Raw genomic sequence first — 113,248 nt, forward strand, 5'->3', positions numbered from 1 at the left:
TGGAGTGCGCGGTTCCCACTCGCATGGTTTTTGCTTGGCAGCTGATGGATGCTGACCCGCGCGGAGAACTCGATTTGTCCGACGCCGTTGTGGTGCTTGACGAGGTGTGCCGCGCGAGTGACGCTGACCGGACCCGCTCACTGATGCAGCGTGCCGGGCGCGTCGTCTGCCGCAACCTGGGACAGGTGGTGATCGCTCGCGAGCTGGGCGTGACGTTTGACGTGGCGGCGCCGGTGTTCTGCGCGAATTGGGCCACGCTTACCTGGCTGCGCGGACTCGGTGCGGGGCGGGTGTACTTGCCGGCCGAGTTGCTCGGCAATGATGCGGAGCGTATTGCCGAACTGGCTGCTGAACCCGGCGTCTTGGGTCCGGTCGACGCCGACCGTCCCGAGCTTATGGTGTGCGAGCACTGCCTGCTGACCGCCGAGGGCGTCTGCGCCACCGATGCGACGGGACAGGTCCGTTGCCGCGACTGCTTGCGTCGTCGGCAGGCACGCTATCTGGTCGAGCGTGACGGTACACGTCTGCCAGTTGCCATTGACGCATGCGGCAGGACGAGGATTTTCCTGTCGTAGGTGCCGCGTCGCGTCAGTTTGTTATCATAAGAGAGTTTATGGACTTCCAGCACCGCCGTTTTCGGCGAGGGTGCTATAGCAAAAGGAGGATACCCAATGCTGTCTGTTGACGAGCAAATGCGTATCATCACCTCGGGCGCCGCGCAGATCGTTCCCGAGGCCGACCTTCGCAAGAAGCTTGAGAAGGGCGAGCCCCTCAACATCAAGCTCGGCGTCGACCCCACCAGCCCCGACCTGCACCTGGGCCACGCCGTGCCGCTGCGCAAGATGCGTCAGTTCCAGGACCTGGGCCACAACGTCACCCTCATCATCGGCAACGGTACCGCGTTGATTGGCGACCCTTCGGGCAAGAATTCCACCCGTCCGCAGCTTTCGCAGGAGCAGATCGAGGCCAACGCCGAGACCTACGTGAGCCAGGCCATGAAGATCCTGGATCCCGAGAAGACCACCATTGTGCACAACGGTGACTGGATCCTTTCGATGGACCTGGCCGGTCTGCTGCAGGTGTGCTCCAAGTTCACCGTCGCCCGCATTCTTGAGCGCGATGACTTTACCAAGCGCTACCAGTCTCAGACGCCGATCGCCCTGCACGAGTTCCTGTATCCCGTGATGCAGGCTTTCGACTCCGTGCAGATCAAGGCCGACGTGGAGATGGGCGGCACCGACCAGCTCTTCAACCTGCTCGCCGGCCGTGAGCTCATGGAGAAGATGGGCATGGAGCCGCAGATCGCGCTCACCATGCCGCTGCTCGAGGGCACTGACGGCGTGCGCAAGATGTCCAAGTCATACGGCAACTACATCGGCCTGACCGACGCTCCCAAGGACATGTTCGGCAAGACCATGTCCATCCCCGACGAGATGATCGGCAAGTACTATCGCCTGGCGAGCTCGCTCACCCCGGCCGAGGTCGACAAGATCGACGCCGCCCTGGCCGACGGCTCTGCCGATCCCTATGAGCTCAAGCGCGCTCTGGGCCGCGACCTGTGCGACACCTACCACGGCGCCGGCGCCGGCGACGAGGCTCAGGCCGAGTTCGACCGCGTATTCAAGGAGGGCCAGCTCGCCGACTTCCCCGAGAAGCACGTTGAGCTGACCGTCAACGACGAGGGCCAGATCTACCTCGCCGGCCTGCTCAAGGACCTGGGCCTTTCGGCGAGCGCCGGCCAGGCTCGTCGCGATATCGACGGCGGTGGCGTCAAGATCAACGGCAAGGCCGTGGCTCCCAAGAGCTATAACATCGATCCCAGCGCCCTCAAGCTGGGCGACACCCTCTCCGTAGGCAAGCGCAAGGGCTTTAAGTTGGTTTAGTTACGCGGTTTTACCAAACCGCGTAACCGGTCGACGCTGCGCGGGCTCCAGAGCGACAACTTGCCATTCAAAGAGGGCGGCATGACCAGAAGGTCTATGCCGCCCTCTTTTCATGTCAATTTGTTCGCTCTGGAGCCCGCTCGCTGTCCGCCCTCTACCCGCGGCATTGTCTTGCTCCGGATGCGGCAGTTAGGGACGTTCCTTTTGTGCCGGCACTTTGGGACACTCCTTGTCATTGGCGAAAAGTAGTCTGTCACCATTGCACCAAGTGGCGGATGCCGTTAAGCGGAGGGCCGTATTGCTGACCCATCGTTTGGGCATACAATTGCTATTGGCTTGCTGCGGTGAAGGCCTGTCCGCTCCGCAGCTTTTTTCTACGGTTAAAGGAGTATGTATGTCCGTTGAGGTCATGAGATCTGTGATCGAGGCCGCCGAGGGTCGTGTACCCGTTGACACGCTGTTTGCCAACGCACAGATTGTCGATGTGTACGGCCAGCGCGTGGCGCCCGGTAGCGTTGCCGTCAAGGATGGCGTGATCGTCGGTGTGCTCTACGATGGTCGCGACGATGCCGCCGGCACCTACGAGGCGACCGAGGTTATTGACTGCCAGGGCCGCTATCTCGCCCCCGGCTTTATCGACGGACATCTGCACATTGAGTCCTCGAACATCCGCCCTGCCGAGTATGCGCGCATGGCGGCGACGCGCGGTACCACCACCGCTATTGCCGACAGCCACGAGATCGCTAATGTTTCTGGCTTGGACGGCCTGCGCTTTATGATCGAGGACGGTCGTCGCGCTCCTATTTCCATCAAGTACATGATGCCTTCGTGCGTGCCCGCGCTGCCCGACGAGCAGTCCGGTGCCGTCATCACCGCTGCTGATATGCAGGCGTTTTTTGCCGAGCATCCGGGCGATGTCTTTGGTCTGGGCGAAATGATGAACCTGCCGGGCGTCTTTATGGCCGATCCCGAGACCTGTGCTCGCATCGACGCTGCCAACCAGACGCCGTCCAAGCAGGTCGACGGTCACGCCCCGCTCGTTGCCGGCAAGGACCTCAACGCCTATGCCGCAGCAGGTATTATCGCTGACCATGAGTCGACGATTCCCGAGGAGGCACTCGACAAGCTGTCCCGCGGCATGTACGTGATGCTGCGCGAAGGTACGTGCAGCCATGACCTGGCCAACCTGTCTCCGATGTTGCTGGAAAACCCCGCCCGTGCCCGCCGCTGCTGCTTTGCGACCGACGACCGCGCTCCCTCCGATGCGCTTTCGACCGGTATGATCGACAACGCCTGCCGCGTGGCGATTGAGGCCGGTATCGACCCCGTGGTTGCCATCTCTATGGCGTCCCTCTCCACGGCCGAGGCGTTTGGCCTGGATCACGGCTGCCGCGACCCGCATGAGCTCCGTGGCGCGATCGCCCCGGGCAAACGCGCCGACCTGCTGGTACTCAACGACCTGACGTTTGCTACGGCTCCGCATCGCGTATATGCCGCCGGTGCTCTGGTGGCGCAGGATGGCACCTTTGTGGGCGAGATTGCACCCGAGATGGCCGAGGTTGCGGCCCTTGCCGATGAGCTGCGCGCGTCCGTTAAGCTGCCGAAGCTTTCGCTCGACGTGTTCGACTATGCCTTTAAGCCGGGCGAGGCCGTGATCGACGTGGTGCCGGGTAAGGCCATCACGGGTATGGTTCGCCCCGAGAGTGCCGAGGGCCTGCGCCGCATTATGCTGATCGAGCGCCATGGGCGCGGCGTGTCGCTGCAGGCCGAGGGCGCCGACGGTGATGGTCCTGCGGGCCTGGGTCTTGTCGGCAAGCACATCGGTCGCGGCTGGGTGCGCGGCTTCACCATCACCGGTGGTGCCATTGCCTCCACGATCGGCCACGACTCGCACAACGTATGCGTTGTGGGTGATAACGCTGCCGATATGATGGCTGCTGTTGAGGCTGTGGGCCAGGGCGGCCACGTGCTGGTTCGCAACGGAGAGGTCGTGGCGCGCATTCCGCTGGCGCTCGGCGGCCTGATGAGCGAAGGCACGGCCGAGGACGTTGCCGCGCAGCACGACGACTTTATGGTCAAGGCGCGCGCCATGGGTATTGAGCCGCCGCTCGACCCCATCATGGGCATCATCTTCCTGCCCCTGCCGGTCATCCCGACGCTCCGCATTCGCCCCGAGGGCATGTTCGACGTCACGACCTTCACCTACGCCGACTAGTCATCGGGGACGTTCTTAAACGACTAGTCGTCGGGGACACTCTTTGGCGTGTCGCCTGACGCCGCGACCGTAGGACCTCTGGCATGTGTGAGCTATTTGCCAGGTCCTTGTAACGTTTGCGCCTGCGGAGTCTTACCTGAGCTCCCTTTGGGTACGTTGGAATCGGATACACGTTCGATTCCAACAAGCCCGAAGGGAGCTTTTCCATGTTTAAACTGATTGCATCCGATATGGACGGCACACTGCTTGACGAAAACGGCCAGGTGCCTCCCGAGACCTACGAACTGATTCTGGCGCTACACGAGCATGGTGTGCATTTTGCCGCATCGTCAGGTCGTCGCTACGATCGCCTGTGCGAGTTCTTTGCGCCCGTTCGCGACAAGATGGACTTTGTCGCCGCTAACGGTGCCCAGGTCTACGCCGACGGCAAAATGGTAGACCGTGAGGTGTATTCGCACCTGGCGATTCGAAGGCTCGCCCAGGCTGTCGCGACGTTTCCCAATCTGCATCTTGCGCTTTTTGACCGAACCAAGTCCTTCCTGCTCGATGACGAGTGCAAGTTCGTGCGTGAGGTCGATAAGGACCTTCCCAATGCCGAGCGCATTTGGGAGCTGCCCGATCCCAGCGTAAATATCATCAAGGCGAGTATCTTTTGCGATGACGGTGCCGTTATGGACAGCGCCTACGTGCTACAGCGTGAACTTGGCCAGCTCTTTACTTTTGCACCTTCGGGTAATGCGTGGATCGATGCCATGCAGCCCGGTGTGTCGAAGGCCTCGGGCATCGCACAGCTCGCGGAGCATTACGGCATTGGACCCGACGAGATCATGGCGTTTGGCGACTCGATGAACGACTACGAGATCATTCGCTTTGTCGGCACGGGCTGCGCGATGGAAAACGCGCGCCCCGCGCTCAAGGCGGTTGCCGATCGCGTCGTAGGCTGCAACCGCGACCACGCCGTCCAGCAGGAGCTCCGTCGCGTGCTGGAGAGTCTCGCTTAATCCGGCAGATGGGGACGTTCCTTTTCTGCCGGCAACGGGGGACAGTCCTTGCGGTTTTCCGGGGGTAGCTAATTTGGGACGGGGCTATTTTAGCTACCCGCTTGTTAGGTAGCTAAAATAGCCCGTCCCAAATTAGCTACCCTGCCGGGTTGATGCTGCTAGGCGAGGGCGGCCATGATGGTGCGGGCGACGCCGTCGTGGTCGTTGTCGTATTCGGTGATGGCGTCGGCGGCCTCGCGGTCTTCGGGTTCGCCGTTGATCATGGCCATGCCGTGGCCCGCTGCCTGCAGCATGGGGATGTCGTTGATGTTGTCGCCGAACGCCCAGGCGTCGGCGAGAGACTCGCCCAGGTGCTCGCATAGCCACGTGAGGGCTGTTCCCTTGGTGGCGCCCTCGCCCATGACCTCGATATTCATGGCGTACGAACGCGTGACCTCAATGCCTCCGAGCGTGTCGAGCTCCGCCGCGATGGCGTCGCGATCTGCCGGATCGTGCCAGTACATGGCGATGCGTTCGAGTGTCTCGACCTCGTCGATCTTGCTGTCGATATCCATGTCGATCGGTGTTCGTGTGCGCTTGAGCGAAGCCGCGATGTGGGGGTCGCCGCCGCAGAATTCGTCCAGGCGCGTGTAGAGCGAGCGGGGGAGGAAGCACTGCCCATCCGCGAAGATATCGAAGGTCACATCGTGGCCGGCGGCGATGCTATGGACGCGGTGGGCGATGGCGCGGTCGAGCGGTCGGCTCAAAATGCGCGTAGCACGTGAAGTATCGGTGGGCGTACCGTCGTCGAGCTGCCAGACGCTGGCGCCATTGGCGCAGACGGCATAGTGCACGGCGGGATGGGCGAGGATGGGCTCAAAGATGCCCGACAGCGGGCGCCCCGTGCAGGGCACAAACTCAACACCGCGTCGCGCAAGCTCGTCGAGCATCGCCCAGGTGGCATCGCTCATCTGCTTATCGCTCGTCAACAGCGTTCCATCCATATCGGAAAAAACAATCATATGATGCAGCCCTTTCTGCTGGCATAAAAAGCGTGGCCGAGGGCGGCGATGCCCTGGCCACGCTCGAGTTCTATAACGGTCCGCGTCCTAGCGGTCAGCGAGCGGCTTGTACTCCAGCGGCTCGATCACCGGACGATAGGCCGGGCGAATAATACGGTGCGCGCAGAAGAGCTCTTCCATGCGGTGCGCAGACCAGCCGGCCATGCGGGCGACGGCGAACAGCGGCGTAAAGAGCGTCTCGGGCACGCCGAGCATCTTGTAGATAAAGCCCGTGTACAGGTCGATGTTGGCACAGATGGGCTTGGTCATGCCGTGATCGCGCATCACTTGCGGGGCCAGGCGCTCGATGCGCTCGATGAGCGCGAACTCCTCGCCCAGGTCCTTCTTGGCGGCAAGCGTGCGCGCGTAACGACGGCACACCTCGGCACGCGGGTCGCTCAGCGTGTAGACGGCGTGGCCCATACCGTAGATGAGACCCGTGCCGTCGAAGGCCTGCTTGTCGAGGATCTTGCCCAGGTAGGCTGCGACCTCGTCCTCGTCCTCCCAATTGGAGACATGCGCGCGGATGTCCTCGTGCATGGAGACAACCTTGGCGTTGGCGCCACCGTGGCGCGGGCCCTTGAGTGAGCCGATAGCCGCGGCGTAGGCGGAATACGGGTCGGTGGCCGAGGAGGACAGCACGCGGCAGGCAAACGTGGAGTTGTTGCCGCCTCCGTGTTCGGCATGCAGCATGAGCATCACGTCGAGCAGCATGGCTTCGTCGCGGGTGAATGCCATGCCGCCGCGCAACACCTGCAGGATGGTCTCGGCGGTGGAGAGACCGGGTGTGGGGTGCGGTACATGAACCTCGGAGCCGCGGCGCTTGGCGACCGAGGCCATATGCGCGAAGGCGGCGATGCGGGGGAGACGGGCGAGCATGGAGATGGCGACGTCGATTTCGTGCTCGGGCGTAATGGCGTCGGGCTCGGCGTCGAAGGCGTAGAGCAGCAGCACGGCGCGCTGAAGCACATTCATGATGCTCGACGACACCGTGGTCATGGGGAACTCTTTGACGTACTCATCGCTCAAGTGCCTAAAAGCGCCCAGACGTCCGCAAAAACCGTCGAGCTCCTCTTTGTTGGGCAGCGAGCCCGTGATGAGCAGGTAGGCGACCTCTTCGTAGCCATAGCGATTCTCGGCCTGGGCGTTGTTGACCAGGTCCTCGATGCTGTAGCCGCGCAGCGTAAGCTTGCCCTGGTCGGGCACGACTTTGCCGTCGACCTTGTTGTAGCCGTGCACGTCCGAGATGCGGGTAAGGCCCGCGACCACGCCCGAGCCATCGGCATTGCGCAGGCCGCGCTTGACGTTATGCTCTACGAACAGACCCTCGTCGTACGGGGCGGTCGGCAGGCCGTGGTAGAGGTTTTCGCTTTCGGGCGAAATCTGACGGCTCGCCTCGTAATCCAGAACCAGGCGGCTCAGGTGATCGTCGAAGCGGTAGTAGATTTTCTTGGCGTCGTAGGCCATGCGCGCTCCTCTCCGGTCCGCTTTGGGGCCGCGCGCTTGGACGATATGACGTCAAGCTGCCCCGAGCGGCTTGTTCGCTACAGGCGGTACATAAAGTTAAAGACGTCCTCGCGCTGGATGGACACGTTGACGCCCGAAAGCTCGCCGGCCTCGGCCAGGGCCTTCTGCAGCTCGGCGAAGTCGAGCTTGGACTCGGCGGTGTCGGCCAGCATGGTCATGGTGAAGATGTCCTCGATAATGGACTGCGTGATGTCGCGGATGTCGACGTTGGCCTCGCCCAGAACGCGGGTGACGCCGGCGACGATGCCGGGGCGGTTCTTGCCAAGGACGGTGATGACGATACGGGAGGACGAGATCTCGGCCATGGGAAACCCTTTCGCGTGGTTGCGGCGCGCGCGGGGCGCTCCGCTACGGTACAGTGTTCATCATTGTACCTGTCTGGCGCAAAAAAGGCGCGCTCGCTGCGGCGTTACATGCCTGCAACATGAGCGTAAGGGGGAAGGCCGTACGGGGAAGAGCCGTCTGGCGCGTGTCCGGCTCGTGTTGGGTTGATTTCCGATCTCAGCCGAACACATTGAGCGGACAGGCCGTTCCCGCAGTCAGCCGAACGCCTCCGACGGCTGATTCCGAACTGGAAGCGGAGGGCATCCCCGCCCTTCGGTAGGGGATACCGCTCCGCGGCGCATGCCGCGGGCGGCGCCCCTATCGGACCACCGTGACCTCAGTTGGGATGGGCCCAGCACTGCCGCGTACTCGGTGAGCTAGAGCCAACTGTTCATCTTCACGTCGCGTATGGCGATATTTCGGTCGTCCGGCTCGGTGATGCCGTAGCCGAACGCCTGGAGCGTCTCGATGGACTCCTGGATCCTCTGTTGGAACATGGGACCCGGATCGACCCTCGGCCCGAGGTGCCCGCGCCAAAGGCACGGCGTGGCGCGCAGCATGTTATGGATTTTGGAGATGGGCTCGATGTCGGCGTAGACGTTGAGCGTCGCCATGGCGTCCTTGTGGCCGAGGATCGATTGGAGCGCCTTGATATCGCCGCCTTGGCGGATCCACTGCGTTGCGAACGTGTGGCGAAGGCCGTGGAACGTGATCAGCTCGTCGTTGGTGCCCATGAGGCCGTTGGTCTCCGAGAACGTCTTGAACGCCCTGCGGATATAGCTTGTCGTCGCGAAGGTCGCGCCCGGCTCCGACAGGATGTAGCAGTCCCCGATCTCGACCGCCCCGGTAAGGCCGCGCAAGCGCAGCTTTCCGCAGTCGATCTCGTGGGTCTCCTTCAGGAAGGGGAGTAGGCCGACCGGGTCGATGGGGATACCCCTGGCGTCATGGGTCTTGGTGTCCTTGATGAACGAACCCATTCCCTTCGCGTACGCCACCGAGTGTCTGATCGAGATCAGGCCCGTCTCGAAATCCACATCGCACCACCGAAGGCCGCAGACCTCGCCGATTCGCATCCCCGTGTGCAGGGCGAGTACGACCGCCCTCTAATCCTCGGCGGACCAATCGAGTCCGAACTCCTTTCGGGCATCCTCTTCGCTCATGACTTCGAGAAGGTCTCCGGGTTGGCAACGAAGGGCGAGGCATAGCTGCTCGAGCGTGTTGAAGCGAATGCCGCGAATATGCCCTTTTTTAATACGGGACAGGTTCACGGGCGTGGTTCCAATCCTTTCGGCAAGTTCGTTCGAGGAAATCTTTCGCTCGGCCATGATCTTGTCGAGGCGAACAATTACGGGCATGGCGTTTCCTTACGCAATCTCGTCGGAGTCGAGGTACAGCTCTCGGGCGTACAAGAAGAGCTGGGAAAGCATGAACAGGACGATGCCGAGAACCAGAGAGGTCCAATCGAATGATGAAGCGATCTCTTGGGCGCCGACGGCCCCCTCGCCGCCAAACATCGAAACGGAGGTTTTGAGTGAGCCGGCGTAGAGGCTGGTGGCAGCTTGAACAACGAAGAGAATGCCGAGCACCTTCAAGCATGTCGCAGACCCTTTCTTGAAGGGGTCTGCGCTCTTGATCGTCCACACGAGAACGGCGCTGAGGATGGTCGTAGCGATACCGATGACGGCAGGGACCAATGTCGAGATCGCAAGGGCTGGATACGCGGGGGAGTCTGCAATTACAGGGTTGTCGAGCACTTCGATTGCTGGCTTTAAGGAGAACGCCACTTGTGCGATGGCGGTGGCGCAAAGGGTCGCAGAGGCTATCGCACATGCGATGCGGAAGGAATGAAGCCGGGGAGTGCGATTGTCGGAACTCATAATAACCTCCGAAGAATTTAAAAAACTCAGGTTACTTTTTAACAGTTTATGTTAAATTGACTTTGCCGACAAGTAATAAGGGCCGAGCATTTTGTTCGGCCCCTCTGTTCCGACTGGATGAGGTTAAGGTTGGCGATGAATATGCTCAAAATCTCGAAGGCGATCTTTAGGTCGCTTCTCTCCTCCAGGTCGCTCTGTGTTGTCGTTGTTGCGTTGATGGTTCTTTGTGCTCTGCCCGTCTTCAGGAGCGCGGCTGGCATCGACGGACGGGTCGAATACCTCGAGTCGGGAATAACCCGTGTTGAGCAGGAATTGTCAGCATCCTATGCGGATGCGCTTGTGAATGCGGGGGAGGACGGTGTCTATACCTCTTCATCAAGCATGCCCGCGCTTCTGTACCCTCTTGCCGCGGGACGTCTTATCTTGGCACCGCTCTCTCCCCTACTTCCGTTTCTGCAGATATCGGATGGAGAGTACACCTATTATGACGGATCGAAGGAGTACTTGCTATGGGTCGCAACGGCCGTTGCCGTCTCGTTCCTTGCCGCGCGTCTTAACAAACGTGAAAAGCTCATCATCCAGGCACCGATGGGCGAGCTGGGTAGACTTGTTGCATCGAGCGTATGGGCGAGTGTTTTTGCAATGCTTGCCGTCTTCGCCGTCAATCTTCCAGGGATAATCGCCGCGCTTGTGAAGAATGGCTCGGGCTCGCCGTTCTATCCGATAGGCTACATTCAATATGCGACTCCGGTTATCAAACCGGCTTGGCTGGTGTTCGCGCAGACGGCCATCTTGCAATTCTTGGTGGCAGCGTTCATCTCGCTTGTCGTTCACCTTGCCGTGAAGATTGCCAATAACCCTACGCTTGGAATCGTGTTCGTATGTGCCCTGATGGGGGTGACGATGGTTCCCGGGTATTACGGAAGATCCATCGCTTTACGTGAGTTCGCCCTGTTGAATCCCCTTACGTATGCGAACACTGAGTTGACCGTCGGCGCCTATAGCCCGTACCCGACAACGCAGATAGTGAATCTGCCTGGACTTTGCTTCGAGCGTGGCGCGATTGCCCTCGTATGCGCAATCGGGATCGAGGTGCTGGCAATTAGCCTGCTTTGCGTTGCTGGAAAGAGCGGCTGCGCGTGCCCGATATCCCCGATTTGTCTTGAGAGAGGTTCCTTCACTGCATCGAGAACGGCAACTCGTTCGAGCGCTTGTGCCTCCGCCGTTGCATACGTAAGAACGATGGGGAAACTGCTCCTGCGTTCTCCTACCCTCGCCGTATGCGCGATTGCAATGTCGACGACGATGCTGGCCCCGGCTCTGGTCGAGATGTTTCCTGACGCTGATAACGTTTCCGCTGTTCGGTATAGGGATGGGGAGCTCCGTTCAATAGATCGGTATCTAGAGCAGAACGCTGCGAATATCGACGTCGAGGGCAAAGCGGCCCTGGAAGACATGCGGGATGCTCTTTCGGGTTTCGTGTACGCGCCTATGCCTGCGGAGGGGTTTCGAAGCCTTGCGACGTACGAGCGCGCTCGAGGTGAGCTGGGCGCGGCAGATGCGACTCTCCTGCAATCGATCGGAATCGAGCCGGAGACTCCTTCTCGTGCGGAGGCGCGCGCCCTTCTGCTTGAGTCGATCGCGAGCTTGCCGGACCCCAAGGTTTACGAGTTAAGTACGAAGATGCCCCCATTAATCCTCCTTTCGTATCTCCAGGCAGCGCTTCCCTCCTTATTTTTGCTGTTGCCCGTGGTTGTCACATCGCTCGCGTGCACCCACCTGCAGTGTCGTTCCCTTCTGGTTCTCCAGATCCCCGCAACAGCGCATGTGCGTTTTCTGACGGCTGTTGCGCTGGCTCTCCTGCTTGGCTTGGTGCTGCTTTTGGTGTCGATGGTTCCCGCTGTCGTTGTGTCCGTGATTAAGAACGGTGCGGGTGGATCGGAGTATCCCGTCGCTCTCATTCGGGCGGGAGCTTCGACAACGTCCATGGTGGGGGAGGCGGTGTTGTGCAGTATTCCGTTGCTGGTCATGGCATACGGCGTGATTTCCGTCGTCGCTGCGTTGACAGCAGCGATTAGCCGCAACCCCGTTGTCACCGGAATGGTTTGCGCGGTTCTCTTGGCGTTGGGTTCGTTGAGCGCTCATGTTGAAAGCGTGGGCATGGGCGTCGCGCTGCTGGCTCCATTCGCCTCGTTTGATCCCGCTTCCCAGGTGGGGACGATTGGGTTCCTTGGGCGAGGGACGAACGCGATGCCTTTTGGAGAGGTCGTCGGCGCATCGGGCGCTCTGCTGGTGGTCTTGGGCGCCGTATCTCCGTTGATGGTGCGCCTGAGTGTTCCAAAGATCGAAAGGGGATGATCTCGATGATTGACCTTCAAACGCTGACGATCTCTTATGGAAAGAAGGTGCTCGTAGATTCGGTGAACGCTGAGTTTGCCCCGGGTACGGTCTACGGTCTCGTCGCTCCGAACGGGCATGGAAAGACGACGTTGCTGCGTGCGATGGCAGGTTTGCCGGGTCCTCGCGTGGACGGGAGCATCGTTCTGGATGAGGTGCAGGGTACGGGTGCGAGAGAGGTCCGTTCTATGATCTTCTATGCACCTGGTGAGGGGACGCTGCTGTATCCCGGATTGCGTGCGGAAGATCACCTCAAGATGGTTTGCGATATGTGGCCGCATGCTCGCGATATCGAAGAGATAGTGGAACAAACGCAGATAGGCGAGTTCGCGAAGATGAGGATCCGCACTCTGAGCCAGGGCATGAAGCAGCAGCTTACCCTGGCGATTGCGTATGCGACGGGCGCGCGGTACCTTCTATTAGATGAGCCCATGAACGCGCTCGACCCCAGCAGGGTGGACTTGCATTCCGAGATTCTCAGGAAGCTGGCCGATTCTGGTACGTGCATCATCATGTCATCCCACATCTTGGATTCGGTCGATAGGCTGTGCGATGAGATTCTGTTTTTGAAGGATGGGAGGCTCATTAGAAGCATTCCGCAAGATGATGCTGCGCCGAAGTCTCCTGGATCCCATTTCGCAAAGCCTGCCGGACGCGCCGAGGGTGCGCTAAGCACGTATCGGCGACTCTACGAAAAGGGCGGGTAGAAATGCAAGTTAAAAATCTATGTGGCCAATGTGATACCGTTGAACCCGCATATCGATACCGCCCAGCCATTCGCCTCGCCCCCGTCGCACGTATCTTCATCCGGTCTGTTACTTTTAATCTAACAATTCTTTGAGGAACGTAGGTGCTTCTAAATGTACTGTCGACTTCTTCTCAAACTAATCCTAAGAGACAAGGCCGTATGGATTTGTACGCTCGTTCTCGCTGCAGCCTTTTCCGTCCCCATTGCGTTCAATTCACCCATCTACGGGCCCTTCTTTATGAAACAGGGCATGCAGAGCTTTGTCGACGCATTCAATACGCGCGCGCCCCAGGCCAGCGGCACAGACCTATCTCCAGAGCAGCAAAATGACGCGGAGCTTGCAAGATACGCGAACGCCGCCCTTGCCGCTCAAACCGACGCCGCCTTTCTCGATTCTGCCGAGAGCTACTACGCGCTCATGGGCGAAGGCTTCCAATCCGGGTCCATCGTGGGGGACCAGGAGACCAATGACGCAGCGCTCGCATATTGCCGTGCCCTGAGCAGCTCCGGCATCACGGATATCCCGGCCTCCGCAAACGACCTGCCATTCCTTTCCTTCCTGCCTTACGCCATTGCCACGGCGCCGTCTTTCCTTCCCTTCATCCCCTTCCTTCTCTCGTCGATACTCGTGCTCGGCGCCACAAGGCCCGGGACCCTGGCGGCAAAGGCGCCCGTGCCCAAATTCCGGCGCCTTATTCAGATCGTGTTTTCGATAATCGTCGCGGGGACCGCGATGCTCCTCGCCGGCCTCGCACCCGGGGGCATTTACGCCTTGGTCCTAAACGGCTTCGGGCAAATTGGGTACCCGATCGCCTTCTTCCATGACGGCGCGCTTACCACCACGACCGCGGGAAACGTCTTCACAGCCCTGCTTATCGCGCTTCTTGCGGGCGGAACCTTGATATCCGTTTGCTCCGCCGTCCTATCGACCGCAACGAGGCGCGTCCTCGCGGGCCCCCTTACCTCCGCGCTGCTTGTCGCGGCCCCGGCATTCCCGTTACTGTCCGATTCGGCACTGGAGCATAACGCCGCGCTCAATCTCCTGCCGCTGGCCGTATTCTCGCCTATCGAGGCAACGGGTTACGTAGGATGCTTCCCGACAGAATTCATTGGCTCCGGTTCGGGCAGCGCATCGATGCTTGCCGTGGCCCTGGCATACGTCGCGGTCTTTTTTGCGGTCGGCGCCGTTGCGACACGTTCGCCCAAACAGCCTGGACCCGCGAAAAAGCACCATGGGCTCGAGCTTCTGGACGCGAGCGTGGGATACGGAAGCACGACGATACTTTCAATCGGGTCGCTTTTCCTGAGCCCGGGAACGGCGGCGGGCCTCGTTGCTCCCAACGGCTCGGGGAAAACCACCCTTCTTGAAGCGCTGTCGGGCCAATTTCCCACCCGCATCCGCTCGGGAAGCCTGGCGGCAGACGGAATCTGCCAACGTCGATCAGCCGAATTTGCAGAACTCGTCTACCTGAGCTCTTCGGGCAGCGCGGATCTCTATCCCACGCTATCGGCCATCGAGCACCTTGCTTTCGTTAGGGAGGCGTGGAAATCGGCCGCCGACATCGACTCGCTCTGCGACTCCCTCGGAATCTCCCCATATCTCGACAAGCCGACCCGTAAACTCTCGACAGGAATGAAGCAGCAGGTAAAGCTTGCCATGGCGATAGCGACCGATTGCCCGTACCTCATCCTCGATGAACCGCTGAACGGCCTCGATCCGGGAAAGCGGAAAACCTCCTGCGACGCGATGCGCAGCGAGGTGGCGCGGGGACGCAGCGTGCTCATTTCAAGCCATCTGCTCGACGACCTGGCAGACCTTACCAACTCGTTCTACTTCATCGAGGCCGGCACGCTCGTGGAAAAGATCAAGTCGTCCTCGCAGACGCTCAAGCAGGAATACCTCGATACATACGAAGGAGGTGAATGACATGAAACTATTTGAACAGCTGAAGTCCAATGCGTCGCGCATGGCTGTCTACGCCATCCTCGTGGCAACGGCTTTATGCGGAATCGCGGCACCCGTCTATGCGCTCAACGGGGAGAAAGGCGATGTCGAACCCGCGTACATGGCTTCGACGGTTAAGGACCGGTACAAAGCCTTCTCTGGAGACGCGTTTTACGTAGCAGAGTACGACACGACCTACCGTCAGCTTCGCTACAACAAGGGCTACGACTATCTAGGCGCAGAGGCAATCAGCTATACGTCGGGTTGGTACCGCTCCAACTATGGACATATAACCCAGTTCAAGTGTAACTACCGTGTGTACAACTAAAGCAACCGGCCGGGACGAGGGGTGACGCAAAAGCGTCGCCCCTCGTTTTTAACCATGTCAACTGAACCTAGTTCAGTTTGGTTGATTTCCGATCTCAGCCGAACACATTGAGCGGAAAGGCCGTTCCCGCAGTCAGTCGAACGTCCCCGGGGTCCTTCTCAGGCCCCGGGGACGGCATTTTCCCAGTTGAAGGAACGGTGGAGATGTGTTTCGATGGGTCAGATTCGTGTCGTTCCGAAAAGACCGTGAACCTTTTGTGGGACGCGCGGCGCCGTGGTACCATAGCCGAGTTTGTTGTCTTGGTCGGAAACCAAGACGCCTTATGCGCTGATCGGTAACCAGCGCCTGACCAATAAGGAGTCCTACCATGAAGCAGGGTATCCATCCCCAGTATGTCGAGTGCACGGTGACGTGCTCCTGCGGCAACACCTTCAAGACGCACGCTACCGTGTCCGAGATGAAGGTCGAGCTTTGCAACGAGTGCCACCCGTTCTACACCGGCCAGCAGAAGTTCGTCGACACCGGTGGACGCGTCCAGCGCTTCGCCGACAAGTTCGGTGGCGCCGCTGCCGCCCAGCTCAAGAAGGCTGAGGAGGCCAAGGCTGCCAAGGCCGCCAAGGCTGCTGAGGCCGAGGCTGCTCGCAAGGCCGCCGCTGAGGCTAAGGCTGCCGAGAAGGCTAAGCGTGCCGCTAAGTTCGCCGAGGAGGCTGCCAAGCAGGCCGCCGAGGCTCCCGCAGAGGCTCCCGTCGAGGAGGCCGCTGCCGAGGCCGAGACCACCGAGGCCGCTGAGTAAATAGCTCGCCGCGGAATCGCTCGCATTCATGGCATAAGGGCCGTGCATCCGTTTGGGTGCGCGGCCCTTTTCTTTTTATTGGTGCAGGCTAACCCGTTCCCATTGCACCAGATTGGTGCGAAGGGGACGGGTTGGTTTGCACCAAATGGCAGAGTGACGGCGTTTTCCCAGATAAAACCTGCCAAAATAAACCAGTCCCTTTTTGGCAGGTCGGTCGGGTCGTAGTTATTACGTGGCGGTCGAGCTCGACCGTATAGGCCGCGCCTTGTTTGGCTAAAGTACAATCATCTGTGTTTAACTCGCCCGCAGCTGCACGGCGTGGGCGATGGCCAAAAAGGAAAACCACATGGGATTCATGTCAAAGCTGCTGTCCTTTGGATCCGATAAGGACCTTAAGCGCTACTACAAGATCGTCGACCAGATCAACGGTCTTGAGCCCCAGTTTGAGAAGATGACCGAGGAGGAACTCCGCGCCCAGACCGATAAGTTTCGCGAGCGTTACGCCAACGGCGAGTCGCTCGACGACATGCTTCCCGAGGCCTTTGCCACCGTGCGCGAGGCTTCCAAGCGCATCACGGGCATGCGCCACTTTGACGTACAGCTCATCGGCGCCATGGCGCTTCATGAGGGTCATATTGCCGAGATGAAGACCGGCGAGGGTAAGACGCTCGTCTCCACCTTGTCCGGCTACCTCAACGCTATCGCCGGCAAGGGCGTGCATGTCGTTACCGTCAACGATTACCTGGCAAAGCGCGACTCCGAGTGGATGGGCCGCATCTATAAGTACCTGGGCATGACCGTCGGTCTGCTCCAGAACAACATGCCGCTCGAGCTCAAGCGCCCGGCCTACCAGGCCGACGTCACCTACGGCACCAACTCCGAGTTCGGCTTTGATTACCTGCGCGACAACATGGTTACCCGTCCCGAGCAGCGCGTGCAGCGCGGCCACAACTACGCCATCGTCGACGAGGTCGACTCCATCCTGATCGATGAGGCCAGGACGCCGCTCATTATCTCGGGCGCTGGCACTAAGTCCGCCAGTACCTACAAGGACTTCGCGCGTGCCGTGCGTGGCCTTGAGCGCGGCGAGGACGTGTCGCACGACATGCTCACCGCCACCGAGGATGTTGAACCCACGGGCGACTATGTCATGGACGAGGCCAAGCACACCATTGCCGCCACCGAGCGCGGCCTTAAGAAAATCGAGCGCCGCCTGGGTATCGATGACATCTATGCCGATCTCTCCGGCCAGCTGGTCAACCACCTGCAGCAGGCGCTGAAGGCCCAGTACATGTTCCACCGCGACAAGCAGTACGTGGTCACCAACGGCGAGGTTAAGATCGTCGACGAGTTTACCGGTCGCATCATGGAAGGCCGCCGCTACTCCGAGGGTCTGCACCAGGCCATCGAGGCCAAAGAGGGCGTGCTCGTGCGCGAGGAGAACCAGACCCTTGCCACCATCACCCTGCAGAACTACTTCCGCCTGTATGACAAGCTCTCCGGCATGACCGGTACGGCACTCACCGAGGATGCCGAGTTCCGCGAGATTTACAAGCTGCCCGTCGAGGTCATCCCCTCCAACAAGCCCGTTCAACGTGTTGACCACGAGGACCTGGTGTACCGCACCATCCAGGCCAAGTACAACGCCGTTGCCGACGACGTCGAGCGACGTCACGCCAAGGGCCAGCCGGTCCTGGTGGGCACCGTCTCCATCGAAAGCTCCGAGAAGCTGTCGGCCGCCCTTACCAAGCGCGGCATCGCGCACGAGGTCCTCAACGCCAAGCACCACGAGCGCGAGGCTCATATCGTTGCCCAGGCCGGACGCTACGGCGCCGTGACCATCGCTACTAACATGGCCGGTCGTGGTACCGACATTCTGCTGGGTGGCAACCCCGACGAGCTGGTGCGCGAGCGCCTTGAGTACGAGGGCCTGACCATGGAGGACGTGACGCCCGAGCAACTCGAGCAGTTTAACGCCGAGGCAAAGGAGACCTGCAAGGCCGAGCGCGAGCGCGTGCTTGCCGCCGGCGGCCTGACCGTTATCGGCACCGAGCGCCATGAGTCCCGTCGTATCGACAACCAGCTGCGCGGCCGCTCCGGTCGTCAGGGCGATCCGGGCGAGACCCAGTTCTACCTGTCGCTCGAGGACGACCTCATGCGCCTGTTCGGCGGCGACAAGATGGACCGCGTCTCCAAGATGATGGTCACGGCCGACATGGGCGACGACATGCCCATCCAGCACAAGATCATCTCCAAGGCCGTCGAGAGCGCCCAGCACAAGGTCGAGAGCATCAACTTCTCCATGCGTAAGAGCGTCCTTGAGTACGACGACGTCATGAACAAGCAGCGCCAGGTCATCTACGCCGAGCGCAACAAGATTCTTGACGGCAAGGACCTGACCGACCACATCACCGAGGTCATGCACGATACCGTCTACCGTTGCGTGCAGGAGTTCTGCACCAAGGACAGCCACGATGGTGAGCGCGACCTGGAGGGCCTGCGCAAGTGGGTTGTGGAGCTCACCGGCCACATCGATACGCCGAAGTTCCCCGACGAGGATTATGAGGCCCTGGCTGCCGATGTCCTGGCTTACGTAGAGAAGTGCTACAACATGAAGGCCGAGCGCTTGGGCGAGGACCTGATGCGCGAGCTCAACACCCAGGTCATGCTGCGCGTCATCGATACCCGTTGGATGAACTACCTGCAGGAGATGGACTACCTCAAGACCGGCATCGGCCTGCGCGGCTTTGGCCAGCGCGACCCGCTGGTCGAGTACAAGACCGAGGCCTACGGCGCGTTCCAGATACTCGTCGATACCATGTACGAGGATTATCTGCGTACGGTTCTGCGCATCGAGATCAAGGCTGCCCCGCGTGCCGTGGAGCACAAGGAAGAGCCCGCGCTCGAGGGTGCGCGCTTCTCCGGCCCTGCCGAGGTCGATGGTGACAACGGCGACTCGGTGCTGCGCAAGCAGGCGCAGGTGCAGGCCCGCACGGCTGTCCAGGGTGGTCCGGCTGCCGTCAACAACGGTGGCAAGGTGACCACCTATCGCAAGTCCGAGAGCGACGATCCGTACGTCAACGTGGGCCGCAACGATCCGTGCCCCTGCGGTAGCGGCAAGAAGTTTAAGTACTGCCACGGCAGGAATCGTTAATGGCTGAGGCTTTAGAGGTAACGCCCGCCGAGCTGGACGCGTTTGCGGACCGGCTCGGTGAAGTCGAGTCGTATCTCCACCTGGACGAGAAGCGTACCCGCGTGTCCGAGCTCGAGGCCAAAAGTGTTGCCCCTGGCTTTTGGGATGACGCCGACGCCGCCCGTGCCACCATGGAGGAGATCGCGCGCACCAAGGAAGATATCGCTGCCGTGGACACCGCGCGCGGCGAGCTTTCCGATGCCCGCGCCGCGCTGGAGCTTGCCGAGGAGATGGGGGATGACCCCGACGCCGCCGCCCTTCGCGAGGAGGCCACAGCCACGGCTGAGCGCCTGGCCCGTGCCATCGATGAGCTTGAGCTTTCGAGCTGGTTTACCGGTGAGTTCGATCACGGCGATGCCATTGTGACCATCAAGCCCGGACAGGGTGGTCTGGAGGCCCAGGACTGGACCTTCATGCTCTTCAAGATGTACATGAAGTACTGCCAGCGTCGCGGCTGGAAGGTCACCATCAACGACTGTCCCGCAGCCGAGGTCATCGGCATCGACCGCGCGACCTTTACCGTCGAGGGCAAGGACGCATTTGGCATGCTGCGCGCCGAGGCCGGCGTCCACCGCTTGGTTCGCATTAGCCCCACCGACGACAAGAAGCGCCGCCAGACCACGTTTGCCGGCGTCGAGGTCATCCCCGTGCTACCCGATGATATCGACATCGAGATCAGTCCCGATGACATCCGCGTGGACGTGTACCACGCGAGCGGCCCGGGCGGTCAGGGCGTCAACACCACCGACTCCGCCGTGCGTGTGACGCATTTCCCCAGCGGCATTGTGGTCACCTGCCAAAACGAGCGCAGCCAGATCCAGAACAAGGCCGCGTGCATGCAGATCCTCAAGGCTCGCCTGTACGAGATTGAGCTCGAGAAGCGTGCCGAGGCGCTCGATGAGATTCGCGGACCCAAGACCACGATTGGTTTTGGCAACCAGATCCGCAGCTACGTGCTCTACCCGTACCAGATGGTCAAGGACCTACGCACGGGCGTGGAGACCAGCAATGTCGAGGCCGTTCTTGACGATGGCGACCTGGACCCGTTTGTTATTGGCTACCATCGCTGGGCCACCGGCAACGCCGATGCAGAAGGCTCGGAGGTCTAAAACATCGGGCGGCTTCAAACCGATGCTAAGCCCAACGGTTGGACGGGTTTGTATCCAGAATAAACCCTGCGCAGGGGTGGTTTTTGTCCGGCGAATCGGTAGAATCGAATACAAGAAGAAGTTCAAAGCGCATCCGTTTGGGTGCGCTTTTTTGAGGGAGGCAGCATGGCATATCGTCTGGACATCAAGCGCATTCTTTCGATGAACTTCTTTCACGACCTGCCCCAGATCATGTTGGGGTGTGCCTTGGCCGCCATCGCGACCGATCTGTTTTTGATTCCCAATGGTCTTGCCGCCGGTGGCGTTACGGGCCTTGCCACCATTATCCAGGCGGTCGGCGCGGCGCGAGGCGTGTCGCTTCCCGTCGGTATCCAGACCATCGTGATGAACGCCTTGCTGCTGCTGGTCGTTATGCGCGAGGGCGGCATGTTCTACGTGGTGCAGACCGCGACGGGCTTTGTGCTGCTGGGCTTCTTTACCGATCTGTTCGCCCCGTTTGTAGCACCTCTGGCGGATGCGGACCTGATGCTTCCCGCCATGTGGGGCGGCATTATTACGGGCATCGGTTACGGCATGGTGTTGCGTGCCGGCGCCAACACCGGCGGCTCGGACACGATTGGCCAAATCATTTCGCGTAACACCTCGCTGCCGGTGGGCTCGACCGTCATGGCAATCGACGTTGCCGTGTGTGCGCTGTCGGCTCCGGTCTTTTCAATCGAAAACGCACTATATGCAGGCCTTTCGATGGTCATTAGCGGCTATGTGATCGATGCCGTGGTCGATGGCGGCAACAAACGCCGTATGGTACTCATCATCTCGGATAAGTTCCCTGATATCGCTGCCGATATCATGTATGGCCTGGGTCGTGGTTGTACCAAGTTTAAGGCGACTGGCATGTATTCGGGTGCCGAGAAGCCGGTGATTATGGTCATCGTGAGCCGTCGAGAGCTCAATACCCTCAAGACGATCGTGCGCGAGCGCGATCCTCACGCCATTGTGACGGTCGCTGACGTTACGGAAGCCTTCGGCGAGGGATTCAAGGACATTAGCGCGTAGGGTCGACTGCGTTCCATCCAAAAGACGTTCACATTGATAAACCGTTTCATCAGCGGTTCTGCCTGCTAAATTGTTCAAATAATGATAAAAACTCTGGTAAAGCCATCAGTTTCCAGCATAATGAATGACGTACGTGCATTGCGGCTGTGTTGGGATTACCTTCGGTGCCGTGCGCATTTTGTCTAATGAGGATGAAAGGAAGGCACAATGAGCGACGAAGAGCTCAAAAAGGTTGCCAACGAGGTAAGGAAGGGCATCGTCACCGGCGTGCACGCTGCCAAGTCCGGCCATCCGGGCGGTTCGCTCGGCGCTGCCGACATCATGACCTATCTGTACTTTGAGGAAATGAACGTCGACCCGGCCGATCCCCGCAAGGCCGATCGCGATCGCTTCGTGCTTTCCAAGGGTCACTGCGCGCCTGGTCTGTACGCCGTGCTCGCCGAGCGTGGATTCTTCCCCAAGGAGGATCTCGAGACGCTGCGCCATATCGGCAGCCACCTGCAGGGTCATCCCAACATGAACGACACCCCGGGCGTTGACATGTCTACCGGTTCGCTCGGCCAGGGCATCTCCGCCGCCGTGGGCATGGCGGTTGCCGCCAAGCACTGGGGCGATACTTACCGCACGTACGCCCTGCTGGGCGATGGCGAGAGCGAGGAGGGCCAGGTCTGGGAGGCCGCCATGTTTGCCGGCAACCAGCAGCTCGATAACCTCTGCGTGATCGTCGACCACAACGGCCTGCAGATCGACGGCCCCGTCGAGGAGGTCAACGACCCCATGCCGCTCGCCGACAAGTTCCGCGCGTTCAAGTTCCACGTGGTGGAGCTCGCCGACGGCAACGACTTCGACCAGATCCGCGCCGCCTTTGCCGAGGCTCGCGCCACCAAGGGGCAGCCGACCGCCATTATCGCCGAGACCCTGAAGGGCAAGGGCGTGTCCTTTATGGAGAACCAGGTTGGTTGGCACGGCAAGGCCCCCAACGATGAACAGTTTGAGCAGGCCATGGCAGAGCTCACGGCCGCCGGAGAGGAGCTCTAGGATGGCAGACGTCAAAAAAATCGCCACGCGCGTAAGCTACGGCGAGGCCCTCGTCGAGCTCGCCAACGAGCACGATGACTTTGTGGTCCTCGACGCCGACCTGGCCGCCGCCACGCAGACCGGCAAGTTCAAGGCCGCCTGCCCCGACCGCTTCTTCGACGTGGGTATCGCCGAGAGCAACCTGATGGGCGTCGCCGCCGGTATCGCGACCACCGGCCGCGTTGCCTTCGCGAGCACCTTTGCCATGTTCGCAGCCGGCCGCGCTTTTGAGCAGGTCCGTAACTCCATCGGCTACCCGCACCTCAACGTTAAGATCGGTGCCACGCATGCCGGTATCTCGGTGGGCGAGGATGGCGCCACGCACCAGTGCTGCGAGGATATCGCCCTCATGCGCGTCATCCCCGGCATGACTGTGATCGTTCCTGCCGACGACGTCGAGGCCCGCGCCGTGACGCGCGCCGCCTACGAGTGCGACGGTCCGGTGTACATGCGCTTCGCCCGTTTGGCCTCGCCGGTTATTAACGACCCCGAGACCTACAAGTTCGAGTTGGGTAAGGGTATTGTCATGCGCGAGGGCGCCGATGTGACCATCATCGCCTGCGGCCTGATGGTCGGCGAGGCCCTCGAGGCCGCCGAGCAGCTCGCTGCCGAGGGTATCGACGCCGAGGTCATCAACATGCACACCATTAAGCCCATCGATGCCGACCTGATCGTCAAGAGCGCCACCAAGACCGGCCACGTCGTGACCGTCGAGGAGCACTCTGTGATCGGTGGCCTGGGCAGCGCCGTTGCCGACGTCCTGTGTGAGCAGTGCCCGACGCCGCTCAAGAAGATCGGCGTCAACGACACCTTCGGTGAGTCCGGCCCGGGCGCCGAGCTCCTGCACAAGTACGGCCTGGACGCCGCCAACATCATGGCGACCACCAAGGAGTTCTTGGCCTAGGACAAGACGAGGCAAAGTATCGCTTCAGCAACCGTATGCAATCCATAACAGGGGCGTCCTCAAAGAGGACGCCCCTGTTTTTTGTCGGCAACAAACAAATTAGGCCCGCACCAAGTAAGGGCTTTCTCCGGGAAACGGGCCCAGACCAGCAAAGTGCAATTCAGACCCTCCCAACTTTGTGTGCACGGCATCTCAAGCTGGTGCGTCGGCCCCCTAGTGGCCGCAGGCCGGACACAGGGTTGCTTTCCAAATCTTTCCGCAGGACGGAGGAGCCCCCGCCGCACGTAGTGCGCAGCGGAGGCTCCGACATGTCCGAGGACGATTTGGAAAGCAACCCTGTGTCCGGCCGGAGGGACCCAAACACGGCCATGCTTCTTATGTGCAGCAAAGCTAATGCTGCTAAAATATTAAGCGCTCATGTAGTTTAAACGCACGACGATAAGGAGCACCAGTGGGTAACCACTTCCGTACCTCCGGTGCGGGCGATGATGCCCCCAAGACGCAGGCAGGCGTCCAGGGCAGTCGTTTCGCCACTCCGGATTCAGAGGGCCAGCCTGTTGCTCAGGCCCCCGCTCAGCCGGCAGATCAGGCACAGCCGGCATCCGATCCCTTTGCCTACAATCCCACCAGCGATGTTGCGCTTTCCGGCGCGGCGGGTTTTGAGCCCGTTCAGGCCGTGACCGCTCGCGTGGAGCAGCCTCAGGCTGGTGCCGCCACGCCGCAGCCTACCATGGCCGGCATTCCCGACCCCTTGGCCCCTGCGACGCCGGCTCCTCAGCCTGCGCAGTCCGGTCTCTTTGCCGCTATTCCCGACCCCACGCAGCCTGCTGCCCCGGTGGTCGAGAGCGATCAGGCAGCCGAGGTCGCAAGCCTCGATAACGCGCTCAACAACCCCGATTTTACGTCGGTGTTTGCGCCCATCGATCCGCAGGCCAGCCGCAAGAAGATGGCCAAGCAGGCCGGTGTCGAGCCCGTCATCCTTATGGAGCATGTCACCAAGATCTATCCGGCACAGCCCAACAAGCCTGCACTCGACGACATCAACATCGAGATCTATCCGGGCGAGTTCGTCTTCCTGGTCGGTCACTCCGGCTCGGGTAAGACCACGCTGCTGTCGACGCTCAACCGCGACGTCAAGCCGACGAGCGGCCGCATCCTGGTTGCCGGTCAGGACCTCATGAAGATCAAGAACCGCAAGGTTCCGTTCCTGCGCCGCCAGATTGGCGCCGTGTTCCAGGACTTTAAGCTTCTGCCGCAAAAGACCGCCTACGAAAACGTGGCGTTTGCCCTGCAGTGCATCGGCAAGCCCAAGGGCGTCATTCGCAGCCAGGTGCCCGAGGTGCTGCGCCTGGTCGGTCTGGCCGATCAGATGGACTCGCTGCCCGACCAGCTTTCCGGTGGCGAGCAGCAGCGCGTTGCCGTCGCCCGTGCTATGGTCAACCGTCCGCCGCTGCTGATCTGCGACGAGCCCACGGGCAACCTCGACCCGGCGATCTCGCTGGGCATCATGAAGCTGCTCGAGCGTATTAACCGCACCGGCACCACCGTGATCGTCGCCACGCACGACCGCGAGATGGTCGATAGCATGCACCGTCGCGTGATCGCCCTCGAGGGCGGCCACGTCATCCGCGACCAGGAGAGGGGAGGTTACGGCAACTATGGCACCAACTAACGTGGGCTACTCCTTCAAAGAGGCAATCAGCCACTTCTTCCGTAACTGGACTACCTCGCTCGGCGCCGTCATCACGATCTTCCTTTCGCTGTTTATCATCGGCCTGTTCATCATGGGCTCTGCGATGCTGAACTCCGTGATCGGCACCGTCGAGGATCAGGTTGTCATCAACGCGTTCATTAGTGATGACGCCGATCAGGCCGATGTTCAGGCTTTTGAGGCCGAGCTTAAGACGTGGAATAACGTCAAGTCCGTGACCTATAAGGACAAGGACGACGCGCTGGCCGAGTATACGAGCAAGATGTCGGGCAACGCCGACGCCACCATGAGCGCGCTCGATGGCCAGAACCCGCTGCCGGCTTCCTTCGCTATTGAGATGGACGATCCGTCCAAGGTCGAGAGCACGGCAAAGAAGCTCAAGAAGGATGCCGATTTCCAGAAGATCGCGGATGACGGCGACGTCAACGCGAGCGTGCTGTACGGCCAGGAGGAAGTGAGCCGCCTGTTCCAGGTGACCAACTACATCCGCATCGCCGCCGTGGTGCTCGTTGGTCTTCTGACCTTTATCGCATTCATCTTCATCAACAACACGATTCGCCTGTCCATCACGGCGCGTCGTCGTGAGATTGCGATTATGCGTCTGGTCGGCGCCAGCAACGGCTTCATTCGTGGCCCGTTTATCACCGAGGGCGTGCTGCAGGCCATTTTGGGCTCGCTGCTTTCCATCGGCGTTCTGGAGCTGCTGCGCAATCTGATGATTCCGCGTCTGCAGGAGAGCATCGGCTGGATGTCGTTTGCCCTGCCGATGCAGTACTACCTGGTGACCTATGCTGCGCTGATTCTGGTCGGTGTGATTATCGGTCTCTTTGGTTCTGCCATCGCCATGCGCCGCTACCTGCGCGTGTAGGCATGCTTGGAATTCATCCCTTCCAACGGGTCGTCTCTTATGGGGCGGCCCGTTTTTTGATCCCTAGGGGACGGCAGGAAAGCGAATCATTTGGGTAGACTCTTTGGAGTTCGCAATCGATAGTTAGGAGGCGCCATGGGGCGCAATAACAAGCATAAGCGTGGAGCTCGCAATCAGCGCGGGCCGGTGCGCAGCGAGCGCCGTCCGAGCCTGACCGGGCGCGTGCAGCTCCATGAGCATAGCGCCTACGTTGTAACCGAAAACGGCGACTACAAGGTCATGGGCCGCGGTAAGCGCGAGATCATGGATGGCGATACCGTTGCCGTGAGCATTAAGAACAGCCCGCACGGTGAGCGGCGCGCCGTGATCGAAAGCGTGGTTGAGCGTGCAGCCATAAGCGTGGTGGGCACGTACCAGACCGCCGGTCCGCTCGGTGTGATCGAGCCGCTCGATTCGCGCTTGAAGGCCGACTTCTTCATTTTGCCCGAGGATACCTCGGCGGATCGTCTGGGTGTCCACCCGGGTGATGCCGTTGTCGCGCGCATTTTGACCTACCCGACGCGCCTGGAATCGGGCACTGTGACGATCGAACGCCGCATTGGCGGAGATGACGCGCCCGATTTGGGCGTTCAATATGTGATGGCGCGTTACGGCTATACCGATAGCTATCCCGAGGCCGCGCTGGACGAGGCCGAGGGGCTTTCGCTCGATGTGTCCGCGGCGCTTAAGGACCCGCTCCGCCGCGATCTGCGCGACCGCTTTGTCATCACGATCGACCCGGTCGACGCGCGCGACTTTGACGATGCCATTTCGTTGGAGCGCACGCCCGAGGGTGGCTACAAGCTGGGCGTCCATATCGCCGACGTCTCGCACTATGTGGCGTGGGACGGGCATATCGATCTTGAGGCTCGTCACCGCACGACGTCGGTGTATCTTGCCGATCGCGTGCTTCCCATGCTGCCCGAACGCCTGTCCAATGACCTGTGCTCGCTTCGCCCTGACGAGGACCGCCTGGCGTTTACCGTTGACATTGAGCTCGATGCACAGGGTCGCGTGCGGCATTACAATCCGTACCCCAGCGTGATTCGCTCGCGTGTGCGTATGGACTATGACGGCGCCGAGGCGCTGCTGGTGCGTGCCGGCGCGGTTGAGTATTCGGTGCTGGAGGGTGCAGCCGAGGATGTTGCGGCTGCCGAGACCTCGCGCGAGGAAGCGCTTGAGCGCGGTCTTGCGTGCGAGGAGGCCGCCCGCGGCTACAACGTCGACCTCGGCGATTTCCTTGTCGCCGCTAACGAACTCGCCGAACTCCGCCGTCGTATCCGTCGCGCCCGCGGCTCGGTCGATTTTGACACGGCCGAGATTCGTGCTCTGTTGGATGAGGACGGAGTGCCCGTGCAGATTGTGGCGCGTGAGCGTTCGTGTGCCACGTCGCTTATCGAGGAAGCTATGCTGCTCGCCAACGAGTGCGTTGCAGAGTGGCTGGCAGACCGTGATATCGAGGCCTGCTATCGCGTGCATGAGGATCCGAGCCCCGATAGCCTGCACGGTGCCGCCGTTGCGCTGGCGCAGCTAGGCATCATCGACGATCGCCGTGCTGCCGGTATTGCCCTGGGGAGCCCCGATGAGCTGCAGGCTGCAGTCGATGCTGCCGCCGGTACGGCCAACGCACCGCTCGTTAACACGCTGCTTCTGCGCAGCATGCAGCGCGCGCTGTACAAGCCGCGCAACGAGGGCCACTTTGCGCTTGCCGCGCCGTGCTATTGCCACTTCACGAGTCCCATTCGCCGCTATCCCGACCTGGTGGTGCATCGCGTGCTCAAACTGCAGTTGGCCTATGAGCAGCTCGGCGGCAAGGACGCCTTGGTCCGTACGCCGCGGCTGATCGGCAAGGGGCGCGAGTCGCTGCCGCGCATTCTGCCGCAGATCTGCCGCGCATGCAGCGATGCCGAGCGCGCGGCAGATGCCGCCAGCCATGCGACGCAAAAGATCAAGATTGCCCAGTACTATGAGGACCGTCTGGGCGAGCGCTATGCCGGAACCGTCTCGTGGGTTAGCAGCATGGGCCTTTTTGTGCGCTTGGACCTAACGCAGGTCGAAGGCTTGGTTTCGATCAAGAGTCTGGGCAACGAGTGGTTCGAGTTCGACGAGGACGCGCTCACGCTCACAGGTGCCGACACGGGCACCCGTTACGAGCTGGGGCAGCGCGTGATTATCGAGGTCTCGCGCGTCAATACCACGCGTGGGCACTTGGACTTTAAGCTTATCCATTAGCCAAATCCCGACTCATGGTGGGGGAGCGGAGGGCGGCCTTTCGGGACCGCCCTTCGCATTTGAATCGTGGCTACCTTGCCGTCTGCTCGGCCGCCCGCTTACCTGCTATTTGAGAGGTAAAACCTACCAAAATAAACCTGTCCCTTTTGGCAGGTTTACAAGAAAGCGGGGATGAGATGGCGACGGTGTACGGTTATGCGCGGGTGAGTTCGCGCGATCAGAACCTTAATCGGCAGCTGGATGCGCTGGGCGCCTATGGCGTGGGCTCGGCGAATATTTATGCCGACCATGCGAGCGGCAAGGACTTCGATCGACCGCGTTATCGCGAGCTGCTGCACGTCCTGGGAGACGGGGACGTACTGGTGGTTCTTTCTATCGACCGACTTGGCCGTAATTACTCCGAGATTCTTGAGGAATGGCGACGCATTACCAAGGAGCTCGGGGTTGCCATTGTGGTGTTGGACATGCCATTGCTTGACACGCGCGTCAGGGCCAGCGGCGCGCCGGATGTGACCAACACCCTGATTGCCGATATTGTGCTGCAACTGCTGAGCTACGTGGCGCAGGTGGAGCGCGAGAATATCCATCGGCGCCAGGCGGAGGGGATTGCAGCGGCGCGAGCGCGAGGGGTCCGTTTCGGTCGACCTCGCAAGCCGTGCCCTCCTCAGTTTGAGCTGGTGCGCGATAGCTATGAGGCAGGCGATATTACCCGCAGCCAGGCAGCAAAGTGCCTGGGCGTGTGCGTGGGGACGTTCGATCGCTGGATGCGCGAGGCGGGGTAGGGGTTTGCGTCGCTTTGTCGCTTCCTGTTGCGATTCAAATTTTGATACGGTGACGATGCCATTTGGGGCTACACTCGCTGATATTCAAAAAAGGAGGTTGGCCCTTGGCGCGCGTAAAACAAATAATCGGATGGACCGCGATCGTTCTGTTCGTTGCAACGCTGGCGGGCATCTGGGTGCTGACGGAGCAAAATGCGGTGGAGACGTCGTTGCTGAGCGAGTCCACCGCGCGTGTGGTGGAGGGTCAGGCTACGGGCGTTCAGGCTGCCGATGCCACGGGTGAAGCCCAGACAGAGAACGGAATGACCGGGGGCGCCGATTCGGCTGCCTCGAATGTCCGGTCTGGCCGACTTGCTTCCATTCGCATGTGGGTGGGCACAAACGTCCGTCGCGTTGCCCATACCGTAGAGTTTTTCTTCGTCGGATTGTTCGCCTCGGTGATCGTGGCTTGCTTTTCCAGGCGTCCGTGGAGCGTGTGCTCCCGTTGCGTGCCCGTATTGCTCTTTTGCGCCGCCTGCTCCGTTGGCGATCAGGTACATAAGATCTTTGTTCCCGGCAGGCATTTCGACGTTATCGATTTAGGATTCGATGCTGCGGGCTATATCACCGCCATGCTGTTGGTATTGCTGGCAGCGGCGTTGGTGCGCCATGCGACTCGGCCGATCGGCGCCCATGCGAGGCGCTAGCCTTAAGACGAGACATCGCGACTGCCTATGCTTCGACATTGACTACAATAACGGCTGCAATCGCGAGCGGTCGTCGATGTGCAGTTTTCCATACACCTGTTTTCTCTAAGAAAGGAAATCCCATGGCGGTATTGTTTGTTGAATATCCCAAGTGCTCGACCTGTAAGAAGGCCAAGGCATGGCTGGACGAACATGGGGTAGAGTATATCGACCGCGATATCGTTTTGGACAATCCCACGGCTGATGAGCTTGCGACCTGGATTGCTCGTTCGGGGCTGCCGGTGCGGCGCTTCTTTAATTCGTCGGGCATGAAATATCGAGAGCTGGGCCTGAAGGCGCGTCTGGATGCGGGCATGACGGATCGGGAATGCTACGAGCTGCTGGCGACCGACGGCATGCTGGTCAAGCGTCCGCTGCTGGTGGGCGACGACTTTGCGATTCCTGGGTTTAAGGAAGCGACCTGGACCGAGGTGCTGCTGTAGTGGTTGCGGAAAGTGCGTCCCGTTTTGAGCTCGGATTCCGGGACGCAGTTTCCGGTTGAAGGGGCTAGCGGAAATCGTATCCCAGTTTGAGCGCGAAATCTGGGATACGGTTTCCGTTTGGGGCCTCTAGGGGAAAGCGCGTCCCGTTCTGGACGTAAATTCCGGGATGAGCTTTCCGGTTGGCGGGCATGCGCACTATCCCGGCTGGCGGGCATATGCGCTAATCCTCAAGCCGCGCCCATTCGTGCGGATCGTAAACCTTTACGTGTTTGTTGGGCTTGCCGCTCCAGTACTCCTCGTCCATAAAGGGCAGATATGCCTGAACGCCGGGGCAGATAAAGGGAATCCGCTGCTGTTGCAGTCGCTCGCGCTGGCGCTGCTCCAGGTGCGCCTCGGATATGACGGTCGGCATGCCGGACAGCTCGACGAGGCTTGCCTGGATTCGCTTAAGGTCGGGGAGTCCCGCGTGCCATGACATCCGCATGATCAAAAAGGATGCACGGCGGTATTTTGCCTGCACCACAGTAATGGCGGGGCGCAGTGTGGGATGGATTTTGTCCCGTTCGGGCCAAAGGTCGGCAGTGATCTCGAGGCCCAGGGTCTCCCATAGGTAATCAAGCTCTTCGTCCATGGCGCCTCGATATCTACGCGATCATTGATACTTCGATTGTGTTGCCTGGTGCTATCGTTTTCACGGTAGAATCTGCCAACGGTTGACGGCTACCGCTCGCGGCGTTTTGCCCTTCGTGTACAGCGGTCGGCTTCACAGGTCCTTCACGGGTTGGACTAAATTAGGCCAATTTGACTGAATTTCAAAAAAGTCAAAATTGGGGCTTGCGTCACGGCGAGACTTCCCGTATATTTCTTTCTTGCGCAAAGGCACAGCCGAGCGCAGCGATGCAGTCATTGGGATGTCGTCTAATGGCAGGACAGCGGATTCTGGTTCCGTCAATGGGGGTTCGACTCCCTCCATCCCAGCCATTGCATTTGCTTCATATGGCCCGTTCGTCTAGCGGTTTAGGACGCCGCCCTCTCAAGGCGGAGATCACCAGTTCGAATCTGGTACGGGCTACCAAAATTGAACGCCCGGGCCTCGTAAGAGACCCGGGTTTTGTGTATTGACCGTATGTACGGCGCCTGCCGTGTTTCGCTCAGATCGAGGAGTAGCCATGGATCTGCCCATCAGCTTGCAAGACATCACGTATGCCGAGAACTATCTGGCGCAGGGCGACCTGGCTACGGCGACGCCGCTGCTGGAGCGTCTGGTGGAGCTCGCCGAGGAGTATATCGACGCTGAGTGCAAGACGGAGGAGAAGCGTCAATACTTTAGCTTCGATAGCAAGTTTGAGCGCTTGGCCTATCGCCGCGTGGAGAAGGATCCGCGCGAGCTCGTGCAGGTCGAGGTGCCGTTTGACCGCCTGTACTCTGACATGGCGTTTGCCTACATTCGCCAGCAGGATTATGTAAGCGCTCGTAATGCCCTGATGCAGGCTGTGCGTTGGGACCCCATGAACTGCAACTATCGCTTGGATTTGGCCGAGCTGTTCCGTGCACTCGAGGACAAGCAGGAATGGGCATCGCTCTCGTTCTCGGTGCTGGAGCGTGCAAGCGATGGCAAGTGCGCCGCCCGCGCTTACGCCAATCTAGGTCAGTACTTCTTGGAGCCCGAGACCGAGAACGTTTCGGCTGCCGTGGGCTGCGCGCGTCTGGCGCTGCGCCTGGCGCCCAACGATGCGCATACGACGCGCCTGCTCAACAAGATCCATACCACCTATCCGGATGCCGCTGATGAGAGCGACGACCACGTGATGGGTGAATTGGCCCTGCAAGGCGTGCCGACCTCGCCTTCGGCCGAGATTGCCATCTGCCTGATTATGTGCGCGACCGATGCTGCAAGCGACGGCGACAAGCAGGAGGCGACGCACCTGACGGTACGTGCTCGCGACTTGGTGGGCGAGGAGGCCTGCGCGGCGATTATCAAACTGGTGCGCGAGAGCGATGCCGAGCTCAATGCCGAGCGCAAGACAAAGCGCGAGACTGCGGGCTCAAACGCCGATGGCGCCAAGGAGGCCGGCGATGCCCAGTAAGCGCGAGCGCAAACTCATTTCCAAGAATCGCTCGGCACATCACGAGTACTTTATCGATGAGACGTTTGAGTGCGGTATTGAGCTGAGCGGCACCGAGGTCAAGTCGATTCGCGAGCGCGCCTGTCAGATCACTGACACTTTTGCGCTGATTCGTGGCGGCGAGTGCTGGCTCGTCGGACTGCATATCCACCCTTATAGCCATGGTGGCGTGTGGAATCGCGATCCCGACCGTCGGCGTCGTCTGCTGCTGCACCGCAAGGAGATCGACTTTCTTGACGGCAAACTTCGCAACCGTGGTTATGCGCTGGTTCCGTTGGAGCTCTACTTTAATACCGACGGCCGCGTAAAGCTGCTGCTGGGTCTGGGTCGCGGCAAGAAGCTCTACGACAAGCGCGAGGACATGGCCAAGCGTGATGTCCAACGCGAGATCGACCGCGCCCTTAAGGAACGCAACCGCTAGGTACTCTGTATAAGTTGCGGTGGAATACGGACTGTTTTGCCTGTTTGAGGGGCTATTCAGTCCCTATTTCACCGCAACTGCGGGCGTCTCATCTTTCTTACTGTTCTGACACATATGTCTCAAAGGCGGCGTCCGTTATGGGTGCCGCCTTTTTTTGTGGGTACATACATTCATGAGGTTCCAACCCGAGCTAGGGGAGTGATCGTTATGGACAAAACTGCGTTCTTTACCATGCCGAGCGGTCTGTACGTGGTGAGCGCTGCGGCAGACGGGCTGCGTGCCGGCTGCGTCATCAACACTGCGGTGCAGGTGACGTCCATGCCGCCGCGTATTTCGGTTGCCGTGAACAAGGACAATGTCACCTCGGGCGTCATCGCATCGGCCAAAGCGTTCGCGCTGACCGTGATCGATCAGACGGCCGACATGCTCTACATCGGTAACTTTGGGTTCCGCACCAGCAGCGATTATGACAAGTTTGCCAAATACGAGACCCGCGAGACGGCTCTGGGCATGCCCTATGTGCCCGAGCATGCGGCGGCCCTGTTTAGCTGCCGTTTGATTGATACCGTGGACGTGGGCACGCACCTGCTCTTTATCGGCGAGGTGGAGGATGCCGAGCGCTTGAGCGGCGAGACCCCGCTGACCTATGACTACTATCACAAGGTCTTGAAGGGCAAGACGCCGCCCAAAGCCTCGTCGTATCAAGGCTAGAAATGTTCTAAAAATACTTGCATTATATTATTGAGAATATATACTAATAAGCAAGTACACCAGCAGTCACGTTCGAGAGGAGAACATCATGGCTGAGGAGAAGAAGACGTATAAGTTTGTGTGCACCGTTTGCGGTTACGAGGTTGAGGTCGACACGCCCGAGCTGCCCGAGGATTACGTGTGCCCGGTGTGCGGCGTCGGTCCCGATCAGTTTGAGCTCGTCGAGGAGTAACTCGCAGGCACACGGCGAAAGCCGAACATAGCTCTGTCCAAGGGTTCCGGTCGAATTCTCGGCCGGGACCCTTTTGATTTATCTGACGGTTTAAAACGGTCTCACGTGTTACAGATTAAGACGTTATATCTGGACAGTCACGCCATCCCAATTACATCCCCGTTAGCAGCACGATGTCGAGAATCGTCACGATGACGCCGATCCCTACGAGCAGCGCGTTGAGCGGGCGCGAGTTGACGTATTTGCCCATGACGCGGCGTGAGCTGGTGAGCCGTATGAGCACAAAGACCGTAATCGGCAACTGAAGCGACAGCAGCGCCTGACTCCAGACGAGACCCTCAAAAGGATTCGGGACAATCAGGCACGCCGCCACTGCGCCGACGAAACAGACCGCCACTCCAATCGATGAGTGCCGGTCGTGGATGTCGTATTCCTCGTCGAACATGCCCGCGGTGATGGTGCCCGCCGCCATGCCCGCCGTCACACTACTCGATATGCCCGCGAACAGCAGCGCTACCGCAAAGATGGTCGAGCTTGCCGGGCCCAGAATGGGGGAGAGCATGTCCGCTGCGACGGCGAGGTCGTCTACGACAATGCCGTGCGTAAAGAAGGTCGTTGCGGCCAGGATGACCATGACCGAGTTGATCGCCCAGCCCACGCCCATCGAAAAGAGCGTGTCGAAGAGCTCGTAGCGCAGACGTTCCTCGATAACCTGCTCGCCTTGGCCTTCGAAGTGCATGGATTGGATGACCTCGGAGTGTAGAAAGAGGTTGTGGGGCATAACGACCGCACCCAGGACACTAACGATAATCGCGGCCGAGCCAGTGGGCATACTGGGCGTGATCCAGCTTGCGGCGGCTTGCGGCCAGTCGACCTTGACTAGTGCAAGCTCGGCCAAAAACGAGAGCCCTACCACGCCGACGAAGGCGATGATCCAGCGTTCGGCACGCTTGTAGGAGTTCGTCATGAGCATCACCAACGATGCCGCCGCCACGATGACGCAGCCCGCGCGCACGGGCAGTCCAAAGAGCATTTGGAGCGCGATCGCACCGCCCAGGACCTCTGCCATGGCGGTGGCGATCGTAGCGAGATAGGCGCTGACGAGCACCGCGCGTCCCATGATGCAGGGGAGAAAGCGGGTCGTGGCCTCGGCAAGACAGGCGCCCGTGGCGATACCCAGGTGTGCCGCGTTGTGCTGCAGCACAATGAGCATAATCGTGGACAGCGTGACGATCCACAGCAGCGCGTAGCCAAACTGCGAGCCGGCGGCCATATTGGAGGCCCAGTTGCCCGGATCGATAAAGCCGACGGTCACGAGCAGCCCGGGGCCGATATGCCGCGCAATGTCTAGGCCTCCGTGACCACCGGTGCGTCGGGAGCCAAAATGATGTTTGAGATGGTTGAGCATGGTGAGCTCCTGCGTGCCGTTTGCTTGACGCCGCAAAGGATACCCGTTTTATGCTAAAAAGTTAACCAAGACTAACAAAATTGTTGTATTTGAATGGGACGGTGAAAGGGGATTGCCGAAATGTCTTGATCCGTAACAACTAAGGATGGAAATTGGGTCTAGGTGTTACAGATCAAGACAGGAAGAAATGGTCCTATGAAAAATCTTGATTTGTAACAGCTGACCGCCAAAACCGGCTCTTCGTGTTACAGATTGAGATGTTTGAAGCGGTGAGCTTACAGGCCGAACTTGGGGCCTATGTTGTCGCCCTTGAGGTCGGCGGTGTCCACTCGTAGGGCGTGCGTTACGCGATTGTTTCGAAACGGGTGGGAAACACAACGGGCCGGCGGTGCTCCTAGTATGCCTATTCAACTGACTGTCTAATATCTAGGGGAGGATCGCGATGCAGGCAGATTCCGCTCAGCAGCAGGGCCTTTATCGCCCCGAATTCGACCACGATGCATGTGGCATCGGCGCGCTTGCCGATATCAACGGCGAGCGCCATCACCAGATCCTGGACGACGCACTGTCCATTCTGGTCAACTTGGAGCACCGCGGCGGCACGGGACTCGAGAAGAACACCGGCGACGGCGCCGGCATCCTGTTCCAGGTTCCGCATCACTTTTTCCGTAAAGAGGCCCAAAAGTGCGGCCAGATTCTGCCGGCAGAGGGCGACTATGGCGTGGCCATGCTGTTCTTCCCGCAGGACGGCAAGGGCGTAGAGGATGCCCGTCGCGTGTTTGAGGAGGGCTGCGCCGAGGCCGGCGTGCCGCTGCTTTTTTGGCGCGAGGTGCCGGTCGACCCGCACGATTTGGGCGAGACGGCCCGCGCCTGCATGCCCACAATCTTGCAGGCCTTCCTGGGCCGCCCCGACGACACGCCCGCCGGCGACGCCTTCGAGCGCCGCCTGTATGTGTGCCGCCGCACCATCGAAAAGAAGGCCGACGCCGAGTTCGCCTTGCGCGACAAGATCTTCTACGTCTGCTCCATGAGCTCGCGCACCATCGTGTACAAGGGCATGCTGGTCGCCACGCAGATGCGCCGCTTCTTCATCGATCTCAACGACGCCGCCGTCAAAACGGCCGTGGCGCTCGTCCACTCGCGCTACTCCACCAACACCACGCCCAGCTGGGAGCGTGCGCACCCCAACCGTTTTATCATTCACAACGGCGAGATCAACACCCTCAAGGGTAACGTCAACTGGATTCGCGCCCGCGAACCCAACCTGTACAGCCCCGTGCTGCAGCACGATCTTGAGCGCGTGATGCCCATCATCAACCGCGAGGGCTCCGATTCCGCGATTCTGGACAATGTGCTTGAGTTTTTGGTCATGAACGGTCGCCCGCTTACGCGTGCCGCGTCCATGTTGCTGCCTGAGCCGTGGGACCACAACGACAGTCTGAGTGAGGAGCGCCGCGCCTACGACGCTTACCAGTCCATGCTCATGGAGCCGTGGGACGGTCCTGCCGCTATCGCCTTTACCGACGGCCGTACCCTGGGTGCCGCCCTCGACCGTAACGGCCTGCGCCCCGCCCGCTACTACGTGACGCGCGACGGCCGCTTTATGCTGGCGAGCGAGGTGGGCACCATCGAGGTGAGCCCCGAGAACATCCTGACGAGCGGCTGTCTGGGACCGGGCCAGATGCTCGAGGTCGATTTTGCCCGCGGCCGCGTCATCTACAACGACGAGCTGCGCGCCCGTTACGCCAAGGAAAAGCCCTACCGTGATTGGATTGCCGAGGAGACGCTGACCGTTGACGCGCTCGATGAGCCCGTTGCGGCAACACCCGCCGAGGACGACGAGGTGCCCGCCGCCGTGCGCATGGCCAAGCTCGGCTACCACTGGGATGACGTCGACGAGGTCGTGCGTCCCATGGCCCAGCAGGGCAAGGCGCCGCTCGCCTCGATGGGTATCGATGCGCCGCTGGCCTGCCTGTCCAAGAAGACGCGCTCGTTCTTCGACTACTTCTATCAGCTGTTCGCTCAGGTCACGAACCCGCCGATCGACGCTCTTCGCGAGCATATGGTCACCTCGACCACGCTCTACCTGGGCAACCACGGCAACCTGCTCGAGGACTCCCGTACGGCCTGCCAGCTGGTGCGCCTGGAGCGTCCGCTGCTGAGCGAGGAGGAGTTCGACCGCATTTGCGCCATCGACCGCGTGGGCTTTAAGACCCGCCGTTTCCGTGCCGTGTACCGCCGCGATGCCGGCGAGGGCGCACTGCAGGCCGCGCTCAAGCAGCTTGCAGAGGACGTTGAGGCTGCGGTCCGCGACGGCGTGAACATCGTGGTGTTGAGCGATCGTGCCGCTGCGGGCGAGGTGCCCGTGCCGTCGCTGCTCGCCGTGGGCTGCGTGCACAACCACCTGATCCGCGCCGGCGTGCGCACCTTTGCCGACATCGTGGTGGAGTGCGGCGACGCCGTGTCCCCGCACGACTTTGCGGCACTGGTGGGCTACTCCGCGAGCGGCATCTATCCGTACAACGCACATGCGTGCATCCGCGATCTGGCGGCACGTGACGATTTGGACGTGACGGCCGAGCAGGGCATCGCCAACTACAACAAGGCCGCGACGGCGGGCATCGTCTCCATCATGTCCAAGATGGGCATCTCCACGGTGCAGAGCTACCATTCGGCGCAGATCTTCGAGGCCGTGGGCTTTACGCCGGAGTTCGTCAACGCGTACTTCGCCGGCACGGTGAGCCGTGTGGGCGGTATGGGCGTCGAGGACGTTGAGCGCGAGCAGAATGAGCGCTATGACGCCGCGCTCGCCATCCTTAAGAGCCCAGCTCCCGATCAGCTGCCTACGCTGGGCCTGACCAAGTGGCGCCCGCTCGGTGGCGAGGATCACCTGATCGACCCCCAGACCGTCTACCTGCTGCAGACTGCCTGCCGCGAGGACAGCTACGACACTTTTAAGGAGTACAGCGCCCGACTGCACCGCACCGGCCGTGCCGTGCGCCTGCGCGACCTGCTGGACTTTAATGCCAGCGGCCGCACGCCGGTTTCGCTCGACGAGGTGGAGCCCGCGCTCAACATCGTCCGCCGCTTTAACACCGGCGCCATGTCGTACGGTTCCATCAGCAAAGAGGCGCACGAGTGCATGGCCATCGCCATGAACCGCCTGCACGGCCGTTCCAACTCGGGCGAGGGCGGCGAGGATCCGCGTCGCGAGACCCCGCTGGCCAACGGCGACTCCAAGAACTCCGCCATCAAGCAGGTGGCAAGCGCGCGCTTTGGCGTGACGAGCCGCTATCTGTGCAGCGCCTTCGAGATTCAGATTAAGATGGCCCAGGGCGCCAAGCCCGGCGAGGGCGGCCACCTGCCCGGCAAGAAGGTCTACCCCTGGATCGCCGAGGTCCGTCAGTCCACGCCCGGCATCGGCCTGATCTCGCCTCCGCCGCACCACGACATCTACTCCATCGAGGACCTGGCGGAGCTTATCTTCGATCTTAAGAACGCCAACCCCGGCGCGCGCGTGTCGGTCAAGCTGGTCAGCGAGGCCGGCGTCGGTACCATCGCCACGGGTGTGGCCAAGGGCGCGGCCGACAAGATCTTGATCAGCGGTCACAATGGCGGCTCGGGCGCCGCTGCGCGCGACTCTATCTGGCACGCCGGTCTGCCGTTGGAGCTCGGCCTTGCCGAGGCCCAGCAGACGTTGCTGCAAAACGGCCTGCGCTCCCGCGTGGTGCTCGAGGCCGACGGCAAGCTCATGGATGGCACCGATGTTGCCGTCGCCTGCTTGCTGGGCGCCGAGGAGTTTGGCTTTGCGACCATGCCGCTCATCTCCATGGGCTGTCTCATGCAGCGCGACTGCCAGCAGGATACCTGCCCGGCCGGCATCGCTACGCAAAACTGCCGCCTGCGTCGTGGCTTCCGCGGCAAGCCCGAGCACGTTGAGCACTTTATGCTCTTTGTTGCCGAGCAGTTGCGCGAGGTCATGGCGAGCCTGGGCTTCCGCACCGTCGACGAGATGGTCGGCCATCCCGAGTGCTTGCGCCAGATTGAGGTCCCGGGCAACCGCAAGGCCAACCTGCTCGATCTGTCGCCCGTGCTGGCGAGCGCGACCTGTGAGTTCGGCGCCCATATCCCGGGTGCCGACGGCCGTCACTTCCTGCCCCAGATGGCTGCGGACAGTGAGCTCGACAAGACGCTCGACTCCACGTTGTTTGTGCCCTATACGGCCGATGCCCGTGCGCACCTGCGCCCGATTCGCTTCCGCGCCGATATCGCCAACGTCAACCGCTGCGTGGGCACCATCTTGGGCAACGCGGTGACCAAGGCGCATCCCGAGGGCCTGCCCGCCGGCTCCATTACCATCGATTGCGATGGTTCGGCCGGTCAGAGCTTTGGCGCCTTCCTGCCGCGCGGCATTACGCTCAATGTGTGCGGTGACGCCAACGACTACTTTGGCAAGGGCCTTTCGGGCGGCGAGGTGTCGGTGCGCCCCAACCCGCATGCGACCTACAAGTTCGACGAGAACATCATCGTGGGCAACGTGGCGTTCTTTGGCGCCACGAGTGGCCGCGGCTTTATTAACGGCCTGGCAGGCCAGCGCTTTGGCGTACGCAACTCCGGTGCCACCGTGGTGGTCGAGGGCTGCGGCAACCATGGCTGCGAGTACATGACGGGCGGTCTGGCGCTCATCCTGGGCGAGGTCGGGCAGAACTTCGCCGCCGGCATGACGGGCGGCGTGGCTTACGTCTTTGACCAGTACGGCACGCTCGATGCCCGTGTGAACCACGAGAGCGTTGAGCTCAAGGCCCCGACGGCCGGCGAGCTGGCGCAGATTCGTGCGCTCATCCAGGAGCACGTGGACGCGACGCAGAGCCCGCGCGGTATTAAGCTGCTCTACAGCTTTGAGACGATGAGCAAGCACTTTGTGAAGGTCATTCCAACCGAGTACGAGCGCGTGCTGGCGATTGTCGCCGCCGCCGAGGCCGTCGGCAAGACGCATGCGCAGGCCGAGGAGCTGGCGTTTGACATTGTGACCGGCCGCGCGAGTGCCGCGGATGTTGCTCGCTTTGATGTGGCGGGTGGTGTCGCTGGTGCTGTGCCCGCCGCCAGCTCTGTTGCTTCGACCAAGAAGGAGGCGTAAGTGCCATGGGTAAGCCCGGTGCTTTTCTTGATATCGATCGCGTGACCCACGAGCTGCGCCCCGTGGAGGAGCGCAGCCGCGATTTCGATCCGCTGTACGTGGAGCTCGACGGCGATGCGCGCCGTGCCCAGGCGAGCCGCTGCATGATGTGTGGTGTGGCGTTTTGCCAGATGGGCGCGAGCTTTGGCAAGGCGCGTCCGAGTGGCTGCCCGCTGCACAATCTGATTCCCGAGTGGAACGAGCTAGTGTATCGCGGCCGCTGGGACGAGGCTGCCGAGCGTCTGTCACTCACCTCGCCTATGCCCGAGTTCACGAGCCGCGTGTGCCCGGCGCTGTGCGAGGCCGCGTGTAACCTGGGCTCAGTCGACGGCCAGCCCACGACGATTCACGACAACGAGCGCGCGATCAGCGACCATGAGTGGGCAAATGGCGGTCCGCGCCGCTTTGAGCCGGCAGGGGAGGGCGCGCCCACGGTTGCCGTGGTGGGTTCCGGCCCGGCTGGCCTGGTGGCAGCATGGGAGCTTGCGCGTCGCGGTGCCCGCGTGACGGTGTTTGAGCGTGACGACCGCCCGGGCGGCCTGCTCATGTACGGCATTCCCAACATGAAGCTCGAGAAGTCCGTGGTCGAGCGTCGCGTGGCACTTATGCGCGAGCTGGGTATCGTCTTTGAGCTGGGCGCTGACGTTACGAACCCTGCGGTGGCGGCCAAGCTCGATGGCTTTGACGCCGTCGTGGTGGCTGCCGGCGCCCGCGCCCCGCGTGGGCTTTCTGCTGCGAACATCGATGCGCCCGGCGTGGTGTATGCCGTGGACTACCTGACGGCTTCGACCATCTCGGTGCTCGATGGTGGTGAGCCCGCGGTGAACGCGCGTGGCCTGGACGTTGTGGTCATTGGCGGCGGCGATACCGGCAACGACTGCGTGGGCACCGCGGTGCGCCAGGGTGCGCGCAGTGTGCGCCAGTTTGAGTTCTTGCCGGCCGCGCCCGATAAGCGTGCGGCGAGCAACCCTTGGCCGCAGTGGCCCAACGTTAAGAAGACCGACTACGGTCAGCAGGAGGCTATCGCTGCCATGGGCGGCGAGATGCGTGCCTGGGGCGTGGATACGCTCGAGGTGCTGCTGGACAAGAAGGGCGCGGCAGCGGGCCTGCGCGTGGTCGATCTGGATTGGTCGGCTGGCAAGCCCGAACGCATCGCGGGCTCCGAGCACGAGGTGCCGGCCCAGCTGGTGCTCATCGCCTGTGGCTTTACGGGTCCGGAGCATGGCGTGCTCGATGCGGTAGGCGTGCCTGTTGCCACCGCTGGTCGTCCGCTGCCTGTGATGGCTGCTGAGGGCTCGCACCTCGCGGCACGTGCTGACAACGTTGCCGCGGACGCCACGCCGGTATACGTGGCCGGTGACGCTCGTAACGGCAGCTCGCTCGTGGTGAACGCTATGGCCGACGCCCTGGCCTGCGCTGCCGAAATCGCCGACGCACTGGAGCTGTAAAGTAGTCATTTAAGAACGTCCCCAATGACTAGTCATTTTTTTGTCTAGTCGTTGGGGACACTCTTTGCGAGCGATTTGCTCATTTGTCGACGTACAGGTGTTCATTTGTCGACTTCTTGGGCTGTGGTCACCTGTTGTTTCTGTGGCGGCTGTGGACGCTTGGCTCGAAAAGGCGGGTTGGCTGTCTATGCCTGCCTGCGGTTTCTTTGCGGTGCGCATTTTCGGTCAAGCATCCCGTCAAGTGTTTGGTCAGCAGTTGGTTTGCAGCCGGAGGCCTATTTTGTCCGTGCTGGCAGTGGCTGCCCACCCTCCTCGTAAGCTCAAATTGAGGTTCATCAGTTTGAGGAGGATGCCGTGACTGACCACGTTTTAGACCGAGCGCATCTGGCTGAAGCCGTCGGCAACGATATTGCCGACATGGCCCATTTTTGGATGCTGCGGAAGTTTCAGTTTTTGGAGCCGGCGCGCGAGCAGTTTGAGATCATTGTCGACCCGTGGCTCAGCTATTGCACCGAGCCTTCCCAAAACGAAATTATGGCCTACAACATGGCATTTACCGATTGGCTGCTCTTTGAGCGCCCCTATCGCCATGGCAAGACGCTGCTCGAGCTATATGTTGACGAGCCGCCGGCATCGCTTTCGCCTGCCTCGCTCAAGCGGCTCGAGCAGGTGCGCGACACACAGTATTTCTCGCGCTTTGGCATTTTGGACAAGGATCCTGCGAACGGCATGGTTGTGCTGAAGGATACGCGCACAGACCTTCGCTTTGATGTCTACGACCCGCATATCGTGCAAAAGGAGCACTGGAACGACGGCGCGATTGCGGTGCGCCTCGCCTGCGTCGACGATGTCTGGCTGACGACGGGGCAGCTCTACCTGTATGACATCGCGCGCCTGAGCGACACGGCGGTCGATGGGCCGGGTGCGGTGCATCCGGAGGACCTGCAGGACGGCTTCGATACCTCGTGCATTAGCTTCTTTTTGCGCCTGGTCCGCGACATCATGGGCGCCCAGGGGCGGTACGTAAAGTCGCTCAATATTTATGAGCAGGAGTGGGAGTAGGGGATGTGACTGGTGTCGCCCTGCTGCCCCTGACTTTGTCTCGATCTGTAACGTTTGGCGGCTGTTTGGGCCCGTAACTGTTACAGATTGAGACGGAAGGTTGGCGGCTGCCGAAAGATCTTGTTCTGTAACAACTAGAGGCTCAAAGACTGTCTTCCTGTTACAGATCAAGACATTTGTCAGCGGAGGCAACGGTGACGATGGTCCATTTGTCTGACGTGGTGGTGATGAAAGTGTCTAATACCGTTCTCAAACACAAGCATACGACTCGCAACACGCTGGCGCGGAACAGGATGCTCGCGCGTCTCACGGAGACGGCCAAGCAGGGTGCGCTGCTCGCAACGCATGACAATACCGAGCTCATGTGGCTGCGACGCCATGTTGGAACCGACGATATCGCGGAGCCCGAGCCGTACCTGTTCTGTTTTCAGCATGATTGGGATGCATTGACGCCGGCGGAGCGAGCGCTGAGGACTATCAAAGGGCTTGCGGAATTTCATCCCGATTGGGCGTTTTGGGGCTATGACGCGGCGCTTTTGTGGGGTTTGGAGGTGCCGAATGATCTGCTCGGGCCGCGTTTTCTTGTTAAGACGGGCTGTTCGATGACGTTGAACAGCGGGTGCAGGTTGTTGCGTCCGCAGATGGCGGGCGCGCTCGAGCGTGTTGATGGCGTGCAGGTGACGTCATTTTGGCGCACGGTGGAGGATTGCTTGCTTCGTGCGCCGTTCTCCTACGGGTTGGCGATTGCCGATTCTGCACTGCGGGCGAAAGACGTATCACGTGGGGATTTGTGCGAGCGCCTCCGCGTCGATTGCGAGGGCAGGCGAGGGTATCGTAGGGCACAGGTGATTGCGTCGTATGCGGACGGGCTGTCCGAAAACGGTGGCGAGTCTCGGTTCCGAGCGTTCTTTATTGCGTACGGCTTTCCGGTTCCGGAGCTGCAGGTGGAGTTTCGCGACCCGCTCGATCCGAGCCAGGTATTTCGCGTCGACTATTTTTGGCAGCTCGAGGACGGGACGTGTGTCATCGGCGAGCTCGACGGAAAGGGGAAGTACACCCTGCAGAGCGGCGAGGTTCGGGAGTCGGTCGACCCATTCGTGGCAGAACGTCAACGGGAGTCCCATCTGACAATGCTCGGGCATAAGGTGCTTCGGTTTACGTTTAACGAACTCAAAGACCCGGGGAAGCTGGTCGAGAAAATGAGGTTGGCAGGTATTCCGCGACGGCCCGATTTGGCTGAGGAGTGGAGACGTCAGTGGTATGGGCGCTGAGAGGTTTTGTCTCAATCTGTAACGTTTAGAGGTTGTTTGAGCTCGTAATTGTTACAGATCGAGACAAGCCGGTGAAACGTCGACCGAATGTCTCGATCTGTAACATCAAGTGGCCCAACAACCCTGTATCTGTTACAGATCGAGATATTTCCCTGGTGTCGCTGGGGTGGGACTGCAGCGTATTCCGTCCCCCACATCCCCTCTTCCCTCCGTTAACCGATATGTCTATGGCAATCGGGCTACACTGGATAATAATGGACAGATGTTCAAGTTTTCTGAGGGGGAGGAGCTCGATATGGCGTCTGCCGATCGTTCCACGTTGTTTATCAATGCGACCGTCCTGGATGGTTCGGAGCATATGGAGCCGCAACCCGATATGGCCGTGACTGTTGAGCGCGGTGTCATCACGTGGATGGGGCCGAGTGCTGTGGCGCAGGCACCTGCAGGTGCCGAGGTCATCGACCTGGCAGGTGCGTATCTCATGCCCGGTCTCATCAATATGCATGTGCATCTGTGCGGTTCGGGCAAGCCGGTTTCGGCGGGCGATGCGGGCGCGCTGATGAAGAAGCTCGATAATCCCGTGGGGCGCGCCATCGTGCGCCATATTCTTAAGGGCAGCGCCCAACAACAACTGGCAAGTGGCGTGACCACGGTGCGCGGCGCGGGCGATCCGCTGTTTGCCGATCTGGCCGTGCGCGATGCTATCGATGCCGGCAAGTATCAAGGTCCTCGCCTGGTGGCGCCGGGAACGGGCGTCACGGTGCCGGGCGGCCATGGTGCGGGACTGTTCGCCCAGGTGGCAAACAGTCCCGCCGAGGCAGCCGAACAGGTGCGCGACCTGTATGCGCGCGGTGCCGACGTCATTAAGCTGTTCGTAACGGGCGGTGTGTTCGATGCGACCGAGGTGGGCGAGCCGGGCGTGCTGCGTATGCCCGTGGAGGTTGCCGCTGCGGCGTGCAAAGCTGCCCACAACGCGGGGCTGCCGGTCATGGCCCATGTCGAGAGCACCGAAGGTGTGAAGGCCGCGCTTCAGGCCGGCGTCGACACGATTGAGCACGGCGCTCCGTTGACACCCGAGATCTTGGAGCTGTACCGTGGCGCCGCGGGCACGCAGCTCGAGGGGCGTGCTCCGAGTGTGACCTGCACTATCAGCCCGGCGCTGCCGTTTGTATTGCTCGACCCGGAAAAGACCCATTCGACCGATACGCAAAAGAAGAACGGCGATATCGTGTGCTCGGGCATCATCGAGAGCGCCCGTGCCGCACTGGAAGCTGGCGTTAAGGTGGGCCTTGGCACGGACTCGAGCTGCCCGTTCGTGACGCAGTACGACATGTGGCGTGAGGTGGCCTATTTTGCCAAGTATGTCGGCGTGAGCAACGCCTTCGCGCTGCATACAGCTACGCAAGTCAATGCTGAGCTGCTGGGGCTGGGCGGCGAGACCGGCACAATTGAGTGCGGCAAGGCTGCCGATATCTTGGTGACGCGCGAGAACCCGCTCGATGACCTGTGCGCTCTGCGTGAGCCGATGCACGTGATGTGTCGCGGCGATCTGGTGCGCAAGCTCAAGGTGAAGCGCATCCTCGAGGTGGACGCCGAGCTCGACACGATTATGGCCATGCCGTCCGAGGCACTGGCCGAGGAGCTCGCCCGCGACGGCGTGGCATAGGTGTGACAAAGGGGCAATCCCTTTGTCATAATCAAAAAAGCCGAGGTCTCAGTGCGAGGCCTCGGCTTTTATTTGTCCCATGGTATGGCGGCTAGGAGCGCGTCTCCATCTTGGCGTGGCACTTGGGGCAGGTGACGCGGATCTTGCCCTTGCCCTTGGGGACGGAGAGCATCTGGCCGCAGTTGGGGCACTTGAGGTATGCCGTGGTTTTGCGACCCTTCCACATCTTCTTGGCCGTGCGCTTGGCACGCTCAAAGTCTTCCTTATTGGTGCCGGCTGCGCGTGAGGTGCTAGCCGCTGCAGCGCCGCCGCCCAAGCTGGCGACGAACTTGCCCAAGCCGGGAACATTGGCGGTCGTGGCGACAAAGGCCTCGTTCTCCTTGCGACGTGCGTCGATATTTTTGGACAGGCCGCGCAGCACGCCAATCACGATGACGGCGATGGCAATCCAGCTGAGCCACTGGATGCGGGCTATCGATCCGATCATCGCGATGACGATGCCGGCAAAACCCATCACGATGGTGAGTTCATCGGCGCCATTGCGACCCTTCATAAAGTCATTCATGCAAATTGCCTTTCGTTCGATATGCTGCACGCCTTTATACCCGATTTAGAGCAAGGGGGACAGGTATGTTTGCACCAATGTGGTGCAAACATACCTGTCCTCGGAATACCAAGACGGTGCAAAGAAGTCTGTCCCCAATGCCCCAATTACTTGGAGAGCTTGTCGACGACGCGTTCGATCTCGGCGAGCTTGGCGGCTTTGAGGTCCTCGTCGCCCGATTCGATTGCCGAAGTCACGCAGCCCTCGATATGCGCCTTGAGCACGTCGGCGTTGATGCGCGCGAGGAGCGCCTGTGTTGCCATGAGCTGCGTGGAGATGTCGACGCAGTAACGGTCCTCCTCGACCATCCGTAGGATGCCGTCGATCTGGCCGCGTGCCGTCTTGAGCATGCGGGTCACCGATTTATGGTCTGCCATCATGGCGGGTCCTCGTTTCTGGTCGATCTTCCGGATGTCCCCGTCAGTTGCGGTGAAATACGGACCGTTTAAAGGCCTAGGGCGGCACAACAGTCCGTATTTCACCGCAACTTCTGAGGATGGAGTAGGTGGCGCCTGCTACGCGGCGGTTACGGACAGGGCATGGAATTTCTCGCCGGCGCCCTCGACGGCGGCGGCGAGCTGCTCGGCGGTCACGGTGTCGGCGCACTCCACCTGGACAGTCTGGGTCTCGTGATCGGCGTCGGCATCGGTTACGCCGGCAACGTTGAGCAGCGCCGTCTCGACGGTGGCGTCGCAGTGGCCGCACATAAGGCCGGAAGTCTTAATTGTGAAACGCATGGATATTCCTCTCTGTTGTGTCGGCTTTCCCAGGCACCCGACCTTGACCTTCAAGCCGTCGCTCGCGTATCAAAGTACGCGTCGCTCCTCTTTCAGGTCAATCTCGGGCATCTGGAAAACCCGTTCTAAATGGACTGAATGGTGAGCCTATTTTGCCACTTTCGGCTTAAAGGTTCGCAGGCGCAGCGCATTGGACACGACGCAGACACTCGACAGGCTCATGGCCGCGGCGCCGAACATCGGCGAGAGCTGCCAACTCGTGAGAGGGAAGAACACGCCCGCGGCAAGCGGAATGCCGATGCCGTTGTAGAACAGCGCCCAGAACAAGTCCTGCTTGATGTTGCGGATCGTGGCGCGCGACAGCTCGATGGCGCGGGCGACGTCCATGAGGTCGCTGCGCATGAGCACCACATCTGCCCCCTCCTTGGCGATGTCGGCGCCGGTGCCGATCGCAAGGCCCACGTCGGCGCGCGCCAGGGCGGGGGAGTCGTTGATGCCGTCGCCCACCATGGCGACCTTGCCGTCCGCGTCCTGCAGTTCGCGCACATGGCGTTCCTTGTCGGCGGGGAGGACGTCGGCGATGACTTGCTCGCTGCTCAGTCCCACGCGGCGGGCGATTGCTTCGGCAGTGACGCGGTTGTCGCCGGTGAGCATGCGCACGTCGACGCCAAGCGAGCGCAATGCGGCGATGGCCCCGGCGCTCGTCTCCTTGACCTCATCAGCCACGGCAATGGTGCCGGCAAGCTCGCCGTTCTTGGCAAAGAACAGCGGCGTCTTGCCCTCGGCGGCAAATTGCTCGGCAAGACCCGCGGACACGGTAACGCCCAGCTCGTCCATCAGGCGTACGTTGCCGGCTGCAATGGCGTTTTGCCCCTCGTGCGCCGTAACGCCACGACCGGGCACGGCGGCAAAGTCCTCGACCATGCGCGCGACGATCCCGCGTGTCTCGCACTCGGCCATAATCGCCTCGGCCAGCGGGTGCTCGCTCGAGCGCTCCAGCGCGGCGGCCAGCTTGAGCAGCGCCTTTTCGCTCATGGCGGGCGATCCGTCGGCGCGCGTGGCTACCACGATATCGGTCACGGCAGGCTTGCCGCGAGTGACCGTTCCCGTCTTATCGAGCACCACGGTGCCCACGCTGCGCAGATTCTCCAGCGCCTCGGCGCTCTTGAACAGAATGCCCATCTCGGCGCCCTTGCCGGTGCCGACCATAATAGCGACGGGCGTGGCCAGACCCAATGCGCACGGACAGCTGATCACCAGCACAGCGACGGCGGAGGTGAGCGCTTCGTTCACGCTACCGGTCAGTGCCATCCACGCCACGAAGGTCATGGCCGAGATCACGAATACCACGGGCACGAACACGCCGGCGACCTTGTCGGCCATGCGGGCGATGGGCGCCTTGGTGGCGTTGGCGTCCTCGACGAGCTGGATAATCTTGGCGAGCGACGTGTCGGCGCCCACGCGTGTGGCACGGAAGGCAAACGAGCCGGTGCGGTTGACAGTGGCGGCGTTGACGGTGTCGCCGGCGGTCTTTTCCACGGGGATGGACTCGCCGGTGAGCGCGCTCTCGTCCACGGCCGAGCTGCCCTCGAGCACCACGCCATCGACAGGGATGGACTCGCCGGGGCGCACACGCAGCACCTGGCCGGGCAGAATGGCATCGACGTCGACGGTGGCCTCGCTGCCGTCCTCTGCCACGACGGTCGCGGTCTTGGGTGCTAAGTCGATGAGCGCCTCGATAGCGCCGCCGGTCTTGGACTTGCTGCGCGTCTCGAGGTATTTGCCCACGGTGACGAGCGACAGGATGGTGCCAGCGCTCTCAAAATACAGGTTGTCCATGCTCGTCATCATGGCCTCGTGCACCTGACCTGCGGCTAGCTGGTCGGCCATGATGAACATGGCGTAGAGCGACCAGGCGATGGAGGCGGTGGCGCCCACGGCAATAAGGGCGTCCATGGTGGGCGCGCCGTGCGCGAGCGATTTAAACCCGTTGATAAAGTACGCGTCGTTGACGTAGACGATGGGAATGAGCAGGACGAGCTCGGTGAGCGCGAGCGTCATGCTGTGGGTGTGGTCGGTGAAGATGCCGGGCAGCGGCCAGCCGAGCATGTGCCCCATGCCTATGTAGAACAGTGGGATGAGGAATACGATCGAGACGATGAGGCGGGTGCGCATGGCAGAGGCGGCGGCCTCCAACTTTTTGGTCGGTGACTCCATATGGGCGGCGCCGGACCTGGCTTGCGCACTTCCGCTTTGGACAGCGTCGGTGCCCGTGCTGATGGGTGAGGCCGAGTAGCCCGCGCGGTCGACAGCGGTGCAGATGTCGTCGGGGGAGACCTGCGCAGGGTCGTAGTCCACCAGCATAGAGCCGGCGAGCAGATTGACCGCGACGCTTTGGACGCCGTCGAGTTTGCTCACGGCGCGATCCACATGCGCCTGGCAGGCGGCGCATGTCATGCCGCCCACGTCGAACTTATCTTGAGCCATGGCTTCTCCTTTCTGTGACGTAGTGTCGGAAATGTTAACCTGCCGATACTATACACCCATACCCCCTGGGGGTGTCCAGTACAGAAAGAAATGTATGACATTTCGCTACAGATGAGGGTGGCTGCCGGGTTGGTGCACCATCCCCGCCCTTCGTCTCAATCTGTAACATCTAGCCCAGTTTTTGCCGAGCTGCTGTTACAGAATGAGACAAACTCTCCGGCGGCAAATCAATATCTCGATCTGTAACATCTAGCGGGGAAAATGACCTCTAACTGTTACAGATTGAGATTTTGTTTTGAGAGGTTTGAGTTTGTCTCCATCTGTAACAGTTAGACCGGTTTTTGGATTCCAGATGTTACAGATCGAGACGAACCTTCAGCAATAAACTCAATGTCTCAATCTGTAACATCTGGCGGGAAATATGACCCCTTACTGTTACAGATCGAGACAGACCGTCCGCGGCCAACTCAAATGTCTTGATCTGTAACATCTAGAGAGGTTTTTGACCCCTTACTGTTACGGATTGAGATGTTGTCTCGCGGGGTTGGGGTTTGTCTCGTTCTGTAACATCTAGACCTGTATCTGCCGAGCTAGTGTTACAGATCGAGACATTTGCCGGGGAGGGGTCCCGTCACGGCAAGACGCCCGCTCTTTAGATACAGAATCCGGGGATCACGCAGGTTCGTTTGTTTGGCTTGTCCGCAGGCGTTGCGTACGTAAAGACGTCGCCGTCGTGGCCCACACGGTTTATGTAGAGCGTGTCTTCGCTCTCCGATGTGTCGGGGCTCACCGTGCGCTCCCACCAGCAGGTGTCCTTGCCCTTCCACTGGTGGACCATCGTCTCGTTCGTGGAATACGGGCTCACCTTGAGCTCGCGGAAGAGCTGATACTCCTTGCCCTCGCCGTTGTAGATGTCTGCCAGGTAGTGATAGTCCTCGGCAAACGAATCGGACGGTTGCGTACCGCACAGCTCGACCATGGCGGGCAGCCAAAGGGTTGCGGGCAACTCGCTCAGGCACGATGCGCTGTTGGCGGCGCCCACATTGTTCGAGACCTTCTTGACCCCTTTAATGAGTGCGCGCAACTCGTTGGGCAGCAGCTTAAGGCCGTCGCCGTTGAGCCATTCCCGCAGCTCGCAATCTGCCCAGCCGGCGCTCGGCAGTTCAGCTGCAGCGTTGCGCTCGGCAATACCCGCGTCGAACATAAACGTCAGTCCGGCCTTGCCCGTCCCGTCCAGAAGCTCATCGTGACGGATGCCCACAAGCTGCGCGCCGACCTCCAGCCCGTTGGTGAGTTTCACGCGCTTGGTACACGGATAGGGGATATGCCCGTTGTCATCGAGCAGATGATAGCGCTTGGCAATCTCGCGTGCCTCGCTACGGGTCTCGGCGGCCTTAATCTTGAGCGAGATCTCCTGCAGCTGATCCCAAGTGTAGTCGTCAAGCGAACCGCGGATGCCGTCAAGGTAGTCGGGGATGCCAAAGCCATGGGTCGCCGCCCCAATGACGCTGAGCCCCGCAACGACTGCAACGACGCCACCGATAATAAAGCGGCGGCGGGTCATGGCATCGTGCCGGGCCTGCTCCAGGATCTCTCGCGCGCGCTCGCCGGCGACGTCGACCTTAAGGTGCGTACCGGAGTCGATGTCGATTGCGGCGTCACTGCCCGCGCCTTCGCGGCCCTCGGATTCGGCATCGGTGAGGTATGCCGAGAGCGCCTCGAGCATCTGCTGCTCGGTGGGACGATCGCACTGCTCGACTGAGAGACCCTTCATGATGATTTGGACGAGCGCTTCATCGCCCTCGCAGCGCGGCTCGAGCGGTGCCGGCTTGGTCTTGGTCTTTACGAGATAGAACGAGCCGGTTGCAGCGGCGTCCGTCGACTCAAAGTCAAACGGTTTGCGACCGCTGTAGAGCTGGTACAAAATGCTCGAAAGCGCATAGACGTCGATTGCCGGCGAACGGCGAAGGGCCGCGATGCCTTCGATATCCTGCGTGAGCATCTCGGGCGCGGCGTATGCGGGCGTGGCAAAGCGCCAGATGTCGGCGCGCCGGGTGATCGTGTCGTCGCCGAGAGCCATGGTCGCGGAGCCCATGTCGATGAGACAAGGGTCAAAGGAGCAATCGACGATCTGCTGCTCGAGCGTTCGGCTGGTGGTGCGGAACATGATATTGGCAGGCGAAAGGTCGCGATGGACGACCGGATTCACAAGGCATTGGGTCATCAAGAGCGCACGAAGCACGGCGTTTCCGACGGCGGCGACCATCTGGGTGGTCAGCCCGCCCGAGGCGTCGTGAGGAAGCAGGGGCAGCGCCTGCTTGAGCGAGGTGCCCTCGACCCACTCCATGAGGATGAGAGGGTCATCCTCGCACGATCCGTAGCCATAGACGCGCGGAAATCCGCGCAGGTGCGAGACGGTACACAGATGACGGTACTCCTCGAACAGCGCGGCGGTGCTGGCCAGGTGCGCTGCCGATTGCTCGGCGGAGCGGTCGGGGGCTTGGCCGGAAAGGATGGCGTTGTCCTTGAGTAGCTTGACGGCAAAGACCTCGCCGCTCGTGTTGGTCGCGCGCAGCACGTGTCCGATGTTGCCGTTGTTGCGGTGGGCCGTCTGGAGAATAAGCGTCATAAACCGACGCTTGGCGTCGTCCTCGGCGCTGGGGTCGACCGCCACGGCGGTGTCGAACGTGTCAAGACGGATGAGTTTGTCGCCATAGGCGCTATCGGTAGTATCCATGGCGTTCCTTTGTCTGGCATGGGTTGCCGCGCGTATACGTGAGCAGTGCGGATATCGGTAAAGTACCATGATAGCCGCACTGCCCACATATACCGCTGAGTATTGTCGTTTACGACGCAGAAGGTAGAAGACGAAAGACGGACGGCGACCGTCTTCCGATCGCCGTCCGTGCTAGTCCACAATGACAAGGAATGTCGTGTAGAGACCCAGATGGAGCCTGTCGCTGTTGGCGATTTCCACGGGGGGATAGATCTTGCCGGGCTCGCGTAGGTCGCGCGGCGGCTCGATTACGATATCGCCGTCGCCCGCGCCCGATTCGAGCACCGTGCCGTTGGTCGATCCAAGGCCCTGGGCGTACCAGTGCTCACCCTCAAGCCAAATGCGAAGATGTTCGCGCGATGCGTCGGCGCCCACATCGGTGATGCTGGGCGAGGTTTTGGGCAAGGATCCAATTACCGTGCCACGCGGATCGCGTGTGAGGGGATGGATTTGCATGTCGACGCAGTTGTCGGCATGTGTCCTGAGCAGACCGAGGTTGGGAGCGACGGCGTGCGGCTGATCCAGACTGCCCATAAAGCCACGTCCGACGGTAGTTTCGGTGGTGCCAAAGTGCCCACCCGTCTTGCTGTCGCAAAAGCGCTCGACGGTGGCCACGCCCTGAACGGGATCGGCGAGCGCCCCCGTTGCCACAAAGAGCATAAGGTAAAGCGTGCTTTTCTCACGCACGGCATTGCCGTCAAAGTTGTCGATGCGATTGAGGGCATTTGCATATAGGCGGCTGTCCAGCTTGTAGCTGGCGAGAGCCGACATCATTTCGTTGGCGGCCGGACCGCGATAGTGCTCGGCGATTGCCCGATAGGCGGACTCGCCGCCGCCGAGCTTGCTGCAGATTGCCGCGGAAAGGTGGAGCGTGGTGACGGTAAAGTCGCTGTAGATGGCGGGCGCGCACTGGTCAGGCTTGCGATGGACGATGTAACGGGTGAGATACGAGCGGTTGGAAGAGCATTTCTCGAGCAGGGTACTGCCGAGATAAGAGTTTCCATTGATGAGCATTCGGGCGATCTCGAGATGTTTAAGACCGCCGAACGAGCGAATATCGTTATAGAGGACCGAGCAAGGCGTCTCTGCTGCCACGGATACCTCCTTTGATTGCTTCCTAGCCAATATGGCGATAGGAATTAATGGCTCCCGGTGGGCGACGTATTAAATGGCTGCGCAATATACAGCGTAACCAAAGCAACATTATAGGCCACATGTTCGAAATTGCAGGAAGACTGAGAGATTTGGTTTGGACTGGACGGAAATCCCCCTCTGTCTTGTTCTGTAACATTTGGACCCGGTTTTGCCCTGCATCTGTTACAGATTGAGACAATCGGCCAGGCCCGCCCCGTCCGCCTCGTCATCTGTGGTTTACGTGGGGGCATACGGAGTGCGGGTATACTAACCGGCGGCGAATCTGCTCCATCGCTTAGAGCTGCTGCGTCTGGACGGCGCGTGATAGGGCTGCCAAAGCGATCGCCAGCGTGCTGAGCAACGTCCTCTCTGTGCGCACCTGTTTTTGTATGTATTAGCGCACTACCAAGCACGCCCGCGCGGCCGCATGCCGTGCCCATTGCGCGTGCAGATAAGGAACAACAACATATGCGTAATTCTGTATCCGACGTCACGGACGCCGAGATTCTGGACGAGGCCCGCGAGGCCATGACCCAGGCTGCCTTCGATGCCGCCGATGAGGCCAATGCTGCCCAGACCGTCGAGTCCGCTACCGAGAGCCTGCCCGCCTTTGACGAGCTGGGCCTTTCGGACGAGATGCTTCGTGCTATCGAGAACCTAGGCTACACGGCGCCCACGCCTGTCCAGGCTGGCTCGATCCCCGTGGTGCTCGAGGGCCGCGACCTGCTTGCCGCTGCTCAGACCGGCACCGGCAAGACGGCCGCCTTCTTGCTGCCGACCATGAACAACCTGGAGCACATCGCTCCGCCCAAGCCCGTGCGCGAGCGTGGCGGTCGCAACCGCCGTCGCGGCGCCAAGAAGCCCGAGGGCAACGGTCGCGGTCCCTTGATGCTCGTCATCACCCCCACGCGCGAGCTTGCCCAGCAGATCGACGAGGTCGCGAGCAAGATTGCCGACGTCACTGGCCATGTCGCCGTGACCGTCGTGGGCGGCGTGAGCTACAAGCCGCAGACCGCGGCGCTCAAGTACGGCTGTGACATCCTGGTCGCTACGCCGGGCCGTCTGGTTGACCTGATCGAGCAGGGCGCCTGCCACCTGGACGAGGTCAAGGTGCTGGTGCTGGACGAGGCCGACCGCATGCTCGACATGGGCTTTTTGCCCGCCGTCCGCCGCATTGTGCGCGAGACGCCGGCCGAGCGTCAGACGCTGCTGTTCTCGGCCACGCTCGACGAGGAGGCCGTGGGCGAGATCACCGACCTGGTGAGCGACCCGGCACGCGTGGAGATCGCGCCCGCCACGTCGACCGCCGACACCGTCGACCAGTTTGTATTCCCGGTGTCCATCGAGGCCAAGAACAATCTGCTGCCCGAGTTCCTCAAGAAGGAGGGCCCGGAGCGCACCATCGTCTTTATGCGCACCAAGCACCGCGCCGACAGCTGCTGCCGTCGTCTGGAGCGCAAGGGCATCAAGGCCGCCGCGATTCACGGCAACCGCAGCCAGGCTCAGCGCGAGCGTGCCCTTTCGGCCTTCCGCGACGGTACCGTCGACGTGTTGGTGGCAACCGACGTGCTCGCCCGCGGCATCGACATCAGCGACGTGCGCTACGTCGTGAACTTTGACGTGCCGGCCGAGCCGACCGACTACATCCACCGTATTGGCCGTACGGGCCGCGCCGGCGAGCTGGGCTGGGCCATCACGTTTGTGACCGAGCAGGATGTCGATGAGTTCTACGAGATCGAGAAGCTCATGGACAAGACCGCCGACATCTACGAGGCCGGCGACCTGCATGTGGGCCCCAATCCGCCCGCGGTTGACCCCGAGCGCGATCCTGCGGCCTTTAAGGTGAAGAAGAAAACCAAGCGCGGCAAGTCCAAGAGCAAGAAGAAGCTTGAGCAGGCGCGTCGCGACGGCAAACGCAACGGCGACGATTACGGTGATGTGGCCGGTCGTTCCAACCGCGGTCGAGACGAGCGTCGCGGCGACGGTGAGCGTCCGAGCCGTCCCAAGCGCGGCGGCAAGACCCGCGTGCGCGAGGGCGTTCAGGCTCGCGTGGACGAGGCTGTGGAGAGCGTGGCCCGCGAGGTGGCTGCCGAGGAGCGCGGCGGTGCTGGTGTCGTTGAGCAGGCCCCGCGCGGCAACCGTGCCGAGCGCCGTGCCAAGCAGTTCCAGGGCGAGGCGCATCGCCGTCGCCGCGAGGACGAGGACCGCGGCGGTCGTCGCCGTGTTGAGCGCGAGGACGAGGGCCGTGGCTCGCGTGGCGGCAAGCGTGGTTCGGGCGATCGTCGTCGTTCCGGTCGCGATGGCGAGCGCGGCGGCCGTGATGAGCGCCGTGGCGGCGAGGGCCGCGGTTCGCGTGGCGAGCGTGGTACTCGCGGCGGCGAGTCCCGTGGCGGCAAGCGCTTTGATGAGCGCGGTGGCCGTGGCGGCGAGCATCGCGAGGGCACTCGTGGCAATGGCAGCCGCAGCGGTGCTGGCCGCTCTAACGAGTCGCGCGATCGCCGCGATCCGCGTGCCAGCCGCGATCGTCGCGATGACTGGCGCAACTACGACGATACCCGCGAGGAGCGTCGTGGCGGCTATCGTGGCGGGCGTGGCGGCAACCAGGCCGGCTCCCGCGGCGGCCGTGCCGGCGGTCGCGATAATCGTGGTAGCTATGGCAATAGTCGTGGCGGCAAGCGCGGCGGCAGCTCCCGTCGCCCCGGTGACGGCGGCGGCAAGCGCAAGTAACATACGCATCGCCCGCTAGAGCGAGGTGAACCAAGGGCCCCGAGCAACTACGCTCGGGGCCCTTTTTGTTTGCCGTATCCGATCGCTAGTTCAAATGTGATTTCCTCGGGAATGCATCTAGAGGATGCCGTGGGCCTGTTTCCTACCATGCGGCAATGGGTCCCATGGGGTGCGCCGTGCATTTTTTGGAGTATTCTGCAGTTCGAGTTGTCTGCATATGATTTGACGTCGCCAACGGTGGCTTTCGGATATCCCTAGCGAGCGTTCTGAGTCAGATTTCGTCGTTTTCCGGAGCAGGGGCGCGTCATTCTCGCCATGTCGGAACCCAAAATGACGCAGCGCCCTAAAGGTTTGCCCGCTCGGGGTATTGCTGGCGCGGTCACGTTGCAGAATACTCCGTTTTTTGCACGGGCCAGGATGGGGTACCTCGGGAGAACACGGCGGTATCCCGTAAATATATACAATCTGTACCGTAATTTATACAAAACGAAGAGGCAGACAGCGTAGGGTTGGTGCATTGGGGTGCTTGATGCACCAAAATGGGGATCCCACGTGCCGTATACTCTGGCTGGATGTGAAAACGGCTTGACGCGTTGCCAGACGTAGGGGGAGGGTGTCTCGATGAGCGTATTCGAAATTGTGTTTAGTCCGACGGGTGGAACGCAGAAGGTGTCTGGCCTTGTGGCCGGGGCACTGGACAAGAATACCGTTACCGTCGATCTGACCGATAGCGGGCTAGATTTCAGCGCTGTCTCGATGACTGAGGACGACGTGGCCGTAATCTCTGTGCCGGCGTATGCCGGTAGAATCCCGGCTGTGGTGGCTGACCGGTTGGGCATGGTTCACGGCAACGGAGCGCGGGCCGTTCTGGTGTGCGTCTACGGAAACCGCGCGTTTGAGGACACGCTCGTAGAGCTGGAGGACGTTGCGAAGCATGCGGGATTCCGGGTGATCGCGGCAGTTGCGGCCATTGCAGAACATTCCATTGCGCGACAGTTTGCTGCCGGTCGTCCGGATGCGCAGGATGCGGCGCAGCTTGCTGAGTTTGCTCAGCAAATTCAGCAAAAGCTGTTGGCTGAGGATGCGTCCGAGCCCTCTATCCCCGGCAATCGTCCTTATAAACAAGCTGGAGGTCACCGCATGGCGCCCGAGGCAACAGAGGATTGCGTCTCCTGCGGTGCATGCGCCGCGGCGTGCCCCGTTTGTGCTATCGACAAGGGTGACTCCAAACGAGCAGCTGGCGAGGCGTGCATCTCCTGCATGCGCTGCATCGCCGTATGTCCGCGAGGTGCTCGCAAGCTTGATTCCAGCAAACTATCCGCTGTTTCCCAGATGCTGAGCAAGGTTTGCGTCGTGCGGAAGGAATGCGAGCTCTTCATCTAGCGCATACGAAATTGGCGCAATGGGGCCAGGTTAATCTGCACCGACCTGGTGCAAACAAACCTGTCCCCAATGCACCAGAGCAAGGAGTGTCCCCGGGTGCCGGCAGAAAAGGAACGTCCCTAAGTACCGCATAAATACCGTTTATCGGAGAAAAAATACCGTTCGCCGGTCATAATGATTGTTCCGGCTTTGGGCTTGTCTATAATAACCCCCGTAAAAGAAATGCGGAAGGTTACCGAGTCCCCTCGGACGTGGGCCTAACCAAAGTCTTAGAACGGGTGTGTCTCAATGGGTGCATTCGATTGATTTTGGTTGGGCTATATTTATGAAGGGACATGTCACCATGGGTTTCTTTTCTCGCCTAATGGGTGGTTCGGATAAGCAGACGACTGCGGCTTCCGAGTTCGAAATCCTCGCTCCCGTTTCCGGCGAGCTTGTTAATCTAGAAAAAACCAATGACCCCGCTTTTAGCAGCCGTGCAGTGGGCGATGGCGTTGCCGTGGTTCCCCAAGAGGGAACGGTGTGCGCTCCTGTTTCCGGTACCGTCGCCGCTCTGTTTCCGACTGAGCACGCGCTGGGCATCATGTCCGATAACAGCTCTGCTCAGGTGATGCTGCATATCGGAATCGACACTGTTAAACTTGAGGGCAAGGGCTTCCATGCGCTTGTTGCCCAGGGTGATCACGTTGACGCGGGCCAGCCCCTCGTCGAGGTCGATTTCGACGTGGTTCGCGCTGCCGGCTTTGATCCCACGGTCTTCGTTATCGTGTGCGAGCGTTCGGAGAACTCGACTCTTCGTGAGCATGCTTCCGGCCCTGTTGCTGTTAAAGAGCCTGTCGTCTGGCTTTCCGAGTAAATTCTTGTGGTGGGTACCGTGGTTATCAAGCGAGTTTTTAACAACAACGTCGCAATGGTCACTTCGGACGATGGCTCCGAGCTCATCGTCATCGGTCGAGGCCTCTGCTTTGGCCGTCATGCCGGCGATGCCATCGACGAGGCGTCGATCGAAAAGACCTACGCGTTGCAGGAGGGAACTTCTCAGGACTCGCGTACGATTGACCGCTTGGCACATCTTTTGGAGTCCATCCCCACCGTCAACCTCGTGATTTCCGAGGAAATCGTTCAGATGCTTCGTCGAGAGCTCAATGCCGACATCAACGATAAGATTCTCATTGCTCTCGCAGACCATATCAGCCTTGCTTTGGAGCGCGAGCGCAAGGGCGTCCCCTGTGAGAATCCGTTGCTACTCGAGATCCAGCAGTTCTATCGCAAGGAGTACGCGCTTGCGGGCCGTGCGCTGCAGATTATCAAGGAGTATATGGGCATCCAGATGAGCGAAGAAGAGCAGGGTTTCATTACGCTGCATATCGTCAACGCCACCATGCCGCAACGCTCCGATCGTCTGATTGTTTCGGTCCAGCTTGTTCGCGACGTGCTCGCGATTGTTTCTGAGCGCTATGCTACGACCCTCGATGACACCTCGCTGCCTTACGAACGTTTCGTTCGTCACCTGCAGTTTTTCGCACAGCGAGCGCTCGATCCTACGGCCGGGCAAATCAACGGAGACGCGCTGTTCCGAATCGATGAAACGGCGTATCCGTGTGCATTCTCGTGCGCGGACGCCATAGCCGCTCACTTGTCGTCTATCTATAACGTTGTCGTTACCGATGCCGAAAAGAGTTATCTCGCATATCACATTGTTAACCTGCTTGGAGAACCTGGTCTCTAGGCATAACGTGCCCACACATCGATTGATATAAGGCAAGGCTCACGGTCTTGTCTAGGGCACATCTGTCTTAATTTGCGGAAAAGGAAGGGGAGTACCGCTATGACCGCAAAAAAGAAGTTCAATTTCAAAGCGCCGTTGGAGGTGTTCGCGAAGTCGATCGTCCAGCCGATGATGTATCTCTCGGTTGCCGGCATCCTGCTCATCGTGGGCATTATTCTGACCAACAAGACCATCTGCGCTTTGGTCCCCGTACTGGGCTCCGGTCCGTTCCAACTTGTGGGCGCCGTTGTCTATCAGTCGCTGATGTTTATCATCAACAACCTCTCGATTCTGTTCTGCGTGGGCATCGCCGGCGCCATGGCAAAGAAGAACAAGGGTCATGCTTCGCTGATCGCCCTGATGTCGTTCTTCCTGTTCCTGCAGGCTAACAACATCGTGCTCAACGCCACCGGCTCTCTTGCCGATGCGAGCGGCATGCTCGGTCTTACCGGAACCGGCCAGGCCACCGTTATGGGCATCCAGGTACTCGATACTGGCGTGTTTGGCGGCATCATTCTCGGTTGCATCACCGGTGCCGTGTTCAACAAGTACTCGAACAAGCAGTTCCCCATTGCCCTTTCGATGTTCTCGGGCGTTCGCTTCCCGTTCCTGATTATGATCATCATCTCCTGGATCATGGGCGCTGGCTTCTGCATCGTTTGGCCTCCGGTTCAGGGCGCCATCTCCTCCGTTGCCGGCATCATTAAGGAGTCGGGCAACATCGGTCTGTTTATCTACGGCATGCTCAACAAGCTGCTCGTTCCCACCGGTCTGCACCACCTCATCTACACCCCGTTCCAGTTCTCCGATGTGGGTGGCACCCTGACACTGGGCGATCAGGTTATCGCCGGCGCCTACCCCATCCGTGTCGCCGAGATGGCAATGACGGGCCAGCCCTTCTCCGATAGCACCTACTTCAACAGCTACACCTTCAACAACCTGTGGCCCTACATCGGTATCGGTCTCGCCTTTATCGTCACCGCTTACAAGGGGAACAAGGATAAGACCAAGGCCGTTATCATCCCGCTGATCATCACCGCCGTGCTCTCCTGTGTCACCGAGCCCATGGACTTCCTCTTTGTCTTTGCCGCTCCCGTGCTCTTTGTCGTTCACTCGGTTCTTTCCGGCATCTTCCTGGTCCTGCTCAAGGTCCTCTCCGTGCCCGCTTCGACTGCAGGCGGCATCATCAACATCGTGGTTTCCAACCTGGTCCTCGGTGTCGACAAGACCAACTGGCCGGTTATGCTGGTGCTTGGAGTCGTCAACGCCGCTCTGTACTTCTTCCTCTTCACCTTCCTTATTAAGAAGCTCAACCTCCACACGCCTGGTCGCGAGGAGGAGTCCGAGCTCGCCGAGTCCGTTGCCGAGGGCGAGGCCGCCGCGTCTGTCGCGGTGAAGCAGGGCGCTGTTGCCGCGGCTCCCGCAGAGGGCGTCGATGCAGGTATTGCCGACCTGGTCGCAGGTCTTGGTGGCAAGGACAACATCGAGGAGCTCGAGAACTGCTTTACGCGTCTCCGCGTGAACGTTAAGAACCCGGACCTCATCAATGAGGACCTCATCAACCACGTGCCCAACAGCGGCATCAACCGCAACGGCAATAATATCCAGATCATCTTTGGCATGAAGGTCGCCGAGATGCGCGACAAGGTCGAAAACGCAATTGAGAAGGAGCAGTAAACAATGATCATTACTCTGTGTGGTGGCGGATCCACCTTTACCCCCGGCATCGTCAAGTCCATCGCCCTGCGCAAGGACGAGCTCGACGTTGACGAGATTCGTCTGTACGACATCAACGAGGAGCGCCAGCGCAAGATCGGCGTGCTCGTGGACTGGATTTTGCACGAGGACCTCGGCCTGGACATCAAGCTCACGGTGACCACCGACAAAAAGACGGCTTTTACCGACGCGAGCTTCGTGTTTGCCCAGATGCGCGTGGGCGGCTACGCCATGCGCGAGCAGGACGAGAAGATTCCGCTGCGTCACGGCTGCGTGGGTCAGGAGACTTGCGGTTGCGGCGGCCTTGCCTACGGCATGCGCACCATCTTCCCCATGGTCGAGCTGATCGATGACGTTGAGAAGTACGCCAAGAAGGACTACTGGATTCTCAACTACTCCAACCCTGCCGCCATCGTCTCCGAGGGCTGCCGCGTGCTGCGTCCCAACGCTCGTATCATCAACATCTGCGACATGCCGATCGCGATCATCGACGTGGTTTGCGCCGCGCTCGATATCGACAAGAAGGATGTCGAGTACGATTACTTTGGCCTCAACCACTTTGGTTGGTTCACCTCGATCCGCCACAAGGGCGAGGAGGTGCTCCCGCAGCTGCGCGAGTACATCAAGGAGCATGAGATTCTGCTGCCCGACTCTTACCTCAAGGGCATGGGCTCGCTCATGGCAAAGAAGCCCGAGGAGGCCGTCGACGAGCACCCCGAGCAGAACCGCCACACCAAGGGCAGCTGGTACTACGTCTGGAAGGGCGAGTACGAGATCATGGAGTGCTTCCCGGAGTACCTGCCCAACACGTATCTGAACTACTACCTGCAGCAGAAGGAGTTCGTCGAGCACTCCAACCCCGAGCGCACCCGTGCTAACGAGGTTGAGGAGACGCGTGAGAAGAACCTCTTTGATGGTATCGACCATTACGAGAAGACGGGCGAGATCGACGAGAGCACGTTCTATGCGGGTAGCCACGGCGACTGGATTGCCGATCTGGCTATCGCTCTGAAGAACGACACCAAGCAGCGCTTCCTGGTCATTTGCGAGAACAAGGGCGCCATCCCCAACATGCCCTACGACGCTATGGTCGAGCTGCCTGCCTACATTGGCAAGAACGGCCCCGAGGTCATCAGCCGCGACAACATTCCGCTGTTCCAGCAGGGCCTCATGATGCAGCAGCTGAACTCCGAGAAGCTCATTGTCGAGGCTACGATCGAGGGTTCGTACGAGAAGGCGCTTAAGGCCTTTACGCTCAACAAGACCGTGCCGTCGATGAAGGTCGCCAAGGAGGTTCTCGACGACATGATCGAGGCCAACAAGGGTTACTGGCCCGAGCTTAAGTAAAAGCAACAGGGTCGCTGGCCGCATGCCTGAAGCAATGCCCCGCCCACGTGATTGCGTGGGCGGGGCATTGTCGTTTGGTAACGCGTTTTATCAAATATGGCATTTATCTGCGATAATGTTCATTTTCACCGCTGATGGTGACATTTCATACCGCCTGCCGAACTGCGTGGAGACCTAACAACTTTTTAGGTCAGTGTTGTGCGTGTAGCAATTTCGCCCGGCCTCGCCTCCGGGCTGCCATGTGAGAGGGGATCTTATGGCTCGACTGCACGTAATGGAACGCAGCCACGCTCAGGCCGTCATGGACGACCTGCACGATGCACTCGGACGTCGTCTGGCGGTGAGTTCACTCGCCCCGTGCCCCGTCGAGTTTACGGCGGCGCTCGTCAACCTGTGCTCCACCCAGAGCTGCGGCAAGTGCACGCCCTGCCGCGTGGGCCTGAGCGCGCTGAGCGACCTGCTCGCCGATGTGCTCGAGGGCCGCGCCGACGAGTCCACGCTCAACTTGATTGAGCGCACGGCCCGCACCATCTACCTTTCGAGCGACTGCGCCATCGGCTACGAAGCTGGCGCCATGGCACTCACGGCCATTCGCGGCTTCCGCGACGATTTTGAGCACCACATCCGCGAGCACTCCTGCGGCTTTGACCGCGAGGCTCGCGTCCCGTGTGTCTCGGGCTGCCCGGCGCACGTCGACATTCCTGGTTACATCTCGCTCGTCGAGGCAGGCCGTTATGCCGACGCCGTCAAGGTCATCCGCAAGAACAACCCACTGCCGCTCGTCTGCGGCTTGGTGTGCGAGCATCCCTGCGAGATGCACTGCCGCCGTGGCATGGTCGATGATCCCATGAACATTCTCGCCCTCAAGCGTTTTGCCGTTGAGCACAGTGACCTCAACGACCACAAGCCGCATGTAGTGGACAACACCGGCAAGCGCATCGCCGTGATCGGCGGCGGCCCGGCCGGCCTTTCCTGTGCCTACTACCTGGCCGTGATGGGCCACAAGGTGACCATTTTTGAGCAGCGCCACCACTTGGGCGGCATGCTGCGCTACGGCATCCCCAGCTATCGTCTGCCGCGCGAGCGCCTGCAGGCCGAGATCGATTGGATCTTGAGCGCCGGCATCGACGTTGAGCTCGATCACTCCGTCAACGGCGAGGAGCTTGTCCGCCTGCGCGACGAGTTCGATGCCGTCTATCTGGCCATTGGTGCCCATAGCGACAAGAAGCTCGGCCTTCCGGGCGAAGAGGCGCCCGGCGTGGAGTCGGCCGTCAAGATGCTGCGTGCCATTGGAGACGACGAACTGCCCGACCTGAGCGGCCAGCGCGTGTGCGTCATCGGCGGCGGCAACGTGGCCATGGACGTGGCGCGCTCTGCCGTGCGCTGCGGCGCCGAAAAGGTAAGCATCGTCTACCGCCGTCGCATCTGCGATATGACGGCTCAGGACGCCGAAATCGCCGGCGCCCAGGCCGAGGGTTGCGAGGTTCTGGAGCTTACGGCCCCGCTCGCTATCGAGACGGGCGAAGATGGTCGCGTGAGCGGCCTGCGCGTGCAACCGCAGATTATCGGCGAGCCCCGCCGCGGTCGTCCGGCTCCGCGTGCCGCCGCTACGCCCGAGCGCGTCATCCCCTGCGAGCGCGTGTTTGTCGCCATTGGCCAGGACATCGATTCCAAGCCGTTTGAGGACATGGGCATCGCCTGCAAGTGGGGTTGCGTGGTCACCGACTCGGACGGTGCCGTGCCCAACTTCGATGGCCTCTTTAGCGGCGGCGACTGCCAGACCGGCCCCGCCACCGTCATCCGTGCCATCAACGCCGGCCGCGTGGCTTCGGCAAACATCGACCGCTATCTGGGCTTCGACCACAAGATCAAGCTCGACGTGGAGCTGCCGACCGTTCAGTTTAAGGGCAAGCACGAGTGCGGCCGCTGCGAGCTGGGTGAGCGCGAGGCCGGCGAGCGTATTCACGATTGGAATCTGGTCGAGCAGGGCCTTACCGAGGAGGAGGCGCGCCAGGAGGCAAGCCGCTGCCTGCGTTGCGACCACTTTGGTTTTGGCGCGTTCCGCGGAGGGAGGAACCTGGAATGGTAGAGCTCAACAACCCCACTGTCAGCGATAACACCGAAAGCGGAGCACTCAATATGGTCAAGCTCACTATCGATAATTGCGAGGTCGTGGTGCCCGAGCACACCACGATCCTGGACGCGGCCAAGTCCGTCGGCATCCAGATTCCCACCCTGTGCTACCTGCGCGATCTGAACGAGATCGGCGGCTGCCGCGTGTGCGTGGTCGAGGTTGAGGGCTGCGACCAGCTGGTTGCCGCCTGCAACAACTACGTGCTCGATGGCATGGTGGTCCACACCAACAGCCCCAAGGCCCGCGAGGCGCGCCGCACCAACGTGCAGCTGCTGCTTTCGCAGCACGATTCACGCTGCACGAGCTGTGTGCGCAGCGGTAACTGCAACCTGCAGACCATTGCCAACGACCTGGGCATTTTCTATCTGCCGTATCAAAGGCATTTGGCGGGCGAGGGCTGGGATTTCGATTTCCCCATCATCCGCGAAAACGACAAGTGCATTAAATGCATGCGCTGCATCAAGGTGTGCGAGAGCGTACAGGGCCTAGGGATTTGGGACCTGACCAACCGCGCCACGCATACCGCCGTGGGCACCCGCGGGCGCGTGCCGATCGGCAAGACCGATTGCGTCGCGTGCGGCCAGTGCATCACGCATTGCCCGACGGGCGCGCTGCGCGAGCGCGACGACACCGAGACCGTGTTTGACGCGCTCGCTAATCCCGACAAGATCGTGCTGGTGCAGATCGCGCCGGCCGTGCGTAGTGCTTGGGGCGAGGAGCTCGGCATTCCGCGCGAGGAGGCAACCGTCGAGCGTCTGGCTTGCGCGCTGCGCCGCGTAGGCTTTGAGTATGTGTTCGATATCGATTTCTCGGCCGACCTCACCATTATGGAGGAGGGCTCCGAGCTGCTCGAGCGCCTGGGCGCCGCCGCTAAGGGTGAGGGCGACAGCCGCGGCTGGCCCATGTTTACGAGCTGCTGCCCGGGCTGGGTGCGCTTTGTGAAGGCACGTTACCCCGAGTTTGTCGACAGCCTGTCCACGTCAAAGTCGCCGCAGCAGATGTTCGGCGCTATCGCCAAGACCTACTACGCCAAGGTGCTGGGCGTGGAGCCCGAGCGTCTGTTCGTGGTGTCCGTTATGCCATGCACGGCCAAGAAGGCCGAGTGTGCGCTGCCGAGCATGATGGGCGAGGGCGGCGCGCCCGACGTGGACGTTGCGCTGACGGTGCGCGAGATGGTGCGCATGATCCGCGCGAGCCACGTGAGCGTTGACACGCTGGTCGAGGAGCCGCTCGATACGCCGTTGGGCTTTGGCACGGGCGCGGGTGTGATCTTTGGCGCCACGGGCGGCGTGATGGAGGCCGCCGTGCGCTCGGCATATTACCTGGTGACGGGCAAGAACCCGGATGCCGACTTCTTCACTGACGTGCGCGGACTCGAGGGCTGGAAGGAGGCCGTGGCCGATATCGACGGTACCAAGGTGCGCGTCGCCGTGGCGCACGGGCTGGGCAACGCCGCCCGTCTGCTCGACGCGATTCGCGACGGCCGTGTGAGATATGACTTTGTTGAGGTCATGGCGTGCCCGGGCGGCTGCGTCGGTGGCGGCGGTCAGCCCATCCACGACGGCTGCGAGCTGGCGGCTGAGCGTGGCCAGGTGCTGTGGAGCCTGGATGCGAAGGCGGACATTCGTTTCTCGCACGAGAATCCCGATGTCCAGGCGTGCTACCGCGAGTTCTTAGGCGAGCCGCTCTCGCCACTGGCCGAGGAGCTGCTGCATACCGACCATCACGCATGGACGATGCCTAACGAGGGGACATGCTAGCGATGCGCGCGTTTGATTTTGAGATGTCGCGCCGGGGGTTTGCCTCGGCGCTCGCCGCGGGCGCCCTGTCACTTGCGCTCGCGGGCTGTGGCGGCGGGGCTGCCGGTGCCGGGTCCGCCGCGGGCTCGGTTGCCACGGACGGCGCCGGTGCTGCCGCAGAGCCGGTCGAGGTGCACGTCGCCTCGCTCAAGGGTCCGACGTCGATCGGTCTGGTGCAGTTTATGGACCAGGCAGCCGATGGCGAGACGGACAATGAGTTCGACTTTGCGATCAACACTGCCGCCGACGAGATTGTGCCCAAGGTCATTCAGGGCGATATCGATATCGCCCTGGTGCCCGCCAACGTGGCGAGCGTGCTCTACAACAAGACCGAGGGCGCGGTGCAGGTCATCGACATCAACACGCTGGGCGTGCTGAACGTGGTGACGGGCGACGCGAGTGTGGCCTCGTTTGGCGATCTGGCGGGCCATACCGTCTATATGACGGGCAAGGGCACCACGCCGGAGTACGTCATGAACTACCTGCTGGAGCGCGCGGGCTTGGCCGGTCAGGTGGCGCTCGAGTTTAAGAGCGAGCCTACCGAGGTGCTCTCGGCTCTGCTTGCCGACCCGACTGCCGTGGGCGTGCTACCCGAGCCGTTCAAGACGGCGGCCATCGCCAAGAGCGAGGGCAAGCTGTCGGCACCGGTGAGCCTGACCGATGTGTGGGACGAGCTGGCAGGAGACACGGGCTCGCGCTTGCTGACGGGTGTGACCGTGGTGCGCCGTGCCTTTGCCGAGGAGCATCCCGAGGCCGTGGCGGAATTCCTGAGCTGCCATGTTGCGAGCGTTGAGGCCGTGAACGCGGCGCCGGCGGACTGGGCGCAGGCCGTGGTCGATGCGGGCATCGTGGATAACGCCACGATTGCCGAAAAGGCGATTCCCGGGTGCATGCTTGTCTGCCAGACAGGGAAGGATATGAAGGCCGCGCTCGGTGGGTACCTGAAGGTGCTGGCCGATGCGGACGCGAGCGCCGTGGGCAGCAAGCTCCCGGCTGATGATTTCTACTACATGGAGTAACCCGTGCGTGCGTTTGCTCGACAAATGATAGAGCGTATGAAGGCGGTGGCGGCAGCAGGTGCCGTTGCCGCCTTTTGGCTTGCCGTGTGGGTCTTCGTGGCGGCGCTGGTGGCACAGCCGCTGATTTTGCCGGGTCCGGGTGCTGTTGTGGTGGCGTTGCTGCGGCTGGTATGCGATGCCGGCACGTGGGCGATTCTGGCGGGCTCGGGTGCGCGGATTCTAGGCGGTTTGGCGCTTGCCGCGGTGTGCGGTGGTTTGCTGGCCGGAATTTCGTCGCGCTCGCGGGCGTTTGCCCGCTTGGTGGCTCCGGCGCTTTCGTTTGTTAAGGCGACGCCGGTTGCCTGCGTGGTGGTCCTGCTGCTCATTTGGCTGGGGTCGGCGCGCGTAAGCATTGCGGCGGTCTTTTTGATGGCGCTGCCGGGAGTGTATTTTTCGCTGGTCGAGGGTTTGGCACAGGTTGATCAGCCGCTGGAGCAGATGTTTCGTCTGCATGGCGTGCAGGGTTGGCGTCTGTTTTGCGCCCATACCTGGCGCGAGGTCCTGCCGTTTGTGCTTTCGTGTGCGCGTGCCGTGATCGGCATGAGCTGGAAGGCCGGCGTGGCGGCGGAGCTCATCGGCATGGCGACGGGCACCGTGGGCGAACGCATCTATCAGGCGAAGCTTTTGATCGAGACGGCGGACCTGCTGGCGTGGACCGTGCTGGTCGTGGCGGCATCGTGGGCATGCGAGCGCGTGCTGGTGTGGTTGCTGCGGGCTTCGGGGCCCGTGGCGTGGCGTACTGCCGTGCGGGCGCATGGGCGCGGTGGCCGCGGGCGTGCGTGCGGCTCTGCTGGCGGCGGGGCTGCTGCGGAGCTTGCGCTCGCCGTGGGCGACCGGGCGCCCTGGTCGCCGGCGCTCGACGGACTGGTGCTTCATGTGCCCGCCGGTGGACGCACCTGTGTGATGGGCGCTTCGGGCGTGGGCAAGTCGACGTTGCTTGCGCTGGTGGCGGGGGAGTGCGCACCGTGCTCCATGGTGTTTCAGGATGTGCGCCTGGTCGAGGACGCCTCTGCTTTGGATAACGTGCTGGTGTGCGCCGATGCACGCGTGAATACCTCGAGTGCCGCTGCCTTGTTGCGCCTGCTGGTACCGGGGATCGATGTGCATGCCCGCGTGGCCGAGCTCTCGGGCGGGCAGCGCCGTCGTGTCGAGATTGCCCGAGCCCTGCTGTGTCCGGGCGGCGCAGTGATTCTGGACGAGCCCTTTACCGGTCTAGACATCGCTGCGCGCGACGCATGCACCGAGGTCGTGCTCGACTTGCTCGACGGCCGTATGCTGTTGCTTGCCACGCACGATTCCGCTGACGCTCGGGCCCTCAATATCTCGGACATCATCACGCTCTAAAGACTTACTCAGCAACAAATTGATCCGTTTTTTCTCCGTCCCCATGGGGTCGGGTATGGTATTCTATCTACGGGGTAATACTTAGGAATACCAAGTAATACCAACGCCGTAGAACAAACTCAAGATGCGGGCCAATCGGGTTGCCTTCACAGCCCGTCGCCCAGCCGCGTGGCCCGCATCCATCCGCACCACCGTCGTTTCAAAAAGGAAGCGCCATGGCAGAACACATGACCCCGGTTGTCGCGAAGGTCTTGCCCGAGGAAAAGGCGGCCTTCGCGGCGGCAACCCAGCTCGTGGGCACTACGCCGTCCAACGCCATCCGCATGTTTATCGCCGCCTTCAATCGCTGCGGCACCTTCCCGTTCGACATCTCGCCGAGCGGGGCTTTTGGTAAAGAGTGTCCCCAACAGCTAGTCGTTGAAGAACGTCCCCAATGACTAGTCGTCGGGAGGAGGTTGGCATGCTCAATGCGATGATTTGGGCGCTTGCCTGTTTTGGCGTCGTCGCTGCCGATATTGCCCTGAGCGTCGTTTTGTTTTCCGCCCTTGGTGTCGCGTCGGTGTTCATGGGCTTTTCGATTGACGACCTCGATATTCAATTGCTTCAGGCTGCCGCGCAGATGGCGTCGTTTTTGATGGCACTGCTGTGGTGGCGTTATCTGTGGCCGCGCTCGTTTATGGCGCGCTGGCAGGGCGAGCGCCCGCTTGGCGGGGGAGCAGGCAAAGCATGGAGGCGCATCGCCTGCGTTATCGTGATCGGCCTTGCCCTGCAGGTGGTCGTTGGCTACGTGACCGACGCTGTGCTGTCGCTGTTGCCCGAGGCGGCGGCCGATTACAGCGAACTTGTCGAGGAGACGGGCATGGGCGAAACGAGCTATCTGGCCGTCCTGACCACGGTGATCGGCGCTCCGTTTTGCGAGGAGCTGCTGGTGCGCGGTATCATTTTTGAGTTTTCGCTCCGAGCATTTAACCCGCAGTGCCGTCCGCTCTGGAAGCGCCGGCGTCGTGCGAGCGCGCAGGGCGGCGCCATGGTGCCCTGGGCGGCCCCAAGCACGTGGGGTATCGCAGCGGCGATTGTACTGCAGGCGGCAATCTTCGGTTTTATGCACATGAATTGGGTACAGGGTTGCTACGCGGGTGCCGCCGGCCTCATCTTCGGTTGGGTGCTCGTGACCACCGGAAAGCTCCGCTACACGATCCTGCTGCACTTTGCCTTTAATGCCGGGTCGTATCTCATGGGGCTGCCGTGGTTTGTGAATACGCCGCTCGACGTTGTGGTCACGGTTGGCATCGCCGGCTTTGTGCTGGTAGAGGCGATGCGGTCGCTCAAACTGACGTGCCAGACGGATCGTCCCTGCCAGCAAGCGTGATTCCCCTAAGGAAAACACGGCTAGGCGTGTCTGAGCGTGTTCCCCCTAGGGAAATCACGACTGGAGACAGCCCAAGCGTGTTTCCCCTAGGGAAAACACGCTTGGGCGATGAGGAGACGCCGACTGGCCAAGAGGCACCGGCCGGCCCTCGCCACGCTAGTTGTGGCGTCCGCCGCCGTTGGCGCCCTGACGTCCCTGGGCCGCGCGGTTGCGTCCGGCAGTGTTCTGCGCGCGCGACATGCCACCGTGGCCCTTGCTGCCTTTGGGTCCCTTGCCGGCGGCGCCACCGTGGGCCTTGCCGCCCTTCTTGCCGGTGCCATGGCCACCGCCAGCAGACGTCTCGCCCGGACGCGGGGGCACGGGACGAATCAGGCAATGCTTGGTGTAGCCGATCAAATCGCGGCGGCCGGCCTTTTCCAGCGCCTCGCGCACCAGCTTGTAGTTCTCGGGCTTGCGATACTGGATGAGCGCGCGCTGCATGGCTTTCTCGTGCGGGTCGCGCGCCACATAGATCGGCTCCATGGTGCGCGGATCCACGCCGGTGTAGTACATGCACGTCGACATGGTGGACGGCGTGGGGTAGAAGTCCTGCACCTGCTCGGGCATGTAGCCCATGTCTCTCACGGCCTCGGCAAGGTCCACAGCTTCCTTCATCGTTGAGCCGGGATGGCTCGAGATTAGGTACGGCACTACGTACTGCTTGAGTCCGTATTCGCGGTTCAAGCGTTCAAATTTACGGCAGAATGCGTCGTAGACGGCGCGGCTCGGCTTGCCCATCACAGACAGCACGGCGTCGCTCACGTGCTCGGGCGCTACGCGCAGCTGGCCCGAGACGTGATGCTCCAGCAGCTCGCGCAAAAACTCGTCCGAGGCATCGGCCATGGTGTAGTCAAAACGGATGCCGCTGCGGACGAAGACCTTCTTGACGCCCGGTAGCTGGCGCAGGTCGCGCAGCAACTGCGTGTAGCCGCTCTCGTCGACCACCATGTTCTTGCATACGCTCGGCCACAGGCAGCGCTTGTTCTTGCACACACCGTGCTTGAGCTGCTTGTCGCAGGCAGGGCGGCTAAAGTTGGCCGTCGGTCCGCCCACGTCGTTGATGTATCCCTTAAACTCGGGGTCGTGCGTGAGCAGCTCGGCCTCGCGCATGATCGAGTCGTGGCTGCGCATCTGCAGCACGCGACCCTGGTGGAAGGTGAGGGCGCAAAACGAGCACTCGCCAAAGCACCCGCGGTTAGAGCTGATTGAAAACTTGATCTCGGCAAAGGCCGGCACGCCGCCTGCCGCGTCGTAGTCGGGATGCCAATCGCGTGCGTAGGGGAGCTCTGCCACCTCGTCCATCTCGTCGGTGGTGAGTGTCGTCGACGGCGGGTTTTGCACCACATAGACGCTGTTGGGATAGGGCTCTACCAGGCGATGGCCGGTGATGGGGTCCATATTCTGCTGCTGCACGTTAAAGCTGCGCGCGTAGTTGAGCTTGTCGGCGGCAAGATCGTCCCAGCTGGGCAGCAGGTCGTAGTCGTAGACCTCGTCGAGCGAGTTGGTGCGGTAGACGGTGCCGTTGATATAGGTAATCTGGTCGACGGGCAGTCCCGCGTCGAGCGCGTCGGCGATCTCGACAATCGCGTGCTCGCCCATGCCGTAGATGAGGATGTCGGCGCCCGAGTCGAGCAGCACCGAGCGCTTGAGCTTGTCCTGCCAGTAGTCGTAGTGGGCCAGGCGACGCAGGCTTGCCTCGATGCCACCGATAATGATGGGGGCGTCCTTAAACGTCTGGCGGATGAGGTTGCCGTAGACCGTGACGGCGCGATTGGGACGGCGCCCCTCTTCGCCACCGGGGGTATAGGCGTCGGTGTGGCGGCGATGCTTGGTCACCGAATAGTGGTTGACCATAGAGTCCATGTTGCCGGCACTGACGAGAAAGCCTAGGCGCGGCTCGCCGAGCACGGTGATGCTGGCGGGGTCGGTCCAGTCGGGTTGGCAGATGATGCCCACTTTGTAGCCGTGCGCGTCGAGGACGCGGCTGATGATGGCCATGCCAAAGCTGGGATGGTCCACGTAGGCGTCGCCGCAGATGTAGACAAAGTCGCACTGGTCCCAGCCGCGTGCATCCATGTCGGCTCGACTGACGGGGAGGAATTTATCGCGGCCCGGGCGCCAGGGGCGGGCGGGCGCTGCCGGGGTATGAGCGGCGTGGCCGCCCTGGGCCTTGCCGCCACGCTTTTGCTGCTGGCCCTGTTTGCCCTGCTGACTGCGCTGGTTGTTCTGAGCGTGCTGAGGCTTTTTTGCCACGATCCCTCCCGGTGTTTGTATGCTGCACGTAATTGTAACCAGTCTTTTTGGGGCGGGGCTAAAAAGACTGGGGGAGTACATGAGCTGGTGAGTGAGAGCGTCGCTGAGCCAGTCGTTTGTTTCCAGACTGTGTATCTGCGCGTTGGAGAACCCGTCTCGCGCGCACGCCATGTTGTCAATGGGTTACAGTATGAACGGCGGTTATGTTTCCGCCAACGCACGAGAGGGTCGTCAACAAGGAGGATGCACGACGATGCAGCGTGCCAAACAGATATCGGAGTCCATCGAACTGGGCATTATCCTGGCGCTCGCCGGTGGCTTTATGGATGTGTATTCGTACATTGGGCGCGACCATGTTTTCGCCAACGCGCAGACGGGCAACATCCTGCTTGTGGGCGTGAGCATTTCGGAGGGCAATTGGGTGCTGGCGGGACGCTATTTCTTCCCCGTGGTGTCGTTTGCCGTGGGCATTATGCTTGCCGACCTGGTGCACGAGCGGTTTGGCAGCGTGATCCACTGGCGTCAGGTGACGGTGTTCTTTGAAGCCGTCATCTTGCTGGGCGTGAGCTTTATCCCCGGTGGCGGTTACAACCTGCTCGCCAACTGCCTTACCTCGTTTGCCTGCGGCATGCAGGTCGAGAGCTTCCGCAAGATCCACGGTCACGGCATCGCTACGACCATGTGCATCGGCAACTTGCGCAACGCGCTGCAAAACGTGGACGATTACATCATCACCCACAGGCGCGGCTTTTTGGAAAACGGCCTGCTGTACTTTGGCGTGATCTTTACCTTTGTGTTTGGCGCCGTGTTGGGCAACTGGTGTATTGAGCGCATGGGCCTGCACGCCATCGTCGTGGCGAGCTTGCTGCTGTTTGTCGCGTTTGCCATCATGTTCATCGACCGCGAGCGCGACTTGCGCTTACGCTGGAAGGTTGCGGCCGAGGCTTGGAAAGAGGGCTGCCGAAAGTAACCGAATGCGGCAAAGGGGCTGTCCCTTCGCCGCATTATTTTTCATCATCTGTTGAAACGCTTTAAATAGTTTGACGTTCTCACGCGTTTTTTGTTTCAAAAGCGTTAGGATGGGACTCATAGCGTGGGGCGTAATGGATGCCCCGCACACGATGGGAGGCTATCAATGGCTAATCGTTTCGTTCTCAATACCATCTCTTATCATGGTTCCGGCGCCATCAAGGAGATCCCCGGCGAGCTCCAGCGTCGCGGCTACAAGAAGATCTTCGTCTGCTCCGACCCCGATCTGGTCAAGTTTGGCGTTACCGCTAAGGTGACCGACGAGCTCGACGCCGCCGGCATCGCTTGGAGCCTCTACTCCGAGATCAAGCCCAACCCCACGATTCAGAACGTCAAGGACGGCGTCGAGGCCTTCAAGGCCGCCGAGGCTGACGCTATCGTGACCATCGGTGGCGGCTCCTCCATGGACACCGCCAAGGCCATCGGCATCATCATCAACAACCCCGAGTTCGCCGATGTCCGCAGCCTCGAGGGCGTTGCTCCCACTAAGAACCACGCCGTGTTCACCATCGCCGTGCCGACGACCGCCGGTACCGCTGCCGAGGTGACCATCAACTACGTCATCACCGACCCCGAGAAGGTCCGCAAGTTCGTGTGCGTCGACACCAACGACGCCCCCGAGGTCGCCGTCGTCGACCCCGACATGATGGCTTCCATGCCCGCCGGCCTGACCGCCTCCACCGGCATGGACGCTCTGACCCACGCCATCGAGGGCTATACCACCAAGGGCGCTTGGGAGCTCTCCGACATGTTCCACTTTGAGGCCATCAAGCTGATCAGCGAGAACCTACGCGACTCCGTTGCCGAGGCCAAGTCCGGCCAGCCCGGCTCCGGCCGCGAGGGCATGGCCCTTGGCCAGTATGTCGCCGGCATGGGCTTCTCCAATGTTGGCCTGGGCATCGACCACGCCATGGCTCACACCCTGTCCGCTCACTACGACACCCCGCACGGCGTCGCTTGCGCCATGCTGCTGCCGATCGCCATGGAGTTCAACAAGCCGGTTTGCGCCGAGCGTCTGGCCAAGGTTGCCGTCGCCATGGGCGTTGACACCACGGGCATGAGCACCGACGAGGCTGCCGACGCCGCTATCGCCGCCGTCAAGCAGCTTTCCGCCGACGTGAATATCCCGCACGTCTGCGAGGCCATGAAGGCTGACGAGATCGAGGTCCTGGCCAAGGACGCCATGGCCGACGCTTGTTTCCCGGGTAACCCGCGCGAGGCGACGCTCGACGACGTCATCGAGCTCTTCAAGAAGATCTGCCCGGTTGCCTAACCCAGTTTGGTGGTCCTTCGCCCGTAGGCGTATGGTCTTTTGACTTGCCGCTGGCCCCGCCGTGCTACGCATGGCGGGGCTTTTTGTGCTGCGTCGATGCCCTGAGACGGGCAAAACCAAGGTGTACTGCCCGCTACGGATAGGTGGTGCACTTCCCAGCGTGCATTTTTGGGAGTATTCAGCAAGCTCTTAAAAATGCATAACGTTTTGAATGGCCCGTAGTGGCCCGCAGGCGCCCATCGACAGCCATTGCGGGTGGGCTATCGATGAGTGGAGGGGGTTGTTACTGAGTTTCTGCTTTGCGACGACCCGCAACACTGCTGTAACCGCGTCGTTTTGTCGTTCGCGATGGGGTCGTTGGGGCCCACGATGCTGAATACTCCGTTTTTTGCACGGCCCAAGGTGGGGTACCCTGAGACGAAGCAAAAAGATTCCTCATTTCTATGCAGATACCGATAGGATTTATGCAAGATTGGGATCGTAAGCCGTGCTCGTGCGCAAAATCGGCGCGAGGACGTCTGGAGGTGGCTCGGCTCCCAGAGCCTTGCGCGTGCAGAACGGTTAAAATCGGGACTCGGTCTTAGTTTTGCTTGGAAGGATGCACATGGCTTCTGTAATCGATGCTTCTCTAGAGGAGACGCTCTCCTATATCGCGGGACAGCTTAAGACGCTGACTTCTATTGCTTCGCCGACGGGCTATACCCGTGCGGCGACTGATTATCTGATGGAGACGCTGCGCGATATGGGGTTTGGGCCTGAGCGTTCTAATAAGGGTAACGTGCTCGTTGAACTTGGTGGCGAGGGTGAGCCGCTCGTACTGGCGAGCCATGTCGATACCCTGGGCGCCATGGTGCGCTCCATTAAGGACAATGGCCGCCTGCGTCCCACGACGCTTGGTGGGCACCAGTGGTCTACGGCCGATGGCGAGAACTGCACTGTCTACACGCGTGACGGCAATGTGTACACGGGCGTGGTTCTCAATACCGAGCCTTCGGCGCACGTTGCCGACGAGCCGGTCAAGACCGTCGAGAAGAACATGGAGATCCTGCTCGACGAGAACGTCGACAGCAAGGACGATGTGCTCGAGCTGGGTATTCAGACCGGCGACATCATCGCTATGGATCCGCGTACCACGGTGACGGAGAGCGGCTACATTAAGAGCCGCTTCCTGGATGACAAGCTTTCGGCCGCCATTTTGCTGGGCTTGGCGCGTGCCGTCGCCGCTGGTGAGGTGACGCTTTCGCGTAAGGTTTCGCTGCTCTTTACCGTGTACGAGGAGGTGGGCCACGGCGGCGCCTTCGTGCCGGCCGACACGCGCGAGATGATCAGCGTTGACATGGGCTGCGTGGGCGACGACCTAGGCTGCACCGAGCACATGGTGTCGATCTGCGCCAAGGATTCGGGCGGTCCGTACAACTACGACCTGGTGACCACGCTGTCCAATATCGCGCGCGAGCTTGAGCTCGATTACGCTATCGACGTGTACCCGCATTACGGCTCGGACGTTGAGGCCACGCTTTCCGCCGGCTACGACATCCGTCACGGCCTGATCGGCCCCGGCGTGTACGCGAGCCACAACTACGAGCGCAGCCACATGGACGGCGTGCGCAACACCTACGAGCTCGTCCGCGCCTACGTACAGCGCTAACGATGCAGCGGCCTCGGCTGATACGGCAGTACCGACCGAGGCCGTCCTCTCTAAGTCGCGGTGAAATAGGGACTGTTTGGCGGTTTTAAACGCTTAAACAGTCCCTATTTCACCGCGACTTATGAAGGGGATGGGGCTACTTAAGTGCGCCGGTCACCGTGCCGCCGCCGAGGACGATGTCGCCGTGGTAGACTACAACGGCCTGGCCGGGGGCGATGGCTCGCTGCGGCTCGTCAAAAGTCAGCAGCATTTGCCCGTCTTCGCCGCGCGTAAGGGTCGCTGCTTGGTCTTTCTGACGGTAACGGTACTTGGCGCCCACGCGAATGCCGCCGGCATCGAGTTCTGCCTCCATGCGGTCGGCAGGGGCGCTCCAGATCCAGTCGTCGGCCGTGAGTGCTGTGGCCGTTAGGTCCTCGGCCTCGCCCAGATGCACGGTGTTGTTGGCGGCATCGACGCCCGTCACATACACGGGATGCGCCATCGCGACGCCCAAGCCCTTGCGCTGGCCGATGGTATAGCGCAACGCGCCGTTATGGCGTCCGACCACGCTGCCGTCGCGCCACACAATGTCGCCCGGTGCAGCGGGATGTCCGCAGCGGCGCTCGATATAGCCCGCGTAGTCGCCGTCTGGAATAAAGCAGATGTCCTCGCTTTCGGCCTTTTGGGCGTTGGTAAAGCCCTGCTCGGCGGCTATGCGGCGCACGTTGCGCTCTTTGTCTAGGCCCGCCAGCGGAAAGATCGTGTGCGCCAGGCGCTCCTGCGTAAGCGAATACAAAAAGTAGCTCTGGTCCTTTTTGGAATCTTCGCCGCGATGTAGCTGCCAGGTGCCGTCTGCCGCCTGGCTTGTTTTGGCGTAATGTCCCGTTGCGATGTAGTCGCAGCCCATGTCCAGCGCCGCATCGAGCAGCGCGCCAAACTTAATGTGGCGGTTGCAGATAATGCACGGGTTGGGCGTCAGTCCCTCCTGGTAGGCGTTCACAAAGCGCTCGATAACGTTGCGGTCGAACGTCTGCTGCAGGTCGAGCACATGATGGGGGATCCCCAGACGCTCGGCGACGGCCTTTGCGTCGGCGATGTCGCGGTCGACCTTACTCATGCCCGTGATGGGATCGGGTGCGGGGCAGGTGAGGCGCATGGTGGCGCCGACGCATTCGTAGCCCTGGCTTTTGAGCAGGTACGCGGTCACGCTGGAATCGACGCCGCCGCTCATGGCGACGAGCACGCGCTTGTTGTGCATGGGGAGGTTCTCCTTGGTGGCATGTGGCCAAAAAAGAAAAGCGGCGCGGGAGGCTGGTTCCGCGCCGCAGACATTGTAGCAAGTTCGGACGTCTCGTGGGACACCCTAACGAGATGAGCTCAGGCCGCCAGAAGAGAGGGTAGACCGGCGTGCCTTGGGCCTATCGACAAGTGACGGGCCCTTAGTCCTGGAACAGTGCCGTGGACAGGTAGCGCTCGCCGGTGTCGGCAAGCAGGGCCACGATGGTCTTACCCTCGTTCTCGGGACGCTTGGCCAGTTGCAGTGCGGCCCACACGGCGGCACCGGACGAAATGCCCACGAGCACGCCCTCCTTGTGGCCCACGGCGCGGCCGGTGGCAAAGGCGTCGTCGTTCTCGACGGGGATGATCTCGTCGTAGACCTGGGTGTCGAGGACGTCGGGCACAAAGCCGGCGCCGATGCCCTGGATCTTGTGCGGACCAGCCTGGCCCTTAGAGAGCACCGGGGAGGTGGCGGGCTCGACGGCGACGACCTTAATCTCGGGGTTCTGCTCCTTGAGGAACTCGCCCACGCCGGTCACGGTACCACCGGTGCCAACGCCGGCGACGAAGATGTCGACCTGACCGTCGGTGTCGTCCCAGATCTCGGGGCCGGTCGTGGTCTTGTGAATGGCCGGGTTGGCGGGATTCACAAACTGGCCGGCGATGATGCTGTTGGGAGTCTCCTTCTGCAGCTCCTCGGCCTTGGCGATAGCGCCCTTCATGCCCTTGGAGCCGTCGGTGAGCACGAGCTGCGCACCGTATGCCTGCATCAGCTTGCGGCGCTCGACGGACATGGTCTCGGGCATGGTGATGATCACCTTGTAGCCGCGAGCCGCCGCCACCGAGGCGATGCCGACGCCGGTGTTGCCGCTCGTGGGCTCGATGATGGTGTAGTCGCCGCCGCGCACGAGCTTGCCTGCCTTCTCGGCCTCGTCAATCATGTTCTTGGCGACGCGGTCTTTAACGGATCCGGCGGGGTTGAAGTATTCCAGTTTGACGAGCACGCGAGCCTTGAGGTCCTCGTCGCCCTCAAAGTGGGTGAGCTCCAGAAGCGGGGTGTGGCCGATAAGCTGATCGATGGACGTGTAAACCTTGCTCATGGTGAACCTCCAAAGTGTTCAAATGACTGGATACCGTGTGGTTTTACGGTGTGTGTAGCAGCGAAACCCACAAACCTTATGGGTTGTTCGTTTTGCTGTTGGCAAGCATAGTAGACAGTAAAGCCTAGTAACGCAATAGGAAATAGAAGATTATTACGAGTCGATTAACCATCTTGACCGGAACGGGTATTTTCAAAACCAATATTTCGGCTAGAATTTCTACGGACTAAATGACCGAAAGGCAGCACTATACATGTTGGTTTCTACTAAGGGCAGATATGCCCTGCGCGTTATGGTCGATCTGGCCGAGCACCAGGCAGCCGGTCGCATCCCACTCAAAGAGATCGCGGCGCGACAGGGGATTTCCGAGAAATATCTCGAGAACATTTTGGCTACGCTCGTGCGCGCCAATATGCTCTCGGGCATGCGCGGCAAAGGCGGCGGCTACGTGCTCACGCGCCCGCCCGAGCAGTACACGGTGGGCGAGATCTTGCGCCTGACCGAGGGCAGCCTGGCGCCGGTCGCATGCCTGGACGGCGACTGCAAGGGCTGTTCGCGTTCGGATGAGTGCCCCACACTCGACGTGTGGAAGAACCTGGACAAGCTCATCAATGACTACCTCGACGGCGTGACGCTCGATGCGCTCGTCGCCCCCAACGAGGGCTACGACTACGTAATCTAGCCCCACCTGCCATTTGGGGACGGGGCAGAAATGGTAGATTTTCTTGCCCTCTGAGGCTTGGCAAATGACAAGGCCGCCCATCGTTGCGATGGACGGCCTTCTTTTGGCGTGTTGTGGCGGTCCGAATCCGGTCGTTCTAGTTTCTGGCGATGCTATCGAGAATGCTGCGCATGATGGATACCAGGATGCTGCCCATAAAGGCCGATCCAAAGCCGGCAATGGAGATGCCCGCGCCCAGCAGATTGACCGACAGGTAGCTGGCCAGCTCGAGCATAAAGCTGTTGACTACGAGCTGAAAAATACCAAGCGTGATAATAGTGAGCGGTAGCGAGATGACCGTCAGGAACGGCTTGACGAGCGAGTCGACGATGTTGAGGAACAGTCCCACGAAGGCAAAACACACCCAGGCGTCGGCCACGCCGAAGGGCTGAATGCCGGGGACGAGAAACGTTGCGATCGCGATGGCGATTGAGGTCAAAAGCCAGTTGAGTAAAAAGCGCATGGTGGGAATCCTTTCTTGCGCATGGCGTGGTGAGGGGCACACACCTTTGCAACTCGGATAGATGCACGGACACGGCCCTGTTTGGGCACCCATTGTTCCAGATATTCGTGGAGCTTGCGTGCGCATTCGGTTTCAAAACGGCGTTCGTCCTAAAAAACGCGCCGCTGGCAGAGAGTCTTGTCGCTTTAGTTTGGTGGTGTGCTAAACTGCTACGGGCAAAAGCCACAGGCGTTGCCCTATTGCATATTACGGGTGAACGATGCCCGATGTCAGTATCAACTTCGATGCCTTTTGGCGGGTTTGGCGGTGATCGATGAATATCGAGAACATGTTTGACAAGCCTGATGTCAAGCAGCTGGTCCACGCATTTAGCCTTTTGGACGACGAGAAAGATATCCAAGCGTTTTTGACCGATATCTGCACGCCGCGTGAGATTTGCGATCTATCGCAGCGTCTGCAAGTCGCGCGTTACCTGGACGAGGGCGAGCCCTATGTCGAGGTTCAGGCGCGTACCGGCGCTTCGTCCACCACGGTGAGCCGTGTATCCAAGGCGCTCAACGGCGAGTACGGTGGCTACCGCAAGATCCTCATTAAACTGGAGGATGGCGAGTAGGCCAGCGACAACATTGAATTACGAAGAACCGTCCCTCCGGGGGCGGTTTTTATATGCCTGCAATCGGCTGGTGCGTTGGGTTCAGGTTGCTTTGTACCAAAAGATGGAACTGCGGTGGCAATGTGTCCGCTTGGGCGGGTAGGATGGATGCATTGATTATTGCGAACGGTTTGAGCGGAGGACCATGCCTGTTCGAATCTATACCACCAATGCCGGCACGGATTTGAGCGATGCCGAGTCGGCGCTGCTTGCCGACCTTGTTGCCCGTCACGGGCGTGCCGTGTTGCTGGCACCAACGTTTGCCGAGCTCGACCTGTGCCGTCATGATGCGGCGGAAGCCGGCATTTCGCTGGGTATCGACTACAAGACACCCGCATCGTGGCTTCGCTCGCTTTGGGAGCTTTTGGGCGACGGGCGCGGTTTCGTCGACAACCTGCAACGTCAGATGCTGTTTTCGGATATGATTGCCCGCCGCGACGATGCCGACCTGCAGCCGCTTTCGCGTAGCCAGGGCACGGTGCGCATGCTCGCGCGCATGGCCCGCGATGTGCTGCCGGGTGTGGCGGGGACGACGGCCGAGCGATGCGGTGGCAACAATTGCCAGCCTGAGCCAAAAAGCGATGCCGAGGCTCGTGTGTTTGAGCTTTTGCGTGCCTACGCGGGCGGTTTGGACCGTCGAGATATGGTCGAGCCCTGCGAGGCAGCCGACATTATGGCCGGTGCCCTGGCCGATAGCCTGCCGGCGTGCGCCCGCGCCGTATGCGTGCGCGGTACCACGTCGTTTACGCACGGTCTACTCGAGCTGCTGTCTGCCGTGGCGAACAATGGGGGAGAGGTCGTCGTGCTGCTTGCCCGCGAGCAGGCGGCGATGCGCGAGGAGCTTGCCACGGCATTTGATGCCCGCGGTGTGCTGTTTGAGATCGCGCCGCTGGGGGAGGACGCCGTCGCGTCTGATGTCGCTTGCGGGGCCGCCGCTCAGCCTGCCTTTATTGAGGTCGCCGGCCCCCATGCCCGTGCTCATGTCTATGCGGACGCCATCGATAAGTTGGTGAAAGCGCACAAGGAGTCCAAGGCCGATAAAGCTACTGCAACGCCCGCCGACCCCGTGCGCGTGCTCGTCGTTTCTGCCCGGGCACCCCAGCTGTTCGGCGAGCTCGCCGCCCGTTTGGCGGCGCGTCACATTGCGGCCGAGACGACTGAGTTCACGGCGTTTTCCCAGTCCATCGCGGGCAGGCAGTTTACGGCGCTCGCCAACCTGATCGAGCGTATGAAAGCCGCCGACGAGGGCACCGCTTCCAAGACTGAGTGGTGGCCCGCGCCGGAGCTTACCGACTGGATTTACAGTCCGCTTTCGGGCGCTGATGCCGTCAATGCCCGTACCTTCGATAAGAATATGCGTCTCTCGCGCAGCAAGACTACCGCGGGCGTCAAGAGCCTGCTGCAGAGCGTTCAGGGCCAGGTGAGGGGCGCGCGCAAGGCGACGAGCGACGATAACTGGTTTAAGAACGTACCGTGTGTGGTCTCGGACGTGTTCCAGGCGCTGTGGCGTGACAAGCCCGTGACGGCGCTTAAGGCCATGCTTGCCGTTGCCGAGGCGTTGCCCGATCGCGCTCTAGGCGGCCTTGACGGCCAGGCCCGTCGCCAGGCAGAGACGGCTTTGCTGCGCCATGCCATCGACATCCTTATGAACGATGCTCGCGCGCTCGACGTGTCGCAGGCCGCGACCGTGCCGGTTCTCGACGGCGTTCGAACCAAGGTGGACAAGCGCAGTGCCGCCTACGATTACGAGACCTATGAGGTCGATCGCACACCACGAGCACAAGTGCGCTTCGCGTCGCTTGCCGATGCGTCGGTTCTTCGCCCTGGCAGCTACGATGCCGTGCTGTTTGCCGATGTCGACCTGGGCAGCTATCCGCTTTCGCACGAAGAGGGCCCGCTTGCCACGTTGACAGCCGAGCTGCGCCGCGACGGCGTGTCTTTGGAGCCCGCTGCCCTGCTGCGCGTGCGCTTTGGCCGTGCGATGCAGGCGGCGAGCGGTCCGGTCGCGCTCGCCCGTGTGACGCACGATCGCCAGGCACGCGAGTGCTACCCGGCAGCCGTATGGACCGAGCTGTGGGCACATGCCGAGGCCGCTGGCGCTGCCAAGCCCATGCGCGTGGGCGAGGGCGATATCATCGCCGACTTTGATCCCGCGGCAGGTGAAGGCCTCAAGCGCGAGCGCGTGACCTGTGAAGCCCCTCAGCATCTGAGTGCCGAGGCCGTGCCGTATTTGGTCCTGCGCCGTCGCGATGGCGAGGGTGAGGACGCGCCGCTCGTGCCGCGTCTGACGTCCGCCTCGCAGATCGAGGCCTATTCGACCTGCCCGCTATGCTGGTTCGTCTCGTACCGCGTGAAGCCCCAGTCGATCGACGCGGGCTTTGGCAACATGGAAAAGGGCAACTTTGTCCACGACGTGCTGGAGCATCTGCACGCCCGTCTGCCCCAGGAAGGCATGGAGCGCGTGACGCCCGAGAACCTGCCGCGCGCTCAGGAGCTGCTGCGCGAGGTCTTTGACGAGACATTGGCCGAGCATGCCTCCAAGCGTGGCAACGAGGGTCCGCTCGTGCCGCTCTCTCCGGTAGAGGAGCGCCAGGTGGCCGAGATTCTGCCGCAGCTGGAGGGTGTGCTTGCCTATGAAGCCGAGGCGCTGACCCCTTTTGCTCCACGCTACCTGGAGTTTGCCTTTAACGATCTTAAAGTCGAGTATGCCGGTTGGCCGCTCGGCGGGCGTATCGACCGCGTGGATGTGGATGCCGAGAATCGCGCCGTGGTAATCGACTACAAGCATCGTTCGGGCGTCGAGGAGTTTAAGCTCGCCGACCCCACGGTGCGCGACGAGGAGTCGGGCGAGGCTCCCATCGACGATCCGCGCTGGCTGCCGACGCATACCCAAACGCTCATCTACGCGCAGGCCATGCGCCGGGCGCTGGATCTGGATACCCGCGCGGCGCTCTATTTTTCGACCAAGGGTGGCAAACCGGCGCTGCGAGGCGCCGCGAGTGCCGAGCTGCTCGAGGAGGAGCGTGGTGACGGCCGCATCCCGGGGCTTAAGAAGGGCTTTCCCGGTGAGGGCGGCAACATGGACTTCGATGCACTGCTCGATCGCGTGGAGGCCGGCATCGCCGAGCGCTTGCGCGAACTCGAGGCGGGCAACGTCGCTGCTGTCGACCCGGCGTCGACAAAGGCCGCGCATGGCCGCTGCTCGTATAACCACGAAGGTACGTTTGTAAGGAGGGGCGTGTAGACCATGGATCTTTCGACCTTGATGCCGCAACAGCTGCAGATCGTCAAGACGCTCGACCGTCCGCTGTTTGTCTCGGCGGGCGCCGGTTCGGGCAAGACCTTTACCCTCACGCGTCGCGTCGTCTATGCGCTCTCGCCCGAATCCGGTCCGTTCGTTGAGCATCTGGACCAGGTGCTCGCCATTACCTTTACCAAAGATGCCGCGGCCGAGATTCGCGACCGCGTGCGCCGTGCGCTTATCGACGAGGGCATGGACGAGGAAGCACTGACCGTCGACGACGCGTGGATTTCGACCATTCACGGCATGTGCTCGCGTATCCTGCGCGCGCATGCGCTGGAGCTGGGCATCGACCCCGAGTTCACGGTGCTCACCGATACCGACGAGCTTATGGACCAGGCTGTTGAGCATGTGCTGGCCCGCGCGACGGCGCCCGATGCCGCCCCCGAGCTCGCGGCATCGCTCAAGGCCCTCTATGCCTGGTATCCCATGGCGGGCGAGGGCGGTTCCTTTGGCACCGGCACGACCATCAAGGGCCTGGTGCGCGACCTGCTGGAGCTGTCGAGCCAGTTGCCGGGCGGTATGGACGACGTGTGCGTGGCGCGCGGCCAGGCCGATACCTCGGCACTCGCCGATGCCTATCGCGCGGCGCTGGGCGCAAGCAAGGCCGCGACCGAGAAGGCGCAGATGGCACTCGACGCCATTGACGCGTTCGAGGCGAGCGGCAAGACCATGGCCGATGCAGCGCGACTCATGATGTCGTGCACCATGCCGCGCGCGAGCAAGGCATTCCCTAAGGAGCAGGTCGAGCTGCTCAAGGCCGAGGCCGCCGATGCGTTTATCAATATCGTGCTTGCCTGCGGTGGCCCGGCGCTCGATGCGCTGGTGGGCCTGGCCCGTTCCGTGGAGGCTGAGTATCGCGCGCTGAAGGCTGCCCAGTCCGCTCTCGATAATAACGACCTGCTGCGTATGGCTTACGAGGCGTTGCGCGATTACCCTGCCATCCGTGCTGCGTACGAGGGCCGCTTTAAGATGGTCATGATCGATGAGTTTCAGGATACCGACCAGATGCAGGTCGATCTGATACGCTACCTGACGGGTGCGGGGGAGCGCGCGCTGTGCACCGTGGGCGATGCACAGCAGTCCATCTATCGCTTCCGTGGCGCCGAGGTCGAGGTGTTTCGCCGCCAGGAGCGCAAGGTGGGCTCCTCTGCTGCGCCCGAGACGGCTGTCGCATCCGATGCCCCCGCTGGCGAGCTCGTCAAACTCGTGCGCAACTTCCGCAGCCACGACGAGGTGCTGCGCTACGTAGCACGCGTCTTTGACGGCAACACCGGTGGTTTGATGCAGGGGTTCTTGGATCTTGAACCGAGCGACAAACGCGAGGACAAGCTCAAGGCGAAGGCTTCGCGCCGCCAGGCGCTGTTCGTTGCCGGTGGCAGCACCCAGGAGCGAACGCAGGCGAAAGCTCGTGCGATTGCGGAGCGGTTCCAAGCGCTCGTCAAAGCGGGCCAGCCCCAGGGCGGCATGGTACTGCTGCTGGGCCGCATGACCAACGCCGACGTCTACGCCCAGGCCTTCCGCGATCAGGGGCTCGACTGCGTGATCGCAGGCGGCTCGGTCTTTGCCCAGGCAGCCGAGGTGCAGACGGTGCGTGCCCTGGTCTGCGCGCTCGCCAATCCGGCCGATACGGCGCAGGGCCTTATGCCGCTGCTCGCCTCGCCGATGTTTGCGCTCGGCGCCCAGGAGTTCCTGGCGCTGGCGACCAAGCTCGATGGCGAGACGGGGGAGACCTCGCGCCGGAATATCGACATGGGCATCATGAGCGATTCCGATGTGCCGGGCTTGCAGGGCTTGCCGCTTGTGACGCGTGCCCGCGAGGTGCTGCGCTACGCACTGCGTCGCGTGGGGCGTGATTCGTTCGCCGCCATCGCGCGCGACGCGGTCAATGCCTCCGGCTGGTTCGTGCGCCTGGCGCAGCGCGGCCCCGAGGGCAAGGCCATCGCCGCCAACGTGCTCAAGGCGCTCGACGCCGTGGCCGAGGAGGAGGCCGAGTTCGGCAACTCGCCGCGTTCCATCGCGCTGGCCTTCGACCGCTTCTTGGCGGGCAAGGAGGCCCCGGGTGCCCTCAACGAGGAGGGCGACGGCGCGGTGCGCATCATGACCGTGCATGCGTCCAAGGGTCTGGAGTATCCGGTCGTAGCGGTTGCCGAGTGTTTTGGCGTGCGCAAGCCGTCCGGTGCGGCTCAGATGGGGCGTGTCGAGGGCGGAGCGCAGGTCGTGGCACTGCCAGCTCGTTTTGATGGCGTTAAGCTTGCCGATGGGACCTTTGTGAAGGGCGATGACGTCAAAAAGCAGTTTGAGCATGCGTTTAAGGGCAAGGGCACGTCGCTGTGGCTGCCGCCGGAGCTCATGGAGGACGTCTGTGCGACGGGTTCTCCCGCCGAGGCATTTGCTCGCCTGCGCAACGACGACCTGCAGCTTTCGCTCGAGGAGCGGGCTCGTCTGCTCTATGTCGCCATGACGCGAGCGCGTGAGCTGGTCATTCTGGCGATGGATGCCGGCGTGAGCCGCGGCAAGGTGACGGCGCCGACCTTTGATGTCGAGACCGATCTGACCTACGATGTGCTGCGCCGTATTTTGCCGACCGATGCTCTGGATATGCCGCAGCTCGATGCCGACCGCTTGGTGTTCGACAACTCCCAGCTGGGCGACTACGAGCTCATTTCGCTCGCGGGCTTTACCTTTGGCGAGCAGACGTTTGAGGCCAACGCTTCGCTGGATGCCGAGGGCAGGCTTGTTCGTGGCGATGCCGATACGGATGCTGCCGACGATTTGGCCAGTACAATCGTCCCCGGTCCTGTCGACCCCAAGCCCGATTCGTTCGAGCTTGTGTATCCCCAGGCAGTGGACGTGCGCATGGGCATCTGTCCGTATCCGATGCGTGACTCGTATAGCTACTCGTCAATCGCCGCGGCACTCCATGCCGAGACGGAAGACCGTGCCGCCGAGGCTCGTGTTCCCATGGACGAGGCCGGCGATGATGCGGAGTCGGATGGTTCCGAGATGACGGACGCAGACGTGGCCGCTGTCGAGCCCGCCGGCAATCCCATGGCGCTGGGCTCGGCCTTCCACGCCGCCTGCCAGTGGCTTATCGAGATGGGTGCCGATGCGCTGCCCGCTGAGCGTGCCGACGCCCTGGCTCGCCTGTGGCACCTGACGCCAGAACAGCGCGAGCGCTTCGATGTCGCTCTGGAGCGCTGGCTCAAGTCGTCGGTTCGTGCCGAGCTGTTCGCGTGGCCGTGCGTTCGCGCCGAGGTGCCGTTCTTCTCGCTGGGCTGCGAGGACGAGGACATCGCCCGCTACGGTGCATATGCCGAAGGCGCCATCGACGCTTTGGCGACCGACCCGGCCGATCCGTCACGCGCACTGGTCATCGATTACAAGACGGGTGGCACGCCGGATGAGACGCCGGACCAGCTGCTCGAGAAGCACGCCCTGCAGGCGCGCGTCTACGCCGACGTGTTGCACAAGGCGGGCTTTGAGACGGTGACGGTCAAGTTCGTTCGCGTGGAGCAGGCGAATCCAGCCATCTTCGTCGAACCCGCCGAACCTCAAGTAGTCATCTACAATCTCTAGCCCTCAGATAACTTGCGGTGGAATGCGGACTGTTTTGGCCAAAAAAGCCGCCAAACAGTCCGCATTTCACCGCAACTGCAAGAGGAGCCGTGTTGGTTTGGCTAGGTTCGGGTGCTGTCCGTGCCGTGGGGTAAAATCGTTCAGTCAGAACACGAACCCGCATCGGAGCTCATCACATGGCATTCGTCCATCTGCACAACCACACTGTCTTTTCCATGCTCGACGGCGCAACCCGTATCCAGGATATGGTCAACCGTGCCGTTGAGCTGGGCATGCCCGCCGTGGCCATTACCGACCACGGCTACATGTATGGCGTGCCCGATCTGGCGCTGGCCTGCGACGCCGTCAACCACAACACGCCCGAGTACAAAACCTGGAGCCACGACAAGGCCTTCTTGGAAAAGGACCGCCGCGACGAGCTGGTGGAGCCCGACCCCGAGGCAAACCCGCGTGAGCATGCCCAGTACGTCAAAGACATGGCCATGTGGGACGAGAAGGGCAACATCGACGAGCTCAAGCCGCCCCTGGTCATCAAGCCCATCTTTGGCTGCGAGGTCTACTTTACGCCGGACGAGACCCTTGCCCGCGACCACAAGCCCGAGCTCTACCATATGATCCTCCTGGCCAAAGACCAGGAAGGCTACGTCAACCTGATGCAGACGGTCTCCGAGGCCGCCGTGCAGGGCTTTTACTACAAGCCGCGCGTGACGCTCGACAACCTGCGCCGCCATGCCAAGGGCATGATCTGCACGAGCGCCTGTATCGCGGGCATCATCCCCAAATACATCGACCGCGGCGACATGGAAGGCGCCATCAAGTGGGCCGAGACCTTCCGTGATACCTTCGAGCCCGGCGACTTCTACATCGAGATCCAGGAACACGGCATCACCACCGACAACGGCCTGACTGACGAGCAGATGGACCGCACGCTCATCGATATCGCCAAGCAGGTGGGCGTCAAGGTCATCGCCACCAACGACTTCCACTACCTGCGCCGCGAGGATGCGCCCGTGCAGGACGTCATCATGTGTATTGGCATGAACGCCAAGGTCGACGACCCCAACCGCATGCGCATGACCGGCTCGGAGTTTTACATGAAGACCGAGGAGGAGATGCGGGCGATGTTCCCGTATTGCCCCGAGGCCTGCGACAACACGCTCGAGATCGCCGACAAGTGCTACGTTGAGCTGGACTGGGACTCCATCATCCTGCCGCGCTTCCCGTTGCTCGATCCCGGCGAGACGCATGAGAGCCAGTTCCGCCGCGAGTGCGAGAAAGGTCTGCGCCAGCACTATGGTGACGACTGGGCCACACGCGAGATCGGTGGCGTCAACATCAAAGAACGCTTTGAGTACGAATACAAGGTCATCTGCGACAAGGGCTTTGCCGCCTACTTTTTGATCGTTGCCGAGTACGTGCAATGGGCCAAGGACAACGGCATCGGCGTCGGCCCCGGCCGTGGCTCGGCCGCCGGCGCTATCGTCGCCTACGCCATGAACATCACCGCGTTCGACCCGCTCGAGAACGGCCTGATGTTCGAGAGGTTCCTGTCCCCGCAGCGTACCGAGATGCCCGATATCGATATGGACTTCGACGATGAGCGGCGCCTCGAGGTCGTGGAGCACGTTCGCCAGCTCTACGGCCCCGAGAAGGTCACCCACGTCATCACCTACTCGACCATTAAGGCCAAGCAGGCCATCAACGACGCCGCGCGCGTGCTGGACTATCCGGTCTACATGGGCCAGCGCCTGTCCAAGATGGTCTCGAGCGACCCCAAGGTCAAGCTCAAGCAGGTGCTCGAAAAGCAACCCGGCAAAGAGGATCTGTTTAACCCCGATTTTGCCGAGGCCTATAAAAAGGACGACGACGCTCGCCGCATCATCGACACGGCGCTCTCGATCGAGGGCCTCACTCGTGGCGAGGGCGTGCACGCGTGCGCCGTTTTGATCTGCCGTGACCCCGTCAACGAGCACGTGCCCACCAAGCTCGATACCAAGGGCGGCGTCGAGATTACCCAGTACGAGGGCCATACCGTCGCCGACATGGGCCTGCTCAAGATGGACTTCCTGGGCCTGCGCACGCTGACGGTTATCTCCAAGGCCAAGGCCAACATCAAAAAGAACTTCGGCATCGACATCAAAGAGGAAGAGATCCCCTTTGACGATCCCGAGATCTTTAAGCTCATGGGCTCCGGCCACACCGCCGGCGTCTTCCAGGTCGAGTCCGCCGGCATGACGGCCACGATCAAGAACATGAAGCCCACCGAGTACAAACACGTCGTAGCATTGATCGCCCTGTACCGCCCGGGCCCGTTGGGCGCCGGCATGGTCTCGTCCTACATCAACCGTATGAATGGTAAGGAGCCGGCGGTCTCCTACGACGACCGCCTGGACGACATCCTGGGCGAAACCTACGGCACCATGGTCTACCAGGAGCAGGTTATGCTCATCTCCGTCGAGATGTGCGGCTTCTCCAAGGGCGAATCGGACTCGCGTATCCGTAAGCCCGTGGCTAAAAAGAAGATCAAACTGCTCACGTCAACGGTGCTCCACTGGGAGGATGGCTCGGACGAGACCACCTACGACCACTGGATGAACGGCGCCATCAAGAACAACTACACGCGCGAGGTCGCCCAGAAGATTTGGGACGATGTTCTCGAGTTCGCGTCCTACGCCTTTAACAAGTCGCACTCCGCCGGCTACGCCATCCTGGTTATGCAGACGGCGTGGCTCAAGGCGCATTATCCGCACGAGTACATGGCGGCCGTTCTGACGTCCTATACGGGCAAGACCGACAAGATCGTGCATTACGTCTCGGCGTGCCGTCACGACGGCATCCCCGTGCTTTCGCCAGATGTCAACGAGTCCGGTACCGAGTTCACGGCTACCAAGGAAGGCGTGCGCTTTGGTTTGGCTGGCATCCGCGGCGTGGGCACCGGCGTGGCGCAGGCGATTATCGCCGAGCGCGAGGCGGGCGGTCCGTTTAAGACGCTGCACGACTTTGTCGAGCGCGTGGACTCGAGCCAGGCCAACCGTCGCGTGATCGAATCGCTCATCAAGGCAGGCGCCTTCGACTCCACGGGGTATCCGCGTCGCCAGATGATGCACTTTGTGGATAAGAACAACCCCGAGAACATCATCGATGCCGCGGTAAAGCGCCAGAAAGATCGCGCGAGCGGCCAGACGTCGTTCTTCGATATGTTTGGTGATGTTGAGGGCTCGGGCTTTGAGGTGAGCGTGCCCGATCCGGATGGCCAGGAGTGGGACCGTCACCTTAAGCTGAGCCAGGAGAAGGAGGTTCTGGGCATCTATGTCTCGGACCACCCACTGCGCCCGTTTGAGTATGCGCTAGCCAAGGCGCGCGACTTCTCGTTCTCGCAGATCGATACCGGCTACGAGGTGCAAAACCCCACGGGCGGTACCATCAACCAGGAGATTCCCGAGGGCAAGGCGCTGTGGTGGGCCGGCATGGTCTCGAGCGTGTCCAAGCGCGTGACCAAAAACGGCGACCCCATGGGTATTGTGCAGCTCGAGGACATGGAAGGCGAGGCCACGGTCGTGGTGTTCCCCAAGACCTACAAGGAGGCCGAGGGGTACCTGTACGGCGAGGTCGATCCCGAGACCGGCGCGCAGCTGTCCGATGCGTTTGTGCGCATTAAGGGCAAGCTCGAGCGCTCGGACCGCGGCGATCAGATCATCGCGCAGGAGATCGTGCCGCTGGAGCTTAACGAGGAGAACAACAAGCCCAAGGTGTTTGAGGTCATGGTGCCCAACAGCCGCTTTAGCCAGGGCAATATGGCGCGTCTTGCCACGGTGCTTACCGCCAACCCGGGCGGCGACCGCGTGGAGATCTTTATCGAGCAGGTGGACGGGCGTGTGCTGCGTGCCGAGGTTCCGGCCAAGGTCAACGCACGCTCGATTCCGCTGCTGGCAGAGGCAAAGGCCATCGTTGGTAACCAAGGCAGAGTGACGGTGATCTAAGAGCGACCTTGCTGGTCCGCGCGAGATTGGAGGAAGTGATGGCGCAGGGGACGTTTGTGCAGGCGCTTCGTAAGGAGGCGGCGCTTGGCAGCACCTTTATGAAGGGGCGTTCGCTCATGCTCAACGGCGCCGTGCTGTCGTTTGAGGACTCCGGCTCGCGCTTCTCCAAAAACGTGAACATCGAGGGTTCGGTGCGCGGCTCGCGCGGCGACCTGTACAAGACGCACGTGGCGCTCGACATGGACGAGCACGAGGTTATCGACTACGACTGCGATTGCCCCGCTGCCTTCCGCTATTCCGGCATGTGCAAGCACGCCATCGCCACGGCGCTGGCGTATCTGGATGCCAGTGGCGCCGAGCCCGTCGAGGGTTTGCGCACACCGGTCCGCACGTTTACGGCGCAGCCGAAACAGCCCGCGCGCACCGCGCTCAAAGCGCCGGCCGTCAATCCCAACTTTCCCTTTCCGGCGCCCGTCCCCACGAGTCCCAGCCTCATGGCGGCGCTCTCCGATCTTTCGGACGCACGCATGGATGAGCTGGCGAGCATGCGCCGCAAGCTCGCTGGCAGTGTGGATCCCGATGCCCCCAAGGCGGTGTTGGAGCCCTCGTTGGTGCCGTACTACAATCCACTGTTTGCCGACCGCTTTAGTTGGGCGCTCGAGCTTCGCATTCGTTGTGGATCGGTCTCCTACGTGGTCAAGGATATCGACGGCATGGCCGACGCCTATGTCCGAGGCGGCACCTTCTCGTACGGCAAGAAGCTCACGTTTGTCCATACGCCCGAAGCCTTCGAGGACGTGTCGACAAAGCTGCTCAACCTTGTTGTGACGACAGTTGCCTATCTCGATGACATCACAAGCTCGCGTTCGGCGTCGTACGACTTTGCCCGCAGCGGTTTTGTCGCCGAGCGTCAGTTGCCGCTGTCCGAGCATAGCATCGTATATGTGCTGGACCTGCTGCGTGGCCAGACCATCTCCTTTGAGCCCGCCTGGTCGCGGGGGACGACGACGCATCGCGCCTATGACGTGGCGGTTGAGATGCCTCCGGAAGGGGAGGACGAGGCTCTGTCTAAGCGCCCACCGCTCCTTGCCGCCAAAATCGCGCCGGCGGCTGGCGGCAGCTACGATCTACGCCTGCCGGCCGATGCATACTGCTTTGCTTCGGGCGACGTTGCCTATCTGGTCGACACCCGCCGTGCGCGCCGCGCCGATGTAGCGTTTGCCCAGCATGCGGCGCCGTTCCTATCGCGCTTACTGCCCTGTCGCACGCCGATCCATATCGCTGTCGACCAGGTGGGGGAGTTCTGTCGTATGGCGCTGCCCATTTTGCGCGACTACACCGACCTTACCGCGCCCGCCGTGCTCGACACCGTGGCGCCCGAGCCGAGCTTTGCCATGGCAATCGGTGTCGACGACGGGCTCGTGACCTGCAAGATTACGGTTTCCTACGGCGACTGGTCGGCAGATCTCTTTAGCCTGGGTGCTCCGGGAAGCCCCTTCGAAGAACAACGCCCGGGCGTGCCGCCGCGCGACGAGATAGCAGAGTTTCGCGTTATGGACACGGCGGCCCTGTATTTCGACTTTTACGAGGGCGGCCTGGCGTTTGAGGAGCGCGACGACGAGAGCCTGTTCTGCTTGCTGACCGAGGGCCTGTCTGCCCTGTCCGAGCTGGGCGAGGTCATGCTCAGCGACCACCTACGCCAGATCTCGGTGCGCCCTGCGCCCAAGCTTTCGGTGCGTGCCACCGTCAAGAGCAACCTGCTCGATGTTGAACTGGGCGCGAGCGGTCTTTCGGCGGCAGATCTTGCCATCTACCTCGACTCCTACAAGCGCCATCAAACGTTTGCGCGCCTTACGTCCGGCGACATCATTCGCCTGGACGAGGGCGCTCGAGCCGCGTTTGGCCTCGCCAAGGACCTGGGCGTCGATGCCGTCGACCTGATCGACGGCGTGTCGCTTTCCGCATCGAGCACCCTGTTCGTCGATAGCATGCTCGCGCGCACGCCCGCGCTCGAGGCCGATCGCGACGCTGCGTTCCGCCGTACCGTCGAGCGCCTGGACACGCTCGGCAAGATGGACTTTACGGTACCCGCCTCGCTCAAGGCCACGCTGCGTGGCTACCAGGTCGACGGCTACCAGTGGCTCGGCTCGCTTGAGCATCTGGGCCTCGGCGGTATCTTGGCCGACGATATGGGCCTGGGCAAAACGCTCCAGATGATCGCGCATATCCTGGTGCGCGTGGAGGCGGGGGACAACAAGCCCACGCTCGTGGTATGCCCGGCCTCACTCGTGTACAACTGGACTGCCGAGCTGGAGCGCTTTGCGCCCTCGCTGGATGTGTGCGCCATCGTGGGCGCCAAGGCTCAACGCCGCGTGCAGATAGCAGGCGCCGACGAGCATAACGTGGTCGTGACGTCGTATGACCTCATGCGCCGCGATATCGACGAGTATGCCGAGCGGGACTTTGCCCGCGTGGTGCTCGATGAGGCCCAGTACATTAAAAACCCGCTCACCCAGGTGGCGCGCGCCGCAAAGCGTCTGCCTGCCGGCGTGCGCTTTGCCCTGACGGGCACGCCCATCGAAAACCGCCTATCCGAGCTCTGGAGCATCTTCGACTTTTTAATGCCGGGCCTGCTCGGCACGCGCGAGTCGTTTGCCAAGCGCTTCGAAAGCCCGGTCGAGCATGCCGAGGGCGACAGTGCCGCTCGCCTGCAAGCGCTCGTGTCGCCGTTTGTGTTGCGCCGTGTCAAGGAAGACGTGGTGGCCGACCTGCCCGAGAAGATCGAGGATACGGTCATGGCGCAGCTCACCGGCGAGCAGCGCAAACTCTACCTGGCCAACCAGGACCGCATCGCCCAACAGGTGCAGCATCGCGAGGCATCCGAGTTTAAGAAGGACAAGCTCAAGGTGCTCGCCGAGCTCACCAAGCTGCGCCAGATCTGCTGCGACCCGCGTCTGCACTACGAGGATTACAAGGCGGGGAGCGCCAAACTCGATACGTGCATGGAGCTCGTGCACGGCGCACTCGACGGCGGACATCGCATCCTGTTGTTCAGCCAGTTTACGGGTATGCTCGATATTATCGGTAAGCGCCTGGCCAAGGAGGACATCGCCTTCCTTAAGCTCACGGGCGCTTCGTCTAAGGAGAGCCGCGCCAAGATGGTCGCGCAGTTCCAAGCGGGCGAGGTTCCGGTCTTTTTGATTTCGCTCAAGGCGGGCGGCGTGGGCCTTAACTTGACGGCTGCCGACGTGGTCATCCACTACGACCCGTGGTGGAACGTGGCGGCGCAGGACCAAGCAACTGATCGTGCACACCGTATTGGCCAGCAACATACCGTGACCGTGTACAAGCTCATCGCCAAGGACACGATCGAGGAGCGCATTATGCAGATGCAGGAGTCCAAGCGCGACCTGGTCAACAGCGTGCTCGGCGGCGACGGCATCTCGTCGGCACTGTTCACGCGCGAGGATGTTCTGGCGCTGCTCGGCGGCGACGGGCGCTAGCCGCGCGCGGGGTGGGACTGCTGGAGTGGGCAGGACGGTCGACGCATTTTGGTCCGACCGCTTGCCTGATCCGTTATGTGTTCATTTGCAATGCCGTGGATGGTTTGTCTGCCTTTGGGCATAAGAACCATCAAGAACATTGGCATATCAGCAAAGGAGAACATCATGGCGAAATTCTTTAAGGACCCCGACGGCAAGCTCATCGCTGCCCTTGGCGACGACGTTGCGACCCCTGCCGGTTGCACGGAACTGACCGCAAACACTGAGGACGCGGCGCACGAGAAGCACGTGCCTGTTGTCGAGACCGAGCGCGATGGTCACGTGATTCGTGCACGCGTTGGCTCGGTCGAGCACCCCAGCCTGCCCGAACACTACATTGAGTGGATTGCGCTTGAGGCCGAGGGCCGCTTAGAGGTTCATTACCTTGAGCCCGGCATGAAACCCGCGACGTTTTTCGCGGGCGGCTCCAAGACCGGTACCGTCTATGCCTACTGCAACCTGCACGGGCTGTGGTCCGCGACGTTCTAGGAGCGCGCCCCTGCTCGGGGTATCATAGCTAGCATATGCACATGCAAGCGCCGGCTGCATTATGCGGCCGGCGCTTTTACTACGATTTCGATGGTTTACGACGGAAAGGGCTGGGCCATGAAGCTCGCGCTTGCACAGATCGATATGCGCCTGGGTGATATTGAGGGCATTTGCGGCCGCATCGAGGACCAGGCTCGTCTGGCCCACGAGCGCGGGGCGCGCGTGCTGTGCGTTCCGGCTCCGCTCTTTATGGGCGCCATGCCCGGTGGCCTGGTGGGCGCTGCCGACTTTGAGCACGACATGCTTGCCGGCTTGACCGGTGTCGCCGAGCGTATCCAAGAGCTTGACATGATCTGCATCGTGCCCGCGGCGGTTTCGTTTGAGGGCCAGCCGCTGCTCGACTACATGATGCTCAAGGACGGTCATGTGGTGCCGGCGCGTTCGAGCATTGCCCTGCAGCGTGGCGAGAACAACGACACGCGTTGGGCGCCGCCGGTGTTCGACGTGGACGGCGTGCGCATCGCCGTGATTTTTGACTTGGACCGCGAACTCGAGATGTTGCCGACCGGTGTTGACCTCATTGCGTATTTCCAATTCAACGCGTTTGACATGACCGACCGTGAGACTGCCGCCATTGCCGCCGTTCGCAGCGGCGCCTACCGCAAGATCGCATCCAAGCGCAGCGTGTGGTTTGCCTGCATGGCGCCGGTCGGCGCCTATGACGAGTCGGTGTATACCGGCGGTTCGTTTGTGCTCGACGACTGCGGTCGCGTGGTGGCCCAGGCGCCGTGTTTTGAGGAGAGCCTGCTGGTTCAGGAGATTCAGCGCGGCGTGATGCTCGATGCCCTGGAAGATCACGAGCTGCCCGAGTTTCGTTCCGAGGAGTGGCTGTGGCAGGCGCTGGTGCTCGCCGTGCGCGACAACGCCCGGGCCCGCGGTGCGTCGCGTGCTGTTGTGGCACTCGAGGGTGACTTGCCGTCGTCTTTGCTGGCGGCGCTGGCCGTCGACGCTCTGGGCCCGCGCAATGTGATTGGCCTGGTGCTGGGGCGGAACCGTATCTTTACGCCAGCGCAGGAAGAGGCCGAGGCTGCCCGCTGTGCCGCCGTCCGCGCCATTGCCGAGCGTTTGCACATTCGCACCGTCGAGCGCGATGCACCGGATGCGGCGCGTGTGCTCGATCGCGACGTGTCGGCGGGCGATGCCGAGCGCCTGCGTTCGCGCACGCTGGGCCTCATGCTGGAGGACACAGCGCTCGAGCTGGGTGCGATGGCGCTGAGCCCGCTGTCCAAAACCGAGTACGCGCTGGCGGCGCCGGCGCTTTGCGGCGGCTACCAGGGCGATTACGCGCCCTTTGGCGATGTGTACCTGTCGACGCTTGAGTTTGTGGCGCGTATGCGCAATCGCACGTCTGCCGTGGTGCCCCAAGAGCTCGTGACGCTCAACGCGGTGGAAGATTGTATGGAGCGCGTGCTGGCGCAAGCGCTCTCGACGCTCGACGGTCCGGTCGATATGCTCGACCGCACGGCACAGCTGCTCGGCGGGCTTGAGCCGGGTGAGGTTGATGGCGCGCTCGAGGCGCACGTGGACCGCAATCGATCTTTCGACGACATCCCGATGGCCACTGGCAAACCTGAGGCCTGCTCGCTGCTGCTGATGCTCGTTCGACAGGGTGAGGCTGCCCGCCGCATGCTGCCGACGGCACCGATCGTCTCGTCCCGCTCGTTTGCCGAGCGCTCTTGGCCGTACATGCTCGCATGGTCCGACCTGGGGCTTAATGGCAAGGAACGTATGTCGGTCGATTCGCTGGCGCGCGCCGAGGTACGCCGTTTTGCCGACGAGGATACGAGCGAGCGCATGCGAAACGAGATGATGGGCGTGCTGGGTGAGCTACTGGGTATTTCGCCCGAGCAGATGGAGGAGCTGCGCTCCGAGGACGGTCAGCGTCGTTTGCACGAGGGAATGAAGAAGTTCGAGGGCGAGGTTCAGGACGCCATCGATAAGATGATGGGCGGTCAGGGCGGCTCGCAAGGTGGTCCCCAGGGCGGCCCGATGCCGCATCCGCCGGTTGATCCGAGGCAGTTCCCCTTTTTCTCGCAAAATTAACTATGGGATAGGATTCGCTTCCAACCCTGACACTTCAACTAAGCATCTTGGCCCCGTTGTGTTATTCTAGAACAGACGTTCGTGAATGATGCGCGGGGCCTTGCCTTGCGCTGTGCTTGTGGCGAGGGGAGGTCGGCTTGGTTATCTTGGGCATTGACCCCGGTTTGGCTCATACGGGTTGGGGGATTATCGAGGAGCGGCGTGGCGAGGTTCGTTGCCGTGCCTATGGCTGCATCGAGACCAGTGCCGGAAGTCCGCTCGCGGTGCGCCTGTCGCATATCGCCCATGACCTTAAGGATGTCGTCGAGCGTTATCGACCCGACACGGCTGCTGTCGAGAGCATCTACTTTGGCGCCAACGTTCGCTCGGCCATCCCCACGGCGCATGCCCGCGGTGCTGCACTCGTCGCGCTTTCGGAATGCGCGCTCGAGATTGGCGAGTACACGCCCATGCAGATCAAACAGGCTGTGGTGGGCACCGGCGCCGCGGACAAGCGGCAGGTCGCCTACATGGTACGCACGCTCACGCAGCTCGACCACGACCCGCATCCCGACCATGCCGCCGATGCCCTGGCCTGCGCCATCTGCCACGTAAACCTCAGCCGCACCCGCGCCCTCACCGGTGGCGAGTTCTATCAACAGAGAGGAACCGGATACTGATGATTTCCCAGCTCCACGGAACGCTTGTCGAGGCCACGATGAGCTCTGCTGTCGTCGATGTGTCGGGCGTTGGCTTTGAGCTCGGCATTTCGGGCAGCACTGCGGCCACGTTGCCGACGCCCGGTGGCGAGGTCTGCCTCTACACGCGTATGCAGGTGCGCGAGGACGCCATGACACTTTTCGGTTTTTCCTCAAAGGATGAGCGCATGATGTTCGACCGGCTCGTGTCCGTTTCGGGCGTTGGCCCGCGCCTGGCGCTTGCCGTGCTTTCCACCTATACCGTGGGGCAGCTGTATTCGCTGGTGATGGCCGAGGACGACAAGGGCATGGCCAAGGTACCCGGTGTGGGCAAAAAGACAGCTCAGCGCCTGATCCTGGAACTCAAGAGCACCTTTGCCAAGGATAAGGGCTTTGTGCCGGTCGACGTGATTCCCGGCCAGGTTGCGATGCCCGTGCCCGCTGCTGCTCCCTCGGCCATCGATGATGCCCGTGCGGCGCTCCTTTCCATGGGCTTTAGCCCGCAGGAGACCGATGTTGCCCTGAGCGGGTATGATGGGCAGAATATGCGTGTCGAGGATCTGCTCGGCGCGGCGCTTAAGCGACTCGGAATGGATGCGTGATGTGGGAAGCCGATGACTCTCAGGACCTGTGGGCGACGCCCGGCAACTCGCCGGCGGCATCCATGGCGCACGGCGAGCGCATGGTGGGCTCGGAGCTGACGGCCGAGGATCTCGATGTCGACCGCACTTTGCGCCCCCAGCGCCTGGACGATTACTGTGGCCAGGAGCACATCAAGCAGAGCCTACGCGTGTTGATCGAAGCGGCGCAGAGCCGTGGCGAGACGCTCGACCACGTGATTTTCTCGGGTCCTCCGGGCCTGGGCAAGACCACGCTGGCCACCGTTATCGCCAACGAGCTGGGCGCTCAGATCAAGACGACGAGTGGCCCTGCCATCGCGCGCACCGGCGACCTGGCGGCTATCCTTACCAACCTGCAGCCGGGTGACGTGCTGTTTATCGACGAGATCCACCGTCTTAACCGTTCGGTCGAGGAAGTCCTGTATCCCGCGATGGAGGACTTTGCGCTCGATATTGTGATCGGTAAAGGCCCGGCCGCACGTTCTATTCGCTTGGATATCCCCAAGTTTACGCTGGTGGCGGCCACGACCCGTTCGGGCATGCTCACGGGCCCGCTGCGCGATCGCTTTGGTATCTCGTATCGCTTGGACTACTACACGGTCGAGGAGCTCGCCCAGATTGTGACGCGCTCGGCGACTATCCTGGGCGTGACGATCGATCATCCCAGTGCGCTCGAGATCGGCTCGCGTTCGCGCGGCACGCCACGTCTTGCCAACCGCCTTCTCAAGCGCGTGCGCGATTACGCACAGGTGTGCGGCAACGGCCCCATCGAGCTCGATATCTGCCGCCAGGCGCTCGAGTTCTTCGAGATCGACGAGCTCGGTCTGGACTGGATGGATATTCGTATCTTGGAGACGCTCGCCAAGACGTTCTCCGGTCGTGCCGTGGGACTTACGACCCTTGCCAGCGCGGTGGGCGAGGACCCGGGCACGCTCGAGGATGTCTATGAGCCCTATTTGCTGCAGTGCGGATTGATGATTCGCACACCGCAGGGTCGCCAGGCAACGCTTCGCACCTTTGAGCACCTGGGGATTGAACCTACCGTTTAGGGCGCTTTGTTTTGGCTAGTCTGTAGGCTATCACTGAGCATTGGATAAACATATCGCCATTCATCGGTTACGGGTGTTTTACTATTGCGCGCCCGTGCTATGCTGAATTGGTCTTTTTCTCATTCGGTAACGAAAGGACCGCCCATGCCTACTGACATCGAAATCGCACGTTCCGTCACGCCGCTGCCCATTACCGAGGTGGCTAAGAACGCCGGCGTCGACGTAAAGCACCTGATTCCGTACGGCTTCGACAAGGCTAAGGTTGACTATTCACTGCTCAACGAGCCGACCGATCACCAGGCCAAGCTCGTCCTCGTGACCGCTATCAACCCAACGCCTGCGGGCGAGGGCAAGACCACCACGACCATCGGTCTGGCCGATGGCCTGCGTCGTCGCGGCGTCAAGAGTGCCGTGGCCCTGCGCGAGCCTTCGCTCGGCCCCGTCTTTGGCGTTAAGGGCGGTGCCGCCGGCGGCGGCTGGGCTCAGGTCATCCCCATGGAGGATATCAACCTGCACTTTACCGGTGACTTCCATGCCATCGGTGCTGCCAACAACCTGCTGGCCGCCATGCTCGACAACCACATCCAGCAGGGCAATCAGCTCGGTATTGACGTTAAGCGCATCACTTGGAAGCGCGTCGTCGATATGAACGACCGTCAGCTGCGCCACGTCATCGACGGCATTGGCGGTAAGGCCCAGGGCGTGCCGCGCGAGGACGGCTTCGATATCACCGTCGCCTCCGAGGTCATGGCAATTCTGTGCCTGTCTACGAGCATCAGCGACCTCAAGGAACGCTTGGGCGAGATTGTCGTCGGCTATAGCTTTGCCGGCGAGCCCGTCCGTGCCCGCGACCTTAAGGCCCAGGGTGCCATGGCCGCACTGCTCAAGGATGCGCTCAAGCCCAATCTGGTGCAGACGCTCGAGGGTACGCCCGCGTTTGTCCACGGCGGTCCCTTCGCCAATATCGCCCACGGCTGCAACTCCATCATGGCCACGCGTATGGCTATGCGTTTTGGCGATGTCGCCATTACCGAGGCGGGCTTTGGTGCCGACCTGGGTGCCGAGAAGTTCCTCGACATCAAGTGCCGCATGACGGGCGTTCGTCCCAGCGCTGTTGTGGTCGTCGCCACTGCCCGCGCGCTTAAGTACAACGGCGGTGTTGCCAAGGGCGACCTCAACGAAGAGAACCTCGAGGCCCTCAAGGCCGGCATGCCCAACCTGCTGCGTCACGTCGACAACATCCAGAACGTTTATGGCCTGCCCTGCGTGGTCGCCATCAACCGCTTCCCGACGGACACCGAGGCCGAGCTTGCGCTCATCGAGTCCGAGTGCCAGAAACTCGGCGTCAACGTTAAGCTTTCCGAGGTCTGGGCCAAGGGCGGCGAGGGCGCGCTCGAGCTTGCCGATGAGGTCATGCGTCTGATTGAGCAGCCGAGCGAGCTCAAGTTTGCCTATGAGGACGGCGCTGATGTCGCTGATGCCCTCGAGGCCGTTGCCACCAAGGTCTACCGCGCCGACGGCGTTGACTTTACGCCGGCCGCCAAGCGCCAGCTCGCCGAGCTGCGCGAGAATGGCTTTGGCAACCTGCCGGTGTGCGTCGCCAAGACGCAGTACAGCTTTAGCGACAACGCCAAGGTCCTGGGCGCTCCCGAGAACTTCCGCATCACCGTGCGTGAGCTCAAGGTTTCTGCCGGCGCCCACTTTGTGGTCGCGCTGACCGGCAGTGTTCTGACCATGCCGGGTCTGCCCAAGGTGCCCGCGGCCGAAAACATCGACGTCGACAACGACGGCAACATCACCGGCCTGTTCTAAGTCTGCTGTCCATAGCTGCTTGTCCGCCCCGCCGTGCCCACAAGGCCCGGCGGGGCTTTTTGATCCTTAGGCCCGCGCATGTCTTGTAGATACCGACGGACTCTGCCCATCATAGGCTTTTGCGCTGGTAGAATGCATGGATAACTTGATGCTTACAGGCGACGGAAAGGAATCGTTGCATGGATCAGGACAAGACAACCGTGATGGGCGGCTACGGTTCCGCGCAGGCTGGCGATAGCGCCGATGCGACCCGCGTTGTTCCCAACCCCGGTTATGTCGACCCCGCCGCGACGCTGCCTTCTGCCGAGCCCACACGAGTTATGGGCTATGGCGACGCGGCGCAGGACCCTTACGCTGCATCTTTGCAAAGCCCCTATGGCAACGCGGCGGCAGACCCGTTTGATTACGCGCCGCAGGATTCTTATGCCGCCTCGACGCCGAATCCCTATGATGACCTGCCGCAGAATCCCATTCCGCAGCCTCAGCAGACGACGTATATGCCTCGCACGGCGCAGCCTCGCTACGAGTCGCGCGAGCCGTATCGCGAGTACCCCAAGTCGATTCCGCAATATGGCGAGGACGAGGAAGAGACGCCGTCGCGTTCGTCGAGCGTGATTAAGAAGATCCTCATCGTGCTGGCGATCTTCTTTGCGCTGTCGGTTGTGTTTGCCATCGTGTCGGGCATGCTCAACAAGCGAGGGAGTTCAACGGCCGATACCACTGCCGAGCAAACTGAGTCCGCCTCGTCTAGCGCCGTCGATCTGAGCGATATCCCGGGGCAGTACTGGTCCAACGCCAAGAAGATCCTCAAGTCGCGCGGCGCCGATCTTTCGAATGCCGTGGTCCTGACTGATGATGGCTCAACGCCCGTCGTCGATGCCAACTGGGTCGTTACTTCTGCCTACTATAACGACAACGGCAACCTCGAAATTCAACTCACGCACAAGAACAGCTCGGGCAACTCGTCCGACGGCCAAAGCGGTACCGACAGTTCGAGCTCCAATACGCTGGAGGACTTGAGCAACAAGGCACAGGAGTTGGGAGACAAGGCGCAAGAGCTGGGCGACACGGCACAAAACCTGGGCGATACCGCGCAGAACTTGGGCGGCATGGCGACGGATGCCTGGAACGCCCTGCAAAACGGCATCTCGGGCGCGCAGGGAAACTAGCGGACGAGCGGAGCGGGGCTACAGCTGCTCGGCCGGACGCTCGGGCGAGCTAAAGCCCGAATCAAACGTGACGACGCATGAGACGTCGGGCCGGCGCTCGTGCACGATGCGCGTGACGAGCTCCAGCAGCTCCTCGTCGGATATGCCAAAGCCGTCGGGACGCACCAGGTCAAACGAAACGAACCCGTCGTGCTCGTGCAGGTCGTGGATGGAGAGCGCGGGATCGATCTGCATGACGCCGCGCTTGACCCAGCCGCGCAGGTCGTCGCCAGTGGTGGCGATGGGGTCGCAGTGCAGCGTGATATCGATGCCCATCTGGCGCTTGATGTCGTGCTCGATGGTGTCCAGAATCTCGTGGTGCTCAAATGCGTCGCCCTCGCCGGGCATCTCCACGTGGGCGCTGGCAAACTGACGACCGGGGCCGTAGTCGTGCACCATGAGGTCGTGCGTACCCAAGACCTGCGGATAGGACATGATCTTGTCGCGGATTGCCTGGACGAGCTTGGGGTCGGGCGCTTGCCCCAGCAACGGGCTGATGGCGTCACGCACTAGGCCCATGCCGCTGATGCAGATAAAGATGCCCACACCCAGGCCTGCCCAGCCATCGAGGTCAAAGCCGGTCGTCTGCGAAATAAACGCCGCCACCAAGACCGAGCCCGAGGTGATGACGTCGTTTTTGGAGTCCTGTGCCGTGGCGATGAGCGTCTCCGAGTCGATGCGATCGCCCAGCGTGCGGTTGAACGCTGCCATCCAGAGCTTAACGAGCATGGACAGAACAAGGGCGGCCATGGAGAGCGCCGAATACACGGTGGGGGAAGGCTTGATGATCTTAGTGACCGACTCGAGGATCAGATTGATGCCGACGGCGCAAACCAGGACGGCGACGAACAGGCCGGCTAGGTACTCATAGCGACCGTGGCCATAGGGGTGGCCTTCGTCTGCCGGGCGGCTGGCAAGGCGGAACCCGAGCAGGCTCACGATGTTGCTCGAGGCATCGGAGAGGTTGTTGAAAGCGTCGGCGATGAGGGAGACGGAGCCGGCGAGCAGGCCCGCGATGCCCTTGGCCAGGCACAGGGTGATGTTGAGGCCAATGCAGACGAGGCTTGCGGAAAAGCCCGCGTTGGTGCGGCAAGATGCATCGACCGGCTCGCTCTCGCTGCCGGGAACAAGCGTATGTACCAGCCGATTTACAAATAGCATAGCGGTCGTCCTCACAATCATGTTTAAGGGGATAGTGTAGCTCGCGCGGGGGCGCCGTGCACCGATGCTCAGAAAATGCAGCAATAGTCTGCCGGTGCTAACGAGCGAGCCTTCTCGTCTGCCTGGGTGGTCCATTTTGGGCCACATGGGTATGGGCATGTGCCTGCTTGCTCGACATACTTAATGTCGACAGCCCCTGTGCAAAGGAGGACGTTTCCATGGACGAGATGTTTGCCATTAGATGTCAAAACTGCGGCGGCCCTATGTACTCGCACCAGGCTAAGCGCAGCTTTGAGTGCGCCTATTGCGGCACGGTCGTTCCGTGGCAGGCGGACGCCGGAGAGCCCAAGAGCGCTTTGGGTATTCGCCATACGCCGTTGACGGTGGTGGATGGACTGCTCAAACTCACGCATGTGTCGCAACTCGAGCGCCCGCAGGACCCGGACTGGTATTTCTTCAATGCGCACTGGCGCAATCAGTCGGTCCTGGAACATCTGCTGTGGGAGGATCGCGGCACGGCGCAGGAGTTCCAAGAGGCCACGCATGTGAGCATTCCTTGCCCCTTCTGCGGAGCGTCCTTTGAGGGCGAGTCAACGCAGCGTGTGTTTGAGTGCCCGTCCTGCGGCAATAAGATTGGCATTGCGGACCTGCTCAAGCCGGGGACGTTTAGCAAGCGCCTGACCATGGGCGTTGGTGCGGAGTATGTGCCCGAGCAGGGTATTCCCTGCGAAATCTCGCCGCAGCAGGCACGTGCCAACGCGCTGCAGCTGGTGCGCCAGTATCCGGATGCCTTTGCCGGGCACGACGTGGAAGACGCGATCCAAAACGACATGATGCTCTTCTATTTCCCCATGGCGCTGGCGGACTTGCGCATGATGGCGAGCTTCCCGGGCAAGGGCCTGAGCAAGGAGGCCTTGGTGTACTACGAGGTGCTCGACTGGGCATACCCCAGGGCAAACTACCTGGACGTTCGCCTCATGGGCATTTTGGAGCCGTGGGACTTTGCCAAGGTCGGTCCGTTCGATCCCGCCATGCAGGAAGGTGACTTTCGCGTTGTCTCAGTCGATGCGTCTACCAAGGACCAGGTGGTCATTGATAAGTTGGCGCTCGACGTTGCGGGCAACGACGCCGAGGCTGTACTGGGGCTCAATAAAAAGAGCATTCGCATGTGGGCGCGCAAGGCCCGCAAACATAAGGACGGCCTGGTGATGGTGCCGGTCTACTTTGTCGATCGTCCTGCCTCGGATAGTCGCGATGGCGAACAGGTGCGCATCGCCGTGAACGGCCAGACGGGCCGCGCGGCTGCGGTGGTGTTTAGTGACAAGCGCGAGACGCATGTGGTGGCACCGCTCAATCCCAACGTGATGCTGTCGAGCGAAAGCACCGTGCACGCCACGCCCATCGAGGTCAAATACGTTAAATCGCCGTTCCTATACCAGATCGTACGCCGTGGAGGCGGCGAGCAGCCGCGACAGGTGGCGGCCGCAGCCGAGGGTTCCTACCGAGAGGAGAAGCCCAAACGCCGCGGTCTGCTGGGTGCGCTATTTGGGAAGTAGGGGGGAGTAGCACCGGTTGTTGCCGTAAGGTGATGGCCGGGGGTGCGGGGCAGCTCTCAGGAGTGCGGGCTGCCGTCTGATTGTTTGAGGGTGCCAGATGTAAATAAACAGTGGAGCGGCTGCAAAAGAGCCGCCCCACCGGGTAAAATCAGGTTGTGCCGCGGAACCCGCTCCTCAGCTAGTCACACTTCGGAAGCGCGGGCAACGCAGGTATTATCGTCTAAAGGGCCGGCTGCAACCGGCCCTTTTCTGTGGCAGCCAATGGACCCACATCAGACGAAGGCCGCGTCTTTGCCTGTCAGGTCACGCTCGCCAGCCACGGCTAGAATGTCGTTGCCGGCTTCCATGACCGGTATTGTTTCGTAGCGTGCGTCGCAACCGCGAGTGCGCCTGCGACGGCTGCGGTGGTTTCGGTCGCAATGTGCTGCTACCCTTGCGTTTCGCCATTAGTCGCTTCGTTGATGGCGCGGTACTCGGCACTCAGCTCGCGCGCCAGCTCTTCCTTGCTTGGAAGATATGGCAGGTATTTGGCGGCAAACACTTGGTCGTTGTCTTCGGGCAGCGTGTACTCGACGATCGAATCGCTTTTGTCCGCGCAGAGCACGATGCCTATGGGCGGATTGTCGCCTTCGTTCATGAGCTCGCGCGTGTAGTAGTTCACATACATTTGCATCTGGCCCAGGTCCTGATGCGTAAGGTCGTCCGTCTTAAGGTCGATGAGCACGAAGCAGCGCATCAGATAGTTGTAAAAAACAAGGTCAATATAGAAATGGCGCCCATCAAAGGTGATGCGCTTTTGGCGCGCCTCGAAAGCGAAGCCACGGCCAAGCTCCAGCAGGAACTTCTGAAGATGCGTGATGAGCGCCTGTTCTAAATCGCTCTCGCGAAACGCAGTATCGTCCGAGAAACCTAAAAACTCCAGTACATATGGGTCGCGGATGATGTCCTCGGGGCGACGAGCCGGGGCGCTCTTTTGGATTTCCTGGGTGACGGCCTCTTTGTCCTTGCTGGCAAGTAGGCGCTCGCGGAACATGGTGTTGATCTGGCGCTCGAGCTGACGCGTGCTCCAACGAGAATCGGCGCATTCGTTCATGTACCAGGCGCGAGCATCAGGGTCGGGAATGCGCATCAACCTGCGGTAATGAGTCCAGCTCAATTCGCTACGCAGTGCGTCGCGAATTGGAAACGCAAGAAAGAACTGACGCATATTGCGAAGGTTTGCGATGCCAAAGCCTCTTCCGAAATCCGCGGTAAGCCTTCTGGAGAGGCCTGCAATCAATGCCTCCCCATATGCTGCGCGCTCCTCTCCGCCCTGCTCATCAACAATGCTCTTGCCCATCTCCCAATACGCCTCAACCATCGCAAAGTTAACGGCGGTATAGGCCTTGTCGCGAGCGGCGTTGAGAATTGAGGAGACCTGCTTGTAAAAACCTTCGGGCACGATTGCCGATTCTCCACGGTTTACCAGTTCGCCCATCACTGTCGCCCCACTTTCCTCTTGTGGAATGCATCTTTATCGCATTTAGTTTAAAGCCTCGCGCGGACACGAATTGCTTTGCTGTCTGGCACCTTCGCATGGGAGCCTTGCGGTGACTAAAATGTGGCCATAGAGGCAGTTTTAGCGAACCCCGCGGGAGTGACACGCATGGATAACAACACTTTGCTGTTCCAGGACAAAGGTTCGGGTAGGTTTAAAGACGTTAAGATCTACCCCAACCGTATTGAGGTGCTCAAGAAGGGCACTTTTGGTGGCAAGCACACCGAGATTGTTTATCTTAAGGACATTACGGGCGTCAATAGAATCAAAGGCCGCGATGTTTTTTTGCGCAATCGTCTGTTGACCGCTTGCGTCTTTAGCCTGAGTAGCCGTGCGAAGGCCCAGGAATTTGTGAACGCGCTGAACATGGTGATGTAGCCGATAGCGGCGTTCGGGCCAAGGTAAAAATCGGGGGCACAGAACGGTGTTCTGCGCCCCCGATTGAGTCGATGTGTCTAAAAGGCCGGCTTGCCTATTCGACAACGTCCTCGTTGTTTTCACCGTCACTGGCAAGCATCGCCGCGCCGGCGACCGTTGTCGCCACGGCTGCGGCAGCGAGCCCGGCGGCAACGCCAGAGCTGTCGCCCGTGTCGGCGAGCTTTCCGCCCGAGCCCTTGCCCTTGTTGCCCTTACCGTTCTTATCAGCGCTGCCTGCGTTGGAACCCGTGCCGCTGCCGGTGCCGGTGCCGCCTGCACTGTCCGAGGCCGCTACGGTAAAGCTTGCGGCTCCGTCGCTGGCGAGCGTGTAGTTCTGCGCCGCGTTGCCCAAGAGACCGTTCACGCGCACCCAGTACGTTCCTGCGGCAAATGTTTCGCCCTCGGCCATTGCTGTGCCCGGAGCGCCGTTCGCGTCGTGCACAAACTCGAGCTGGGCCGTGCAGGCATCGGTTTCGAGCTTGCCCTCGAGTGATGCCGCAATCTTGGCGCGCACGTCTTCGCCGGCCTTAAGGCCTTCGAGTCCCTCAAAATGGGGCGTCAGCGCGCGTGGATCGATATCGATGGGCACAGAGCCCTGCAGCCCCGTAACGGTCTCGTTGCCCAGGGCGTCGACATCCACGTATTCAATGGCAAACGCATGGCCCGAAGCTGTCGCGTTGAGCGCGTTGCTGCTGTCGGCAAGGCGGAAATGACCCTCGCCAACGGTCTTGCCATCCTGGAATGAGGCATCGCTCAGCGAGTCGCCGTACGTCATGCGCATGCGGGTCGGGAGATAGTACGGGAGATAGTACGAAGCCGTCTGCTTGTGCTCCGTATCGTAATTGCGCTGATAGATGCTCCGGGCCAGCGCCGCATCAACAAAGTCGGATGCGATGATGCCAATGTGCTTGAGGTAATCTGACTTTGTATCCTCGATGCCGCTGGGATTGATGTACGGGCTCTTATACAGATGCTCGTTGACTACTCGTGCCGAGGTAAAAGGATTGCCTCCGTGCGACAAGCCCGTGCAGCTGGTGTAGTTGATAGACCAGCAACGCTCCAGGACTTTCTCCTTGGCCCCGTTATCGTCCTCGACATCTACCTCGTTGCGCGTGCGCCCGGTCGTTTCCTTCAGCGCATTATCGACCCAGCTGAGCTTGTCGGTTCCCGTGAGTTTGTACTTGTCCTGGGCGTATACCTTGGTGCAATAGGGCTCTTTGTCGCCTGTTTCCCCGCGGCTTCAAAGCCCTGCGCGTTTTGGACGAGGCACATGGAGCTGCTGTCGGTGTGCGCTGCGATTTTGTTATCCCATTCGGTGAGGTCGAGTCCCCACGTGTGGCCGCTTACGCTGTCGCCGGCGAGTCCAAATCGACGTAGCAGGACGATTTTTCCGCGCACCTCGCCCAGTGTGGGAACGCGGCTCGACGTATAGAACAGTTTGGGGTTGTCGTCCAAAACCTTGGCGAAAGCCGTCGTAACACTTTCGTCGGTAGCCTCGTCGTTGCCTCGTGATACAAGCATGATGAGCGCTTCTGTCGGGTTTTCGTTCAAAAACGTTTTGAAGTAGCCTATGACATCGGAAAGATGCATAAAGTACGCGTCTTTTTTGAGCAGGTAGTAATCCCCGTGGTCGATACCGGGGTTGTCGCCCTTTCCGAGCCGGATATCAAAATAGCGAATGCCTTCGAGCAACTGCGTGGGAATGTAATCCTGCTGGCATTTTACTTGCGAGGATTGGGGCTCAGTGTCGTTGTCCACGCTGCAGGTGCCCGAATCGTGCGTACCCGGGATGCTCAGCTCGTCGAGGAACTTGTTGTCGTCGACGTATTTCATCCAACATGGCCCATCGACGTAGCTGCTGTACGTGATCCAGTCGAGGCTGCTAACCGTGGCATCGTTCTTTTTCATGTCGTAACCGATAAGTTCGAGCTCCCACGGAATGCTCTTACTCTTATGGCAGATCTTATTGTTGTCCTGGTCTTCGCCGTTCGATTCTATTGCCAGGTACTTAATGTCTTTTTTCTCGGTTTCTTTCTCGACCGTGCGGTCTCGGATGATATAGGTTCCGTTTGATTGACGCTCGAACGCAAAAGAGCGGCTGGGCTTGCCGTCATGCTCGCCACTCCATACGTGGATGACCTTTCCGTCTTTGTCCGAGTCGCCATCGACCGACCAAATGCTGTAGCCCGTCTTTTTATGCTCTTCGAAATTGAGCAAGGTGCGGATAGCATACCAGTTTGTATCGTCATTCTTGGTCGTTACGTTCTCAAGGATGAGCTTGCTGGACGTGCCGTCATTAAACAGATGGCAGACGTTGCCGATGACGTTGCCGTCTTCGTTAACGCTTGCGGTACGAAAATAGCCCGCGGGGCGAAGGCGAATGACGAAATTGTCGAGGCTGACTGCTGGCCCGGCCGTGCCGTCCGCAAAGGCTGCCCGCGGGCTAATGCCCAGCATGGCGGTTTCGGGCAGGCTTGCAAGTGGCGACAACGCCGCGAGTCCAAGGCCCAACGTAAATGCTCGGCGGCTGATGGCGTGATGTTCGGTCATAACTTCTCCATTCGCAGAGTGCGGTTATGCGATAGTTTTGGTCACTATACTGCTCAGATGTTTAAAGATGCTGGTTTAATTGCCTGCGCGGCACAATAAATCGGCGGGCGGACGTGTTGGGGCGTTTGTCGTTTTCGTACTGTTGCTACATTTGGGGCGGTTCCGGCGTCCGGCATCCTCGCGTTCGTTGGCTACAGGCATAAGAAAGGGAGGGTCGGTTTACCGGCCCTCCCTGGGTACGAAGCGCTGGGGTACCGTCGCTTGTTTGCACTGCGACCGTGTTTTCCGTTGCGCTCGCCAGTCGCTTAGCGCTTGATCTCGATATCGTCGAGCTTGACGTCCATGGCCTCGGTCTTGGCCTCGGCGATGTCGTCGGCAAATTTCAGAGACTTCATCATGGTCTCGACGGCGTCCTTGTGCTCCTCGACGTTGTCGATACGCACATACACACTGCCCCCGTCAACGTCGGTGAAGTATTCGGTCGTCACGCCGCCCGAGTGCGTGAAGTAGGCACTGCGCCAGGTCTTGCCGTTGTACTTAACGGGATCGCTCTCGGTCCATCCAGAGTTGGCCTTCCATTTGGCCTCGTAGTCGAACAGCTCGTCGGCGTTCTTGTCAGAGTCGAAGACAGGGATGAAGCGATCGCTGGCGTGCTCGCTCTCGGTGAACTTAAACTGGGCCCTGTCGGCGGTGTCGCCTGCGACGTCGGTGATCTCGACGCCCTCGGGGACCTCGACCTTAAACCAAATGAAGTCGGTCCTCATATCCACGGCTGGCTTTTCTGCTCCACCGCCACCGCCACTTCCGGTAGCGCCGCCGCTGCCACCGCAGCCCACCAGGGCAACTGCGGCAAAGAGGCTTATGCAGAGGGTGAGAATCGCAAAGGCCTTCTTTTTCATGGTCGTGTCCTCCTCGATCTGTAACCGCCCACGGATTACCTGCCTTTACTGTACGCGTGGACGGCTCGCTAGGGTGGGCCATGTGTCCCATTCTGGGGGCTGGAATTGCGCCGACAAGTGGCAATATGTGCGGTCGCAAAAGAGGGGAGGGCCGATGCTGTCGGCCCTCCCCGGGGTGAGGTGCCCGTTGATTTAATGGGGCGCGCGTGCGTGGGCGTTGCCCCAACAGGTTCCTTGTTTATAGATATGCCTCAGTTTTTGACGTCCGGAAGTCTCGAAAGGTGGGCCACGTGTCCCATGTTTGCGGTGCCGACGCCTATCGTTCGTCATAGAAATCCGCGATGGCCAGGTGCGCTGACGCTCATGTACTTATGGGCTAGACTTAGCACCATTATGTGATTGATGCGGTCGGTCGGCGGTTGCCACCCGACCGATGTATATGACTTGAAGGTGCGTGCGTATGAGCCAAGAGATGATGGATAAAACCTGTCGAGAGTTTGCCCAAGCGCTGGCTGCTCGCGAGCCGGTTCCCGGTGGCGGTAGTGCGAGCGCCTTTGTGGGCGCACTGGGCGCCTCGCTTTGCGGGATGGTCGCTCGTTATGGGGCAACTAATCCCGCGCTTGCCGATCGCGCAGACGATCTGACGCGCGCATTTGCCCAGGCGGATGAGTTGGCGCAGGAACTTGTGGGTCTGGTTGCCGAGGACGTTCGTGCCTACGGGCAGGTGTCCGCGGCGTACGGTATTCCGCGTGACGATCCGGCTCGAGCGACCGCGATTCAGGATGCGCTGCATGTGGCCGCCATGCCACCGTATCGCATTATGGATGCCTGCGGGCGCGCGCTGGCGCTGCTCGAGGACATGGCGGACAAGGGCTCCCGACAGCTGCTGTCCGACGTGGCGTGCGGCGCCGTATTCTGCCGCGCCGCCATGCAGGGCGCGAGCCTGACGCTCTTTGCCAACACTACGTCTATGAAAGATCGGGCACGCGCTGAGGAGCTTGAGGCGGCGTGCGATGAGCTGCTGGATACGTGGCTGCCGCGCGCCGATGCGCTGGCGCGCCGTGCCGCCGATGCCGCCAGGAAGAGGGGATAGCCATGGCCGAGCTGCTGAAGGGTGCTCCCGTTGCTCGCGCTTTGACTGAGGAACTTGCTGCTCGCTGCGCAGCCCTGCGCGAGCGGGGCGTTGTTCCGACGTTGGCTATCGTGCGTGTAGGTGAACGCGAGGACGACCTATCCTACGAGCGCGGTGCGCTCAAGCGCTGCGAAAAAGTGGGGATTGAGGCTCGTCGTGTTTTGCTTTCTGCCGATGTTTCGCAGGAGGAGCTGTTGGCGGCCATCGAGGACATCAATGCCGATTCGGCTGTTCATGGCTGTCTGATGTTCCGCCCGCTGCCCGCCGGCCTTGACGAGAACGCCGTCGCCGCAGCGCTCGATCCCGCCAAGGACGTTGACTCCATGACGCCGTCTTCGCTGCTTACCACGCTTTCGGGGCGCGGCGAGGGTTTTGCTCCCTGCACGGCCGAGGCAGTGTTAGCGTTGCTGGACCATTACGGTGTTGAGCTGGATGGAGCTAAGGTTGCTGTGGCCGGGCGTTCGCTGGTGATCGGGCGTCCTGTTGCCGCCATGCTTACGGCGCGCAATGCGACCGTGACGACGTGCCATACGCATACACGCGATCTTGCTGCCGAGTGCCGTTCTGCCGATATCGTTGTTGCGGCCGTTGGACGCGCGAGCACGATTGGCGCGGATGCCGTTCGCGAGGGCCAGACGATCATTGATGTTGGCATTAACTGGGACGAGGCCGCTGGCAAGCTGGTCGGGGACATCGATTTTGATGCTGCGGAGCCGGTCGTTAACGCCATCACGCCCGTGCCGGGCGGCGTGGGGGCTGTGACCACCGCGATTCTCGCCAAACACGTGATTGAGGCGGCGGAGCGCGCATCGAAATAGGCGTTTTGGGCTGTTTGAGGGGGTTAGCTATATACCACGTGGTCAAACAATGCCAAATATGAGTACTGTTGCCAAGATAGTCACATATGTCTTACGTCTTTTTGGCTTCCTAACGGTATCCATTATCGTTAGGAAGGTGGCGCGCGCAGACGTGGTGTAAGAGCGTCCTGAGGTCCGTCGCTGCAAGTCCCGATGTTACTCCTTCTTGAGACCGCGCCTCTCGACTATCTCGTCCACTATCTCCCTGGCGCGCCGCCCGAGC

General features: G+C 61.2%; 83 protein-coding genes, 2 tRNA genes and 1 pseudogene (1 of these 86 running past the window's edge). 63 read left to right on the forward strand and 23 right to left on the reverse strand.

Going from position 1 to position 113,248, the window contains the following annotated elements:
* From AAAX35_RS05150 to AAAX35_RS05165, 4 genes are all read left to right on the forward strand, one after another.
* On the forward strand, window positions 1-575 hold the final stretch of the coding sequence (locus AAAX35_RS05150; RefSeq protein ID WP_349116951.1) for a U32 family peptidase. It extends 1,384 nt beyond the left edge of the window; the window shows 575 of its 1,959 coding nt (coding positions 1,385-1,959); the start codon falls outside the window, past its left edge; the stop codon is at window positions 573-575.
* Window positions 576-671: 96 nt separating this feature from the next.
* Window positions 672-1,883 carry a tyrosine--tRNA ligase gene (tyrS, locus tag AAAX35_RS05155; protein ID WP_035137437.1) on the forward strand — a complete coding sequence of 404 codons (1,212 nt, stop codon included), beginning with the start codon at window positions 672-674 and terminating at the stop codon, window positions 1,881-1,883.
* Window positions 1,884-2,277: 394 nt separating this feature from the next.
* Window positions 2,278-4,098, forward strand: a complete 1,821-nt coding sequence (locus tag AAAX35_RS05160; RefSeq protein WP_349116952.1) for an adenine deaminase C-terminal domain-containing protein — start codon at window positions 2,278-2,280, stop codon at window positions 4,096-4,098.
* A gap of 206 nt (window positions 4,099-4,304) precedes the next feature.
* Complete coding sequence (locus tag AAAX35_RS05165) at window positions 4,305-5,099, forward strand: HAD family hydrolase (RefSeq protein ID WP_349116953.1); 795 nt, start codon at window positions 4,305-4,307, stop codon at window positions 5,097-5,099.
* 158 nt (window positions 5,100-5,257) lie between these two features.
* Here AAAX35_RS05165 and AAAX35_RS05170 read toward each other — a convergent pair whose 3' ends face one another.
* The 6 genes from AAAX35_RS05170 to AAAX35_RS05195 all read right to left on the reverse strand — a co-directional run bounded on the left by AAAX35_RS05170 (window position 5,258) and on the right by AAAX35_RS05195 (window position 9,867).
* Window positions 5,258-6,100 (reverse strand): Cof-type HAD-IIB family hydrolase, encoded by an 843-nt coding sequence (locus AAAX35_RS05170; protein ID WP_349116954.1) that lies wholly within the window; start codon window positions 6,098-6,100, stop codon window positions 5,258-5,260.
* Between the two features lie 87 nt (window positions 6,101-6,187).
* The gene (locus AAAX35_RS05175) at window positions 6,188-7,606 is read right to left on the reverse strand and encodes a citrate synthase (protein WP_148331859.1); all 1,419 of its coding nucleotides are present in this window, start codon (window positions 7,604-7,606) and stop codon (window positions 6,188-6,190) included.
* A gap of 77 nt (window positions 7,607-7,683) precedes the next feature.
* The gene (locus AAAX35_RS05180; RefSeq protein ID WP_006235289.1) at window positions 7,684-7,971 is read right to left on the reverse strand and encodes an ACT domain-containing protein; all 288 of its coding nucleotides are present in this window, start codon (window positions 7,969-7,971) and stop codon (window positions 7,684-7,686) included.
* A gap of 396 nt (window positions 7,972-8,367) precedes the next feature.
* Entirely contained in the window at window positions 8,368-9,075 is a 708-nt protein-coding gene (locus AAAX35_RS05185; RefSeq protein ID WP_270225426.1) for a site-specific integrase, read from the reverse strand.
* An 18-nt stretch (window positions 9,076-9,093) separates the two neighbouring features.
* A complete protein-coding gene (locus AAAX35_RS05190; protein WP_006235292.1) occupies window positions 9,094-9,345 on the reverse strand; it encodes a helix-turn-helix transcriptional regulator in 252 nt (83 codons plus the stop codon).
* A 9-nt stretch (window positions 9,346-9,354) separates the two neighbouring features.
* Complete coding sequence (locus AAAX35_RS05195; RefSeq protein ID WP_147336061.1) at window positions 9,355-9,867, reverse strand: hypothetical protein; 513 nt, start codon at window positions 9,865-9,867, stop codon at window positions 9,355-9,357.
* Between the two features lie 135 nt (window positions 9,868-10,002).
* On the opposite strand from AAAX35_RS05195, the gene AAAX35_RS05200 reads away from it, so the two are divergent.
* The 16 genes from AAAX35_RS05200 to AAAX35_RS05275 all read left to right on the forward strand — a co-directional run bounded on the left by AAAX35_RS05200 (window position 10,003) and on the right by AAAX35_RS05275 (window position 30,217).
* On the forward strand, window positions 10,003-12,225 hold the full coding sequence (locus AAAX35_RS05200) for a hypothetical protein (protein ID WP_349116955.1): 2,223 nt from the start codon (window positions 10,003-10,005) through the stop codon (window positions 12,223-12,225).
* Between the two features lie 5 nt (window positions 12,226-12,230).
* The gene (locus AAAX35_RS05205) at window positions 12,231-12,971 is read left to right on the forward strand and encodes an ABC transporter ATP-binding protein (protein ID WP_117769450.1); all 741 of its coding nucleotides are present in this window, start codon (window positions 12,231-12,233) and stop codon (window positions 12,969-12,971) included.
* 279 nt (window positions 12,972-13,250) lie between these two features.
* Window positions 13,251-14,939: an ATP-binding cassette domain-containing protein gene (locus AAAX35_RS05210; protein ID WP_349116956.1), complete on the forward strand. Its 1,689-nt coding sequence runs from the start codon at window positions 13,251-13,253 to the stop codon at window positions 14,937-14,939.
* A gap of 1 nt (window position 14,940) precedes the next feature.
* On the forward strand, window positions 14,941-15,285 hold the full coding sequence (locus AAAX35_RS05215; RefSeq protein ID WP_152067963.1) for a hypothetical protein: 345 nt from the start codon (window positions 14,941-14,943) through the stop codon (window positions 15,283-15,285).
* Between the two features lie 367 nt (window positions 15,286-15,652).
* Complete coding sequence (rpmE, locus tag AAAX35_RS05220; protein WP_006235303.1) at window positions 15,653-16,078, forward strand: 50S ribosomal protein L31; 426 nt, start codon at window positions 15,653-15,655, stop codon at window positions 16,076-16,078.
* 346 nt (window positions 16,079-16,424) lie between these two features.
* Complete coding sequence (gene secA / locus AAAX35_RS05225) at window positions 16,425-19,232, forward strand: preprotein translocase subunit SecA (RefSeq protein WP_349115397.1); 2,808 nt, start codon at window positions 16,425-16,427, stop codon at window positions 19,230-19,232.
* Window positions 19,232-20,380 (forward strand): peptide chain release factor 2, encoded by a 1,149-nt coding sequence (gene prfB / locus AAAX35_RS05230; protein WP_349116957.1) that lies wholly within the window; start codon window positions 19,232-19,234, stop codon window positions 20,378-20,380. Before secA ends, prfB begins: the two co-directional genes overlap by 1 nt.
* 165 nt (window positions 20,381-20,545) lie before the next feature.
* Window positions 20,546-21,436 (forward strand): YitT family protein, encoded by an 891-nt coding sequence (locus AAAX35_RS05235; protein ID WP_006235307.1) that lies wholly within the window; start codon window positions 20,546-20,548, stop codon window positions 21,434-21,436.
* 207 nt (window positions 21,437-21,643) lie between these two features.
* Window positions 21,644-22,474, forward strand: a complete 831-nt coding sequence (locus tag AAAX35_RS05240) for a transketolase (protein WP_035137416.1) — start codon at window positions 21,644-21,646, stop codon at window positions 22,472-22,474.
* 1 nt (window position 22,475) lies between these two features.
* Window positions 22,476-23,417, forward strand: a complete 942-nt coding sequence (locus AAAX35_RS05245) for a transketolase family protein (protein ID WP_349116958.1) — start codon at window positions 22,476-22,478, stop codon at window positions 23,415-23,417.
* Between the two features lie 451 nt (window positions 23,418-23,868).
* Window positions 23,869-25,089, forward strand: a complete 1,221-nt coding sequence (gene ftsE / locus AAAX35_RS05250) for a cell division ATP-binding protein FtsE (protein WP_271741691.1) — start codon at window positions 23,869-23,871, stop codon at window positions 25,087-25,089.
* On the forward strand, window positions 25,076-25,996 hold the full coding sequence (gene ftsX, locus AAAX35_RS05255) for a permease-like cell division protein FtsX (RefSeq protein WP_117769462.1): 921 nt from the start codon (window positions 25,076-25,078) through the stop codon (window positions 25,994-25,996). Before ftsE ends, ftsX begins: the two co-directional genes overlap by 14 nt.
* 135 nt (window positions 25,997-26,131) lie before the next feature.
* Window positions 26,132-28,267, forward strand: a complete 2,136-nt coding sequence (locus AAAX35_RS05260; protein ID WP_349116960.1) for an RNB domain-containing ribonuclease — start codon at window positions 26,132-26,134, stop codon at window positions 28,265-28,267.
* Between the two features lie 176 nt (window positions 28,268-28,443).
* Complete coding sequence (locus AAAX35_RS05265; protein WP_035137411.1) at window positions 28,444-29,049, forward strand: recombinase family protein; 606 nt, start codon at window positions 28,444-28,446, stop codon at window positions 29,047-29,049.
* Window positions 29,050-29,153: 104 nt separating this feature from the next.
* Window positions 29,154-29,735: a VanZ family protein gene (locus tag AAAX35_RS05270; protein ID WP_349116961.1), complete on the forward strand. Its 582-nt coding sequence runs from the start codon at window positions 29,154-29,156 to the stop codon at window positions 29,733-29,735.
* Window positions 29,736-29,857: 122 nt separating this feature from the next.
* Window positions 29,858-30,217 carry an arsenate reductase family protein gene (locus AAAX35_RS05275; protein WP_117746558.1) on the forward strand — a complete coding sequence of 120 codons (360 nt, stop codon included), beginning with the start codon at window positions 29,858-29,860 and terminating at the stop codon, window positions 30,215-30,217.
* A 220-nt stretch (window positions 30,218-30,437) separates the two neighbouring features.
* Here the strand turns inward: AAAX35_RS05275 and AAAX35_RS05280 are convergent, their stop codons facing one another.
* Entirely contained in the window at window positions 30,438-30,848 is a 411-nt protein-coding gene (locus AAAX35_RS05280) for a hypothetical protein (protein WP_349116962.1), read from the reverse strand.
* Between the two features lie 276 nt (window positions 30,849-31,124).
* Between AAAX35_RS05280 and AAAX35_RS05285 the strand changes: the two genes are divergently transcribed.
* The 6 genes from AAAX35_RS05285 (at window position 31,125) to AAAX35_RS05310 (ending at window position 33,707) form a co-directional block, all read left to right on the forward strand.
* Window positions 31,125-31,198: transfer RNA gene (locus AAAX35_RS05285), tRNA-Gln, on the forward strand.
* Window positions 31,199-31,215: 17 nt separating this feature from the next.
* Window positions 31,216-31,292: transfer RNA gene (locus AAAX35_RS05290), tRNA-Glu, on the forward strand.
* Between the two features lie 94 nt (window positions 31,293-31,386).
* Window positions 31,387-32,304 (forward strand): hypothetical protein, encoded by a 918-nt coding sequence (locus AAAX35_RS05295; RefSeq protein WP_349116964.1) that lies wholly within the window; start codon window positions 31,387-31,389, stop codon window positions 32,302-32,304.
* Window positions 32,294-32,764 carry an SsrA-binding protein SmpB gene (gene smpB / locus AAAX35_RS05300; protein WP_006235325.1) on the forward strand — a complete coding sequence of 157 codons (471 nt, stop codon included), beginning with the start codon at window positions 32,294-32,296 and terminating at the stop codon, window positions 32,762-32,764. The genes AAAX35_RS05295 and smpB overlap by 11 nt, the downstream gene beginning before the upstream one ends.
* A gap of 207 nt (window positions 32,765-32,971) precedes the next feature.
* On the forward strand, window positions 32,972-33,475 hold the full coding sequence (locus AAAX35_RS05305) for a flavin reductase family protein (protein WP_349116965.1): 504 nt from the start codon (window positions 32,972-32,974) through the stop codon (window positions 33,473-33,475).
* Between the two features lie 88 nt (window positions 33,476-33,563).
* Entirely contained in the window at window positions 33,564-33,707 is a 144-nt protein-coding gene (locus AAAX35_RS05310; protein ID WP_035137395.1) for a rubredoxin-like domain-containing protein, read from the forward strand.
* A gap of 151 nt (window positions 33,708-33,858) precedes the next feature.
* On the opposite strand, the gene AAAX35_RS05315 is transcribed toward AAAX35_RS05310, so the two are convergent.
* The gene (locus AAAX35_RS05315) at window positions 33,859-35,151 is read right to left on the reverse strand and encodes an Nramp family divalent metal transporter (protein ID WP_349116966.1); all 1,293 of its coding nucleotides are present in this window, start codon (window positions 35,149-35,151) and stop codon (window positions 33,859-33,861) included.
* A gap of 406 nt (window positions 35,152-35,557) precedes the next feature.
* Here AAAX35_RS05315 and gltB point away from each other — a divergent pair, with 406 nt between their 5' ends.
* The 5 genes from gltB to AAAX35_RS05340 all read left to right on the forward strand — a co-directional run bounded on the left by gltB (window position 35,558) and on the right by AAAX35_RS05340 (window position 45,738).
* Entirely contained in the window at window positions 35,558-40,252 is a 4,695-nt protein-coding gene (gene gltB / locus AAAX35_RS05320) for a glutamate synthase large subunit (protein WP_349116967.1), read from the forward strand.
* A gap of 5 nt (window positions 40,253-40,257) precedes the next feature.
* A complete protein-coding gene (locus AAAX35_RS05325; protein ID WP_349116969.1) occupies window positions 40,258-41,739 on the forward strand; it encodes a glutamate synthase subunit beta in 1,482 nt (493 codons plus the stop codon).
* A gap of 354 nt (window positions 41,740-42,093) precedes the next feature.
* Entirely contained in the window at window positions 42,094-42,801 is a 708-nt protein-coding gene (locus AAAX35_RS05330) for a hypothetical protein (protein ID WP_349116970.1), read from the forward strand.
* A 194-nt stretch (window positions 42,802-42,995) separates the two neighbouring features.
* Window positions 42,996-44,072: a hypothetical protein gene (locus AAAX35_RS05335; RefSeq protein WP_349116971.1), complete on the forward strand. Its 1,077-nt coding sequence runs from the start codon at window positions 42,996-42,998 to the stop codon at window positions 44,070-44,072.
* A gap of 262 nt (window positions 44,073-44,334) precedes the next feature.
* Window positions 44,335-45,738, forward strand: coding sequence for an amidohydrolase family protein (locus AAAX35_RS05340; RefSeq protein ID WP_349116972.1), 1,404 nt, complete (start codon window positions 44,335-44,337; stop codon window positions 45,736-45,738).
* A gap of 91 nt (window positions 45,739-45,829) precedes the next feature.
* Here AAAX35_RS05340 and AAAX35_RS05345 read toward each other — a convergent pair whose 3' ends face one another.
* From AAAX35_RS05345 to AAAX35_RS05370, 6 genes are all read right to left on the reverse strand, one after another.
* Window positions 45,830-46,303, reverse strand: coding sequence for a hypothetical protein (locus tag AAAX35_RS05345; RefSeq protein ID WP_349116973.1), 474 nt, complete (start codon window positions 46,301-46,303; stop codon window positions 45,830-45,832).
* Window positions 46,304-46,449: 146 nt separating this feature from the next.
* Window positions 46,450-46,722, reverse strand: a complete 273-nt coding sequence (locus AAAX35_RS05350; protein WP_022094020.1) for a metal-sensing transcriptional repressor — start codon at window positions 46,720-46,722, stop codon at window positions 46,450-46,452.
* A gap of 135 nt (window positions 46,723-46,857) precedes the next feature.
* Window positions 46,858-47,079 (reverse strand): heavy metal-associated domain-containing protein, encoded by a 222-nt coding sequence (locus AAAX35_RS05355; RefSeq protein WP_055251893.1) that lies wholly within the window; start codon window positions 47,077-47,079, stop codon window positions 46,858-46,860.
* 147 nt (window positions 47,080-47,226) lie between these two features.
* Window positions 47,227-49,566: a heavy metal translocating P-type ATPase gene (locus AAAX35_RS05360; RefSeq protein WP_349116974.1), complete on the reverse strand. Its 2,340-nt coding sequence runs from the start codon at window positions 49,564-49,566 to the stop codon at window positions 47,227-47,229.
* Window positions 49,567-50,218: 652 nt separating this feature from the next.
* Entirely contained in the window at window positions 50,219-52,303 is a 2,085-nt protein-coding gene (locus AAAX35_RS05365) for a DUF6273 domain-containing protein (RefSeq protein WP_349116975.1), read from the reverse strand.
* A 171-nt stretch (window positions 52,304-52,474) separates the two neighbouring features.
* Window positions 52,475-53,437, reverse strand: coding sequence for an FHA domain-containing protein (locus tag AAAX35_RS05370; RefSeq protein WP_117769491.1), 963 nt, complete (start codon window positions 53,435-53,437; stop codon window positions 52,475-52,477).
* Between the two features lie 507 nt (window positions 53,438-53,944).
* Between AAAX35_RS05370 and AAAX35_RS05375 the strand changes: the two genes are divergently transcribed.
* From AAAX35_RS05375 to AAAX35_RS05430, 12 genes are all read left to right on the forward strand, one after another.
* Entirely contained in the window at window positions 53,945-56,203 is a 2,259-nt protein-coding gene (locus AAAX35_RS05375; RefSeq protein WP_195234716.1) for a DEAD/DEAH box helicase, read from the forward strand.
* Window positions 56,204-56,824: 621 nt separating this feature from the next.
* Window positions 56,825-57,586, forward strand: coding sequence for a 4Fe-4S dicluster domain-containing protein (locus tag AAAX35_RS05380; protein WP_117769493.1), 762 nt, complete (start codon window positions 56,825-56,827; stop codon window positions 57,584-57,586).
* A 343-nt stretch (window positions 57,587-57,929) separates the two neighbouring features.
* A complete protein-coding gene (locus AAAX35_RS05385) occupies window positions 57,930-58,442 on the forward strand; it encodes a PTS glucose transporter subunit IIA (RefSeq protein WP_158556878.1) in 513 nt (170 codons plus the stop codon).
* 18 nt (window positions 58,443-58,460) lie between these two features.
* On the forward strand, window positions 58,461-59,315 hold the full coding sequence (locus AAAX35_RS05390; RefSeq protein WP_117848435.1) for a PRD domain-containing protein: 855 nt from the start codon (window positions 58,461-58,463) through the stop codon (window positions 59,313-59,315).
* A 99-nt stretch (window positions 59,316-59,414) separates the two neighbouring features.
* Window positions 59,415-61,031 carry a PTS transporter subunit EIIC gene (locus AAAX35_RS05395; protein WP_117769497.1) on the forward strand — a complete coding sequence of 539 codons (1,617 nt, stop codon included), beginning with the start codon at window positions 59,415-59,417 and terminating at the stop codon, window positions 61,029-61,031.
* A gap of 3 nt (window positions 61,032-61,034) precedes the next feature.
* Window positions 61,035-62,417 (forward strand): 6-phospho-alpha-glucosidase, encoded by a 1,383-nt coding sequence (locus tag AAAX35_RS05400; RefSeq protein WP_117769499.1) that lies wholly within the window; start codon window positions 61,035-61,037, stop codon window positions 62,415-62,417.
* A gap of 256 nt (window positions 62,418-62,673) precedes the next feature.
* Window positions 62,674-64,506 (forward strand): NAD(P)-binding protein, encoded by a 1,833-nt coding sequence (locus AAAX35_RS05405; protein WP_117769501.1) that lies wholly within the window; start codon window positions 62,674-62,676, stop codon window positions 64,504-64,506.
* Between the two features lie 50 nt (window positions 64,507-64,556).
* On the forward strand, window positions 64,557-66,311 hold the full coding sequence (locus AAAX35_RS05410) for a [FeFe] hydrogenase, group A (protein WP_349116991.1): 1,755 nt from the start codon (window positions 64,557-64,559) through the stop codon (window positions 66,309-66,311).
* On the forward strand, window positions 66,305-67,369 hold the full coding sequence (locus AAAX35_RS05415) for an ABC transporter substrate-binding protein (protein WP_233506189.1): 1,065 nt from the start codon (window positions 66,305-66,307) through the stop codon (window positions 67,367-67,369). The genes AAAX35_RS05410 and AAAX35_RS05415 overlap by 7 nt, the downstream gene beginning before the upstream one ends.
* Window positions 67,370-67,405: 36 nt before the next feature.
* Window positions 67,406-68,752: an ATP-binding cassette domain-containing protein gene (locus tag AAAX35_RS05420; RefSeq protein WP_199411336.1), complete on the forward strand. Its 1,347-nt coding sequence runs from the start codon at window positions 67,406-67,408 to the stop codon at window positions 68,750-68,752.
* Window positions 68,753-68,967: 215 nt separating this feature from the next.
* Window positions 68,968-69,189, forward strand: a complete 222-nt coding sequence (locus AAAX35_RS05425; RefSeq protein ID WP_022093947.1) for a hypothetical protein — start codon at window positions 68,968-68,970, stop codon at window positions 69,187-69,189.
* Window positions 69,190-69,212: 23 nt separating this feature from the next.
* Window positions 69,213-70,121: a type II CAAX endopeptidase family protein gene (locus AAAX35_RS05430; RefSeq protein WP_158556879.1), complete on the forward strand. Its 909-nt coding sequence runs from the start codon at window positions 69,213-69,215 to the stop codon at window positions 70,119-70,121.
* A gap of 156 nt (window positions 70,122-70,277) precedes the next feature.
* On the opposite strand, the gene AAAX35_RS05435 is transcribed toward AAAX35_RS05430, so the two are convergent.
* Window positions 70,278-72,413, reverse strand: coding sequence for a YgiQ family radical SAM protein (locus tag AAAX35_RS05435; protein ID WP_233504580.1), 2,136 nt, complete (start codon window positions 72,411-72,413; stop codon window positions 70,278-70,280).
* A gap of 253 nt (window positions 72,414-72,666) precedes the next feature.
* Between AAAX35_RS05435 and AAAX35_RS05440 the strand changes: the two genes are divergently transcribed.
* The 3 genes from AAAX35_RS05440 (at window position 72,667) to AAAX35_RS05450 (ending at window position 76,363) form a co-directional block, all read left to right on the forward strand.
* Window positions 72,667-73,383, forward strand: a complete 717-nt coding sequence (locus AAAX35_RS05440) for a YoaK family protein (RefSeq protein ID WP_117769509.1) — start codon at window positions 72,667-72,669, stop codon at window positions 73,381-73,383.
* A 165-nt stretch (window positions 73,384-73,548) separates the two neighbouring features.
* Window positions 73,549-74,715 (forward strand): lactaldehyde reductase, encoded by a 1,167-nt coding sequence (gene fucO, locus AAAX35_RS05445; protein WP_117769511.1) that lies wholly within the window; start codon window positions 73,549-73,551, stop codon window positions 74,713-74,715.
* A 604-nt stretch (window positions 74,716-75,319) separates the two neighbouring features.
* Window positions 75,320-76,363 carry a M42 family metallopeptidase gene (locus AAAX35_RS05450; RefSeq protein WP_117769513.1) on the forward strand — a complete coding sequence of 348 codons (1,044 nt, stop codon included), beginning with the start codon at window positions 75,320-75,322 and terminating at the stop codon, window positions 76,361-76,363.
* 136 nt (window positions 76,364-76,499) lie between these two features.
* Here AAAX35_RS05450 and mnmA read toward each other — a convergent pair.
* A pseudogene (mnmA, locus tag AAAX35_RS05455) lies at window positions 76,500-77,603 on the reverse strand (tRNA 2-thiouridine(34) synthase MnmA); the annotation flags it as partial.
* Window positions 77,604-77,781: 178 nt separating this feature from the next.
* Window positions 77,782-78,720, reverse strand: coding sequence for a cysteine synthase A (gene cysK / locus AAAX35_RS05460; protein WP_117769517.1), 939 nt, complete (start codon window positions 78,718-78,720; stop codon window positions 77,782-77,784).
* A 253-nt stretch (window positions 78,721-78,973) separates the two neighbouring features.
* On the opposite strand from cysK, the gene AAAX35_RS05465 reads away from it, so the two are divergent.
* The gene (locus AAAX35_RS05465; protein WP_055250949.1) at window positions 78,974-79,402 is read left to right on the forward strand and encodes an Rrf2 family transcriptional regulator; all 429 of its coding nucleotides are present in this window, start codon (window positions 78,974-78,976) and stop codon (window positions 79,400-79,402) included.
* Between the two features lie 136 nt (window positions 79,403-79,538).
* On the opposite strand, the gene AAAX35_RS05470 is transcribed toward AAAX35_RS05465, so the two are convergent.
* A complete protein-coding gene (locus AAAX35_RS05470; RefSeq protein WP_349116976.1) occupies window positions 79,539-79,904 on the reverse strand; it encodes a phage holin family protein in 366 nt (121 codons plus the stop codon).
* 313 nt (window positions 79,905-80,217) lie between these two features.
* Here AAAX35_RS05470 and AAAX35_RS05475 point away from each other — a divergent pair, with 313 nt between their 5' ends.
* From AAAX35_RS05475 to AAAX35_RS05530, 12 genes are all read left to right on the forward strand, one after another.
* Window positions 80,218-80,517 (forward strand): YerC/YecD family TrpR-related protein, encoded by a 300-nt coding sequence (locus AAAX35_RS05475; RefSeq protein ID WP_022094855.1) that lies wholly within the window; start codon window positions 80,218-80,220, stop codon window positions 80,515-80,517.
* 184 nt (window positions 80,518-80,701) lie between these two features.
* Window positions 80,702-83,800 carry a PD-(D/E)XK nuclease family protein gene (locus AAAX35_RS05480; protein ID WP_349116977.1) on the forward strand — a complete coding sequence of 1,033 codons (3,099 nt, stop codon included), beginning with the start codon at window positions 80,702-80,704 and terminating at the stop codon, window positions 83,798-83,800.
* Between the two features lie 3 nt (window positions 83,801-83,803).
* Window positions 83,804-87,436 (forward strand): UvrD-helicase domain-containing protein, encoded by a 3,633-nt coding sequence (locus AAAX35_RS05485; protein WP_349116978.1) that lies wholly within the window; start codon window positions 83,804-83,806, stop codon window positions 87,434-87,436.
* Between the two features lie 176 nt (window positions 87,437-87,612).
* The gene (gene dnaE / locus AAAX35_RS05490) at window positions 87,613-91,416 is read left to right on the forward strand and encodes a DNA polymerase III subunit alpha (protein ID WP_118377276.1); all 3,804 of its coding nucleotides are present in this window, start codon (window positions 87,613-87,615) and stop codon (window positions 91,414-91,416) included.
* Between the two features lie 38 nt (window positions 91,417-91,454).
* Entirely contained in the window at window positions 91,455-94,919 is a 3,465-nt protein-coding gene (locus tag AAAX35_RS05495) for an SNF2-related protein (protein WP_349116979.1), read from the forward strand.
* Window positions 94,920-95,084: 165 nt separating this feature from the next.
* Entirely contained in the window at window positions 95,085-95,447 is a 363-nt protein-coding gene (locus tag AAAX35_RS05500) for a desulfoferrodoxin family protein (protein WP_055285739.1), read from the forward strand.
* 117 nt (window positions 95,448-95,564) lie between these two features.
* On the forward strand, window positions 95,565-97,550 hold the full coding sequence (locus AAAX35_RS05505; protein ID WP_349116980.1) for a hypothetical protein: 1,986 nt from the start codon (window positions 95,565-95,567) through the stop codon (window positions 97,548-97,550).
* 137 nt (window positions 97,551-97,687) lie between these two features.
* Entirely contained in the window at window positions 97,688-98,209 is a 522-nt protein-coding gene (ruvC, locus tag AAAX35_RS05510; RefSeq protein ID WP_022095142.1) for a crossover junction endodeoxyribonuclease RuvC, read from the forward strand.
* Entirely contained in the window at window positions 98,209-98,829 is a 621-nt protein-coding gene (gene ruvA / locus AAAX35_RS05515; RefSeq protein WP_055285743.1) for a Holliday junction branch migration protein RuvA, read from the forward strand. Before ruvC ends, ruvA begins: the two co-directional genes overlap by 1 nt.
* On the forward strand, window positions 98,829-99,896 hold the full coding sequence (gene ruvB / locus AAAX35_RS05520) for a Holliday junction branch migration DNA helicase RuvB (protein ID WP_195569033.1): 1,068 nt from the start codon (window positions 98,829-98,831) through the stop codon (window positions 99,894-99,896). The genes ruvA and ruvB overlap by 1 nt, the downstream gene beginning before the upstream one ends.
* 144 nt (window positions 99,897-100,040) lie before the next feature.
* Window positions 100,041-101,708 carry a formate--tetrahydrofolate ligase gene (locus AAAX35_RS05525; protein ID WP_349116981.1) on the forward strand — a complete coding sequence of 556 codons (1,668 nt, stop codon included), beginning with the start codon at window positions 100,041-100,043 and terminating at the stop codon, window positions 101,706-101,708.
* 179 nt (window positions 101,709-101,887) lie between these two features.
* Window positions 101,888-102,877 carry a hypothetical protein gene (locus AAAX35_RS05530; protein WP_349116982.1) on the forward strand — a complete coding sequence of 330 codons (990 nt, stop codon included), beginning with the start codon at window positions 101,888-101,890 and terminating at the stop codon, window positions 102,875-102,877.
* Window positions 102,878-102,895: 18 nt separating this feature from the next.
* Here the strand turns inward: AAAX35_RS05530 and AAAX35_RS05535 are convergent, their stop codons facing one another.
* Window positions 102,896-104,077, reverse strand: a complete 1,182-nt coding sequence (locus tag AAAX35_RS05535) for a cation diffusion facilitator family transporter (protein WP_349116983.1) — start codon at window positions 104,075-104,077, stop codon at window positions 102,896-102,898.
* Between the two features lie 218 nt (window positions 104,078-104,295).
* Here AAAX35_RS05535 and AAAX35_RS05540 point away from each other — a divergent pair, with 218 nt between their 5' ends.
* Window positions 104,296-105,633 carry a hypothetical protein gene (locus tag AAAX35_RS05540; protein WP_349116984.1) on the forward strand — a complete coding sequence of 446 codons (1,338 nt, stop codon included), beginning with the start codon at window positions 104,296-104,298 and terminating at the stop codon, window positions 105,631-105,633.
* A gap of 427 nt (window positions 105,634-106,060) precedes the next feature.
* Here the strand turns inward: AAAX35_RS05540 and AAAX35_RS05545 are convergent, their stop codons facing one another.
* The gene (locus AAAX35_RS05545) at window positions 106,061-107,110 is read right to left on the reverse strand and encodes a PDDEXK nuclease domain-containing protein (protein WP_349116985.1); all 1,050 of its coding nucleotides are present in this window, start codon (window positions 107,108-107,110) and stop codon (window positions 106,061-106,063) included.
* Between the two features lie 168 nt (window positions 107,111-107,278).
* Between AAAX35_RS05545 and AAAX35_RS05550 the strand changes: the two genes are divergently transcribed.
* Entirely contained in the window at window positions 107,279-107,548 is a 270-nt protein-coding gene (locus AAAX35_RS05550; protein ID WP_022095134.1) for a hypothetical protein, read from the forward strand.
* Between the two features lie 94 nt (window positions 107,549-107,642).
* Here the strand turns inward: AAAX35_RS05550 and AAAX35_RS05555 are convergent, their stop codons facing one another.
* The 3 genes from AAAX35_RS05555 to AAAX35_RS05565 form a co-directional block, all read right to left on the reverse strand.
* Window positions 107,643-108,608, reverse strand: coding sequence for a hypothetical protein (locus AAAX35_RS05555; RefSeq protein WP_349116986.1), 966 nt, complete (start codon window positions 108,606-108,608; stop codon window positions 107,643-107,645).
* A gap of 110 nt (window positions 108,609-108,718) precedes the next feature.
* On the reverse strand, window positions 108,719-110,137 hold the full coding sequence (locus tag AAAX35_RS05560) for a phosphatidylinositol-specific phospholipase C domain-containing protein (RefSeq protein ID WP_349116987.1): 1,419 nt from the start codon (window positions 110,135-110,137) through the stop codon (window positions 108,719-108,721).
* Between the two features lie 305 nt (window positions 110,138-110,442).
* Window positions 110,443-111,036 (reverse strand): hypothetical protein, encoded by a 594-nt coding sequence (locus AAAX35_RS05565; protein WP_349116988.1) that lies wholly within the window; start codon window positions 111,034-111,036, stop codon window positions 110,443-110,445.
* 460 nt (window positions 111,037-111,496) lie between these two features.
* Between AAAX35_RS05565 and AAAX35_RS05570 the strand changes: the two genes are divergently transcribed.
* Window positions 111,497-112,129 carry a cyclodeaminase/cyclohydrolase family protein gene (locus tag AAAX35_RS05570; protein ID WP_349116989.1) on the forward strand — a complete coding sequence of 211 codons (633 nt, stop codon included), beginning with the start codon at window positions 111,497-111,499 and terminating at the stop codon, window positions 112,127-112,129.
* A gap of 2 nt (window positions 112,130-112,131) precedes the next feature.
* Entirely contained in the window at window positions 112,132-112,986 is an 855-nt protein-coding gene (locus AAAX35_RS05575) for a bifunctional 5,10-methylenetetrahydrofolate dehydrogenase/5,10-methenyltetrahydrofolate cyclohydrolase (RefSeq protein WP_349116990.1), read from the forward strand.
* The last annotated feature ends 262 nt before the right edge of the window (window positions 112,987-113,248 follow it).

It is taken from the genome of Collinsella sp. CLA-ER-H11 (assembly GCF_040092445.1).
Lineage (GTDB): Bacteria > Actinomycetota > Coriobacteriia > Coriobacteriales > Coriobacteriaceae > Collinsella.

Coding starts and splice junctions, on each gene's coding strand:
- cysK (WP_117769517.1), bottom strand. CDS start 78,720: ATGAGCAAGGTTTACACGTCCATCGATCAGCTTATCGGCCACACCCCG.
- prfB (WP_349116957.1), top strand. CDS start 19,232: ATGGCTGAGGCTTTAGAGGTAACGCCCGCCGAGCTGGACGCGTTTGCG.
- AAAX35_RS05310 (WP_035137395.1), top strand. CDS start 33,564: ATGGCTGAGGAGAAGAAGACGTATAAGTTTGTGTGCACCGTTTGCGGT.
- tyrS (WP_035137437.1), top strand. CDS start 672: ATGCTGTCTGTTGACGAGCAAATGCGTATCATCACCTCGGGCGCCGCG.
- AAAX35_RS05440 (WP_117769509.1), top strand. CDS start 72,667: ATGCAGCGTGCCAAACAGATATCGGAGTCCATCGAACTGGGCATTATC.
- AAAX35_RS05450 (WP_117769513.1), top strand. CDS start 75,320: ATGGCTTCTGTAATCGATGCTTCTCTAGAGGAGACGCTCTCCTATATC.
- AAAX35_RS05500 (WP_055285739.1), top strand. CDS start 95,085: ATGGCGAAATTCTTTAAGGACCCCGACGGCAAGCTCATCGCTGCCCTT.
- AAAX35_RS05415 (WP_233506189.1), top strand. CDS start 66,305: ATGCTAGCGATGCGCGCGTTTGATTTTGAGATGTCGCGCCGGGGGTTT.
- AAAX35_RS05540 (WP_349116984.1), top strand. CDS start 104,296: ATGGACGAGATGTTTGCCATTAGATGTCAAAACTGCGGCGGCCCTATG.
- AAAX35_RS05475 (WP_022094855.1), top strand. CDS start 80,218: ATGAATATCGAGAACATGTTTGACAAGCCTGATGTCAAGCAGCTGGTC.
- AAAX35_RS05275 (WP_117746558.1), top strand. CDS start 29,858: ATGGCGGTATTGTTTGTTGAATATCCCAAGTGCTCGACCTGTAAGAAG.
- AAAX35_RS05410 (WP_349116991.1), top strand. CDS start 64,557: ATGGTCAAGCTCACTATCGATAATTGCGAGGTCGTGGTGCCCGAGCAC.
- AAAX35_RS05265 (WP_035137411.1), top strand. CDS start 28,444: ATGGCGACGGTGTACGGTTATGCGCGGGTGAGTTCGCGCGATCAGAAC.
- AAAX35_RS05260 (WP_349116960.1), top strand. CDS start 26,132: ATGGGGCGCAATAACAAGCATAAGCGTGGAGCTCGCAATCAGCGCGGG.
- AAAX35_RS05530 (WP_349116982.1), top strand. CDS start 101,888: ATGGATCAGGACAAGACAACCGTGATGGGCGGCTACGGTTCCGCGCAG.
- AAAX35_RS05170 (WP_349116954.1), bottom strand. CDS start 6,100: ATGATTGTTTTTTCCGATATGGATGGAACGCTGTTGACGAGCGATAAG.
- smpB (WP_006235325.1), top strand. CDS start 32,294: ATGCCCAGTAAGCGCGAGCGCAAACTCATTTCCAAGAATCGCTCGGCA.
- AAAX35_RS05570 (WP_349116989.1), top strand. CDS start 111,497: ATGAGCCAAGAGATGATGGATAAAACCTGTCGAGAGTTTGCCCAAGCG.
- AAAX35_RS05245 (WP_349116958.1), top strand. CDS start 22,476: ATGGCAGACGTCAAAAAAATCGCCACGCGCGTAAGCTACGGCGAGGCC.
- gltB (WP_349116967.1), top strand. CDS start 35,558: ATGCAGGCAGATTCCGCTCAGCAGCAGGGCCTTTATCGCCCCGAATTC.
- AAAX35_RS05200 (WP_349116955.1), top strand. CDS start 10,003: ATGAATATGCTCAAAATCTCGAAGGCGATCTTTAGGTCGCTTCTCTCC.
- AAAX35_RS05525 (WP_349116981.1), top strand. CDS start 100,041: ATGCCTACTGACATCGAAATCGCACGTTCCGTCACGCCGCTGCCCATT.
- AAAX35_RS05175 (WP_148331859.1), bottom strand. CDS start 7,606: ATGGCCTACGACGCCAAGAAAATCTACTACCGCTTCGACGATCACCTG.
- AAAX35_RS05190 (WP_006235292.1), bottom strand. CDS start 9,345: ATGCCCGTAATTGTTCGCCTCGACAAGATCATGGCCGAGCGAAAGATT.
- ruvA (WP_055285743.1), top strand. CDS start 98,209: ATGATTTCCCAGCTCCACGGAACGCTTGTCGAGGCCACGATGAGCTCT.
- ruvB (WP_195569033.1), top strand. CDS start 98,829: ATGTGGGAAGCCGATGACTCTCAGGACCTGTGGGCGACGCCCGGCAAC.
- AAAX35_RS05325 (WP_349116969.1), top strand. CDS start 40,258: ATGGGTAAGCCCGGTGCTTTTCTTGATATCGATCGCGTGACCCACGAG.
- AAAX35_RS05425 (WP_022093947.1), top strand. CDS start 68,968: ATGGCAGAACACATGACCCCGGTTGTCGCGAAGGTCTTGCCCGAGGAA.
- AAAX35_RS05470 (WP_349116976.1), bottom strand. CDS start 79,904: ATGCGCTTTTTACTCAACTGGCTTTTGACCTCAATCGCCATCGCGATC.
- AAAX35_RS05575 (WP_349116990.1), top strand. CDS start 112,132: ATGGCCGAGCTGCTGAAGGGTGCTCCCGTTGCTCGCGCTTTGACTGAG.
- AAAX35_RS05465 (WP_055250949.1), top strand. CDS start 78,974: ATGTTGGTTTCTACTAAGGGCAGATATGCCCTGCGCGTTATGGTCGAT.
- AAAX35_RS05560 (WP_349116987.1), bottom strand. CDS start 110,137: ATGACCGAACATCACGCCATCAGCCGCCGAGCATTTACGTTGGGCCTT.
- fucO (WP_117769511.1), top strand. CDS start 73,549: ATGGCTAATCGTTTCGTTCTCAATACCATCTCTTATCATGGTTCCGGC.
- AAAX35_RS05240 (WP_035137416.1), top strand. CDS start 21,644: ATGAGCGACGAAGAGCTCAAAAAGGTTGCCAACGAGGTAAGGAAGGGC.
- AAAX35_RS05235 (WP_006235307.1), top strand. CDS start 20,546: ATGGCATATCGTCTGGACATCAAGCGCATTCTTTCGATGAACTTCTTT.
- AAAX35_RS05545 (WP_349116985.1), bottom strand. CDS start 107,110: ATGGGCGAACTGGTAAACCGTGGAGAATCGGCAATCGTGCCCGAAGGT.
- AAAX35_RS05180 (WP_006235289.1), bottom strand. CDS start 7,971: ATGGCCGAGATCTCGTCCTCCCGTATCGTCATCACCGTCCTTGGCAAG.
- AAAX35_RS05375 (WP_195234716.1), top strand. CDS start 53,945: ATGCGTAATTCTGTATCCGACGTCACGGACGCCGAGATTCTGGACGAG.
- ftsX (WP_117769462.1), top strand. CDS start 25,076: ATGGCACCAACTAACGTGGGCTACTCCTTCAAAGAGGCAATCAGCCAC.
- AAAX35_RS05495 (WP_349116979.1), top strand. CDS start 91,455: ATGGCGCAGGGGACGTTTGTGCAGGCGCTTCGTAAGGAGGCGGCGCTT.
- AAAX35_RS05205 (WP_117769450.1), top strand. CDS start 12,231: ATGATTGACCTTCAAACGCTGACGATCTCTTATGGAAAGAAGGTGCTC.
- AAAX35_RS05380 (WP_117769493.1), top strand. CDS start 56,825: ATGAGCGTATTCGAAATTGTGTTTAGTCCGACGGGTGGAACGCAGAAG.
- dnaE (WP_118377276.1), top strand. CDS start 87,613: ATGGCATTCGTCCATCTGCACAACCACACTGTCTTTTCCATGCTCGAC.
- AAAX35_RS05485 (WP_349116978.1), top strand. CDS start 83,804: ATGGATCTTTCGACCTTGATGCCGCAACAGCTGCAGATCGTCAAGACG.
- AAAX35_RS05365 (WP_349116975.1), bottom strand. CDS start 52,303: ATGGATACTACCGATAGCGCCTATGGCGACAAACTCATCCGTCTTGAC.
- AAAX35_RS05295 (WP_349116964.1), top strand. CDS start 31,387: ATGGATCTGCCCATCAGCTTGCAAGACATCACGTATGCCGAGAACTAT.
- AAAX35_RS05550 (WP_022095134.1), top strand. CDS start 107,279: ATGGATAACAACACTTTGCTGTTCCAGGACAAAGGTTCGGGTAGGTTT.
- AAAX35_RS05165 (WP_349116953.1), top strand. CDS start 4,305: ATGTTTAAACTGATTGCATCCGATATGGACGGCACACTGCTTGACGAA.
- AAAX35_RS05395 (WP_117769497.1), top strand. CDS start 59,415: ATGACCGCAAAAAAGAAGTTCAATTTCAAAGCGCCGTTGGAGGTGTTC.
- AAAX35_RS05350 (WP_022094020.1), bottom strand. CDS start 46,722: ATGATGGCAGACCATAAATCGGTGACCCGCATGCTCAAGACGGCACGC.
- AAAX35_RS05565 (WP_349116988.1), bottom strand. CDS start 111,036: ATGAAAAAGAAGGCCTTTGCGATTCTCACCCTCTGCATAAGCCTCTTT.
- AAAX35_RS05405 (WP_117769501.1), top strand. CDS start 62,674: ATGGCTCGACTGCACGTAATGGAACGCAGCCACGCTCAGGCCGTCATG.
- AAAX35_RS05420 (WP_199411336.1), top strand. CDS start 67,406: ATGAAGGCGGTGGCGGCAGCAGGTGCCGTTGCCGCCTTTTGGCTTGCC.
- AAAX35_RS05340 (WP_349116972.1), top strand. CDS start 44,335: ATGTTCAAGTTTTCTGAGGGGGAGGAGCTCGATATGGCGTCTGCCGAT.
- AAAX35_RS05160 (WP_349116952.1), top strand. CDS start 2,278: ATGTCCGTTGAGGTCATGAGATCTGTGATCGAGGCCGCCGAGGGTCGT.
- AAAX35_RS05505 (WP_349116980.1), top strand. CDS start 95,565: ATGAAGCTCGCGCTTGCACAGATCGATATGCGCCTGGGTGATATTGAG.
- AAAX35_RS05400 (WP_117769499.1), top strand. CDS start 61,035: ATGATCATTACTCTGTGTGGTGGCGGATCCACCTTTACCCCCGGCATC.
- AAAX35_RS05385 (WP_158556878.1), top strand. CDS start 57,930: ATGGGTTTCTTTTCTCGCCTAATGGGTGGTTCGGATAAGCAGACGACT.
- AAAX35_RS05360 (WP_349116974.1), bottom strand. CDS start 49,566: ATGGCTCAAGATAAGTTCGACGTGGGCGGCATGACATGCGCCGCCTGC.
- secA (WP_349115397.1), top strand. CDS start 16,425: ATGGGATTCATGTCAAAGCTGCTGTCCTTTGGATCCGATAAGGACCTT.
- AAAX35_RS05480 (WP_349116977.1), top strand. CDS start 80,702: ATGCCTGTTCGAATCTATACCACCAATGCCGGCACGGATTTGAGCGAT.
- AAAX35_RS05345 (WP_349116973.1), bottom strand. CDS start 46,303: ATGAATGACTTTATGAAGGGTCGCAATGGCGCCGATGAACTCACCATC.
- AAAX35_RS05430 (WP_158556879.1), top strand. CDS start 69,213: ATGCTCAATGCGATGATTTGGGCGCTTGCCTGTTTTGGCGTCGTCGCT.
- AAAX35_RS05195 (WP_147336061.1), bottom strand. CDS start 9,867: ATGAGTTCCGACAATCGCACTCCCCGGCTTCATTCCTTCCGCATCGCA.
- rpmE (WP_006235303.1), top strand. CDS start 15,653: ATGAAGCAGGGTATCCATCCCCAGTATGTCGAGTGCACGGTGACGTGC.
- AAAX35_RS05305 (WP_349116965.1), top strand. CDS start 32,972: ATGGACAAAACTGCGTTCTTTACCATGCCGAGCGGTCTGTACGTGGTG.
- AAAX35_RS05210 (WP_349116956.1), top strand. CDS start 13,251: ATGAAACAGGGCATGCAGAGCTTTGTCGACGCATTCAATACGCGCGCG.
- AAAX35_RS05355 (WP_055251893.1), bottom strand. CDS start 47,079: ATGCGTTTCACAATTAAGACTTCCGGCCTTATGTGCGGCCACTGCGAC.
- AAAX35_RS05535 (WP_349116983.1), bottom strand. CDS start 104,077: ATGCTATTTGTAAATCGGCTGGTACATACGCTTGTTCCCGGCAGCGAG.
- AAAX35_RS05215 (WP_152067963.1), top strand. CDS start 14,941: ATGAAACTATTTGAACAGCTGAAGTCCAATGCGTCGCGCATGGCTGTC.
- AAAX35_RS05280 (WP_349116962.1), bottom strand. CDS start 30,848: ATGGACGAAGAGCTTGATTACCTATGGGAGACCCTGGGCCTCGAGATC.